We start from the raw sequence: 85,442 nt of genomic DNA on the forward strand, positions 1-85,442 counted from the left end.
ACCCGTCCTGCGAGGTTTCTCGAAGTCTGAGTTAACTTTCGGGTTGTATATGGTGAGCCGGAGCAACCTCAACGTACTCGGCTGGCACGCTCGGGGATTTCGCCAAGGGCGGGACGTAATCCCTACCGGTATCACGTCCAACATGACAAAAGTTTAATTCAGACGTCTCGTTTTACCTGATGCGACCGGTTTACGGTGCCTGCTGCACCGCCTGCCTAGATACCGCTGTCTGAGCAGGCATGGTGCGCGGAGCCGCCTGATGAACCATGTCCGTCACCCTGCACGATGGCCTCATATCCTGGCAGTCATCATTGGCGTCGTGGGGCTTATCAACCTTGTCGGCGGCGTGTGGCTCGCAACGTTGGGCGGCAGCCTGTTTTACATCGTCGCCGGGCTCGCGATGCTGGCGTCGGCGGTGCTACTCTGGCGCAGGCGCGTGGTCGCATTGCATGTGTTTGCTGCGCTCGTGCTGGGGACTGTAATATGGGCCTGGGCCGAGATCGGTGCGGATTGGTGGCCGCTCGTGCCACGCGGCGACCTGATCTTCGTCTTCGGTGCTTTGCTGGCGCTGCCTTGGACGGTCAACCGACTGACGCCGAGCGTGCCATGGGCGCGCGGCGCCGGTCCGCTGACTGTGGCGCTAGGCATAGCCGTTGTGTTCGGCGCGGTGTCGCTGGCGCGCGACGTACATAATTTGGATGGCACCCTGCCGGGGCCGCGGAACGCGCTTGCCGCGAACCTGCACGGCGTGCCCGATGACGATTGGCAGGCCTATGCGCGCAGCTGGTACGGCGACAAATTCTCGCCGCTGACGCAGATCACGCCAGCCAACGTCGGCAATCTCAAAGTTGCCTGGCAGCTGCGTACCGGTGACATGAAGCGCGACACCGACCCGGGTGAGACGACGTACGAGATGACGCCGATCAAGATCGGGGACACGGTGTATCTGTGCACGCCGCATAACTGGGTCATCGCGGTCGACGCCGAGACCGGCAAGGAGCGCTGGCGCTTCGATCCGAAGATCGCGACATCGCAGAAGAACATGCAGCACCTGACCTGTCGCGGCGTCTCCTACTGGGATAGTACGAAAGCTGGCATACAGACTGCAACGAGCGTCGGCGATTGCCCACAGCGCATCATCCTAGCCACGAATGACAGCCGGCTCATCGCGCTCGATCCGCGAACGGGCGCATTGTGTCGCAGCTTTGGTCAGAACGGTACCGTCAGCCTGCTACCGGGTCAGCCGCACTACAACCAGGGCTGGTATCAGGTCACATCAGCGCCGCTGATTGCAAAGGGGCTTATCATCACTGGCGGCGCAGTCTTCGATAACATCGCCACCAAGGTACCGTCCGGCGTCATCCGGGGTTACGATGCCGCAACCGGCCAGCTCGTCTGGAACTTCGATCCCGGCAACCCCAACGACACCGCACCGCTGGGTACCGGCAAACAGTACACGCCGTCGTCTCCCAACAGCTGGAGCACGCCAGCAGCCGATGAAGCGCTCGGGCTGGTCTATCTGCCTATGGGCATGGGGGCGGTCGATCAGTGGGGCGGCAACCGTCCCGCTACCACCGAGCGATTTGCAACCTCGGTCCTCGCGCTCGACATCACGACTGGCCGACCGCGCTGGATCTACCAGACAGTCCATCACGATCTGTGGGATATGGACGTGCCAGCGCAGCCAGCATTGGTTGACCTGACACTGCTTGGCCGCGGCAGAGTGCCGGCGCTGGTCCAGTCGACCAAGACCGGCAATCTGTTCGTGCTTGATCGCCGCACTGGCAAGCCGATCTTTCCAGCGTCCGAACGCGCAGTGCCAGCCGGTGCGGCACCCGGCGACCGCACGTCGCCGACGCAGCCCTTCTCTTCGGTATCTTTGATGCCATCACCGGCGCGTGAGACGGACATGTGGGGCACGACGATGCTGGACCAGCTCTGGTGTCGGATCCGTTTCAAGTCGCTCGATTATCGCGGGCCGTTCACACCACCTTCGCTGAAAGGTTCTCTGGTTTTTCCAGGAAACTTCGGTGTCATGGACTGGGGCGGCATCTCGATCGACCCGGTGCGGCAAATCCTCTTCGCACATCCAAATTACGTGGCCTTCGTCGACCGGCTGGTGCCACGTCGCGACGATAGCGGCGGACCTAACGAACGCGGGCCGTCCGGCGGATCGGATCGGCGCGGATCGCAGGAACAGGGCTACAACCCCAATACAGGGGCGCCGTTCGCGGTCGACATGAACCCGTTCCTGTCGTTTGCCGGCCTCCCCTGTCAGGCGCCGCCCTGGGGCTATGTCGCCGGCATCGACCTGACCACGGGCAAGAAGGTCTGGGAGCATAAGAACGGTACGATCCGGGACGAAACGATCCTACCGCTGCCGTTCAAGATGGGTGTGCCATCGCTTGGCGGACCTATCACGACCGCGGGCGGTGTCGCGTTCATGGCTGCGGCAATCGACAACTACGTTCGGGCTTACGACACGCGAACGGGTAAGGTCTTATGGCGCGCCCGGCTGCCCGCTGGTGGTCAGGCAACGCCGATGTCGTATCGCTCGACCGCGAGCGGTCGACAGTTTGTTGTCGTTGTGGCGGGTGGCCATGGTTCGCTCGGCACAAAGCTCGGCGATCACGTCATCGCGTATGCTTTGCCAAAGTAGAAAACTCGTGAGTTCGTAGGAATAAGGTCAGGACCAAGTGCGAGGGCTTCCCACGGCGATAGCGCACCGTGAGCAGTGCGCTATCGGAGAGTTGAATCACCGGAGCCTGTCGCATTTAGCCGCAGGTTCGGTTTTGGCCGAGTCACCAGTTGCTGTCTCTGCAGCAAGACCAGCCACGATAGCGATCGTGGCCAGGGCTAATCCGACCACGCCTCCAGCTGTCACAGAAACGTTTACCGACGCCGTTCAACGGGCTCTTCTCGGAACATCTCTTCTCCCGATGCGCGAAGCGAGCCACAGCCCTCACGTCGCTCGCTGAGGTTGAGGTATCACAGACACAACGCGGCATTGTCCGGTCAGGCAACGACCTATACTGCCGCGATGACGCTTCACTTGGCCGTCAGGTGGCCAAGGAGAGCCGCGCATTCTCGACAAGATTAGCTGCTTTACATCAGCAACACACCTGTTAGCTTGCTTCCTCGGCGGGGGGATCAACGATGCTCGAACTTACCAATGTTACGCATGTATATGCCAACGGCACGCGCGCGCTCGATGACGTGACGCTCAGCGTGCCCAACGGGATGTTCGGGCTGCTCGGGCCCAACGGCGCGGGCAAGTCGACGTTGATGCGGACCATCGCCACGTTGCAGACGCCGACCGCCGGCACGATCCGGTTCGGCGACATCGACGTGATCGCCAATCCCGAGGCGCTGCGCGAAACACTCGGCTACCTGCCGCAGGATTTCGGCGTGTACCCCCGCGTATCCGCCTACGACATGCTCGATCACATGGCGGTCCTGAAGGGCATTGCTTCGGCGCGCGAGCGCAAGGAGACGGTCGAGACGCTGCTGAACCAGACCAACCTCTGGACCGTACGCAATAAGGCGATCGCGGGTTTTTCGGGCGGCATGCGTCAACGCTTCGGCATCGCGCAGGCATTGATCGGCAACCCCGCGCTGATCATCGTCGACGAACCGACCGCCGGCCTCGATCCGGAGGAGCGCAATCGTTTCCTCAACCTGCTGGCAGAGATCGGCGAGAACGTCGTCGTGATCCTGTCGACGCACATCGTCGAGGACGTCGCCGATCTCTGCCCGCGCATGGCTGTGCTCGCGGCGGGACGAATCCTGCTCGAGGGCGCGCCGCTCGATCTGATCGAACGGACGCGCGGCAATATCTGGGCGAAGACGATCGGTCGTGACGAACTCGACGAAAGCCGGCTGCGCTACGAGGTGATCTCGACGCGGCTGTTCGCGGGACGGACCATCATCCACATCCTGTCCCCGGACGATCCCGGCGACGACTTCACGGCGGCAGGCGGTGGACTGGAGGACGTGTATTTTTCCAGCCTCGCGCGATCGCGGCGGGTACCGGCCGCAGACGCCCCCTCCTCCACCATCGCGGCCTGAGCGCCATGTTCGGCCAGATCGCCCGCTTCGAACTGCGCTATCAATTGCGCAACCCGGTCTTCTGGACCGTCGCGATCCTGTTCTTCCTGCTGACCTTCGGATCGATGACGATCGAGCAGATCAAGATCGGCAGCGGCGCCAACATTCACAAGAACGCACCAGTGGCGATCGCGCAGGTCCACCAGATCATGTCGATCTTTTTCATGTTCGTGACGACCGCGTTCGTGGCCAACGTGATCGTGCGCGACGATGAAAGCGGGTTCGGGCCGATGGTGCGGTCGACCCGCGTCGCCAAGTTCGATTATCTGATGGCGCGCTTCCTGGGCGCGTTCACCGCGGCGGCGCTGGCGTTCGCCGCGATCCCACTGGCGATCTGGCTCGGCTCGCTGATGCCATGGGTGGATCAGGAGGCGCTGGGGCCGAACCGACTCCACGATTTCGCCTATGCGTATTTCCTGCTGGCGCTGCCCAACGTCTTCCTGACCTCGGCGATCTTCTTCGCGGTGGCGACGATGACGCGGTCGATGATGTATTCGTATCTGGGCGTGATCGTGTTCCTGATGCTGTACCTCGCGCTGATGTCAATCATCCGTGCGAAGCCCGAATGGCGCGGGGCTGGCAGCTATGTCGAACTGTTCGGGATGGGCGCGTTCGGTTCGACGACGCGCTACTGGACCGCGAGCGAGGCGAACGCAGGGATGCCGCCGTTCGTCGGCGTGCTGATGTGGAACCGCGTGATCGTGATCGCCGTCGGGCTGGTCGCGATGGGCATCGCCTATGCCCGCTTCTCGTTCACGGAACGCGGCGTCTCGAAACGCAGACTGCGCCGACAGCAGCGCGCGACGAACAAACTGGCGGCGACCGCACCGCTGACGGTCGATCGCCTTCCCGCCGCGCGTCCGGCAGAGGCAAGCTGGACGCGGCTGATCGCGCGCTGCCGGTTCGAGATGGCCCAAGTGTTCCGCAGCCCGGCATTCGTGGTGCTGATGCTGGTCGGGCTGTTCAATGCGATGGCCGCGCTGCTGTTCGCCAACGAGATGTTCGGCGCGCCGATTCGCCAGCTGACGTTTGCGGTGATCGGCACGCTGGAGGGCAGCTTCAGCATCATCCCGCTGATCATCGCGATCTATTATTCGGGCGAGCTCGTCTGGCGCGACCGCGAACGCGGCATGCATGAGATCGTCGATGCGACCTCGTTGCCAAATTGGGCGTATCTGGTGCCCAAGGTGCTGGCGATCACCGGCGTCCTGTTCGCGACCGCAGTAATGGCGGTAATCACCGCGTGCGTCGTCCAGCTTGCACGCGGACAAACCGATCTCGCGCTCGGCCATTATCTCCCCTGGTGGGTACTGCCGATGACGGCGGACGCAGTGATCCTCGCGATCCTCGCGGTGTTCGTCCAGGCGTTGAGCCCCAACAAATATATCGGCTGGGCGATCATGGTGATCTACCTCGTCGGCACGATCACGCTGACCACCATGGGTTTCGAACACCCGCTCTACCAGTATGGCAGCATCGGCACGGTCCAGCTGTCGGACATGAACGGCGCGCAGATCGGCGGCCCGCGCGCATGGTGGCTCAGGCTGTATTGGGGATCGGTCGCGCTGGCATTGTGCGTCTTCGCACACCTGCTCTGGCGACGCGGTACGGAGACCCGGCTGAAGGTTCGCCTCGCCCAGCTGCCCCGCCGGTTGCTCGGCGTGCCGGGCGCAGTCCTCGCCAGCGCGCTGATCGTGACGGCGGCGAGTGGTGCGTATCTGTATCACGACATGGACGTCATCAACCGCTATCGCACCACGCAGGATGGCGAGGCTCGCCAGGCGGCGTACGAGAAGAAATACTTCAGATACGCAGCGATGAAACAGCCATCGATCACCGACATGCGGCTGAACGTCGCGCTCCATCCCGATCAGCGTCGGATGGAGTCGAGCGGCACCTATGCCTTCGTCAACGATACCGGTGCGCCGCTGTCCGACCTGCACGTGCGCCTGATGAACGACCAGACCCATTTGGGCGATGTCGTCGTTCCTGGCGCCAGGCTGGTGATGAACGACGCCGACATGCAATACCGCATCTTCCGGTTCGCGACGCCGCTCGCACCCGGCGCGCGTGGTACGATGACGTTCCACGCGACCCGGTGGCAGCGCGGGTTGGTCGCCAACAACGACGATACGCGCGTCGTGGGTAACGGGTCGTTCTTGCAGAACGCCGAGTTCGCGCCGCAACTCGGGATGGACCAGAACGGGCTGTTGCAGGACCGCGCCAAGCGTCGCAAATACGGCCTGACGCCCGAACTGCGCCCGGCCAAGCTGGAGGATCGTTCGGCGCAGGCGCGCAACCTGTTGGGCAACGCGCCATGGGTACGGTCCGACATCACCGTCTCCACGATCGCCAACCAAGTGCCAGTCGCGCCCGGCCGCAAGATCGCCGACATAACCGCGAACGGACGCCGGACTGCGCGGTTCGTGTCGACAGCGCCGATCCTCGCCTTCTTCTCGGTCCAGTCCGCGGCCTATGCCGAGCGATCACGGACCGTCGACGGCACGCATCTGACGGTGTTCTACGATCCGCAACACGCGTTCAACGTCGATCGCATGCTCGACGCAATGCAGCGCTCGCTCGCCTATTACCGCACGAATTTCGGGCCTTATCAGTTCGACTACGCGCGCATCCTCGAATTCCCCGGCTATGCAAGCTATGCACAGGCGTTCGCCGGGACGATCCCCTATTCGGAACGCATCGGCTTCGTCGCGGACACGCGTGATCCCGACTCGATCGATTATGTCAGCTATGTCACCGCGCACGAGCTGGGCCATCAGTATTGGGGCCACCAGCTGGTCAGCGCCGACATGCAGGGCGGATCGATGCTCATCGAGACGATGGCGCAATATTCCGCGCTGATGGTCATGAAGCACCAATATGGCGAGGACAAAATCCGTCGTTTCCTGAAATACGAACTCGACACCTACCTGCGTTCGCGCGGCGGAGACGTGGTGGAAGAAGTGCCGCTCGATCGGGTCGAGAACCAGGGCTACATTCACTACCGCAAGGGTTCGCTGGTCATGTACCTGTTGCAGGACCGACTGGGCGAGGCGCGCGTCAACACCATGCTGCGCGACCTGCTCGCCCGCTATCGCTTCAAGGGCAAGCCCTTCCCGCGGTCGCTCGATCTGGTCGAGGGTGTCCTGCCATTGGCCCGCACGCCCGCCGAACGGCAGCTCGTGCTCGACCTGTTCGATCGCATCACCATTTACGACCTGAAGACGACCGGGGCGAGCACACGCAAGCTGCAGGACGGTACGTATGAAACGACGTTGACGATCGACGCCGCTAAATTCTATGCGAACGGCACCGGCGCCGAGAAGGCTGCGTCGCTTGCCGATACGATCGACGTCGGCGTGTTCGACCAGCGCCCTGGTCTCGGCAGCTTTGCCGCGCAAGACGTGATCCTGAAGGAGCGCCGACCGATCGTCTCGGGCGTGCAGACGATCCGCATCGTCACGCGGCGCAAGCCGGCCTTTGCCGGGATCGACCCGTACAACATGTATGTGGACCGTAACGGCGACGACAACGTGGTAGCCGTCACGTCGCCGTGATGCGCTGCTCGTCGCCGTTCCCCCACTTCCACGACGCTACCCGATCAATTACAAACAGTCGGCAATATCCAGAACGACCCATACCCAGACATAGACGCGACCTTGGCAACGGCTCGGGCGCGATCATGGCGCAGAAGGCGAGGTCCCGTGTCACGACGCCGATATCTTCTCGTGGGCGTCTCCGCCTTGGCGCTGACCGCCGGCGCCGGGGCGCTTTATCTCGCACCGCTCGCGGCTGACCCGACCGGGCCCAAGGACTGCGCCAACGTTCTACCCCACCTCCCCAGGATTGCGTCATCGACTGCGTCGACCACTCTCGCCGAGCCGCGCTGGTCGCAACGCGGCGGCACCGTCAACGACGCGAGTTGTCTCAGCCGTACCGCCGTGGCGGGCGTAGTCCGCCCACGCAGCGAGGCCGATGTCGCGACCGCGCTCGCCTATGCACGAGCACACCACCTGCCGGTATCGGCGGCTGGCGTGAAGCATTCGATGGGCGGACAGGCGTTTCGCGCGGGCGGCGTAGTGCTCGACATGCGGGGAATGCAGGCGATCCGGCTGGATGAGAACGCGCGGACGGTGACCGTTGGCAGCGGCGCGACCTGGCATGCGATCCAGCTTGCGGTGCATCCCCGCTTTGCGGTGAAGGCGATGCAGTCGACCGACATCTTCTCGGTCGGCGGGTCGATCTCGGTCAACGCACACGGCATGGATCATCAGGCGGGCGCGGTGATGGGATCGTTGCGCAGTCTGCGCGTGATGCTCGCCGACGGCCAGGTCGTCACCGCCTCGCGCAACGAGAATGCCGATCTCTTCCGCCACATCGTCGGCGGCTATGGGCTGTTCGCCGTGATCCTCTCCGCGGTGCTCGACGTCGTGCCGAACGACATCTACCGCTCCGAACGCAAGCTGATCGACTATCGCGCCTTTCCCGACACGTTCGCGCGGATCGCCGCGGATCCCAGTGTCGGCCTCAGCTACGTCCACCTCTCGACCGCGCCCAAGACATTGCTGCAGGAGGCGCTGGTGTATGAATATCGGCGCTTCCCCGAGGATCAGGCGCTGCTGCGGCAACCCTTGGGCGAGGTCGCGTCGACTAAGGTCCGGCGGCTGACGGTCAACCTCGCCAAGAAGAACGACGTCTTCAAGTCGCTGAAGTGGTGGAGCGAAAAGAACATCGAGCACCGGATTGAGACATGCACAGTGACGCGCGCTCAGGCGCAGGGGGCGGGCGAAGCCTGCCTGGTCGCACGCAACGACCCGATGCACGATTCGGTCGCCTATCTGTTCAACGACCTCCCCGGCGAAACCGATATCCTCCACGAGTATTTCGTACCGCGCGACCGGATCGTGCCGTTCATCGATGGCATGCGCGACATTTTCCGGGCGCAGGACGCCAATGTCGTCAACGCCTCGATCCGTGCGGTCGGGATCGAGGACAACGCGCTGTCCTATGCCCCTGCCCCCGCCTTTTCGGTCGTCCTCTACCTCAATCAGTCGACCACCGCGGAAGGGACCGCGCGGATGCGCCGGCTGACCAGCGACCTCATCGACCTGACCTCGAAGCAGGGCGGCCGGTTCTTCTTGCCGTATCAGCTTCACTATTCACCCGCGCAACTCGAACGCGCCTATCCCGAGATCGGCGCATTCTTCGCCACCAAGCGTGCCTGGGATCCCGACGGGCTCTTCAGCAACACATGGTACGCGCGCTACGCCCCCGCTTTCGCGAAGCAGCCGGCGGCTACCCGCCCTTCGATCACGAGCGGCGCCCCCTCGGCGTAAAGCGCTGCCACGAAGCGGGGATCGCCAGAGCGCGCCAGCGTCGCACCGCGCCGGACCTCGATCACGCTGCCACCCGCCGCTGCAATCGCCCGCACCGCAGCGGTACCGTCGCCTATCACCGCTACCTGTCGCCCCGCAGGCCCGACGAACGGCATCGCGACCATCACCAGCGTCCAAAGCCCAAGTACCAGCAGGGCCAACGCCGCCCCACGCGCGACCCTAGTAATCATAGACGTGCTCGATCATCGCCCCCGATGCGCGGACAGTGGCGATGCGCGCCGTCAGCGCCGTCACCGGTAAGGTCACGCCGTAGCGCGACCAACCCGGGCGATCGCCGAGCGGCATCGCAAGCAGCGCCGCGCTGGGCACCGCTGGGGTCGGCGCGAGCACCGTCATGAAGATGGTGCGGTTGCCGGCAATGCTCTCCACCACGACGCGGTGTTCCGCCTGCTTGACCAGCAAGTCGGTGAACTGCCCGTAACGCGGCGCGCTCACGCGCGTGCGCCCGTTCCCCGTCGCCAGCGGATGCAGTCGCGGATCGACGGCCGCGACCGCCTGGGACGATGCATGCACGGTCATGACCAGCGTCGTAGCGTCGGGCTGCATCGCCGCGAGCGCGCCGATCCCCTTCGCATACACCGCCTTGATACCATATTCCGCGCTCAGCGCGACGCGTCGTTCGGGACGGCGGACGATCGACCAGGCACCATGCGTGCGCCACAGACCCGCGAGCGCGCCGACGAAATCGAAACCGTACCACGGCACCTCATGCATGAAGGCGCCATAGCGTTGCTGAACGCGGGCGGCGTAGCGATCCTCCGGGCTGTGCCAGCCACCCAGCCATTCGCTGACCCGGCCGATCGTCGACTCCCAGCCCGCCTTCACCGCCATCTCCACCGTGAAGCTGATGCCGATCACATAAATCATCTGCTTGGCGTCGGCGGCGCCCGGTCGGTCGCCGGCAACGCGGTTGATCGCGCAATAGCTGCGCCAGAAGCCGGCGACATCCGCACCATAGTCATACCCGCTAGGCTGTCCGCCCTTGCCCAGATAGCGCCCCAGGCTCTCGGCCGAATAGACGATGTGCCATTCGGGATAGGTAAGCCAGGTTCGCGCCTCCGGTCGCCGCGCCTCAAGCGGCGTTGGGCTCGGCGACGACGCATCGGTGCCAACCGCGACCGCCGGACAGCCCAGTTCGATCGAGCCGATCGGTACCACCACCAGCGCGACCGCGATCGCGCCGAGGCCCGCAAGGATGCGCCAGTGGCGCCTCACGCGACGGCCGTCGGTGCTCGTGCGGCCAACCGATAGCCGACCCAGATCGCATACCCGCCGATCAGCAAATGCGGCAGATTGGCGAAGACATGGGCATAGAGAGACTGTTGGATTGGCCCGTACAGGAAGATGCCGCCGTCCAGATAGCCGCTGCCCAGGAACAGCCCCATCACCCCGTCGGCAAAGTAGAGCGGGCCGAACAGCCGGAAATAGGTTCGCGTCGCGCCGTAGGACCACCAGGCTGCGACCCCGGCCCATAGTCCCGAGAATGCGTGCAGGCTGTCGTCGTACAGGTCGAGCTTGAACAGCCCGAACAGATTGCCGTCGGCATCGTGGAATGCGGGAACATACCCGATCGCGACGACCGCCATGAACCCGATGAAATAGAACCAGCCAATCCGCCGTACCGTGTCCATCGCGCCTCTCCCCCCGATCGATTATTCTGAGCCTGACAGCCAAGCGGATCCAGTTCAATCGAAAGCCCGTCCCGCCTAACGGGGTCAGCATCGCTCACGTTGCTTACCGACGCATTCCCGCGCCCTCCCCCGCCCCCTACTTCAGCCTGTCGTTCATCTCCGCGCTTGGAGCGCTTCCACGTTACCAACCGGTAAAAGGCAGCTGTTTGAGCCCTCTTCGGCGGTTGTCATCAAAGAACGTGGTCGGTGATCACGCACGCCCTGACGAGAAAACTCAGAATTATCGCTACACAAATAGCGGCCACATAAGCGGCGATGGCCTGTTTCATAGGCCATGCTGCGTTACCTCGTAGCCTCAGCTTTCTGTAAAAGTGAACCGTCCTGCCAAGATGTGCAATCAAATGGAACCAGCTCTCGAAGGTGAGCGCTTTACCCCTTTACGAAGCCGGCACTTCCGGCCACTTTGGAATTTGAGCATGAGTGAAGCGACCTGGGGCGACGAAGCGAAGACGCCGGACATCGACTGGCGTATGAGCGCTGCGTTGGAGAATGTGCCGCGTGGGGACGAGAACCTTGCCGAGGTAACGAGTCTGGAGGGCGCCGTCCGTACGTGGATGACGCTAGATCCCGAGCATCGCGACGCCGCCGTGCTTACGCCGGAGCACCCTTTGCAAATAGACGGTGCGGCCCATGCAACCCTCGCCGGCGACGGTATCGCCGCGCTGGCCGAACGGTTGCCCAGCGCGAACGACGAGGGCTGAAGCATGGCATCTGCGAGCGTTCGCTTCGAGCCGGGGGAGTATGAATGGCTCGCCGAACGGAATGGCGTTCTGTTCCTCGGCCACACCGATCTCGGCATGGTCGAGTTCCTGATCACGAGCGAGGCGTTGGCGGAGTTCATCGATCCGGACCTCGACGGTATCGATAGCGATACCGCGATCGAGACGTATGGGGAATTCGAATCCGACATACACCGTATCGCGCGACGCGAGTTCGTCAGCCGGCTGGGCGGGGAGCCCCCCGTCCTGCTCACGGCCGCCGACGTTTGGGATGAACCTTTGCAATCCCGCAGGCCGTAACCCTTCGCCCGCCAATGATATTGCCCGCCAACAAGGACTGAAGTGATGGAAACCCGCAAACTGGGCGGACAAGGCCTCGAAGTCTCCGCGCTCGGCCTCGGCTGCATGGGGATGTCTGACTTCTATGGTAGCCGCGACGAGGCGGAGTCGGTTGCGACGATCAATCGCGCGCTCGACCTTGGCGTCACGTTTCTCGACACCGCCGACATGTACGGCGTTGGGGCCAACGAAGAGCTGGTCGGCCGCGTCGTGCGCGAGCGACGCGAGTGGGTTGTCGTAGCGACCAAGTTCGGCAACGTGCGCGGGGCGGATGGCAGCTTCAAGGGGATCAACGGTCGCCCCGACTATGTACGATCGGCCTGCGACGCGAGCTTGCAGCGGACCGGGCTCGATGTCATCGATCTCTACTACCAGCACCGCGTCGACCCCGACGTGCCGATCGAGGAGACCGTCGGTGCGATGGCCGATCTCGTCCGCGCGGGGAAGGTCAAGTATCTGGGGCTGTCCGAAGCGGCGCCGGCGACCATCCGCCGTGCGCATGCCGTACACCCGATCACCGCGCTGCAGACCGAATATTCGCTGTGGAGCCGTGACGTCGAGGATCAGATCCTGCCGACGGTGCGCGAACTCGGGATCGGCTTCGTGCCGTACAGCCCACTTGGCCGCGGCTTTCTCACCGGGCAGTTCAAGACGCCTGACGATCTCGACACAGGCGACACGCGCCGTAACCATCCCCGATTCCAAGGTGAGGCATTCCAGAAGAACCTCGACCTCGTCGCCGCGATCGGCAGGATGGCGGCGGAGAAGGGCTGCACGCCGGCGCAGTTGGCGCTCGCATGGGTGCTTCGCCAGGGCGAGGATATCGTGCCGATACCGGGCACCAAGCGTCGCACGTATCTCGAGGATAATCTGAGGGCGCTCGATGTCGACCTGAGCGCCGCCGATCTTGCCCGCATCGATGAGATCCTGCCCCCCGGCGCGGCGCAGGGGACACGCTATCCAGACGCCTCGATGGCGAGCATCGACACGTGAGCGTGCCGTCTTTCGCGGCAATCGCGCGAGGCAACCTGGCCGTCGTCACGGGTGCGGCTGGCGGCATCGGGCTCGCTGCTTCCCGCGCCTTTGCCGAAGCAGGAATGCGGTTCGTTCTCGTCGACCGCCCCGGCGAGGCGCTTGAGCACGCCGCAGCCAGCATGGACGGCGCGATTGCGCTGCCCGCCGACGTCGCGGATCGTGCCGCGATGGCCGCGCTGGCGCAGGAGGTAGTCGACCGCCACGGTCCCGTGTCGGCGCTGATGAACAACGCCGGCATCGGCGGTGGCGGCGACGTGTTCGAAGACCCGGCCAAATGGGACGAGGTGCTCGGCGTCAACCTGATGGGCGTGATCCACGGCGTCCAGGCCTTCGTCCCGGCAATGGTCGAAGGCGAGGCCCCTGCCCTCATCATCAACACCGGCTCCAAACAGGGCATCACGCAGCCGCCCGGCAACACCGCCTACAACGTCAGCAAGGCCGGGGTAAAATCGCTGACCGAAGGCCTCGCCCACAGCTTGCGCGAACGTACCGGAAGTCGGGTCAGCGCCCACCTGCTCGTGCCCGGCTTCACCTGGACCGGGATGACGGCTGGTCGACCGGCGGAGAAACCACCCGGTGCGTGGGCCCCTGAACAGGTCGTCGCGCTGATGATGGACCGTGTGGCAGCGGGCAATTTCTACATCCTGTGTCCGGACAACGAGACGACGTCCGAACAGGATGCGAAGCGTATAGAGTGGGCGGCGGGGGACCTGATCGAAAACCGCCCCGCCCTGTCGCGCTGGCATGCCGATTGGCGCGATGCCTTTGCGCGGTTCATGCGAGACTAACTGCTTGCTGGGGAAGGTGCGCGGCAAATCATCGCTGGCGTACCAATATTCGCTGAATGCGCCGGACCGCGCCGCTCCCCTTACACGCGTAACAGGAAACGAATTGCCGATCTGATTGCGCGATGGAAGAATGCGATGATGCAGATACTCAAAGCGGCAGGCCTCGCCCTCCTCGTGTCAGTGCCCACCAGTGCACAAATCGTCGGACAGCCTTCGGCAGGAACATACCAGCGCGCTGTCGCGGCCGGGTACAAGGCGGCGCTCTATTGCTCTGGCATCTTCAATGCGGGACGCACGCCGGAACAGATCGATGCCGATGAGTTGGCCGGCATCTACCCGGACTATCAGAAGATCGTGCCGACGCTCACGGCGAACGTCGACCGCACCCGCCAATCCGTCTCCGTAGGGTTCGATCCAAAGCTACCTCCAAGACGCGCGGAGTGGACCAGCGGGCATGGTTGCGTGACCCTGCCGATCGGCGGCACGGCATTAGCTAGCCGCAAGTCGACCGCGGCACCGTCGATTCGAGCAGCTGATCCTCGTCGCTGGCCGCAAGGTGACGCCGGCATCGCACCGCGTCCTTCGGCGACGCTGACCGGCGTCGTCGGCCAGGCATTCGGGACCAGCTATGGCGTAGGCACCAAGACGGTCGGCGTGATCGTGGTGCAAGACGGCAAAGTTCTTGCCGAGCAATACGGCTCCGGTTTCGGACCGTTCGTGTCCAATCGCACCTGGTCGGTCGGCAAGTCGATCGCGGGCACGCTGATCGGCCTCACCAATGCAGGCGCGTTGAAAGCGCCCGCCGCCGTGCCACAATGGAAGGCCGGCGATCCGCGTCATGCCATCACGCTCGACAATCTCCTGCGCATGGGATCCGGCCTGCACAGCGACACCGCCGGCAATCGCACCGATGCCATCTATTTCGGCGGGACCACAGTGGACGAACAGGCGGTGTCATGGCCTTTGGAGGCCCTGCCCGGCACACGCTTCCGCTACGCCAATAATGATATTTTGCTCGCGGTCTATGCCACCCGAAACGCGATCGGAGAGGCGCGGTACCGGGCGTTGCCGGGCAGCCTGTTCGGCCCTCTCGGCATGGAGCACACCGTCGCCGAGACCGACTGGCACGGCAATTACATCCTCTCCAGCCAGGTCTGGTCGACCGCCCGCGACCTGGCGAGGCTAGGATTGTTCTGGTCGCAGGACGGCGTCTGGCAGGGCAAGCGCCTGTTGCCGGCAGGCTGGATGCGCACCATGACGACGCCGAGCGGACCGCAGCCGTTGAGCGGACCGGGCTATGGCGCGACGATGTGGCTGTTCGGCCCCAAGCAGGGCTTGCCCGAGGGCAGCTACGCCGCGCAAGGCAACCGGGGGCAGTATGTCATGGTCATTTCGTCCCGGCAGCTCGTGATAGTCCGGCGCGGCGAGGATCCCGGCGCTGCGCGGTTCGACATCGCGCGCTTTGCCGCCGACGTCGTCGCGGCGTTACCGTAAGCTTGCCAAGGGGATTCAGCCGCGACAACTAGCGCTTCGTGAACACCGCCTTGGGCAAGACGACGTGGACGCCCTTGTTGCGGTCGACGAGCTCGGTGATCTCGACGTCGCCTGCGACGCTGATCAGCATGTACGCATCGTCGCGCGTCATACCTTTTTCCGCGACGAGGAAATCGATCATGTTGCGCAGTGCCTTGCGGGTCGCATGGCTGAGATCGTCGTCGAAGCCCATTGCGATATAGGCCTTGGGCGTCTCGGCGCGCGGATAGGTGATTGTCGCCTTCTTGTGCAGCACGAACTCGAAGGTGCCGGTCAACGAGGTTTCCAGCGCCGTGATATCGGCCTCGCCATTGCCCTGTGCCGCATGACCGTCGCCGGCCTGGAACAGCGCGCCGGGGGCGTAGATGGGGAGGAACAAGGTCGTCCCGGCGACGAGCGCCTTGTCGTCCATGTTACCGCCGTTGATCGTCGGCGGCGCGCTGTCGTAGCGGCCAAACGACGGCGGCGGCGCGACGCCCATGCTGCCGAAGAACGGCGCCAGCGGCACTTCGACGCCGGGCGCGAACAGGCCGACCATGCGCTTGGCATCCAAGGGCACGATCTTCATCCGCGCATAGGGAAAGTCGTCGGTCAGGAACCCGGCCCCATACCGGAACGCGTTATAGGCATAGGGGATCGCCAGATCGATTTTCCGGATACGCACTTCCAGCATGTCGCCGGGTTCAGCACCGGTGATCGCGATCGGTCCGGTCAGGATATGGCCGCCGGGGCCGCGTGCGCTGGCCGGGACGCCGTCATAGACCGCCCGCAGCGCCGGTTCGACCTGCGCGGGCGCGACGCCGGCCTTTTCCAGGCCCGCCGGACTGTTGGTCAGCAACGTATGGATCACCACCGTGTCGCCCGACCGGATCGTCAGCACCGGCTTGTCGGCGGCGTCATAATGCCCCCAGGCGACCGTCTGCGGCGTCGCCCTCAGTTCGTACGTCGCGGCGCCCGCGGGCATCGCCACGGAAGCCAGGGCGGCAAGGATCAGGTAGCGCATCGTCATCCCCTCAATAAGCCAGCGCGCAGCCGTCGGCGCGCATCTCGCTCGCCGCGGCATAGACGCGCGTTGCACCGTCCATGCGGTGCTCGACGCATTCATAGCGGCCGAAGCCCCCGTCGGGTTCGCCGATCGTCCAGCCGATGTCGGCCAGACGCTGCTTCGTGGCGGCAGGTACGCCCGATTCCAGCCGCAGCAACCCTCGTGGGCCGAGCCCGGCACTGTCTTCCCCCATCGACTGCGACGAGCCCTCATGGTGCCAGCGCGGTGCATCGCCCGCCGACTGGATTTCGAGGCCATAGTCGACGCGGTTGACGATGATCTGCGTCTGCCCCTGCGGTTGCATGTCGCCCCCCATCACGCCGAAGCTCATCCAGGGATCGCCGCTGCGCGTCGCGAAGCCGGGGATGATCGTCTGGAATGGCCGCTTGCTGGGCGCGTAGATGTTGGGATGGCCGTCCCTGAGGCTGAACAACTGCCCGCGATCCTGGAACATGAAGCCGAGCCCATCGGCGACCAGCCCCGAGCCCATGCCGCGGAAGTTCGACTGGATCATCGATACCATCATGCCGTCCTTGTCGGCGCAGCTGAAATAGGTGGTGTCGCCGTGGCTGGGCGCCTGGCCGGGATGGACGGGATCGAGAATCCGGTCGCGGCGGATCAGCTTCGCGCGCTGCCGGGCATAGTCCTTGGAGACCAGCCACTCGACCGGCATTTTACTGAAATGCGGGTCGGCGTAGAAGCGCGCGCGGTCTTCATAGGCGAGCCGCTTGGCTTCCGCCTGCAGATGGATCGACAGCGGCGACTGGAAGCCTGCATCGCCGAGATCGAAGGTCTCGAGGATGTTAAGCATCTGGAGCGTCGCGATGCCCTGCGTGTTGGCGCCAAGGGCGTGCACGTCCACGCCGCGATAGCCCGTCCGATGCGGCGCGATCCATTCCGAGCGGTGCGCGGCCAGATCCTCAAGGCGCAGCCAGCCGCCGATTCGCTTGAAATAACGATCGATGACGCGCGCGATCTCACCGGTATAGAACGCGTCACGCCCGCCCGCCGCGATCGCGCGATAAGTGCGGGCGAGATCGGGATTACGAAACACCTGCCCCGTCGCCGGGCCTTTGCCGTCGGCTAGGCCATAGGTCCTGAGCGCGTTCGCCGTTTCCTCGATGCCGTTACCCGGCCGGCGGAATGCCGCCATGCTGCGGCGGATGTAATAGGCGATGATGTCCGGCACCGGCGCGCCCGCCTCGGCATGCGCGATCGCCGGCTCGAACAGCTGCGCCCAGGGCAGCCGGCCATAGCGTCGGTGCATCGTCCACCAGGCATCCACCGCACCAGGCACCGATACGGACACCGCACCCAGCGGCGGCAGCGCCCCGCCCCGCGCCCGCGACCGCACCGTTTCCAGGCTCAGGCCCTGCGGCGACGCGCCCGATCCGGCGAGCCCGACGACCTTGCGCTGCTTCGGATCCCAGATCATCGCATAGGCGTCGCCACCGATGCCGCTCGATGTCGGCTCCAGGAAACCGAGACACGCGTTGATCGCGATCGCGGCGTCGACGGCGGAGCCGCCTCGCCGCAGGATGTCGATCCCCGCCTGTGTCGCCAGCGGATGCGCAGTCCCCGCAGCGCCGTTTAGGCCGTAGGCGGCGGTACGCGAGGCGAAACTCGCGCCGACCGGGCGATCCCCCGCCGCCACGTCGGGACGCAGGAAGCGGTCCTCGCCGGCAACCCAGCGCGGGGGGAGCGTCGAGGTCGCCGGTTGAGGCGCACCACCCTGTCCGGGACCTGGTGCCCCCTGCTTGCCTGGAACCCCGGGTCCGGCCTGGCCGCCCTGCGCCATGCTTATACCCGGTAGCAATGCGGCCCCTGGCAAGGCGGCAATGAAAGTTCGACGACGCATAGAGGACGCTCCCGGTGCAGATGCCCGATCTTCGCTGGCTCTTTGAGCGAGTACAAGGGCTTGATCGGTGCTGCGTTACCACAGCAGCCGCACCCCGGCCGTGACCAGTCCCGGTAGCGCAGCCGGTCGCCTATCCGTCGCGTGGGGCGCGGGCGATCACAGCTTGGGCTGCACGGAGACGGGCTTTCCAGATTTTGACCGACGGATGCCCGGCAGCGAGGCCGACCAGCCGCCCCTCGATCTGCGCGACCTCCCGTTTGGCTGCATCGAGCTCCGCGGCTGTCGGTGCAGGCTGGATATTGGCGCGTGCGTGCGCGCCGGTGCGTCCCTTGCTCTTGGTCATGGACGACGCGATGGTCTTAAAGGTGGGACGCGGTCAATGAGCGATGACATCGAAGACGCCGCATCTCGCTATACGACCCACAATCGAACGCTCAAACCTCTTCCTCGCTTCCCAACTTCGGACGCGGGTTCATTTTTGCGAATGACCGATTTTGAAGCCCGGCTAATCGCTCACGAATGTCGTGGCGAGAGAGGAATGCGGACCGTCCGCTATTGGGACGGCAGATGGCGTTTACGGACGTCGCCTGACGCTGCTGCCCGCGATCGAGGTCGACGCGGACAGCATTTCATTCGTGATGGTTCACTCTGGACATCAGCCGGTGTCAGCTCGGGTATCGACCTTACGCTTGCGTTGATAGAGGAGGATTTTGGCCCGCGGGTCGCGATTGACGCTGCTCGGCAAATGGTCGTGTTCATGAAGCGCGCAGGTGGGCAATCGCAGTTCAGCGTACCACTTGCCGCGCAGACACGAGACCATGGTTTCGTTGAGTTTCATGCAGGGATGGCAGCCAATCTCGGATCGGACCTGTCCGTTCCTCGCCTAGCGCAGCACGCCTGCATGGCGCCGCGCACCTTTGCCCGCACCTATTTGCAGAAGGTTGGCAGCACGCCTGCCAAAATAGGCGAGCGAATGCGTCTGGAAGCTGCGTGCCGGACGCTGGAAGAAACGAACCTCGCCCTCAAGAGCTTTGCCGTTCAATCCGGCTACGGCGACGAACAAAAACTGCGTCGCGCATGCATCTAGCGGCGAGAAACGACACCATGAGATGACATCACATAATGGTCGACGGGTTTCCGACACCTCGATCTGAACCGGATTGCCGTTTGACGAGGCTTCCGCTTCTCTTCCCGGGTTAGTGACTACAAACCAGGGCGCGCAGGCAGTTGAAGCTATAGAGCAGCTGGGCGCATTTCGCCCAGACTGGCAGGTTCAACCCCGTTTAGCTGCGGCTGGATCGCAACGTCAGCATCGACCGTGGCGCGATCTGAACTGACATTTTCAAGCAGATTTCCTAGGTGCTCCCGCAGGGCTGAATTGCAAGCGACCACGTCGCTTACGCAGAAGGTCAGTATTAGGCCTTTGATCGACCACCATTGTTCATGCGTAAGCAGTACCCGCGTAAGAACGTCAAGCGCGCGCGCTAGCGTTCTGCAACTGGCGACGGTGGCATAGCCCGATCTCATCGGGATGTCGGCGCTTCCGGCGGGACCGAAAGGACAACACACGAGGGTCCCTAGTTGACGACGACGTCAGGTGCTGCGGCGGTCGATGCATGAATAACGGCTCCGGCGCGGCAAGATTTCCGTGTGCGTCGGCAATGGCCTCAATTTCAATGCTTTCCTCTTTTTTTCGGACGTGCGCCCATTCAGTATGCCTCCACCTACTAGCAAGCGAGTCCTGTAAAATTCTACCGACTTCGGTATGCAATAGGCTTTGATTTACGACTGAATTTTTGATGTTGAATCATAGAGATGCGTCTGAGCGGACACGTGAGACGAACGACATGCCCAATGAGCATGCCGAGACAGTAGCCGGTCTGAAGACCCGCCTTGAGCTAGCCCGCACTTGCCGACATTCATAGCGCGCTAATCGCTTCCGAAGTTCGGCCATTTGTTGATCTCGAACGTTTGTCCATTCTACAATGGCAGTCTGCGGATATTACGTTTGTCCTCCCCGTGACCACGACTCATAGAGCGTTAACCCTGCAGTCTTAAGGCAGCATTATGCGCATAGGATGTCTAACATCGCCGGGCCCAATCAGATCGGTACTGACCGGATGCGGATATTTTGCGGCTAGCGCGTTGGCCGTCGCGCTGACACGTTTTGGCGGTGGAGCAGCATTCATTTGGGTGGCGAACGCGGTGTTGCTGGCATCGCTCGGGACGTGCCGGCCCGCCCAGTGGCCGGGGCTGATCCTCCTCTGTTGGAGTGCAGGCGTTGTTGCGGCGGGGATGTGGGGACTGGGCTGGACCGCATCGCCGTTTATTGCCGCCGCTAACGTTCTCGAGCCCGTGATCGCGGCAGGCTTGATCGGGCGCTGGCGCATCCATCGCACGGGGCTCGATTCACCACGCAACCTAAGCGGTTTCCTGCTTGCCGCCGGACTGATTGCGCCTTCCACCACAGGCGTCCTCGGCGCGGTTATTATTGACCAGACCTCGGGCACCGGTGTTGGCACGAATTATTTCCACTGGCTCGTCGGCCATGCGTTGGGCGCTGTAACGTTCACGCCGATCTTCGAGCAGATCGCCAGCGGGGAGGTACAGCGGTGGTGGGGCAAAACCCAATGGCGCAATCTGGTTGAAGCGATCCTGCTGCTGATATTCGTCGCGATCACCGCAATTAGCGTCTTCGCACAGACAAGCCTGCCGCTGCTCTTCCTACCGGCGTTGCCGCTGATGTTAATCACGTTCCGGGTCGGCAAGATCGGCGCGTCGATGGCGATAGTCGTGATGACGGCGATCGGTGTGATACTCACGCTACACGGCGTTGGTCCCGTCAACATGATCCATTCCGGGCTCGGCGAACGGCTGCAGTTCCTGCAATTGTACCTGGCCGTTACAGTGCTGACTGTTCTGCCCGTCGCGGCGGATTTGACGCGTCGCAAGAAGCTGTTCGATCAGTTGCGCGACAGCGAGGCGCGGTTCCGCCTCATCACCGAAAATTCGACCGACATCGTGCTCAGCCTCGACGTGGACGGGGTGATTCGGTACGCATCGCCATCGATCCGTTTGCTGGTTGGGCACGATCCGGATAAGTTGATCGGCAAGCAGAGCAGCGCGCTCGTGTGCGAGCCCGATCGTGACGAAGTACGAGCCGTGCATATCAAGGCGCTGAGAAGTCCCGATCAGACCTTTACGGTAGAATTCCGCGGCGTCGTGCCGGGTGGAGACGTTCGCTGGTTCGAGACACACACGCGCGCGGTGACAGACGAGCGCGGCGCGGTGCAGGGCGCAGTCAGCGCAGTGCGCGAAACTTCGCGCCGCCGCCAACACGAGGCGGAGCTGACGGAAGCGGCACTCACCGATCCGCTGACCGGCGTGTGCAACCGGCGCGCGTTCGATCGCGCGCTGTCTGAGCTATCGGTATCGCCGGAGAGCGAGAGTACAGGCTGCATCGCGATCTTCGACCTGGATCACTTTAAGCGTGTGAACGATATGTTCGGGCATGCGATTGGCGACGAAGTCCTGCGCGCGTTCGCCCGAACAGCGAGGCTGCAGATCCGGGATGGCGACTTGCTCGCGCGGATTGGCGGAGAGGAATTCGGTATAGTCTTCCGCCAAGTCCCGCCCGATCGCGTCTACCTGGTCTGCGAACGCATCCGCCAAGCCGTCGCAGCCGACGTCGTGCGTGCTGGAGACTGGCCGGTGCACGTCACGGTAAGTATAGGCATCGCCACATTGGATGTGGGCGACGATCCACTCGACGTACTGAAACGCGCCGACCGCGCGCTTTACAAGTCAAAGGAAGAGGGCCGTAACCGCTCATCGCTTGCCGGGTGAGCGGTACTTACGGCCTCCGCTGTCTCTGAACGGCGTCGACCAGCACGCTCGTAAGCCATGAGAGAGGGCCAGTTCGTGGAAGTCACCCCAGAGGGGATCATTGGCGATGTCGGTGACGTACACGGGCCGCTGTTCGGCCGCAGCCGTGCCTCAGGAACCCACGCTATGCTCGCTGAGTTCGCCCACACCATTACCCGCCTCTTTTGGGACGTAGATCTGCCGGGCGATACGACGGGTTCGCGATAGCCCATTACGTCGCCGAGAATTATCCCTGGATCGAAATCGTCATCGGTCACCTCCGACCGAAAGAGGGCGACCTGCGCGAGAATACGACGTTCGTCTCGAAGCCGTTCAATGCGCGGATGATCCATAGCCACCTTCGCGCGGCCCTGCCCGATGGTATGCCGCTAGAACGACTAATGAGAGGTGCGTAGACGTCTATCGAAATCGACAGAGCATATTCTGGTGAGTGTCATCGCTATGACCCATGTCCGTCGCTTTCCAAGACAATCTGATACAATCGTCAGGCCGAAACCGTACGTTGACTCATTTTTCGAAGCCGACCACAAAAGTTGTACCATGAGCAAAGGTTTCTTCTTTGCTCCCAGTTGTGAGGTTTACAGCAGGCTACTCTGGCTGGTTCACGATCGTGGTTTTTACTGCTTTAATGGTATTATGAAGGTGAAGCAGGTTCCTTGAAGGTCGGTCCTAAGCTGTCCGATATCCCCAAACTGTCGATAACGTATTTCGTCCGGCCGGCCGTCCGGTCAATCGTGGCAATATCCCTCCCCGCGTAGGGCGACGCAGATAAGTAAGCTTTGCTGCACCTTTTTCAGGTGCTACCGAAGGTGAAGAGAAGCGGTCCTTGGTCGTGCCGCCTTGTAGGATCGTCGAACGGATGAGTGTGGAAAACGAAGCGCGCCAATCAAGCGGTGATGCGGGCCTGGAACAGTCGATACCGGTAACCGAGCCTGCGCCGGTCGTAGCGGGCATGAATACGCCGTCGCCGCGAAGCCGGCGGTTGCGCAAGCCGCTACTGCTGGCAGCACCGGTCATCGCGATTGTGCTCGGACTGTTCTTCTATCTTAGCGGCGGTCGGTATCAGGATACAGACAACGGCTATATCCAGTCGGGTCTCGTCCCGGTCAGCGCCAGCGTCAGCGGCCCTGTCGTCTCAATCGTTGTCCTCAACAACCAGCGGGTTAAAGCTGGCGACGTCCTGTTTCGGATCGATCCGGCGCCGTATCAAGCTGCGGTCGATGAGGCCACGGCCGAACTCGCCAACGCCCGCGCGCAGGTTTCGTCGCTCCGCGCGAACTACCGCGAGGGCGAGGCGGCGTTGCAGGCCGGTCGCGACAAGCTCGCATATGCCGATCGTGAGGCGGCACGGCAGAAATCATTGCTGGCCGAAGGTATCTCGTCGCAGAATCAGTATGACCAAGCGCTGCTTGCCGCACAGACCGCCCGCCAGCAAATACAGACCTCGATTGAGCAGAATGCCGGTGTGGCCGCCACGCTGACCGGCAACGTCGCCGCGCCCACGGAACGCCAGCCGGGTGTCCAGCGAGCGCACGCCACACTGGAGCGAGCCAAACTCAATCTTGGCTACACGGTCGTACGGGCGGCACAGGACGGCATCGTCACGAAGGTAAACCAGTTGCAGGTCGGTAGCTATGTCTCCGCGTCGAAACCGGTGTTCACGCTCGCAGGCACGCGCCTTTGGGTCGAGGGCAACTTCAAAGAAGACCAACTCAACCACATGCGGATCGGTCAGCGCGCCACGTTCCGGATTGACGCCTTTCCCGATCTCAAACTGACCGGCCGCCTCGCCAGCTTCAGCCCCGGAACCGGCAACAGCTTCTCGCTGCTGCCGGCCGAGAACGCGACTGGAAACTGGGTAAAGGTCGTCCAGCGCCTGCCGATCGAGTTCAGCATCGATGCGCTGCCGAAGGACGTTCCGTTGCACGCCGGGCTCAGTGTCGAGGTGAGCGTCGACACGGGGTATCAACGCCATCTGTTCCGAGGTTCGACGCAAGTTGGCGCGACACCGGCGCGATGACCGGCGCGTATCCGGAGCCGGGCGTACGCACGCTGATAACCGCGTCGGTGATGGCGGCGACGGTGATGAACTCGCTCGACAGCACGATCGCCAACGTCGCGCTGCCGCATATCCAGGGTAGCGTGTCGGCGTCGGGCGAAGAAATCACCTGGGTCCTGACCTCCTACATCGTCGCCGCCGCGATCATGACGCCGCTGACCGGATGGCTCGCGGGCCGGTTCGGGCGGAAGCGGTTGATGCTGTGGTCGATCGTCGGCTTCACAGTCGTCTCGGGGCTGTGCGGGATCGCCAACAGCTTGGGCGAACTGGTTGGCTTTCGCCTCCTCCAGGGGATCTTCGGCGCTGCGCTGGTGCCGATGAGCCAGGCGATCCTGCTCGATATCAACCCGCCCGAGCGGCATGGTCCGGCGATGGCGGTGTGGGGAATGGGGGCAATCCTGGGGCCGATCATCGGCCCGGCGCTCGGCGGCTGGCTGACAGACGACCTGTCGTGGCGCTGGGTGTTCTATATCAACCTGCCGATCGGCCTACTGGCCTTTGCAGGGCTGTCGGCGTTCCTGACCGAAACAAAGGATGCGGCACGACCCCGGCTCGATCTGTTCGGGTTCGCGATGCTGGCGCTGGCGATTGGATCGCTGCAGTTGATGCTCGACCGCGGCCAGACCAAGGACTGGTTCAGTTCGCTCGAGATCTGCATCGAGGCTGCGCTCGGGCTGTTCTTCGGCTATCTGTTCGTCGTCCACACGCTGACCGCGCGCAAGCCGTTCATCGATATCGGCATGTTCAAGGATCGCAACTTCCTGACCGGATCGATCTTCGGCTTCTTCCTTGGCACCGTGCTGTTCGGCGTGCTCGCGCTGCTGCCAACGATGCTAGAGACACTGATGGGCTATCCGGTCGTGCTCACCGGGCTCGTCACCGCACCGCGGGGGATCGGCACGCTGTTGTCGATGATTCTGGTCGGCCGCCTGATCAAGACTGTCGATGCGCGACTGCTGATTTTCGTGGGGTTCGCGATCGCCGCGTATTCGCTCCACATGATGTCGGGCTTCTCGCTCGGCATGAACGAGAACCTCGTCATCCTGTCAGGCTTCATCCAGGGGATCGGCACCGGTCTGGTCTTCGTGCCGCTCACGACGATCGCCTTTGCCACGCTCGATGCCAAATACCGCAACGAGGGCGCGGCGATGTTCACGCTGACTCGCAACATCGGTTCTGGGGTGGGTATCTCGGTGCTGCAGGCGATGACGATCCGCAACGGCGCGACCGTCCATTCGCGACTGGTCGAAGGTATCCGGCCCGATAATCCGGCGATGCCCCAGAGTTTCGACTTCGATCTGCCAAGCGCGGTCGCAGCGCTGAACGCGCAGATCAACCGCCAAGCGTCGATGGTCTCATATATCGACGCCTTCTGGCTCCTGTTCATTCTCACCCTCGCGGTGATGCCGCTTCTGCTGCTGATGCGTGGTCCACGCGCCGGCGCGGATGCGGGCCCGACCCTTCACATGGATTGACCCGTGATGCGCATTCCCTCGATCCTTCTCGCCGCAAGCGCGCTGACGAGCATATTGGCAGGCTGCACCGTCGGGCCGAACTTTGCGCGCCCTCAGTCCCCGACGGCCGCAACCTTTCTCGCGACGGGCGAAGCTTCGGCTACAACGGCGCATACGCCGCGCGTCGATTTCGGCACAGGCCCCACGTCGCGATGGTGGACCGCGTTCGGCTCGCCCGAGATGGATGCGCTGGTCGACCGAGCAATGGCGAATAACCAGAGTCTTGCCGCTAGCAACGCCACGCTCGATGCCTCGCGCCAAGAACTGCGCGCGATCGCCGGACGACGCCTGCCGCAAGTCGATGCAAACGCGCGGGTCGACCAGCAGCAGGTCAATCTGGCGGGCTTCGGCTTCTCGGGCGCGAACCCGCTCGCGTCCGGCGGTAATCCCGAATTTCTCCTCTACTCCGCGGGTGGCGGGATTAGCTACGATCTCGACCTGTTCGGTGGTCTGCGCCGTCAGGTCGAACAGAGCGCAGCGCAGGCCGAGGCGCAATTACGCCAGACCGAAGCTGCGCATCTGTCGATTGCCGGACAGGTCGTTACCCAGGTCCTGACGATTGCCGCAATTCGCGCGCAGATCGCAACCGCCAACACGCTGCTCGCCGACGACCAGCGCAATGTCGACCTGACCCGCAAGCGTCGCGCGGGTGGCGACGGCACGCTGGTCGAGGTGCTCAATGCCGAAAGCCAATACGCTGCCGACCGCGCCGACCTGCCCCAGCTCGATCAGCAACTTGCCGAGGCGCGGCATCTGCTCGCGACACTGACCGGGATCGCGCCCGCGGATCTGGGGCCGACCGAGATCGACTTCGACCGGCTGACCCTGCCCGCGTCGATCCCCGTCGCGCTGCCGTCCGAACTGGTCCACCGCCGTCCCGACATCCTCCAGGCAGAAGCCGATCTGCATGCAGCCGCGGCAGGCGTCGGAATCGCGACCGCGCGCCTCTATCCCGACATCACGCTGGGCGCGACGCTGACACAGGGTGCTCCGGGGGTTGATGGCCTGCTCAAGAACGCGTTCCGGGGTTATGATATCTTTGCCGGACTGACCGCGCCGATCTTTCACGGCGGCACGCTGAAGGCACAGCGAGCAGTGGCACTCGATCGCGCGCGAGCTAGTGAAGCAACCTATCGCCAGACCGTCCTGACGGCATTCGGTCAGGTCGCCGATACGCTGTCGGCGATCCAGACCGACGCTCGATCTGTGGCGAACCAGACCGAGTCCGTCTCGGTCGCCGCCCGCTCCCGCCATCTCTCCCGCCGCAGCTTCGACGTCGGCAATTCGGGCATTTTGCAAGTGCTGGAATCGGAACGCCTTTATCAACGGTCGCGCAACGGCCTGGTGTTGGCGAGAACCCGGCAACTCCTGAATGTTGCGCGGCTCTATACAGCGACCGCCGGCGGATGGACGGGGCAAGCCGCTAATAAGTGACGTCGTGGTCACATGGCGTAAGGACCTGCCGATAGCTGTCGCCATCCCCAGGATGTTTGAGGACTCACAGATCGAAATTGTGGCCGGTCCCGTCTATTCCCGAAGATGGCCGCGCGTTTATTCGGTGCTGGCAGGGTCCTCGTCGAGCGTCGCGCCCTCCATCAGTGGATGGATTACAAAGGTCTAACCGTCGCCGCCCACGATCATGAGGCGCAGCGATTGGCGATCTGCGGTGCCCAGCAGCGATGCCGCTCCTGAAGATGCAGGCAACGTGACTGTTCTGCCATCCTGACAGATGCCGGTTGCCCAATCACGCCTCCAATGCGGATCTCATTGGCAAGGCGCTCTAGCGCCGTCTCGGGCGCCGTGCACGCACGAGGGCCAGTGACCCATGCGTAACCAGTCGGTTCCATCGTCGGAGGTGCCACGACGCTTGAACTAGGTATCGTACGCGGCTGTGCAGCAGTATGGCTAGGTTTTTGCTTTGACTCATCGAGAGGACGAACGCCCTCCATACTCATCACGCGTGCAAACTCATCCATCGCTATCTTCTAGTGGTCACCCACGCAGTGCGTAGTGAATGAGATTAGTGCCGAATATGTAACGTCGCCCAACCGTTCGAACGCCTGCAGCCACTGATCATCCTCTGATCAGCGTGTGTACACGACGTTCAAGTTCGCCAATGTTGAACGGCTTGGTCAGTATCTCCATTCCTTTATCCAGATGGCCAGCACCAACGGCGGCATTCGCAGCATAGCCAGTGACGAACAGCACCTTCAGCATAGGCCGGACCGCACGGCCAGCATCGGCTACCTGCCGCCCGTTCAGCCCGCCTGGTAATCCGACATCGGTAACCAGAAGGTCGATCCGTTCGGCCGATTGCATCACCTTAACCCCGGCAGGGCCCGTAGACGCCTCTATTATTCGGTAGCCCGCCTCTGTCAGGATTTCGCTGACCAGTTGCCGGATTGCGATCTCGTCCTCGACGATCAGAATAGTCTCGCCCGCCGTCGCACGAAGTGGATCGCGCTCGCCCTTGGCTTCGCTGGCCATAGCAGCGGCGCCTGCATAACGAGGAAGGTAGAGGCACATCGTCGTACCGTGGCCAACTTCGGAATAGATGCGGACCTGCCCGCCCGACTGCCGGACAAAACCGTAGATCATGGATAGGCCGAGACCCGTCCCCTGTCCGATCGGCTTGGTAGTAAAGAACGGATCGAAGACGCGTTCGATGATCTCCGGCGACATGCCGGTTCCCGTATCGGTTACGCAAAGCGAGACGTATTCGCCTTCGGGCAGGTCCTGACCTGTAGCAGCGCGCGCATCTAGGTGCTTGTTGCTTGTCTCGATGGTCAACCTGCCACCATCGGGCATTGCGTCCCGTGCATTAATGCACAGGTTCAGCAGGGCATTTTCCAACTGCGGCGCGTCGACGAGTACAGGCCACAATCCTGCGGTCGCTTCGACCTTCACCTCGATCTCCGGTCCGAGAGTCCGATCGATGATATCCTCCATACCCGCAATCAGCAGATCGGCATTGGTGGGGGTCGGCGCCAGCGTCTGCCGGCGCGAGAAGGCGAGGAGACGCTGCGTCAATGCTGCAGCCCGGTTCGCACCCGTTTGCGCCATGGTGATGTAGCGATCGAGTTTGTCGTACTCCCCGGCGTGAAGCCGAAGGCCGAGCATCTCGAGCCCGCCCGTGACGGCGGTCAGCAAATTGTTGAAATCATGCGCGATGCCGCCTGTCAGCTGGCCGACCGCCTCCATCTTCTGGCTTTGGCGCAATGCCTCTTCGATGCGGCGCTGCTCGGTGATGTCTCTACCGACCGTGTAGAAGAGTCCACTGCCCGGCGTCGTGTCTGGCACTGCCGACCAGGCGAAGGCGACCGGTGTGCCATCCGCCTTCAGGAGGCGGACATGGAACTGGTGAACGGGTTCGCCACGCATCAGCGTCGCTACCACGTCCCCGGTCTCTGCCAGATCGTCCGGGTGGATGATGTCGCTGAACGGATGGGCGATCAGCTCGTCATGGGGTCGTTCCAAGATGATGGACCAGGCAGGGTTGATCGTCTTCAGCTGGCCATCGAACGTCGCAACGCCGAAGAGATCGCGCGTCATCTCGAACAGCCGATTGCGCGCGGCCGACGACTCCCGCTCGGCAACGATGCTGTCCGTTGTCTCGATACACGCACAAAAGAGCCCAGCGACGGCGCCCGTTTCGCTCCGGACCGGCGTGTAGCTGAAGGCAAAATGCGCTTCGGAACCGCGGCCCGGACGATCCAGCTCCAGTACTAGATCGGCCATGTGGATCGGCTCTCCGCGTGCGACGGCATCGAACAACGGTGCCAGTTCACCGCGTACCTCAGGCCAGACCTCGAAGAATGGGCGGCCGAGTGCGGCGGGATGACGGTCGGCCAGCATCGGCGCGTAGCCATCGTTGTAGAGCAGCACGTGATCGTCGCCCCAACCGACAAACATCGGCTGGTCAGCCGCGAGGAGAACGCCGACCAGCGTCTTCAGCGGCTGCGGCCAACTTTCCGGGAGTCCGAGAGGTGAGTTCAACCAGTCGTGCGCCCGCATAGCTGCGCCCATTGCCCCGCCACCTGCCAACACGTCGAAATGCAATTAATCAGCTCCGTCAGCGCCTGAGTTTTATCCCATAAGCAGGTTGCTTACCGAGCACAGCATCTGTTTTCGGTCCACAGCGAATAAACCGATGTTTCAAAAGGTTGAACCACTAGAACGCTTCATACGATCGCAAACGGCAACTGTTTATAGACCTCCTCGTTTGGCCCAGGCATCTGCCATACGTCCTTGAAGGTACCGCCCACTGCCGAAGGAAGCCGGAGCCCGCGCAGTGGAAAATAGGTTTCGTGGAAAGAAGGCCAGCTCGTATGCCGGATCCAGGCGGGGTAGCGGATGTCATTCCCGGTCTTCGGCGTGGTAACGGTCGACTTCGTGCTCAGAGGTACCGCACATATCCAGACGGCATGCAGGCCCCTTTACCATTCACGGCGCCAAGCGTGTTGATCGTTCCGACAGGTCATAGTCATTGGGTCGGTGACGCCAGCGATCGAGTCCGAGTTCGTGACGCTGCAGATCAATGCGCGCTACTAGGCGATGGTCTGGTAGAGTTCACAGCCGGCAGCGGCGCAGACGATACGCTCGTGCTCTGCGGTGCCCTGCCCGCCCCGTATCATGGAGCACCGGATCTGCTTGACCTGCTCCAAGCCCCCGTTGTGGCCGACGTCACGCCAAGCCCTATCCCAGCATACGTGTTCGACGCCATGAGGCTCGAGATTGCTGGTGTCGGGTTAGGTGCCCAAGCGATGTGCCAAGCTTTGATGAAGCAGGGACTGATCGCGCTGTTGCGGAGTCGCGGGACAGGTGATGATCAGCAGCAGGTTCTTGCTGGCGCGTTCCATTACCCACGGCTTGCCAGAGCAATAACTGCGGTCATCGACACCCCTGCTGCCGGCCATACAGTGGAAAGCCTGGCGTCGCTGGCCGGTATGAGCCGAGCGTCTTTCTCAGATTATTTTTCACGGGCATTCGGGCAAAGCGTTGGGTCCGCGGCCGTTCTCTCGGGCGTTCGTGGCCGCCTATCGCCATAGCCCCTCGGCCTATCGTGCGAAGTCCAGAACCGAAGCGATCAAACTTTCCACAGAGCCCAAATCTTTGCCAGGTGTCCGATCGTCCAGATCAATGGCCCTGACCGTCCAGACATGGCGAACGTGAGACGGCTTAGCTTGCGATAGGTTTTGTATTGCGGCCGTCGTGCTTACGCGTTTTGCATCTGATCAGCCCTCCGGGCTTTGTTACTCAACGGTGCCAGCCGGGCGCCGACCCGGCGCATCGTGTCCGCGGACAACCAGCCCCAGGCCCCCTGCCCTTCCTGATCGGTCTTGGACGAATGAATGAACAGGAGTGCCGAACCGTCACTGTGCGGATCGATATGTGCGACCCTAACCGCAACGAGCACGCTGACGCGCAGTCGAGCGTTATAGCCCAGCGACAGCAGCGCGGCATCACGCAGCCCCTGGAGATCGCCGCCACAGGCGCCGAGCAGCGCGGTCGTCGCGATCAGCCCGCAGGTTTCTTCGAAACTCTCGGAGATACAGCAGCGCAACGCGCTCGACTTCACCATAGTAGCGACCGACCGCGACAACCACCTCGCACGCCAACTCGGCATCACCTTCGAAGCCAGTTCGGCAACCCGGCAGGCCGCGTCAACACACTTGGGCGAGGTGACCGGCACGGGCACGTGGGAGCTGCCTTTCCCAACGGCCCTTGTCGTCGACGAAACAGGCGTTGTTGCATGGTCGGATGTAACGCCGGACTGGATGAGGAGAACTGAGGCCGACGCCATCATCGACGCCGTCCGATCAATCATCATCCAAGTATAGAACTCCTCAGAAAAATAGCAGCGATGCCATGGTTTGCACATCTCGGGTCGATCGAAACGCTAGCGGTCGACGCGAGCAATTTGCCGCGTTCACTCCAGGACCGAAAGCCCGGCCGCAGCAATACCGGCAAGCGCACACGCTTCGTCATTGTCCGAGGTGTCGCCGGTCACACCCACTGCCCCGACCAACTGGCCGTCTTCGTCGACGATGAGCACACCGCCCGCCGCAGGCACGACGCCGTGCGGAGAGATAGGCCCGAGCGACGCGATGAACGTCGGTCGCTCCGACGCCATCTCGGCGATCTTGCGACTCGATACCCCAAGCGCGAGCGCCCCGCCTGCCTTGGCCATCGCGATCTGGGGCCGCAGCGTCGACGCCCCGTCTTCACGCTCCAGCGCGACGAGGTGCCCGCCACCATCGAGCACTGCCACGCAGAGTGGCTTGAAACCGAGCTCCACCCTCCGCTGCAGCGTCGCCGTGACAATCTTACTGGCAAGTTCGAGCGTGATGCGCATCATGCATGAGTCCTTTGTATCGACCGCTATCCGAGACGACGGGTAATCGGCGTGAGGTTGACCGGGATCATGGCCTGTGTGGAAATGCCTCTACTGCCTTCAGCGATCCCGCGGCGGCCAATTTGCATCACTACCGCTCACAAATATGGCCCGGTTGACCGGCCCAAACAAATGCTTTGCGGCCCACGTCGGTGGTCGATCGTTAAAACGGTCATGCGGCGGCCGGAGCTCGTCGACTGCGAACGTGCGATAATGGAGTACGGGATGATGGACGATCTTGTGGCGAGTCGAGTTGGCCTCGACGTGGTCGAAACGGGAAAGGGCGTCGGCGCAGAGGTTCGGGGTATCGATCTTCGGACGCTCGACGATCGGCAGTTCGACAACCTCCACCAGGCCTGGCTCGACAATCTGGTCCTGCTCGTCCGCAATCAATCGCTGTCGGACGCGGACCTGATCGCTTTCAGCCGCCGGTTCGGCGACCTTGATCTCGCGCCCGTCCAGGAGACCGGCCGCCGCTTCGTCGAGGGATTGCCCGAACTCTATGTCGTCTCGAACGTGGTCGAGGGCGGCGTCCCGATCGGTAGCCTCGGCAATGGCGAGGCGGTCTGGCACACCGACATGTCCTATGTCGAAGTCCCGCCCCAGGCGAGCGCGCTCTATGCGCTGGAGGTGCCACCGACGGGCGGCAATACGAGCTTTATCGATATGTACGCCGTATACGAGGCGCTGCCCGATGACCTGAAGGCGCGCATCGCCGGACGCCGCGTAAAGCACGACGGCACCTACAATAGCGGTGGTTTCCTGCGTCAGGGCGTCACACCGAGCGACGACCCGCGCGTGGCTCCGGGCAGTCTGCACCCGTTGGTCTACTCGCATCCAGAAACCGGACGCCCCGCGCTGTATCTCGGCCGCCGCCGTAATGCCTATATCGATGGCCTGGATCTCGCCGAATCCGAAGCGTTGCTCGACGCGCTTTGGGATCATATCGACGGCGACCGGTTTGGCTGGAGCCATCAATGGCGCAAGGGTGACCTGGTGCTGTGGGACAATCGCTGCACGATGCACCGCCGCGATGCGTTCGATCCGGCCGCGCGGCGTGTGATGCACAGGACGCAGATCAAGGGGACGGGCCGACCTGCATGACGGGCGGTAGCTTGAGCCGGTCCGACGCGGTCGCGCGTCACGTCCCGCGGTGGATGAGCATCCCCAACCGCATCCTCGCGGTGCTCTGCCTGATGTATCTGGTCCTTTATATCGACCGGGTGAACCTGGCGACGGTGGGCCCGCGGATGACTGCCGAACTGGGCATGAGCAACACCCAGTTCGGCCTGGCGATCTCCGCCTTTTCCTATCCCTATGCCCTGATCCAGCTATTCGGCGGTCGGGTCATCGATCGCTTCGGACCGCGACGCATGCTGCTGATCTGCGGTGCGATCGTCTGCGTGGCGACGGTGTTGACTGGGCTAGTCGGCGGGATGGCATCGCTGTTCGCATTGCGTCTCGCACTCGGCATTGGCGAGGGGTTCGCTTTTCCTGCTGCAACGCGCGCCATGGCAACATGGCTGCCGCCGGCGCGCTGGGGCTTTGCACAGGGGATCACTCACGCCGCTGCGCGGCTTGGCAATGCGCTGACCCCGCCGCTGCTGGTCGGCTTGATGGCGCTTGTATCCTGGCGCGGGGCATTCGTGGTGCTAGGTCTTGCGAGCGCGGTCTGGGTGATACTGTGGCTTGTGGTCGCGCGGGAGAATCCGGAACGACATCCCGGCATGTCAGACAAGGAACGCGCCGAACTGGCCCCGGCCGCCCAACAGGCTGCCACCACGCCTCCCGTTCCATGGTGGCGGCTCGCGCGGCGGATCGCGCCCGTCACCGCCGTAGATTTCTGCTACGGCTGGACATTGTGGGTGTTCCTAACCTGGCTCCCTTCGTTCTTCTTCAAGAATTTCGGGCTCGACCTGAAGCACTCGGCGCTGTTTTCGGGTGGTGTGCTGTTGGGTGGCGTGATCGGCGACTGGGTCGGTGGAGCAGCAAGCGACTATATCTACCGGAGGACCGGCAGCTTGCAGGCGGCGCGGCGCAATCTGATCATTGTCGGGATGGTCGGCGCGTTCGTGTTTCTCGTGCCCGTGGTCCTAACCCATGACCTGACGACGGTCGCGATATGCCTGTCGCTCGCGTTCTTCTTCTCCGAGCTCGTGGTGGCGCCGATCTGGGCCGTACCGATGGACATCGCGCCGCAATATGCCGGCACCGCCAGTGGCATGATGAACTTCGGCTTTGGTATCGCCGGTATTCTCTCACCGCTGGTGTTCGGCGCGGCGGTCGATCTGACGGGAAGCTGGTCGATCCCGTTCTGCGCATCGCTGGCGCTACTCCTGGTCGGCGCAGGTCTGACGTTCTTCATGCACCCGGAAAAGCCCTTTCAAGCCGACGGACCTCGCTGAGTCGGAGTGGGGAAAGCACCGCTTTGCAAGGCGTGGTGACATATCGCGTGAAATCTAATTGCCCTGATCTCGGCCGAAACTCAGGATAGAACGGTCTGTCGCGTATCTGCGCTGCTGCGTTGCGCCGCTGGCCGGAAGAAGGCAGCTTACACGTTCACGGAAAGGGAGACCGGATTGTGTCTGTTGCTGTCCTGGATAGCCATCGGCTGACGCTCATCGCGCTCGTCCCCGACAACGCTGTCTCGATGTTCGGACGGTTCCGGGAGTTTCCGCGGTTTGGCGATGCGCAGCATATCGCTGTTCGCAGCCGTACCGCTGCCGAGCGAACGGCGCTGGCCGCCCGGATCGATGCCACCGTATCGGCCTCCGATCGTGCCGTCATGCTCCTGGCACAGGGCAGTGCCTGCGCGGCCGCCGCGTGGTGGGCCCGACTGTCGCCGAAAGCCTATACCGCGAACGTTGCCGGCGCCTTGTTGGTCGCCCCCGAAGGCACGAGCTTGGACCACCGTAACTTCGCGGCGCCAAAAATCGGCCTTCCCTTCCCATCGATCGTCGTCGGCGCCGATGACGAAGCGCAGCGCCTAGGCGTGGAATGGGGCAGTCGCCTCATCGATGGCCCGCTCCTGAACGCGATGACGGCGCCGACCAACCGCCTGCGCGCCATCATCGAACGCTTCACTTCCGCCGTCGTCGAGCGCGACGTCGTGGCTGCGCATCGCATCATCCAGGCTATCGGAGACGCCTAGCTGGATGCCGGCCGTCGAGTGAGACCAGCCGAATGTCGAGCAACGTGAGCGCTCTGGCGAATACTGCCCGACTTCCTGTTTGGGGGCGGCACCCTCCCGTATCGTCGCGACAAAGCAAACCTATCCGATCAACGCATCTTTGCTTGCTTTCAATTCCCATCGGCCGAGGGGATATTGGAGATGCAAAGGAGGTGGATATGCGAAACGTCGTCGCGAGGATGCCCGTGTTGGAGTGGCCCACGCTCGCCATCGCCGTCCTGATCTACGCCGGTTGGATCGCGCTTACCGCGTTCCAGGCGCAGGTTCCGCTGCCCGTACTGATCGTCTTTGGCGGCTGGCTGGTCGCCTGGCAGGGATCGCTGCAGCACGAGACGATCCACGGCCATCCGACCGGGATTGGCCGGATCGACAGCGCCATCGGATTTGCCCCGTTGTCGCTCTGGCTGCCGTATCGGCTGTATCGCCGAAGCCATATTGCGCATCACGGTGCCGAGGTGATCACCGATCCCCGACATGATCCTGAATCGCGCTACCACCTATCCCGACACGATGCCCTCGCCGCCTCGCTGCAATCGACCTTGGTTGGCCAGATGATCTGCGGCCCGGTGCTGTCGATCGGAAGATTCCTATTCGGCGAGATGCGACGCGCCGTTCGCAACCCCGGTGCCGTCGCGCGGGACTGGGTGCCGCATCTGCTCGGCGTAGCTGCGATCCTGTGCTGGCTGGATCATGTCGGACTGAGCCTCGCCAAGTATGTGCTGGTATTCGTCTATCCGGGCGCCGCGCTGACGATGCTGCGCTCCTATGCCGAGCATCGCGCCGATCTCACGAGTCCCGGACGCGCCGCCATCGTCGAGCGCGGCGGCCTGTTCGCGCTGCTGTACCTCAACAACAATCTCCATGCCGCGCATCACGAACGTCCGGGGCTTCCCTGGTATCGCCTGCCGTCCTATCACAGCAGCCACCGTGACCGGTTCGTGGCGCAAGGCGCGCCGGTCTATCGCGGCTATGGTGAGATCATCCGGCGTTTCGCGTTTCGATCGCACGACGACATGCTCCATCCCGATGCCCGGCAACATACCGCATGAACTGCTTGGTCGCGTCGCTCGGGATGTACGATCATCCGGCGCAGCAGCGCGCCAACGATCGGCTCTGGTCCGCGATCGTCCGCATTCTGCGCACCCTGGGGGTCGAAGACGTGCCCGATGTCCTCGACCGGGAGCGCCACGTCCATGATCTCTGGCGGGACCCGAACCTGCTGTTCGGGCAAGCGTGCGGCTATCCGCTGATCGCCGACGATAGCCTTGCGCTCCAAGTTATCGCCTTACCGATCTACGATATGCCGGGGTTCAACAGCAGCGACGCGACACATGCCAGCGTACTGGTGGCGCGCGCGAACGATGGACGTAGATCGCTGGTCGACTACCGCGACACCCGCGCCGCGATCAACGATCCGCAGTCGAACACAGGCATGAACCTGTTCCGCGCGACGTTAGCGCCGATCGCCGAAACCAGTGTCTTCTTCGCTCGTGTTGTGCAGACCGGATCGCATCGCGGCAGCGTCGCGGCGATCGCCGCAGGGAACGCAGATATCGCAGCGATCGACACCGTCACCTATGCGACGCTGATGCGTCACGAACCAGATCTGACCGCCCCCCTGAAAATCGTCGCCCGTAGTCCGGCTTCTCCGACGCTGCCGTTCGTGACGTCCGCTGCGACGAGCGTCGAGACCATCGCAGCGCTGCGACTAGCGTTGCAACAGATCATGACGGACCGACGCCTGGCGGAGGCTCGCGCCATCCTCGGGCTGGCGGGGATCGTCACCGCGAACCTCGACGCGCTGGCCCCGATCCACGCGCTGAAACAAACGGCGATCCGCTTCGGCTATCCGGACCTGCGATGACCGCCCCGCGACATCATCAGGCGCCTAATCTCAGCTACGTCATCGTGAGCCTGCGCGGCGCCCGCACTGCTTTGGCAGCACATCGATACTCCAAGCGGCCTCGAAGCGCTCAAACCGGAATGTCACCGCGTATCGTTACGCGTTCCATCCTGCGGCGCGCAGGCCAATAGTCTGCGACGGGATAATGCTGTGTCGCACGATTGTCCCAGATGACGACGGCGTTCGGCGACCACCGGAAGCGCACCTGATATTCGGGTACCTTGAACCGATCGAGCAGATACCCGAGCAGTTCCGCGCTCTCGACCTCGTCCATCCCGTCAATCCGACTGGTGAAGCTCGCATTGACGAACAGGACCGGCTTCCCCGTCTCGGGGTGCACGCGGACGATCGGATGATGCTGTGGCGGAAACTCTTGAGCGAACGCGGCTCGGCGGTCGGGCTCGATCCGGTCGCCGAAATCGAAGAGCAGGTCATGCGTCGCGGTCCGCCCTGCGATCCGCGCTTTCACCTCGTCGGGAAGCCCCGCATAAACCGCGGCGGCATCGGCCCACAACGTATCCCCACCAATCTCCGGGATTTCACGGGCGCGCAACACCGCCCCCATCGAGGGTGCGGCGCGGAAGGTTACGTCGGCATGCCACTTGTCGAGCGTCTGGAAGCGCTGGTTGCCGGCGTTGTCCTCGACGCGTCCCTCCGAACCGCGAATGTCGAGGATCTCGGGATATCCCGGCACATGCTTGATGACCGGATGCCCTTCGAGGTCACCCCACACCCTGGCCAGCGTCAGATGCTGTTCGTGGGTAAGATCGAGATCGCGAAAGAACAGGACTTTGTAGCGCAGCAGCAGATTACGTAGAGCCGCAGCCACATGGCCATCGATCGACCCGTCAATGCGAAGGCCGGAGACTTCCGCGCCCAGAACCGGGCACGATGGAGCGACCGATAGACCCGCAGTGTCGGTCACACCCGCTGGATCCAGCGTCTCCCGTTCGATATCAGCCAAAGCAATCCTCCAACGACGATCAGAACCCCTAGCCGGGCAAGCTCGGCCGAGGCCGCAACGAGCAATGCTCCGCACACCAGGATCACGCAGGTGGCGACTGCCGCTCCAAGCGGCAAGTGAAAGCGCGCTTCCGGAATGCCGCGCTGGCGACGAAGACGGAGTAACGCTGCGGCGCACCCCATGAAGATCAGCAGCCGCGACGCGCTTGACGCTGCGATGCCCGTGACGAAATCGCCACCGAGTGCCAGCACGATGGCGGCGATGCCCGTTGTCACGATAGCCCCGTCCGGCGTCCCCCTGCCTGACGCGATACGGCCAAATACCGATGGCAATTGGCGGCTTTCCGACAGCGCGAGCATCAGCCGCGGAGCCGTGATCCATTGGCTGACGAGCGTACCGAGCACGATCACCGCGGCCGCGATCTCCACGCCGCGCGCAACCTCGTTCCCGAACAAGCGGCCGAGCAGATCTCCTACCGGGTGCTCGCTGAGCGCAAGATCCGGCACGCCGCGCCAGCATGCGGCGATCACGCCCGCATACAGCGCGGTGACCACCGCCATCCCGACGAGCAGTGCGAACGGAACGGCGCGGCGCGCGTCTACCACCTCGCCCGCGACCGCAGTTGGTCGTTCGAACCCGATGAATGCGAAGAACATCAGGATCAGCGCCGTTACTGGCTGTACAGCTGTAGTCGGTAAGGTAGCGGGAACCGCTGGTGCGGCAAGGCCGGCGATAGCCACTCCCGCTAGCAGTCCGAGCTTAAGCACGGTCAATGCACCACTCGCGATTGCCGAGCGCCCCATGCCTGCACAGGTCAGGACGGTCAGTCCCAGTCCCGTACTGACCACTATGAAGGTGTGTGCGTCAGGTGCCACCATCGTTGCGAAGAGGTTGAGCAAAGACGCTGCAGCCAGGACGGTCGCCGCCCACAACAGCCAGCCTGCCGCAAACCCCGCAACCGGACCGAAGGCTGCCGTGCAATATTCGACAGGACCGCCGCTTCCGTCCATGCGACTGCCAAGCTCCGCAAGGCATAACGCTGCGGCTAAGGCGAGGATGGCGGCACCGGCTACGACCCACCCGGTGGAGGCGCCGGCAAGCGCGTAGACCTTGCCTGGCAGGCCGAGGATCCCTGCGCCGACGACGCAATTGATCGTAAGCGCCGTCAGTCCCCACCGGCCAAGGGCACGCGCGAGACCGGTGCCGTCCGGACCGGCTGCCTCTCCCGCGTCTTTCGAACCCGAATTCATCACCGATCCGTTTCGAGCGCGGCCAAGCCGCTGTCGGGGAACAACGCGTCGATGAACCCGAATTTCGTCATGTCGGCGATCCGTTGCGGATACAGAACGCCGTTCAGGTGATCGAGCGCGTGCTGGACGACCCGTGCGTGAAAGCCCCAGGCCTCTTGGACGAGGTCGCGACCGTCCTCGCCGATACCGCGGTAGCGGATATGCGTCGCGCGGGGCACCGATCCCCGCAGGCCCGGGATCGACAGGCATCCCTCCCACCCGTCCTCGGTCTCGTCGGTCAGGATGTCGACCTCCGGGTTGATCAACGTGGTCATGGGCACCGGTGGTTCGTTTGGATAGCGGGGGTTGTCGTCGAAGCCAAAAACCATGACGCGCAGCTCGACCCCGATCTGCGGCGCTGCCAGGCCGACGCCGTTTGCCGCGGCCATCGTCTCGTACATGTCAGCAATGAGCGTTCTCAACTCTGGGGCGGCGAGGTCGACCACCGGCCGCGCAATGCGGAGAAGGAGCGGATCCCCCATCTTCAGGATCGGTTTGATCATAACAACCCCGCCAGCTTGGTGACCATCTCTCAGCCCTCACCCACTCGTTGTTTTGCAGGATCAAAATCATGCCATGCCAAGCCGCCGAAAGCCGAACGATGCAGTGCAAAACAAAAGCTCTGTCCACAATCCATACCGCGAGCATAGGGATATAGTCATACAGGGCAAGCAGCGGCAAACGCTGACAAAAGGGGTATCATGGCAGCACATCCGTCATCGAGGACGCGCGCGCTCTCGGCGCTCGCATTGATTGCAGGCATGGCAGCTTCGCCAGTTACCGCGCAGTCGACCGCGCAGTCGCCTGACGCGGCTGAGGCCCGCCCTACGGACGACGTTGGCGAGATCACGGTCACCGCTCGTCGACGGGAAGAGAGCCTGCTGACCACGCCGGTTTCCGCGACGGTTCTATCTGGCAGAAACCTGGTCCAGCAGAACATCCGCAACTTCCAGGATTTGCGCGGCGCCGTGTCCAATCTCGAACTGGTACCCCTGCTGTCGGGCGGCACGAGCTTTACCATTCGCGGGATCGGGCAGACCTTCAATCAGGTCAATTCAGACACCAAGGCCGGCTTCTACGTCGACGAGATGTACGTCAGCAGGCAGGAAGGCAACGATCTCTACTTCTACGACGTCGCGTCGCTGCAGGTCCTGAAGGGTCCGCAGGGAACGCTGTTTGGCAAGAACACGACGGCAGGCGCGGTGTTGCTCACGACGCAGCGTCCGACCGATCGGTTCGAAGGCTATGCGCAGGTCCGCGCTGGCAGTTTCAGGAGGATCGATACCGAGGGTGCGCTCAACGTTCCGCTGACCGACGGCGTCTATGCCCGGGCGAGCTTTCGCACGCAGAGCGTACGCGGCTATATCAAGCACGTTCTGGACGACGACCGCAGCGGGAACGTCAACAATCAGTCGGGCCGCCTTCAGCTGCGTATCGACAAGGGCGGGCCTCTCACGATCGATCTGCTCGGCGAATATAACCGGTCGAAGACCGATGGCGGCGCGACCATACCCGTCGGCTGCCTTTCCACGGCGGGATACATCCAAAACTACGATGCCCTGCACGCCGTCCCCTATTGCACGGCCTATCCCGTGCTGGGGAAGGACTACACCGTCTATGGCGGCGCCTCTCTGCTTGCGCCTACCAGTGCGGCCGTGACTGACATCGCGCGCGGTGGCGATGCGGGCGGCATCTCACGCTATGCGGGCCGCGGCCCTTTCAACGACACCGTCGCGACGACGCTCAACAGCCGTCTCGGCTACGATCTGGGCGGCGGCATCGCCCTGCATTCGATTACCGCGTATCGCCGCTCGCATGCCCAGTTCTACACGCCAGTGAACGACGCCCCGAATGACATCTACGCGGAATATGATGACACGCGCAGCACGCAGTTCACACAGGAGCTTACGATCGGGGGCACCATTCTGGACGACCGCCTGACGTTTCTCGCGGGCGCCTTCTATTTCCAGCAGAAGACGGACTTCCTCCAGGATACAGGACCCGACTGGATCGATCCGCTTGGCTATGTCTACGACGCCTCGCTCAAGTATCGCAGCTACGCAGCCTTCGCGCAGGCGTCGTACAAGATCACGCCGAAACTGGAGGCGACTCTCGGCGGGCGTTACACCTATGATCGCAAGACGGGCTCCAGCTACGTCTTCTTCGCCGGCCGGGAGAACACGTTCCTCTACAACGGCGTGCCGACGCAGTGCGGCTATTTCAACGGGGACTTCCTCGGAGGCATCGCCAACTGCGGCGGTGCCCCATTCACAGCGCGCGATACCGATCACTGGGACGGCTTCGATCCGAAGCTTCAGCTTTCCTATCGCTGGTCCGACACGGTCTTCACCTATCTGACTGCCGCACACGGCTACAATTCCGGCGGCTTCAACCAGCAGTTGGGCGGCCCTTCAGCGGACGGACGCTTCCCGTCTTCCTACGACCCCGAAAAGCTGTGGTCGTACGAAGCCGGCGTGAAGCTCGACATTCTCGATCGGCGGGCGGTGATCAACCTCTCGGGCTTCTATCAGAAATACACCGATATCCAGGCGAGCGTGAACGTCCTGGTCGGCAACGTCTCTACGCGGCAGGTCCAGAGCGCGGCATCCGCTCACGAGGCAGGGTTCGAAGGCGAATTCGTGCTGCGGCCGGTGCAGGATCTGACGGTACGCGGCAACGTCTCGTATCTGACGCAGGGCTATGACAGCATTCGCCCGAACGCGGTGACGCTGACGCTCGATACGCCGGTCAATTCCGCACCGAAATACACCTACAGCGCGGCCGTAGCCTATGATCTGCATGTCGGAAGTGGGCTCGTGACACCCAGCGTCGACGTCCGTGGTATCGGCAAGAAGCCCGCGTGCCAGTCAGGTGCAGACTATGTTTGCCGCTTGCCGGCTTATGCCCTGGTCGGATTCCGGCTCGACTATTCGCCTGACGCCGACGGGCGCTGGCGGATCGGCGTTTACGGGACCAACGTCTTGGACAAGGTGACGCAGCAAGCCCGTACGGGATATTTCGGCGGCTTTGGCATTGACCGATACACACCCGGTCGGCCGCAGGAGTTCGGTATCGAAAGTTCGTTGCGGTTTTAAGGGGGATGTCGACGAGCCCAGACCGAGCTCACCAAGATACCGCAATGTTCCATGACGCACACCCGGACATTCGCGGGCTCATCCCCGCTTCCCAACTTCGGACGCTCGTTCATGCCGACGTCGCAACCAAGTAGCGCTGACTGATTTCTGGTCGTTCAGGACCAGTTTGCTACTTCTCGCATCAGGAAATCCTATCGGTAATCTCGGGGACGCGCAGCATCGCGAGCGCTGCAAAAATCATTACGATCGCGGCGAACGCCATCGTCCAGATCGGTTCGGTCGGGAAGAACGCCTTCAGCACCGACCCCATCAGCGTCGCGACCAGCAACTGCGGCAACACGATGAAGATGTTGAACAGCCCCATGTAGATGCCAAGCTTGGCTTGGGGCAGGCTCGATGCGAGGATCGCGTACGGCATGGCGAGTATCGACGCCCAGGCGATGCCGACGCCGACTTCGCTGACGATCAGTACCGTCGGATCGCGCACCACGAGAAAGCTCGCAAATCCCGCGGCGCCGCATAGCAAGCAGGCGATATGCGTTTTGACCCGGCCGATCCGTCTGGCCAACCGCGGCAGTATCAGTAACGCGACCAGCGCGGCGACGGCGTTGTAGACTGCGAACAACACACCGACCCAATCGCTGCCCGCATTGTAGGCGGCGCTCGTGGCATCGCTTGAGCCGTACATGTACTGGGCCACGACGGGCGTGGTGAAGATCCACATGATGAACAGCGCGGACCAGCTGAAGAACTGGACGAGTGCGAGGCGCTTCATGACGTTGGGCATCGCGGAGAAGTCGCCGACGATCTGGCTCAGCGCATTGTCGACATTGCCGCCACGCGCGAGGAGTATGGCTGCAAGGCTGGCGCCGCCATAGGCGACGAGCAGGCCGCCGAGGAGGTACACTTCCTTCTGCAACGCCAGTTCGGGCACCGCGACGACGACCGCGATCCCGGCGACGATCCAGGTGATGCTGGTCGCGAAGCCGCGGCTGGCGAGCGCGCGGACCGGAGCGCTGTGCGCCTTGTCACGGTCGGATTCAGCGAACGATGCCATCTGTTCGGGACTATATTCGCGCGTGCTGCCGACCGTCCACAGGACTGCAAGCAGCAGTGCCGCGCCGCCGAACCAGAAGCTATAGCGCACGGTGTCGGGAACGCCCGCCAGCGCATTGCCCGATACGCCGAGATGCGCGAGCACGAACGGGAAGATCGAGCCGACGACGGCGCCGGCGCCGATGAACGCTGTCTGGAGCGCATAGCCCGCGGTGTGCTGGTCTTTCCGCAGCATGTCGCCGACGAACGCGCGGAATGGCTCCATCGACACGTTGACCGAGGCGTCGAGCACCCACAGCGTCAGTGCGGCGAGCCACAGCATCTTCGCCTCGGGCATCACGAACAGCGCGAGCGCGGCGAGGACGGCACCGGCAAAGAAATACGGGCGGCGACGGCCGAAGCGAGTCCAGGTGCGATCGCTGTAATGGCCGATGATCGGCTGGACGAGCAGCCCGGTCAGCGGCGCCGCGACCCACAGATAGGAAAGGTCGTCGAGCGATCCGCCGAGCGTCTGGAAGATCCGGCTCATATTGGCGTTCTGTAGCGCGAAGCCGATCTGGATCCCGAAAAAGCCGAAGCTGATGTTCCACAGGCCGGCAAAGCCCTGGACTGGTTTCTCGGTCAAAACGCGGCTCTCCTGATCGGTCGCCACTTGTCTGCGTGGCGATCTGACGGACCGGCTTGACCCCAAGCGACCAGCAAAACAACTATGCATACGAATACCTTGCCCCGCCGCGCCGCCCGGCGGCATGAAGGCAGGCATGACCCAAATGCCGAAAACCACGCTTCACCTCCAAGGCGAGGAGCAGCGCCCGCTGATCGCGATCGACGATTTCTGGCCCGATCCTGACGCACTACGCGAGGATGCGGCGAGCCTGCGGATGGCGCCGATCGGTCCGCATTATCCCGGCGTCCGCGCCGAGGTGCCGCCGCGCCTCGCCGAGACGATGCGACGCCGGATCGCGCCTTTGTTGGTGGAGCATTTCGGGCTCGATCCGGCGCCGGCGGTGTCGGAGGCCTATTATTCGCTCGTCACCACGGCACCTGGCGATCTCGCGCCGATCCAGCGATTGCCGCATTTCGACGGCGTCGAGCCGGGGCGGATCGCCGTGCTCCTGTTCCTGGGGCGCGGCGAACAGGGCGGCACTGCGTTCTACCGCCAGCGATCGACAGCGTTCGAGACCGTCGATGCGTCGCGCCTCGGTCGGTTCAGGGCGGAACTGGAAGCGGGCGTGCAGGCGAACGGCGTGCCCGAGGCGTCCTACATCGCCGGCGACACGGCATTGTACGAACGTATTGCGGTACAGCCGGCGCGCTTCAACCGGGCGCTCGTCTATGCGGGGAATACGCTGCACTGTGCGTATCTTCCGCCCGAGGTGACGCTTAGCACGGACCCGCTGGCCGGTCGGCTGACGCTCAATCTGTTCCTGTTCGACGACTGAGCCAAGCGTGCGCGATGGGATAGTGAGTCTGCCTCATTTCAACACCCGCACTTCCCCGGCTGAGGCCGGAGCCCAGTTGGAAAGCACTGCGTAAGGGATCGCGGTCTTCATCAACGCCGTTTCCCAACTGGACCCCGGCCTTCGCCGGGGAGGTGGTGATGGTCGGCGTCAAGGCTGTTTCATGCCCCCACCCGTTACCTGTGGGGCTACCACGCCGTCGCGGCAGAGGCCTGTCGTCGCTACGCCCCGCTGCTCGCGCGGATCACCAGGCGGGTCGGCAAGGGCGGGTCGTCGGAAACCTCGCCGCGCAGTTTCGCCAGCAGCGTCCTTACCAGCGCCTCCCCTGCCCGGCGCGCGTCCTGCGTCACGGTCGTCAGCGGGGGGTTGGTCAGTTGCGCCGACGCGATATCGTCGAAGCCTACGATGGCGACGTCGTCCGGAATCGACTGCCCCGCGGCGGCCAGCGCGCGCATCGCGCCGATCGCGATGCTGTCGCTCGCCGCGAAAATTGCGTCATAGTCGGCGCCGCGTCGCGCGAGTTCGGCGATCGCATCCCGTCCGGCGTCTTCGGTGGTGATCGCATCGACCTGCAATGCGGCGTCCGCCGTCAGCCCCGCAGCCACCAGCGCGTCGAGATATCCCCGATAGCGGTCCTCCAGTTCGGGATACCGCCCGTCCGCGGCGCCCAGGAACGCGATCCGCCGCCTACCTCGCGCGATCAGGTGCGCGGTCGCCGCCTCGCCTCCGCCGCGGTTGTCGGAGCCGACCGTGATCCCAGCAGGCCCCGTACCGACCGCGCCCCAGCGCACCACCTTGGTTCCCTGTTCGGTAAGGTGATCGAGACGCGCGCGGTACGCCTCGTAATCGCCGTAACCAAGCAGGATGATGCCGTCCGCCTTGCGGCTGTCCTGATAATCGACGTGCCAGTCGCCCGACAATTGCTGGAACGAGATCAGAAGATCGTAGCCGGCACGGGCGCAGGCATGCGTGATCGAGCCCAGCATCGACAGGAAGAACGGGTTGATCGTCGACTCGTCTTCGGCCGGTTCCTCGAAGAACAGCAGCGCCAGCGTGTTCGCCGACTGGCTTCGTAGCGACGAAGCGTGCTTGTCGACCGCGTAATGCAGGCTGCGTGCGATCGCCTCGATCCGCTGGCGGGTCTGGGCGTTGACCGACTTCGACCCGCGCAGCGCACGCGACACCGTCGGCTGCGACACGCCCGCCAATTGCGCGATGTCGAACGATGTCGGTCGGCGGGCCATCCTCAGCGCCCTTGCCAGCGGGAGTGGTCCAAAAGAGACGCGATCTGCATGAACCAGTGAATACGTATGCTCGTCTCTTTTGCAACGGCCTCGCCCGAAATATAGCCGTCTTGCGACAATCGACGCGAAAGCACGACGTCGAGGCTACCGACACAAGTCATTGAGGATGCGCGGGATCACTCCCGCCAAAGGGGTATTCATGAGCAATTTTGCACCGTGCCGCGCGCGCGCCACGACCGGCGTTTCCGCGCATAGCCGCCTTGCGCTCCGGGTCAGCGCCACCGCGCTCGCCGCCGCGCTGATCCTGCCCGGCCAGGCCGTGTTCGCGCAGGCGACGCCCGGTACGCCAAATGCAAATTCGACCGCGCCAGCGCAGGTCGACGCGGTCCCGACCGTCGCGGCACCGACACCGCAGCCTGCCGATGCCGTGCCGACTGCACCGCAGGACGATGCTGCGGGCGGTGACGATATCGTCGTCACCGGCATCCGCGCCGGCCTCGAATCCTCCGCCAAGATCAAGCGCCAGTCGGTCCTGATCGTCGACTCGATCTCCGCCGAAGACGTCGGCAAGCTGCCAGACGTCTCGATCGCGGACTCGCTCGCGCGCCTGCCCGGCGTGACCGCGCAGCGCCTTGAGGGCCGCGACCAGCGCCTGTCGATCCGCGGCCTCGGCCCCGATTTCTCGACCACGCTGCTCAACGGCCGCGAACAGGTGACGACCGGCGACAACCGCGGCGTCGAGTTCGACCAATATCCGTCGGAATTCTTCAAGACCGTCAACGTCTACAAGTCGGCGGATGCCTCGCTGATCGCCGCGGGCGTTGCCGGTACCGTCGACCTGCGCATGCTGCGCCCGCTCGACCAGGCGCACCGGATCATCGCGGTCAGCGCGCGCGCGCAGATGAACGGCATCGACAAGCTCAATCCCGACGGCACGCGCTACGGCTACCGCGCATCGGCGACCTATGTCGACAAGTTCGCCAACGACACGCTCGGCATCGCGATCGGCGTGTCGGCGACGCAGACGCCGTCGCAGGACGAGCGCTATAACGCATGGGGCTATAGCGGCGCCGGCACCGCGGCCAGCCCGTTCCTGCTCAACGGCGCCAAGCCGTATGTCCAGTCGAACTTGCTGAAGCGCTATGGCGGCGTCGCGACGATCGAGTGGCAGCCGTCCGACAGCTTCCATTCGACCTTCGACGCGCTGTACTCGCACTTCGAGGAAACGCAGATCCTGCGTGGCATCGAATTCCCGCTCGCAGGGCAGCTCGCGAGCGCCGGTACGGCCGGCGGCACGACCGTTTCCGGGGTGACCGTCGCCGACGGCTTCGCGACCGGCGCGACATTCGGCAACGTCTTCGGCGTGCAGCGCAACGACTATAACCAGCGCAAGGCGGACAATTTCTCGCTCGGTTGGAACAACGACCTCAAGCTGACCGAGACGATCCACCTGAACGTCGATGCCAGCTGGAGCCGTGCGAAGCGCACCGACTTCCTGCTCGAGACCAACACCGGCACCGGCTTCGCCAAGAGCGGCGCGGCCGACACCGTCACCGTCAAGCAGAACGGCAACGGCACCTACACCTTCTCGCCGACGCTCGATTACACCAACACCAACATCTTCAAGCTGACCGATCCGCAGGGTTGGGGCAACAACGGCACGCAGCAGGTCGTCCAGTCGGGCTTCCTCAACCGGCCGAGCTTCAAGGACGATCTGAAGTCGCTCCGTGCGAGCCTGAACGGCGAGTTCTCGGACAGCGTCGTCAAGGGCTGGGAAGCGGGCGGCAACTACAGCCAGCGCAAGAAGACCAGCGCGTACACGTCCTATTTCCTCTGCCCGACCGGCGGCGGCACCAACTGCACCGTGGCGAGCGGCTCGCCGCTGAGCGGCAACGTTCCCAGCGAGGCATTGCTCGGCAAGAACGTGGCGCTCGACTACCTCGGCATCCCGCAGATGCTGACGCTCGATCCGCTGTATCTCTACAATAATTCGCTCAACGCAGCGTTCGATGGCCGTCCGTCAGCCTTGGTGCGCGACAATGTCGTGCTCGAGAAGGTCTGGACCGGCTATGCCAAGGTCACGATCGACGGCCTGGTCGGCGACAAGCCGCTCAAGGGCTCGATCGGTGCGCAGGTGGTGCATTCGGACCAGAGCTCGACCGGCCAGATCGCCAGCGTCGTCGGCGGCGCGGTGACGATCGCACCGGTGACTCAGTCGCTGAAATACACCAACTTCCTGCCCTCGGCGACGATGTCGGTCGAACTGATCCCGCTGGGCTTCGTCAAGGTCGGCGCCTCACAGACGATGGTCCGTCCGCGTCTCGATCAGGAGCGCGTCACGCAGGACGTCGCGATCAACCTGACCAACATCGGCCAGACGCCCGCCGGGCTGTTCCCGGTGTTCACGTCGACCGGTGGCAACGTCAATCTGAAGCCGTACCAGTCGACCAACATCGATCTGTCGTTCGAGAAGTATTTCAGCGGTGGCGGCTATGTCGCGCTGTCAGGCTATTTCAAGCACCTGACCGACTTCGTCGATCCCAACAACTCGCTGCCCTATGACTTCTCGGCGCTGCTACCGGCGCTGACCGCGGCGCAGCAGGCGCAGGTGATCGCGGCGGGCCAGACCATCGGCAACGTCTCGACGCCCGCCAACACCGGTCGTGGCGAGGTGCTCGGCGTCGAGGGCACGGTGTCGCTGCCGTTCAAGGCGATCACATCGGCACTCGACGGCTTCGGCATCTTCGCGAGCGGCAACTACACGCAGTCGACGATCAAGTATGGCAGCAACCCAACCGACGCGATCACCCTGCCCGGCCTGTCCAAGTGGACCGGCAGCGGCACGATCTATTTCGAGAAATGGGGCTTCCAGGCACGCGCGAACTATCGCTACCGCTCCAGCTTCCTCGCCGAAGTCGCCGGCTTGTCGGCCACCCCGACGTATCGCACCGCGCGGTCGGAGGGGATCCTCGATGCGCAGATCGGGTATGAGTTCCAGAGTGGTCCGCTCGCGAACTTCGCGATCCTGGCGCAGGCGAAGAACCTGACCGACCGGCCGTTCGTCACCTATCAGAACGACGATCCACGCCAGGTGATCGACTATCAGCGCTATGGCCGCGACTACTATGTCGGCATCACCTATAAGTTCTGAACTCGATAACGGGGCGGTTCACGCCGCCCCGTATTTTTTCCGCAATGGCGGCACCTGACGGTTTCGAAGCGGGGACGCAGACGATGGCCAATCACCCCTTGCGTATCGTGATCGCCGGTGGCGGCACGGCCGGCTGGATGGCGGCGGCGACCTTCGCGCGGTTCCTGGAGACGGGATACGAGATCGACCTGATCGAGTCCGACGCGATCGGCACGGTCGGGGTCGGCGAGGCGACGATCCCGCAGATCCATCTGTTCAACGACGCACTCGGTCTCGACGAGGACGCGTTCCTCCGCGCGACCGGCGGCACGTTCAAGCTTGGCATCGAGTTCGTCGACTGGTTCAAGCCGGGCCATCGGTACATGCACGCGTTCGGCGATGTCGGCCGCGACGTCGGCCTGTTGCCGTTCCACCAATACTGGCTGCGCGCGCAGTCGCTCGGGTTGGCCGGCGATCTTGGCGCCTATTCACTCAACACGCATGCCGCGCTCGCCGAGCGGATGCAGCGGGGGCCGGCTCGTACCGCCCGGACACTGCCGTCGATGCCGTACGCCTATCATTTCGATGCCGGGCTCTATGCGCGGTACCTGCGGCGCTATTCCGAGACGCGCGGCGTCAACCGGATCGAGGGCAAGATCGTCCGCGTCACGCGCGACGGCGAGAGCGGCGACGTCTCCGGCCTCGTGCTGGAGAACGGCACGACCGTCGCCGCCGACCTGTACATCGACTGCACCGGGTTTCGCGGGCTGCTGATCGAGGAGGCGCTCGGCACAGGGTACGAGGACTGGACGCACTGGCTGCCGTGCGACCGCGCGATCGCGGTGCCCTCGGCGCGGAGCGACAAGTTCACGCCGTATACTCGCTCGACCGCGCATTCCGCCGGCTGGCAGTGGCGGATCCCGTTGCAGCACAGGACCGGCAACGGCGTCGTCTTCTCCAGCGCGCACATGAGCGAGGACGAGGCGACCGCCACCTTGCTCGCCAGACTCGACACGCCCGCGATGGCGGACCCGCGGACGATCGCGTTCCGCACGGGTCGTCGCAAGCGGATGTGGAACCGCAACGTCGTCGCGCTCGGGCTCGCCGCGGGGTTCATGGAACCGCTCGAATCCACCAGCATCCATCTGATCCAGTCGGCGATCTCGCGATTGCTCAAGCTGCTGCCCGGCCGCGTCATCGCTGAGGCCGATCGCAACGAGTTCAACCGCCAGAGCGACTTCGAATACGAACGCATCCGCGACTTCATCATCCTCCACTACAAGGCGACGGAGCGCGACGACACGCCGTTCTGGCGCCAGTGCCGCGACATGGCCATCCCCGACACGCTCGCCGCGAAGATCGACCTGTGGCGCGGCAACGGACATATCGTCCGCGAGCATGAAGAGCTGTTCACCGAAGTCGGTTGGCTTCAGGTGCTGGCCGGACAAGGCATCATGCCGGCGGGCCATCACCCGCTGGCCGACGCGATATCGACGAACGACCTGGGGGAATTCATGGACACGATCGACAAGCTGAATGCGCGCGAGGCGGGCCAGATGCAGGATCACGCGGCGTTCGTCGCCCAGCATTGCGCGGCATCCGCAGGACTCGGCGCATGAGCATTTCCGCCGCCATCCTGCTCGCACTGTCCGGCGCAGCCGCCGTGCCGCCCGCCGACTACCGCGCGCGTGCGCCGCAGGACGAGGTCATCTATTTCGTCCTGCCCGACCGGTTCGAGAACGCCGACCCCTCGAACGATCGCGGCGGGATCGCCGGCGACCGGCTCAATACCGGCTATGATCCGACCGCCAAGGGCTTCTATCACGGCGGCGACCTGAAGGGCCTGACCAAGCGGCTCGACTATATCCAGCATCTCGGCGCGACCGCGATCTGGCTCGGGCCGATCTTCAAGAACAAGGCGGTGCAGGGTTCGCCGGGCCACGAGTCTGCGGGCTATCACGGCTACTGGATCACCGACTTCACGCAGGTCGACCCGCATCTCGGCACCAACGCCGACATGACCGCCTTCGTGGACGCCGCCCACAAACGCGGGATGAAGGTGTATATGGACATCATCATCAACCACACCGCAGACGTGATCCAGTACCGCGAATGTGCGGTCGGCATGCCCTGCCCGTACCGCGACCGCGCGACGTATCCGTACCAGCGCAAGGGCGGCGTCGGCGGCAAGGCGATCAATGGCGGGTTCGCAGGGGACGACGTGCGGACCGCGGCGAACTTCGCCAAGCTGACCGATCCGACCTATGCCTACACGCCGTACGTGCCCGCCGCCGAGCGGAACGTGAAGGTGCCGGCGTGGCTCAACGACCCGATCTATTACCATAATCGCGGCGACACGACTTTCATGAACGAGAGCTCGACGATGGGCGACTTCTCGGGGCTCGACGACGTGATGACCGAGAATCCGCGTGTCGTGAGCGGGATGATCGACATCTTCGGATCGTGGATCGACCGGTTCAAGGTCGACGGCTTCCGCATCGACACCGCGCGCCATGTGAACCCCGAATACTGGGCGCAGTTCGTGCCGGCGATGCTCACGCGGGCGCAGGCGAACGGCATCCCGAACTTCCACATCTTCGGCGAAGTCTCCGATCACGAGGTCCGCCCGGCGGTGCTGGCGCAGCATACGATCGTCGACAAGCTGCCGACGGTGCTCGACTTCGCGTTCCGCCAGGCGGTGGTCGAGACGGTCGCGGGCACGCGCGGCACCGACGCGTTCGAGGCGCTATTCGACGGCGACGTGCTGTACGCGAAGGGCGCCGACACCGCGGCGATCTTGCCGACCTTCACCGGCAACCACGACGACGGTCGCTTCGCGACGTTCGTGCGGAAGGCATTTCCGCAGGCGTCGGCCGAGGAAGTGCTGAAGCGCGTGCTGCTGTCGAACGCGATGCTGCTGACGTTGCGCGGCGTGCCGACGATCTATTCGGGCGACGAACAGGGCTTCGTCGGCGACGGCAACGATCAGGATGCGCGCGAGGACATGTTCGCGTCGAAGGTCGCAATCTACAACGACAACCGCCTGCTCGGCACGACCAAGACGACCGCGACCGAAAGCTTCGGCGAGACCAATCCGCTGTTCCGCGAGATTGCCGAGCTGTCGAAGGTGCGCGTCACACATCCCGCGCTCACGCGGGGCCGGACGGTCATCCGCAGCCGTAGCGAGGCGCCGGGCCTGCTTGCCGTTTCGCGCTTCGATCCGACGACCGGTGCGGAAACCCTGCTTGCGTTCAACACCTCGGCCAAGCCGATCACGCAGGCGGTGCAGGTCGAGATCGGCTCGACGCGCTTCGCTACGCTTGCCGGCAAATGTGCGGCTCGCGCTGCCGCCCCCGGCAGTGTCACACTAACCCTGCCCGCGTTCGGCTATGCCGTCTGCGCCGCGGAGACTCGTTGATGCCTGCACGATTGCCTGAGTCCGCTGCCGATCACCCATGGTGGAAGGGCGCGACGATCTACCAGATCTATCCACGGAGTTTCGCGGACTCGAACGACGACGGGATCGGCGACCTGCCGGGTATCACCGCGCATCTCGATTATGTCGCCAGCCTCGGCGTCGACGCGGTGTGGCTGTCGCCGTTCTTCACCTCGCCGATGAAGGATTTCGGCTATGACGTGTCGGATTACCGAGACGTCGATCCGATCTTCGGCACGCTCGCCGATTTCGACGCGCTGATCGCGCGCGCGCATGCGCTCGGGCTGAAGATCATCATCGATCAGGTCTATTCGCACACGTCGGAGGAGCATGACTGGTTCCGCCGGAGCCGCGCGTCGCGCAGCGGCGACAAGGCGGACTGGTATGTCTGGGCGGACGCGAAGCCCGACGGCACGCCGCCGTCGAACTGGCAGTCGGTGTTCGGCGGGCCGGCCTGGACCTGGGACGCGCGGCGCGGGCAATATTACATGCACAATTTCCTCAAGGACCAACCGCAGCTCAACGGGCATAACCCCGCGGTGCAGGACGAACTGATCGCGACGGCGAGGTTCTGGTTGAATCGCGGCGTCGACGGCTTCCGCCTCGATGCGATCAACTTCGCGATGCACGACCCGGCGCTGACCGACAATCCGCCCGCGCCCGCGACCAATCGCGCACGCACGCGGTCGTTCGATTTCCAGCAGAAGCTGCACAACCAGAGCCATCCGGACATCGTCGGCTTCATCGAGCGGATCCGCGCGCTGCTCGACAAATATGGCGCCGGGTTCACGGTGGCGGAAGTCGGCGGCGACGACAGCGACCGCGAGATGAAGCTGTTCACCGGCGGTAATGGCCGGCTCAACAGCGCGTACGGGTTCGACTTCCTGTACGCGGACCGGCTGACGCCCGAGCTGATCGTCGATGCGGTCGGCAACTGGCCCGATACGCCGGGCCTCGGCTGGCCGAGCTGGGCGTTCGAGAACCACGACGCGCCGCGCGCGGTGTCGCGCTGGACCACGCCCGATCAGCGCGAGTCGTTCGCGCGGATGAAGATCCTGCTGCTCGTCGCGTTGCGCGGTAACATCTTCCTGTACCAGGGCGAGGAGCTGGGGCTGACGCAGGTCGACATCGCGTTCGACGACCTGCTCGACCCGGAGGCGATCGCGAACTGGCCGTTGACCCTGTCCCGAGACGGCGCGCGTACCCCGATGCCGTGGATCGGCGCGGCGCCCGATCTCGGGTTCGGCAGCACCGAGCCCTGGCTGCCGTTCGGCGAGGATCACCGCGCGATCGCGGTGGACGCACAGGAAGCGGACGCGACGTCGCTGCTGCACTGGACGCGAGCGTTGATTGCCGCGCGGAAAGCGCATCCGGCGCTGCGGCTGGGGAGCCTGCGGATCGTCCACAGCGACGATGCGGTGATCGCGTTCGAGCGGGAGTCCGGCGACGAGACGCTGCTCTGCGTGTTCAATCTCGGCGACGACGCACGTGGTTGGCCGTCGAGCATCGCGACCGACGGCGACATGCTGTTCGCGACCGACGGCGCCGACGCGACGACGCTGCCGCCACTGTCCGGGCTGGTGCTGCGGCGGTGATCGACGGACTAGGCCAGCACATCGTCATCCTCGGCGGCGGCACCGCCGGGTGGATGACCGCGTGCCTGATCGCGCATCGCTGGCAGGATTGCGGCGTCCGCGTGACGTTGGTCGAAAGCCCGGAGATCGGCATCGTCGGCGTCGGCGAAGGATCGACGCCGCAGCTGAAGCATTTCTTCGACACGCTCGGCATCGCCGAAGCCGAGTGGATGCAGGCGTGCGATGCGACCTACAAGCTCGGGATCGGCTTCGAAGGCTGGTCGGACCGCGAGGGGTATGACCGCTATTTCCACCCCTTCCCTACCGAACTCGACGGCCACACCGCGCCGCAGTTCTTCTACAACGCACGCGCACGGCGGACCGGGCGCGCTGTCGACGCGCACCCCGACCAGTTCCTTCTTCCCGCCCGCCTGGCCGCCACGCACTGCGCGCCGCAGCCCGCTGCAAACTTCCCGTTCGAAGTCAGCTACGGCTATCACTTCGACGCGTACAAGGTTGGCGCCTTCCTTGCCACGCACGCGACCGAGAGACTGGACGTCGTCCATCAGCAGCGCCGTATCGCCAGCGTCGAGCGCGCGCCGACCGGGGGTATCACCGCGTTGATCGATACCGACGGCGAGCGCATCGCAGGCGATTTCTTCATCGATGCAAGCGGGTTCCGCGGCACGATCTTCAACGCGCTCGGAATGCCGTTCGTCAGCTATGCCGGCGCGCTGTTCAACGACCGCGCGGTGGTCATGCCCGCCGCGCATACCCCCAGCGCGCCGATCCCCAGCCAAACGCGCGCGACCGCGTTGTCGGCCGGCTGGGCGTGGCACATCCCGCTGACCAGCCGCATCGGCAACGGCTATGTCTACTCGAGCCGCCACCTGACCGAAACACAGGCGGAAGCGGAACTGCGCGCGCATATCGGCGCCGAGGCCGGCGAAGCGCGCCACCTCAAGATGCGCGTCGGCCGAGTCCGCGACAGCTGGTCGCACAACGCGCTCGCAGTCGGGCTCGCACAGGGCTTCATCGAGCCACTCGAGGCGACCGCGCTGCATCTCGTCATCGCCACCGTCGAGGCATTCCTCGCTGCAACCGACGAAGGCGGCGCGACCGACCCGGTCCGAGCCGCGTTCAACACCCGCATTGCCGCGCGTTACGACGGCGTCCGCGACTACATCGTCGCGCATTACCGGCTGAACCAGCGCCATGACGATCCGACCGGCTATTGGGCAGAGGCGCGCGGTATCGAAGCCCTGTCCGACGACCTCAAGATGCTGATGTCGACCTGGTTCACCGGCGCGGACATGGTCGCGGCGATCGATCGCGCCGGGCTTGGCCGCTATTATTCGACGATTAGCTGGCACTGCCTGTTCGCCGGCTACGGCACCTTTCCCGATGCCGCGCGGCTGATCCCGCCCGGCGCCGACATCGATCCCATCGACCTGCCGAAGATTGACAATTTCCTGACCCGTTGCGCATCGAATTTCGGGTCGCACGCCTCTCGCCTCCGCGCCGCCGCGGACCACAAGGATCACGTATGAAACGCATCGCCCTCCTGCTCGCCGCGACCGCTGGCGTGTGCAGCGTCCCCGTCTGCGCCCAGATGCCCGCAGCGGCCGACGCACCCGCGCCCACGTTGACTCCGCGGAGCGACGGTGTCGACGTCCATGTCGGCACGACCACCACGCGGATCACCGCGATGACCGACGGTCTGGTCCGCGTCCGCGTCGACAAGAACAGTCTGTTCCCGGAGGACGCCAGCTGGGCCGTCCCCGCCGCGATCCGCCACCAGAAGATCGCGGTCACCACAGCCCCCGATGGCTTCACCACCGCCAGCGTCCGCGTGCGCGTCGGTGCCGGCGGCACGATTACTTTCGAGACGTTGGACGGCAAGATCATCTCCGCCGATGCCGCCCCCGTCGCGACCGACGGCAAGGCGTTCACGATCTCGAAGACGTTGCCGATCGCCGAGCATTTCTACGGCCTTGGTGACAAGACGCAGGGGCTCGACCGGCGCGGCCACGGCTTCGTCGACTGGAACACCGACGCGTTCGGGTTCAGCAGCGCGGACGATCCGATCTACAAATCGATACCGTTCTTCATCGGCACCGGCGGTGCGGGCGGCAGCTACGGCATCCTGCTCGACAACACGTATCGCACCTGGTTCGATTTCGGCCACCGCGATGCCGAGACGCTCTCGTTCGGCGGCCCCGACGGCCCGATCGACTATTACTTCATCGCCGGGCCATCGATGGCGGAGGTCACGCGCCGCTATGCCGATTTGACCGGCCACGCCCCGCTCGCACCGAAATGGGCGCTCGGCTATCAACAGTCGCGCTACAGCTATGGCAGCGCCGACGAGGTCCGCCAGATCGCCGCCCGCCTGCGCAGCGACCGCGTGCCGACCGACGTCATCTGGCTCGACATCGGCTACCAGGATCGCAACCGCCCGTTCACCACCGACGCCGAGACCTTCCCCGACCTCCCCAAGCTCGCCACCGAGATGAAGGCCGACGGGATCAAGCTGGTCGCGATCACCGATCTCCACATCGCCGCGGTCGAGCAGGGCTACGCGCCGTACCAGAGCGGGATTAAGGCCGACGCGTTCATCAAGACCGCCGATGGCAGCCCCTATGTCGCGCCGGTCTGGCCGGGTCCGTCAGTGTTCCCCGACTTCACCAAGACCGCCGCGCGGACGTGGTGGGGCACGCAGTATAAGGGCTTCCTCGACGCCGGGATCGCGGGTTTCTGGAACGACATGAACGAACCGGCGATCTTCGAGACGCCGACCAAGACAATGCCGCTCGACACCCGCCACCGGATCGACAGCGACGATTTCGCCGCGCGGATCACCGATCACCGCGAGGCGCACAACATCTACGGCATGCAGAATACGCGCGCCACGTACGACGGCCTGCTCAAGCTGCGTCCCGACGAGCGCCCGTTCGTGATGACGCGGGCGAGTTATGCCGGCGGGCAGCGTTACGCGGTCACCTGGACCGGCGACAACAGCGCGACCTGGGATCACCTGAAGCTGTCGGTGCAGCAGATCATCAACCTCGGCCTGTCCGGCTTCGGCTACAGCGCCGCCGACGTCAGCGGCTTTGCGGGCGGCCCGAGCCCCGATCTGCTCACGCGTTGGACGGAGATCGGCGCGTTCACGCCGGTGTTCCGCAACCATTCGGCGACCGGCACGCCGCGCGTCGAGCCGTGGGTCGACGGCCCCGACCACCTTGCGATCCGCCGCCGGTTCATCGAGGAACGCTATCGCCTGATGCCGTATTTCTACGCGCTGGCGGACCAGAACGCGCGGTTCGGCGATCCGATCATGCGGCCGGTGTTCTACGATTATCCCGCCGCCGCGACCGCATCGTGCGACCAGTCGATGGCGTTCACGCTCGGCAAGTCGCTGCTGATCGCACCGCCGCCCAAGCCCGAGTCGCCGCAGACCTACGACGTCTGCCTGCCCGCAGGCGGCTGGTATGATTACTGGACCGGACAGCGCGTCGGCACGCCCGAACCCGCCGCCGCCGGCCCGATCCAGTCGGCAACTCAGGCGGTGCCGACCGCGCGCACGCTCGGCGACCGCGTGACCGAAACCCCGCGGCTCGACCATCTGCCGGTTTTCGTCCGCGCCGGTACGATCCTGCCCCGCCAGCCGCTAGTCCAGAGCACCATCGAAACCCCGAACGGTCCGCTGCGGCTCGACGTTTATCCTGGCGCAGACTGCCTAGGCACGCTCTACGAGGACGACGGCCGCAGCCTGGCGTACACCCGCCGCGGCTATTTCCGCCAGACGGTACGCTGCACGATCACGCCGACCGGCCTGTCGATCGACTTCGCCAAGTCCGAAGGTGGCTTCAAGCCGTGGTGGAAATCTATTGCGATCACCGTCCACGGGTGGAGTGGCACTGGCACCGCCAGAAGTAACGGTAGGCATACCGACGTCGTTCAAGACCCAGCAGCCGCAACGTCGATCATCGTCGTTCCACCGATGAAAACCGCCAGCACGCTTCTCGTGGACGGACGACAGGTGTCGATTGAACAAGGGCCGAAAAGCATTCCGGTGCGGTGATTTCGCATCTGCGGACGAGCGGCTAGTCACCGACGCTCATGGTGTCTCGTCCTCGCCCAGGTTCGGACGTTCGATCATGTTAATACGGTCACGCCAAGAGTCCAAGCAGACTGCCCGCTGCAACTGTCCCGCTCTCCTGCATCTGTTCCGTAGCCTTCAACAGGGGGGTACCCTTAAAAGGGCCAAGCCCCTTTTCGTCCTCTTTGACCAAACTGTGACAGCCTTTGATTGATACCCCTGATCGAGCATAAATTTTGCGGTTTCACCACGACCGATTTGTATACCTGACATTCTGAAGTTCGTTCATTCGGCAGCGCTCGCTGCGGACGCCTTTTTCACACCGCGTTGACCCACAAGACCACATTCAGTAATCGTTATGCGCTTCCCAACTTCAGACGTTTTGTTCATGTCCGTTCGGCGCCTCAATGATCGGTCGTGAAATGAGACGAAGTGGGACGAAACCGCCGATCGCAGACCGCACGGCGAACAACACCATCTCCCATAAAACGACATTCAGGGTCCACTGTCGGCGTCACGAAAGCGGACGCTCGTTCATTTTGCAGTAACGCCAGAGAGGCAGTGGCAGACTAATTAATATTAGGTTGGGGTTCTAGACTATAGGCGTGTAGTTCTTCTAGCCGACCCAACATAATGCGGCTCCTTAATGGTGATGATCCGCTGTCCTACGAGTAGTTGTCTAGACATCGGCGCTATGTCGGTGACGTGAAGCAACGCGCTCGACACGCGCCCGCCTGCGACGCAGTTACCGGCAACGCCCTTGCCCGAGGCGAACGTCACGGTCCGCGTGCCGCCCTCCGTCGTATATCCTTTGACGAGCCAGGACGGCGCCGATCCCGCCTGTGCCCACGCAAAACCATAGCTGACATAGGAATTGCCGCGGCCGATATTGCCGAGGCTGTTGTCGATCCCCAGCTTCCGGATCGCCGCCGGATCGCTGACCTGCTTGGGTGCCGCGATCTCGTTGCCCTCGGGGCCGTTGTCGGCTGTGAACAGGATCAACGTGTTGTCGATCTGGCCCGAGGCGCGCAACGCGTCGATCACGCGGCCGACGTTCCGGTCGAGCCGGTCAACCATCGCCGCATAGACCTCCATCTTGCGCGCCTCGATCGCGCGCTGCTCGGGTATCAGTGACGACCAGGCCGGCACGCCGACGAGCGGATGCGCGACGACGGTAGCAGGCACCAGCCCAAGCTGTTTCTGCCGATCGAGCCGCGCGGCGAGCAACGCCTCCGGCCCGGCATCGAAGCGACCCTTGTACTTGGCGATATCAGCATCGGGTGCCTGAAGCGGCCAGTGCGGCGCCGAAGTGGCCAGATAGGCGAAAAACGGCTTTTGCGCGCTGGCGGGTTCGCCGAGGAAGCCGATCAGCTTGTCGGCGAACAGGTCGGTCGAATAGGCCCCCTGGGGGAACGGCACTTCCTTGCGATCCTGCCGGTAATTCGCCTGTTCGACGTCGGCCCAGGCCGCGTTCTGGTCTGCGCCGAAGTGATTGCCGAGCCCCTGCAACAGCGCGAACGAGCGATCGAACCCGCGCGCGGCGGGGGATCGATCTTCTGTGAGGCCGAGATGCCATTTGCCCGCCATCAGCGTGTAATAGCCGCCGCCAAGTCCATGCCTATCTCAGCGGACCACTGGTCGGCGATACGCTCGCGGCGCGGCTGTCGTTCAGCAAGACCGATCGCGATGGCTTCAACGTCAACCGGTTCGACGGCAGCAAGACGCAGGGTTACCACGATCTCGGCCTGCGCGGCCAACTGCTCTACAAACCGACCGACGCATTCAAGCTGCGCGTGATCGGCGATTACGGGCGTCAGCACGCGACGACCGCCGCCACCGTGCTCGAAGGGGTCGTCCGCAGCTATGACAATGGTACGAACTTCGCGAACAACTACACCGATCGCACGACCCGGCTCGGCTACACGCCTGTCCCCTTCAGCACGACGGAGCGCGCGGTCGATGTCGATGCAAACCCGCGCTAAAAGATGAACCAGGGCGGCGTGTCAGCGATCGCGGACCTCAGCCTGCCGGGAAACTCGCTGACCTCCGTCACCGCGTGGCGCTATTGGCACTGGTATCCGCACAATGACGGTGACAGCACATCGCTCGATGCCGGCCGCGATTTTCACCAGAGCAACGAACAGCGGCAGTTCAGCCAGGAACTCCGCATCGCCTCCGAAGGCGAACGGCGCATCGACTACGTCGCCGGCGTCTATTACCTGTGGCAGGAGATCAAGGCCAACGCGGTCAACGCCTACGGCACGCGGGCAGCCGACCGGTTCCTGGCGCCTACGGTAGACCGTGTCGTAGGTGCCGCCGCACTCAACAACTACAGCTATGTCAGCGACTCCAGTCCGATCACGAACAGCTACGCCGCCTTCACCCAGGGCATCTGGCATATCACGCCAATGCTCGATCTGACCGGCGGGCTGCGGTATACGTACGAGGATAAGCGCGGCTATTTCAACCGGACCGCGAGCGGCGCGGATCTATCGACACTGACGACCGCGCAGCAGGCGGCGGCACAGGCGATCCGCGCGCCCTACGGCATCGCCAACAGCTATACCGCACGCGGCCGGGTATCCGGCCAGGCGATGCTGACGTACAAAGTGACCCCGGATGCAAGTCCGGCTCAGGACACAGCGGTCCAGAAATGGAAGCTTCATCTGCCGATTGCCTACGACAATGCGAGCCCTGCGCCACCATCGCCCGATGTCGGTCATCATATTGAGAACGACCGGCTCAACCTCGCGGTCGCCGAAGTCGCCTTCGAGAACGCTCGCTCCGCCGCTGAATTCTTCGCCAGGAGCGCTTTCATACGATGCTTGGTCAGCAGAGCCGCTATCTCGATGCGATCGGTGCCTATCTTGTCACTGGCTTCTACACGTTCGTCCGCGATGGTGTGCCGACCACGGCTGGCCTTCGCGGGAGCCGGGCCGAGCTGATCAATATGGTCGGTGCGGCAAACCAGACCGCTCCCGATATCGTCCCTCGCTTCGCGCCAATCCACGAAGGCCGCGGATAGGAAAGGCAAAGGACGCAGGCTTAAAGTTTCTGATGAGGGTTTTTGCCGAGCCTTCGTTCAGAATTGTGAGGGTGCTGAAGCCCGGACGCTCCGACTTCCTTCCAAACTTACATGCTGACGGTTGTTCAGGCGACCCGGCTAAGGAAAATGACCATGACGACTATCTGGAACGTAGTGCTCGTCCACGGTGCATGGGCCGCTGCCAGCGCGCCGTACCCGCTCGCTCACGCGTGCTGGTCAATTCCTCTTCCAGGCCGGATCGTTTCTCACGAGCCTTGCTTAGCGCTGCGGCCGTGTCACTGACGGCCTTCCGAGCATCGGCGAGACGCGCAGTCAGATCCTCCAGTCCCTTGACCTGATCAGCAAGGCGGCCTTGCTCGGCCAGTCGGGTATCGCGCAACTGCGCCGCGGACCGCGCTACGTCGATCTGACCAACCAGAACTTTTCGCCGATCTGCGTCCGTCGTATCGGCAAGATCACGGTCCAACACCTTCAGCCTGGCCCGAGCTGCCTCGAGATCGGAGAAGCCCTGTTCAAGGACGGCGAGCCGGGTCGCAGCTTCGTTCGCGGTCCGCTCCGCAGCCTCATGCTCGGTACGCGCTGCCGCCTGCCGACCGCTAGGCCGACCGGTGGTGGTCCAATAGTCTGCAAATTGGCTGTCGATACGGGGGCGGACACGCTGGTAGGCTGCGCCGCCCATGATCGTGCCGACCTCAGCCTCCAGCGTGGCGCGCACGCTGTCGCGGACTATGTCACCCGGAGCCGTGACTTCAAGCGCCTGGGCCTGCCCTACCCAAAGCAGCCCCAGCGCGCCATGCGCGGCCGCATCGCCGGCCTGACTCGTGTCACGCCGCGCGCCGAGCAATGCCTGCAGCTGGGCTTCGGCATCTTCGCCCTGTGCACGGCCGTTTGGCCCACGGACCTCGACTGACGCACCTTTGAGGAAGCGCTTGTTGACCTGCCACTCTTCGCCTCTCGCCTCGAAGCCGATCTCGATCTGCGGCGCTACGGCTTCACCGTGCGGCGCATAGCTGCGCGCCAGCCGGTTGGCTGTGTTGTGCCGAATGAAGAAGGCTGCACGCATGGCTTCGAGCAGCGTCGACTTGCCGGTCTCGTTAGGCTCGATGATGACGTTCAGGCCGTCGGTCAGCCCATCGAGGACGAACGGATCGCGAAACTTGCGAAAGTTGGTCAGCGCAATGCGCCGGATCTTGAGGCTCATGCTGCGTCCTGTCCGCGCTGATATTCTACAAACAGGCGCTCGAGCGCCCGCTTGGCGGTGACGCCGTCGGCACCCCCCACCTCAATCATGCTCATCAGCTTGGCGGCAGCCGTTCCGATCATTCCCTCGACCTGGAGATCTGCCAGATCCTCCTCGCTCGGCCGTCCGACGAGATCATCCTCCGTCACCGCCAAATGGCGCAGACGATGGCGTAGGTCATTGTCCAGCCTACCGAGGATCGCGATCCGGTCAGACAGGCTGACGATTCCGGCAAGCGACAACTGCAGGAGCGTCGCCGACGGTTCGATCGGACCGAGCAGCCGTTCACACTCAGCAGCAAAGCCATCCGCGTCCGGTATCGTCCATTCCCGCATCAGCCACTGGAACCTGCCCGTCCGGATCGGCGACACGACGGGCTCCACGCCTAGCTCAAGCGCCACGAGCAGGGCATATCCAGGTTCGTCTCGCTGGAAGCGGTCTGTTTCTGGGGTACCCGAGTACCAGGTGCGCGCGTCGACCCGCAGCGCTCCATGCCAGTCGCCGAGCGCCAGATAGTCCAGGTTGGAACGCTGGGCCCGATCGGGAGCAATCTGGTTTTGCGCCTCGCCACGCGACGAGAAGTCACGGATCGAACCATGAGCCAAGCCAATGCGAAGCGCCGCGCCCGGCGTCTCCATCGTGTCGAACAAGGCCGTCGGGTCATCCAGATTGTGCCGGTGGGTCAGCGGCGCTGGCAGGAGCCAATGTCTAGGTTCAAGTTCGCATGGTACGGGCTCGGTGACGATGCGGATGTTCGTCACGCCCTTGGCGCGGACACGGTCCCACAGACCGCTGTTGCGGGCGAAGTCGTGATTGCCTGGGAGCAGCCACCACGTGCAGGCATATCGCTGCATCCGCGACACCGCCTGCACAATCACGCGATCTTCGGGCCCTTCAGTATCGAAGACGTCGCCTGCGACCAGGACATGCGCCGCGTTATGCTCGACCGCGGCCTTGCCGATCGCATCGATCGCATCGAAACGCGCCTCGCTGAGCGCCGCACGGACATCGCTATCGAAGCGACCGTACGGCTTACCTAGCTGCCAGTCTGCGGTGTGGATTAAGCGTAGCATAGGGCTCTCTTGGTGCCTTCTGGCCCACGTGTCGAACGCTGCCGCCACTTTGCCGTACTGCTGGCTACCATTATCTCGAGCGCGTTCTTGTTCAGGACGCTAAGCCCGCTGCACGAGTTGCTCGATGGTATCTGGGTCGGCTTTGATCAGCGACAATAGAACACGCGCCGGCGCGTCTGGCTGGCTGCGGCTCTGCTCCCAGTCCCGCACTGTACCCAGCGGGAGATGGTAGGCACGGGCAAACTGATCCTGTGTCTTGCCCGTACGCTTGCGGATCGCAGCCACATCGATGGGCGCCGCTACCCTTGCGTGGCCCGTTTCCCCATTGGCATGGGCAATAGCATCACTGAGGCCGGCTGCGATCTTGTCGAAGGCACTCTTCATCTTTTCCTCCTAAGGCTGTCGGTCAGCGTCTTGGTGAAAGCGGCAAGGGCATTTCGCTCACCCTTGGTGAGGTTGGCCTTTTCGTTTTTTCCGAACACGGTCAGCAGGAACGTCGGCACATCTATGCCCGCATAATAGGTGATAACCCGGTACCCGCCAGATTTACCGCCGCCTGGTCGCGCTACCCGTAACTTCCGGGCCCCGCCGCACCCCGGCATGATCTCACCGGCCTTTGGATTAGCCGCGATCAGGTCAACCACTATCTGTTGCTCCTCGGCACTCATGCCAACGTCCTTTGCCGCCGCAAGGTAGGCATTGGTTTCGATGACCGACTGCATGCCAGAACATGTACGGCTTACCCGTAGTTAGTCAAGCGCACAGCGCTTAATCGGGGAGCACCAGAAAGCGCCGAGTGGCCCCCTGCCCCACGGCCTGAACGAACGGCCGGTTACCGCGATCACCGCCCGAAAAGGGACGGGCTGCTTTCCACCAAAATAGACGGCGGCAGACCGACCTATGCCAGCTTCGCGGTGTAACCGGGCAACTATGTGGGAAGGTCGGAGTCGGCTTGACGCCGCGCGCGCCAGATGGCGTGGATGCCGTCGCAGCCGCCCTCCCCGCTCCACGATCTCGCGCTGGACCTCGCGCGTCTGCTGGCGCGCGACCTGGCACGGCAGCAGATATCCCAGAGGAATCAGGTCGCCCCGAAAACGGGTAGGCGACCATCATGACGACCTTCGTTGCGAATGCAGGAAGCACGAATGGAGGAAAGATGAAGCGGTGTGCGATATACGCGCGGTATTCGACGGACAAACAGGACGTGCAGTCGATCGAAACGCAGCTGATGATGTGCCGGCGCGAGGTCATCCGCGCAGGCTGGCAGGAGGTGCTCTGCTTCACAGACGCAGCCGAGTCGGCGGCTACGATGCACCGCCCCGGTATGAAGGCGTTGCTTGCGGCCGTTGACGCAGGCCGCGTCGACATCGTCTACGCTGACGCCATGGACCGGCTGTCGCGCAGTCAGGCCGATATCGCGACATTGTTCGACCGTCTCAGGTTTCGCGGCATCCTCCTGGCCACGCGCAAGGAAGGCATAGTCACGCCGCTGCACATCGGCATGATCGGTACGATCAACGCCGAGCAGCTGAGCGCTACCAGCGACAAGACGCGCGATGCGCTCGTGCGTCGTCACGCGATGGGGAAGAACCCCGGCGGCTCTGCGTACGGCTATGAGAAGCGCATCGAGCACGACGGCAACGGCGAACGCATCCGCGGCCTGCAGCAGATCGTACCGAACGAGGCGATGGTGGTGGTCCGGATCTTCGAGGACTATGCGGCTGGCCTGTCGCCCATCGCCATCACGCGGCGCCTCAACGCCGACAGCGTACCATCACCGCGTAGCGGCAAAGCCAGCAGACATCCGCTCGGCAAGGCCGCGGCCTGGACGCCGAACACGCTGACCGGCAATGCCGCACGCGGCACCGGCATCCTCAACAACCCGCTGTATGTAGGCCGACGGCCGTACGGCAAACAGACGTATCGCAAGAACCCGGAAACGGGCAAACGCCATGCCTTCGTCAATACGGAGGACAAGCGATCCGATGACGTCGAGTCCCCGGCGCTCGGCATCGTGCCCCTCGAGCTATGGGATCGGGTCAAATTGCGCCAGGCTACGCTATCGCGCGGGCCGAAACAGCGTACCGAGACGGCTGGCCTGCCCTTCTTCGCGCAACAGCGCCCGCGGTATCTGCTGACCGGCAAGATGAGCTGCGGCAGCTGCGGTGCAAGCTATGCCAAATCGGGCAAGACCCGGTTCGGCTGCCAGGGCGCCGCCAAGAAGGGACCGACCTGGTGCGACAACCGGCTGACGATCCGCCAGGACGAACTCGACGCACGCGTGCTGGCAGGCTTGTCGAGCGAGATGCTGCGTGACGAAGTCGTTGCAGCGTTTCTTCTGGAATATGAGGCAGAGACCCGGCGCCTGACAGCGGAAACGGTCAGCGCCCGCCCCGAGCGGGAAGCCGAACTGGCCAATCTCGATCACCAGCTCGGGTACGCCAAGGCGGCTATCCTCAAAGGCGTGGACGCGACGGTGTTCGTCGACGAGATGAAGATCTGGACCGAGCGACGCAAGGCCCTGCTCGCCGAACTGGAACTTACCGAACAGGAGACCGCACAGACGGTTTCCCCGGAGCCCGAGCTGCTTACCCCGGACCTGGGCCGCGTGTACCGCGAGAAGGTCGAACAGCTCACCGCAGCGTTCGAGGACGACGCGCTGAAGGCGCAGGCGTTCGACCGGTTGCGCGCGCTCATCGAGGCTGTGGTGCTGACGCCGGAAGACGGCGATCTCACCATCGACCTGCGCGGCGAGCTTGCGTCGATACTGATGCTATGTGCCGGAGTGGAAACGCAAAAAGCCTCCGCGGAGGTGACCGAGGAGGCATTGCAAATCAAGATGGTTGCGGGGACAGGATTTGACCGCTGTAGAACTCGATTTTGCCTGACGAGAAGCGCCATCGTGTCACCCGCCACGGTGGTTTAGTAGACGACTTAACAGAGCTATTTTCCGAGATTTTTGGGGAACGTCTTGGGGCCCAAACGCTTCAAAATCCCGAAGTTGTAAGGACGTGAAAATGGCAGATGACAAGAGCAAGACAGACGGCCGTGATCGCAGCCGTGTTTCGGGTAGCGAACCATACGAGGTCGAGTATTTCGCCCAGAAGCATGGACTGAGTGCGCAGCAGGCGCGTGACTAGATTGCCGAGGTCGGGAACGACCGTGAGAAGCTCGACGCTGCCGCTGGCAAGGTAAACGGTCAACGCGGTAGCGCCTGACCACCGGCAAGGTGCAGCCCCATCACGTCAAAATGAGCAGACGTCACGGCCCTGCAATAGCCTGAGCGCGACGCTCGAGTTCATGAGGAATGGCGACGTGCTCATGCAAGTTGGAGCGGCGCTGGATGGGCTGACAAAGCCGACGCATTTGAAGTTCGAAGTGTGATGATCGCGCGCGCCGGCCCGACAATCAGGTTGCGGAACGCTTCCGTCGGGCAGCCTTCAGTTTGAGCCACACAGGGGCATGGTCGCTGGACTTCTCCCAGCCCCGGACGTGATGATCGACCTGCGCGTCCGCCAGTCGCGCGGCCGCAGGGGCGTTCAGGAGAAGATGATCGAGCCTTAGCCCGGCATTGCGACCATACGCGTTCCTGAAGTAGTCCCAGAACGTGTAGATCGTTTCGTCGGGATGCTTTGCCCGCAGCGCATCCAGCCAACCTTGATCGATCAAACGAAAGAACGCGGCCCGGACCTCCGGCGCAAACAGCGCGTCCTTGATCCATCGTTCCGGCTTGTAGACGTCCATCTCGGTCGGCATCACATTGTAGTCGCCGGCCAGCACGACTGGCGCATCGGTATCAAACAGCGTGGCCGCATGAGCAATCAGGCGCTCCATCCAGGCGAGCTTGTAGTCGAACTTCGGACCCGGCCTCGGATTTCCATTGGGTAGATAGAATCCTGCGACCAGAATGCCGCCAACGGCCGCTTCGAGATAGCGGCTCTGCACGTCTTCCGGGTCGCCCGGCAACCCCCGTCGAGTTTCAACGGGTTCGGCGCCACGGGCGAGGATGGCGACGCCGTTCCAGCTCTTCTGACCATGCCAGATCGCGCCATAACCCGCCGCTTCGATCGCACTCAACGGGAACTTCTCGTCCGGCGCCTTCAGTTCCTGCAGGCAGACGACGTCGGGCCGTGCTTCCTCCAGCCAGCGCAGAAGCACCGGCAGGCGACCGTTGATGCCATTCACGTTGTAGGTTGCGATCTTCATCGGGGCACCAAGCGAACAGAGTCGATCATAGGTCGGGCAAAATTTGGTCAGCGCGTCCCCAACCGACGAGATCCTTGGACGCCGCGCGTTTCAACAGCGCACCCGCATCGCCGATATGCCAGCCCGATGCGCGGTCGAGTTTTCCGAGCTCTTTCCACGTGATGGGCACGGCAACGGGCGCGCCTTCGCGAGCACGAGTACTGTACGGCATGACTGCCGTCGCCCCCCGCTGATTACGCAGATAGTCGATGAAGATGCGTCCGGTTCGCTTGGCCTTGGCAAGGGCTGCGGTATATCGATCGGGTTCGGACTGGGCCAGGACGAGCGCCAGGCGGTGGGCAAAATCCTTCACAGCCGGCCACTCGGCTTGCGGTGTCAGCGGCGCAATGACGTGAACGCCCTTTCCGCCCGTCACCATCGGAAAGGTCTCTAGGCCCATCTGAGCCAGTACGTCGCGGACGTGAAGGGCCGCGGAAATGACGTCCTTAAAATCGAGGCCCTCATCGGGATCGAGATCGAACACGAGCCGGTCGGCCTTCTCGACGTCCTCGATCCGCGCACCCCAGCCGTGGAACTCAATCGTACCCATTTGGACGCAAGTGACGAGACCCTCAGCGTCGTCGACGAACAAATAGGGTTCGTCGTGTCCGTCCTTCTCGGCGATCCCGACATGGTGGACATGATCGCCGAAGCTGCCGGCGTCATGCTTTTGGAAAAAGCACTTCTTCCCTCGGCCCTGCGGACAGCGGACCAGGCTTATCGGGCGACTTCCGCACCAAGGCAGCATGATGCCGGACACAGCCTGGTAATAGTCGGCAAGCTGGCCTTTCGTGATTGCGGACTCGGGAAAGATCACCCGTTCCCGATTGGTCACTCGGACGATGGAGGGCTCGGGTGCCTCGAGCTTAGCAACGGGCGCGGGCTTCTCGACGACGACCGCCTCGGGTCTCTTGTCCTGGCGCAAGCCCAGGTAGCTGGAATGGCGCAATACCCCGTCGCTCGTCACTTCCATGAACGCCACTTCGGCCACCAGCTGCGGCTTGATCCAGCGTGCGCCGCGTACGGCTGCGCGTGGTGCGATGACGGTCGGCTTCGTGACGGCCAGCGGCGTCATCAGATCCATCAGCTTGTCGATCTCCTCGGCCGTATACCCTGTTCCGACCTTGCCGGCATAGCGGAGATGACCGTCCTCGTTGACGCCCAAGAGGAGCGACTTGAACCCTCGCTGCTTGTCGGACGGCAACCAGCCGACGATGACGAACTCCTGTCTCTGGATACACTTCGTCTTCAGCAGCTGCCGGACCGGGAGCCGACATAGCGCGCGTCCGCGCGCTTCGAGATGACACCCTCAAGACCTTCGGCGCAAAACGTGTCGAACAGTTCCTCGCCGCGGCCGACGATGTGGTCGGAGTAGCGGATCCGGTCGGTGCCGCCCGCGAGCAGCGACGCTAGCTTTGCCTTGCGCTCCAACAGCGGTTGTCCGGTCAGATCCTCACCGTCGAGCGCCAGCAGGTCAAACGCGTAGTACAGGATCGCGTCCGGGTCTCCTTTCAGCGCAGCCTGCAACGCCTGAAAGTCGGTTTTGCCGTTGGCATCGACGACCACTGCCTCGCCATCGATGAGAGCCGACGACGCATCCAGATCCGCGGCGTCGGCAACGAGGCCCGCGAACTTGTCCGTCCAGTCCAACCCGGATCGCGTATAGGCCCGCCCCGCCCCCCCACCGACCGCCACCAGCGTTCGATACCCGTCATATTTCATCTCGTGCAACCAGGCGTTGCCGGCGGGCACATGATCGACAAGCGTCGCGAGCTGGACAGGTTGGAATGGCGGGGGTGAGCCTGCCTTCTTACGGCCTGTCGCTCGTGCTTTTGCAGCTTTCGTCGCAGGCTTTGCGGTGGGCGTTGCCGGTGCCCTCGACTTGCCTCGCTCGCCTGAGGCGATCTGTTCCATAGTCAGTCCGCTGACCACCCCCGTAAGGTGTGTTCCGACAAGATCCTCCGATCCGCCAACCTGGTCGTCGGTAACCTTGCGCAGGATCCAGTTCTCGCCCTTCTCTTTCCCGCGCGGCTTTAGCCTGAAGAGCATCCATTCGCCTTTGAGACGATGCCCATGCAGGAAGAAGTGGAGATGTCCCTCAGGCAGCGTCTTGCTCGGGTCCTTGCCAGCGAGCGGCTCCCACGTTCCCGTGTCCCATAGCATCATCGTCCCGCCGCGATATTCCGACTTCGGGATCGTGCCTTCGAACGTGGCGTACTCGACGGGGTGGTCTTCGGTACGAACTGCCAGACGTTTGTCGTCGGGATTGATGCTAGGTCCACGCGTGACGGCCCAGCTCTTGAGAACGCCGTCGAGTTCGAGCCGCAAGTCATAGCGCAGGCGAGACGCGGCATGCTTCTGCACGGCGAAGCGATTGCCTCCCGCCTTGGCGATCCGGCCCTCGGGCTCGGCGGTTCTGGCGAAATCCCGCTTCTCCCGGTATTTCGCCAGGGCATCGCTGGAGGAGGAACCAGTCATGACGCTATGCCCAATTCAGCAGGGCGAAGCTCATGCTCCAGCTGATCCATGGTGCACGCCTCAGGTGCCTTATCGGGACGCCAGCGCAGGATGCGCGTACCGTGCCGGAACCGGTTCCCGGTCACCTGATCGTACAGGACTTCGACGACGAGTTCTGGCCGCAAGGGGACCCACTCGCTCTCACGACCGTCGTTCCAGCGACTGGGACCGCCGGGAGCTTTACCCGTGAAGCCCGGGGCTTCGATCAACGGCTCGAGCTTCGCGGTAAGCGCCGCGCGGTCGGCCGCGGCTATACCTGAGGTGAAGCCGACATGGTTGAGCTTGCCGTTATCATCGTAAAGCCCGAGCAGAAGCGATGCTACCTCGCTACCCTCCTTCACCCGTCTGAAGCCGCCTACGACGCAATCCGCGCTCCGATGTTGCTTCACCTTCAGCATGGCGCGTTCCCCGCCACGGTAAGGCTCGTCCAGCCGTTTCGCGACGACGCCGTCCAGCGCCCCGCCGCTCGTCGCCAACCAGGCCGTAGCGTCGTCGATATCATCGCTACAGGGCGACAGCAGGAGACCAGCGCGGGCATGGCGAGTATGGAACGCCTCCAACGCTTTCCGGCGAGCCGAGAGCGGCGCATTGATTAGGTCGGCATCATCGACGCCAAGGCAATCGAACAGCATCAGCTGCGCAGGCGTCTCTTTCGCCAAGCGATCTATCCGGCTTTGCGCCGGATGCAGCCGTGCCTGAAGCGCATCGAACGAGAGGATGTCCGCGATGGATAGGATGATCTCGCCGTCGAGCACGAAACGCGCCTGCGGGACCGATGCGACAAGCGCGACTATCTCGGGAAAGTAGCGACCGAGCGGTTTTCCTGATTTGGAAAGGATGTCGACGGCCTCGCCATCACGGAAGACCAGCGCTCTGAAACCGTCCCATTTGGGCTCATATTGCCAGCCCGGTTCGACCGGCAGCTCATTTACGAGCTTGGCTTCCATTGGCGAAGGCCGGTCTGCGACCATCAGTTCTGGTCCGGGGCGCAGCACGCACAGTGTTTGGGAGCCAGTCGTTTTCCCTTTGCTGCCTCGCGACGTCGTTCCTGCCGACTTGGCAGCGGAGCAACGCCAACCGAACTGGGAAAACCGTTAAGCGCAATCGATTTGGTCACGGCATCTTTGAACATAAGATCACTCCAGACGGCCTTCAGTTATAAAGCCCCCCAGTCGCCATCTGTTCCTGCTACTCCGACACGGGGATCGGTGGTCCTGATCAGAACAGCAAACCTGTGCCCCCTGTCCCTGACAAGGGACGTAATCGCTGGCCTGGTAGGGGCGGATTCAATGCTCGTTGGAGTGCCGGTCTTCGACCGGCGTGTAGTAGCGCGCTATATCCGCTTCGGTGAGCGCATGACCGCTCGATTCTTTGACGAGCGCCGCGATTTCGCCATCGGTCCTGCCAGCGTCGCGCAGCTGCTCGATCTCGTCGCTTACCATGTTGATGAAGGCGGGCACCGGGAACCGTTCCTCGCCCAGGCCTAGCGCATCGCGCATGTGCTTTTGCGCACGCAAGGCTTCGGGAAGCGTGAATGCGATCTCATCGGCCATCGAACGTGCCTTTCATGGATGCTGGAAACTGGTCGGGGGGCATCGGCCCCCCGACACTGAAACGCTTATGCGGTAACTGCTTCCGCCTTTGCGTTCACGCTCGACGTTGCCATCGCCGTCAGCTTGTCGTCGGTCGCATATTCCTCGTCGAGCGTCTCTTTCAGGATCGCTGCGATATCGGCGCGGCCGAGCTGGTTTGCCCAGGCGATCAGCGTGCCGTACCGCGTAATCTCGTAATGCTCGACCGCCTGTGCCGACGCGATCAGCGCAGCGTCGAGCACGGCCTTGTCCTGGATCTCGCCAGCGACTTCGTTGGCTTCCTTGATGATGCCGTCGATCGCCGGACAGGTCACTGCCTTTGCCTTCTCACCGAGCAGGTCGAAGATGCTCTCGAGGCGTGTGATCTGCCCTTCCGTCTCACGCAGATGGGTTTCGAAACCCTGCTTCAGTGCTGGTGCCGTCGCCTTGTCGACCATCTTAGGCAAGGCCTTGGTGATCTGGTTTTCTGCGTAATAAACGTCCTGCAGCTGATGCAGGAACAGATCGTCGAACGTCACGATGTCTTTGGAAAACAGGCCCATGATAGTGTCCTCGCTGAGCGGATAGCCGCGAAGCAAACTGCTCCGGCACCGCCGCAACGCACCGACTCAGGGGTAAGTTTCGTTCGGTTTAGCGCCGCCTCAGCGGGCTATAGATTGGCCTGCTCGTCGACTGGTAGCTCGGCGTCGGGACCATAATAGAGCTTGGCGCAGTCGTCGCGAAGGCACCCTCCCTCGATAACGATGTCGTCGCGGTAGGCGTCGCCGATGAACGCGAGCGTGTCGACGTGCTGCGCTTCGAAATACATCGCATGAACATCATCGCGGCCCGCCCCGTAAACGACGCGGCCGACCTTCGACCAGATCGACGCCATTGTGCACATGCCGCAGGGCTGCAGCGTTGAGTAAAGCGTTGCACCGCGCAGTTCCAATTCCCCGGTGCTTTCACACGCCCGTCGGATCGCCATCATCTCGGCATGCGCGGTCGCGTCCGGCAATTCCTTCGTCTGATTGCGCTCGCCCGCGATAACCTTGCCGTCGAGGACGATCACGCACCCCAGCGGCGACGTTGAGGGATCGGAACCCTTCGATCGCGCGATCGCGATCGCCTCGCGCATCCAGCGTTCGTCATCCTGAGTCATCGTCTCGGCTCCCTGTTACGGTCGCACAACGCGTAGCGTGCACAATGGATCGTTCGGCGCAGTCGTAGTTGCTTGCCGAGGATGGCCGAACGCTACCGCTCCTTGCTGCGGGTTGCGAAGACAGGCTCTAAGACGGTCATCTTGCAGGGTCATAGGGTTTGTGCAGGCGGACGATATCGTCATACGATCCGCGCAGCCAAGTATCGATATCGGCGGGTCCAGGATCGTGATCATCGCTTTTGGGTGGATCGGCGCCCAACATGTTGGGATCGCACGTGACGCGGCGTACGCCGGACCGCCTAGCCTTACGTTGCCATAGAAACGATAGAAGCAGCCCCCCATCTAACGGCTCATGACCAATAGCATTCTTCATCTCGGGCTGATGGAAGACACGGAAATCGAGCTCGATCTGGCCGCCCTAGAATTGGCCGCGCTCGATCATCCCGGTATCGATCTCGAGGGATATATCGACGAACTCACCGACATAGAAATAGCCCTGCGCGCTGCTGACGGCGACGCAGTGGGCAGCGCTGCTCAGGCCCAGGCCCTGAGCAGCGTGATGGTGGAAGAATTCGGGTTCTCCGGCGACCGCGTACACTATGACGATCCGCAGAATGCGGACCTGATCGCGGTTGTCGATCGTCGGCTTGGCCTGCCGATCAGTCTGTCGATCCTCTATGTGGCGATGGCACGACGTCTCGGATGGTCGGCAATGCCGCTCAATACCCCCGGTCACGTCCTGGTGCGCCTTGGCGACGCGTCGGATGCGCTGATCATCGACCCCTTCAACGATGGTCGCATCGTCGCCCCTGCACAGGTGCAAGCCTTGCTAGAGCAGATGACGGGCCAGGCACGGTTTTCCGACGGGATGCTTCCCCTGTCGAACCGGTCGGCGCTCGTCCGCCTGCTGCTCAACCAGGCGACCCGTGCCGAGCAGGCCGGGGATCCCGCACGCGCGCTGGTCCTGTACGACCGTATGACGATCGTAGCACCCACGCACGCCCATGGTTGGTGGGAGCGCGCCAGACTTAAGCTGGTCGTAGGTGATGTGGCCGGCGCCCGCAGCAGCCTTAGCGCGATGCTGGAGATCACCCGGGACGACGATCTGCGCCTGCAGGTATCGGCAGCGCTCGATGCCCTTCCCCGGCCAACGCCGTCATGAATATTGCGGTGGATCGACCCTTGCCGTGATGCCTTATCCTAAGCGCGTCCACCGGCGCTCATGCCAGGCCCGGGACTGAACCGCGTCTCCGAAACGCCAGAACCGGGTCTCGCGTGTATGGGGACCTGCGCGGACGAGCGTCCAGCACTCACCCGTCGGCAGCTCGACAATGCGGTGAATGTGCGCGGCATCGACATGGTAGGTTTCGCCCGGGATGCGGTGGACGAGCTCGCTGTGCCAACCACCGCCTGGATCCAGGTGGAGCACCTCTTCGACATAGCCGCCATCAAGGATCTCGGTGTCGAAGCTCCAGGGGTGATCATGCGGCGTCGCGTGCGGCTCTTCCATCTTGAACCGGTGTAGCGCGCGTCCGTCATCCAGATGGTATTTAGTGAATGCCCGCGACATACGCTCGACGCTGACGATCCGCGTGCCGTCAGGAACGCGAGCAACGGCTGCTCGCGGTAGTCTCATACTCACGGATCAGACACCTCTTCATAACAGCCAGCGCGGCGCAGTTGGCGGACGATCCCGTTGAACGCCGCGGTCACGCCCTGTGCCCTGCCGATCTCGTTCTCTTGGGCTGCGGCATCCCAGTAGAGTTCGAGTGGCCAGCGTTCCGGGCAGTGCGGCAGCAGGCAGCGCAGCGCCAACCGGATTTCGACGACATCGACGCGCGCGTCCGAGCAGCGCGCAACGCCGCCACGCAAGATATGCACCGACAGCGCGATGACAACGCGCTGATGACGGACGAGTTTGGCCATTAGTGGAAGTCGTGAGATTTGAACTTCACGACGGCTTCCGGATCCATGCCGTCCGCATGGGGCGGCCAGTAAGAGTTGCGAGGGGCAGGACTCCAGCCCTTGTCGCCACGGTCGGGGGAGCCGGCATGTTTCGCGCCATCGCCGCGACCCGTCCGGTGCGGGAACGACATCTCGCCGACCCGGTGCAGCAGGTCACCGTGGTCGATGATCCGGTCGCAAATGACGTGGATAACCTCGCCCTCCTTCTGCACCCTGCCCTTCATGCCGATCATCGACGCGGACATGACGGTGCGGCGCTGCCGCTCGAACCGATCGGGCCACAGGATGCCGTTGGCGATTCCCGTCTCGTCCTCGATCGTGATGAACAGCACACCCTTGGCAGACCCCGGCTTCTGGCGAACGAGGATGATGCCGGCGACTTCGACATGCCGTCCGTCGCGAATGGTCGCCAGGTCCGCGCATTTGGTCACGCCACGCCTGGCCAGCTCGTCACGGACGAAGGTCAGCGGATGCGCGCGCAACGAGAGCTGCAGCGCGCGGTAGTCCTCGATCACCTCACGACCGTCGGTCAGCGGCCGCAGTTCGACATCAGGCTCGATACCTTCCGCGCTGACGGCATGGTCCGCGCGATCGGCCGCGGCGAACAGCGGCAACGGCGCTTCGCCGAGCCCCCTCACCTTCCATAAGCCCTGCCGACGATCGGCACCAAAGCTATGGAAGGCGTCGCCGTCCGCGAGCTTCTCGATTGCGGCGCGCTGGACGCCCGATCGTCGCCACACGTCTTCGACGCTCTCGAACGCGGTCAGCTCGCGCGCGCCGACGATCTTCGCACCGTCCGCGTTGGACAGGCCGCGGATCTGTCGGAGCCCGAGCCGGACAGCGAGATAGCGCCCGCCGTTCTTCTCCAGCGTGCAGTCCCACCGGCTTGCGTTGACGCATGGCGGTCGAACCTCGACACCGTGCGCGCGTGCATCGCCGACGATCTGTGCCGGCGCGTAGAACCCCATCGGCTGCGCGTTCATCAGGCTCGCACAGAACACGTCGGGATGATGATGCTTCATCCACGACGACGCGTAGGAGATCTTGGCGAACGAGGCCGCGTGGCTTTCCGGAAAGCCGTATGAGCCAAAGCCCTCGAGCTGGCGGAAAGTACGCTCGGCGAAGTCTCGCGGATATCCACGCTCGACCATGCCCTCGACCAGCTTCTCCGAGAAATGGGATACGCCGCCCGTCACCTTGAAGGTCGCCATGGCACGGCGCAGCTGATCCGCCTCGGCCGGAGTGAATCCGGCACCGACGATCGCGACCTTCATCGCCTGCTCTTGGAAGAGCGGAACGCCCAGCGTCTTCTCCAGCACGGCACGCAGTTCGGGCCGGGGATACTCGGGCTTCTCCAGCCCCTCGCGCCGACGCAGATACGGATGGACCATGTCCCCTTGGATCGGTCCCGGCCGCACGATCGCGACCTGAATCACCAGATCGTAGAAGCGGCGCGGTTTCATCCGCGGCAGCATGCTCATCTGCGCGCGACTCTCGATCTGGAAGGTGCCGAGCGTGTCGGCCTTGGAGATCATCGCGTAGACGTCGGGATCGTCGTCCTGCAGGTCGGCAAGCCCTACTCGCAGCCCTTTGTCCGCCTCGAGCATGTTGAAGGCGCGGTTCATGCAGCCCAGCATGCCGAGGCCCAGCACGTCGACCTTCATGAACTTCAGCGCATCGATGTCATCCTTGTCCCATTCGATGATTTGGCGGTCTTCCATGGCCGCGGGCTCTATCGGGACGAGGTCATCTAGGCGGTCATGGGTTAGGACGAACCCGCCCGGGTGCTGCGACATGTGGCGCGGTACGCCAATCAGCTTGCGCGCTAACTCCAGCGTCAGCCTAAGCCGGCGATCGCCGATGTCGAGGTTAAGCTCCTCGACCTGCTTCTCGCCGACGCCATCGGCCGACCAGCCCCAGACCAGACCCGCGAGTGACGAGGTGAGGTCTTCCGGCAGACCGAGCACCTTGCCGACGTCGCGAACCGCTCCACGGGCCCGATAGCGTGTAACGACGGCAGTCAGCGCGGAATGGTTTCGGCCGTAGGTCTCGTAGATCCACTGGATGATCTCTTCACGACGCTCATGCTCGAAATCGACGTCGATGTCGGGCGGCTCCCGGCGCTCCCCCGACACGAACCTTTCGAATAGCAGCTCATGCTTGATCGGATCGATCGAGGTGACGCCCAACACGAAGCAGACGCACGAGTTGGCAGCCGATCCTCGTCCCTGACACAGGATACCGCGCCGGCGGGCTTCCCGCACGATCGCGTAGACGGTGAGAAAGTACGGCGCATAGCCAAGCTCGCCGATCAACCGCATTTCGTGCGTTATCTGGTCGGTATAGGCCTGCGGCACGTCGCCATCGAACATCCGCTCGACCGCTTCTTTGGCTAGTTTCTGGAGCGCTTCCTGTGCCGTCAGACCATCGATCAGCTTCTCATGCGGGTACTGATACTGAAGCTCGCCAAGATTGAAGGTGCAGATCCGCGCGATGTCGACGCTTGCCTGCAACGCGTCGGGATAGGCGCGGAAGCGCCGGACCATCTCGTCGGGCGATTTCAGCGCGCGATCGGCGTTCACCTCACGGCGATAGCCAAGCTCGTCGACGGTGCATTTCTCGCGCACCGCTGTCACTACGTCCTGCAGCAGCCGCGCGTCTGGCGCGTGATATAGCACGTCGCCTGTCACAACGGCGCGCACGCCGGCACCGCCAGCCTGCCGCGCGAGCGCATCGATCCGAACTGCGTCTCCTGGTCGGCGCCGCTGGAACAGCGCCATGTAGCCGCGACGACCGTAGATCGCCTTCAGGTCGACTAACGCGGCCAGGTTCTCGTTGTCCGCCTCGTGCGGCAGCAGGATGGCGATGACGCCTTCAGACCATGGCTCTAGGTCCTGCCAATGAAGCAGGCAGCCCCCCTTTCCCGCCCGCTTCTTACCGACGGTCAGCAGTCGCGTAATTCGCGACCAGGCCGACCGATCGATTGGGTAAATCAGCAAACGACGACCGCATGATAGATCGATGCGCGTGCCCGCGATCGAGCGGACGCCAGTGGCTTTCTGCGCTTCCCATGCACGCACAACGCCGGCAACGGTGCCGATGTCGCTAACGCCGATCGCCGGGTAGCCAAGCACGGCAGCGGCCGCGAACAGCTCGTCCGGACTGGACGCACCGCGCAGCAGCGAGAAGTGTGTCAGCACCTGAAGCTCGACATAGTGGGTCATCCGAAGACCCCGTGCATCCACCAGCTAAGATCGCCAGTGTCGTCCTCGAAGCCGTCACCGCGGCGGAACACCCAGTAGCGACCGCCTGCCTCATCCTCGACGCGGTAATAGTCGCGGACCGCCCACACCTCGGCATCGCGACGCCACCATTCGCCGTGAACCCGCTCTGGTCCGTCGCCGGCGACGACCTTGTACGTCTTGCCCCTCCACTCGAACCGCTTCGGCGGTTGGTCAGGCATCAGCGCCATGACCCGGTGCAAAGGCTCTGGATGCGCGAAGAGACGGATCGGGCGTTGCCAGACCGGCCAGTCTCCCGGCACCAAGTTCGGATCGGAACGGACAACTGCCCGCTCCGGTACATGGCTTTCGACAGGCGCGATGCGAAAGACGGCGTTCCCCCCGATCCGTCCGGCGATGAGGTCGACCAGGCGCGACGGATCGCGCACCAGTGTCTCACCGGCGAGGACAGCGCCAAGGTCGACCGCATCAAGTGGCTCTGTGTGCGGGGCCACCAGCGAGAATTGCTCAAGCCCCATGCCCGGGTCGATGCGCTCGATGCGCAGCTTTAGCAGCCGCAGGAGATGCGTCACCTCGCGGGTCGGCCGAGATGTGCCTACCGCCACGATCTGCTCGCTGCCGTCGACACACAGGCCGGTCAGGCGCAACGACCTGGCACCAAGCCCCTTGGCCTGTAGCAGCTCCGCGAGGTCGCGCAGCAGGTCACCCATGACCTGCTCGATCGCCTCGGCGGTGCTGATCGGCTCCAGCAAGCGGCGCTCGACGGCCGGCACCTCCATGTCCTCACGCGGGGTAATCGGCTCTGCCATTCCCCCCAAGGCCTGATCGAGGCGCGTGATTGCTTGCAGGCCAAGCCGTCGTGCCAACGGCCCGCGCGCGACCGGCAACAGATCCGCAACTCGCTCGAAGCCGAATTTGCGCGCCGCGGTAAGCGCTGTGGGCGTCAGGCGCAGTGCGGCTACCGGCAATGGACTCAGTGCCTCGACCGTCCCGCGTGGCTCCACATGGGTCAGATCCTCCCTTCCGAAGCGCGCCAGCGCATGAGCAGCGCCTGGTGTGTCGGCGACCGCCACGCGGGCGGTGAAGCCGGCGCGACGGCAAAAAGCGACCAGGCGACGGCAGAACCGCTCCTCCCCACCATGCAGGTGGTCGCAGCCAGCAAGGTCGATCCAAAGGCCGTCGGCCGGCGTCACCGCCGCGATCGGCGACCAGCGCCGGACCGCCAGCAGCGCAAGGCGATCGAGCAGAGCCGCGTCGGCTTCGGGCTCCACCGGACGGAAGTCGAGGTCGGACACCAGCGCGCGTGCGTGAGTGGCCGCCATGCCGGGGTGGATGCCGAGCGCTTGTGCACCGGTGCAAGCGTGCACGACCTCTTCGCGCCGCCCGACCTTACCAACCAACGCAAGCGGTGCGTGCTCAACTGGCAGCGCTACAGGCGCAAAGGCGCGTAGAGCGGGTGCCGCAGCCTTGTACGGATGGCTTGCCGCCTCCGATCGCCGGCCAAGCTCGCGCATAGGCGGGTGCGCATGATTTGGCAGCGCGGCGATCTGCGTTTCAACGTCCCCGCGTGATTGTACACCGTCTCGAGCCCAGCGAGCGCCAGGACGCCAACCGCCGCCTCGGGGTACCGAACAGGCACCCGGATCGTCGTCGACCGGTAGTTGCAGGGCTGGCCGTTCAGGCAGCCGCGTAGCGGGCCGTTCCAGCCGTCTCAGCCGCTCGATGGCCAAGTTCGGCAGGAACAGCGAGACGACCCGTCTCATCGCTGCCCTCCACTATCAGGGAAAAAGACCCGCCGGTCCGCTGCCGTGCGAGTTCGACTGACCAACGTGCCCGCCCCACTCCCGCGACGCTCAGCCGCTCGGACGACGCGCTGGCGATCCGCCAGCGCGTCCAGGCAGCGGACGGCTCACTCAACGGATCATGCTCACGTCCCCGCCAACGCCGCAAAAGCAGCACCGGAATATCCGCTTCGGCCGCGACGAGTTGAAGGCGGCGGGTCGCGACCATCGAAACTCTGCTCGCTTCTGCAATCACCGCCGATGGCGTGCCATCGCGGACAGCGTCCTCGACGACAGCCAGCAGAGCCGCATCGTCGTTCGGCTGTGCGTAGATCACATTGGCAGAGCACAGTCCGACTTGCGCCAAGCCTGGCGCGTAAAGGTCGTTCCGGCAGCTTGCCCACAGAACCAGCCCGTTGAGCGCCTGCGCTTCGCGCCCTGCGATGCCGGCAAGGAACAGCGTGGCTGCCGCATCATCGACGAGCGAGCAAGTCCGCGACGCTACCTCGTGAAGCGCTCCGCCACGAAGCCCTCCCCCATTCAGACGGCCGTCCAGATCGGCAATGCCGAACGGCATGACACGGTAGTCGGCAACCGGCATCGCGACCGTACGCAGGTGCGCGATGCTGTGGGGTAAGGACTCGGAACCGACGGATGACATACTGGCTAGACTCTACTCGTTCCCTTTATGTTCCGTTACCAACTGCTGTTGGTCAACGGGTAAATGTCGATCGTTCGGACTCTTTGCGCTTGACCGCGGCTCAGGGCGGTACGGAACGGGTGCGCAACGAATCGTAAACAGAGCGGAACGAATTCGCTTTCGTTCTGGTCGCGATTGACTCATGGAATCGTCATGCCGATCCGCCCCGAGAACCGCTGGCTCTATCCGATCGACTGGCGGCAGCTGTCGCAGACGGTTCGGTTCGATCGCGCCGGGGCCAAGTGCGAGGGATGCAGTCGGCCGCATCTGCGCCGTGTGGTCCACTTGGGCGACGGACGCTGGTGGGACGCCGATGTCCGTTGCTGGCGGTCGGACCGGGGCAAGCGTATTTCGATGAAAGCAGGGTTCGTCCTGGCGTCGGTCCGGGTGACGTATGTCGTTCTGGCCTGCGCACACCTCGATCATGATCCCGGCAACAGCGCGCCTTCGAACCTCAAGGCGTTATGTCAGCGCTGCCACATGATCCACGATGCGGCCGAGCATCGCTGGCAGCGCTGGTGGAATGTCTTTCGGCTCCGGGCGATCCGGGATCTCTACGAGGATCCTCGCGTCACACGCGAGCGCATCGCTAACCGTTAGAGATCGATGTTACGGGCGCGCATTGCCTCGGCTGCCAAGTCTGCGATTGGTCCCCGCCCTGCGGTCGCCTCATAGACTTCGGCGACATCGTGATCCGCGAGCTTGACCAGCATGAGGCGAACCGCCGCAACGCTTGCCTCGTCCAGTACGGTCTTTGTCTCGTCATTCGTCATGGCTAAGGTCCGCCAGTGTTTCCGATGGAGAACGAATAGCATGAACGTAAGTGACCTGGCCAAGGGCGTCGCCGAAGCGACCGGTTCGAACGAGGCCGATGCAAAGAAGGCGATCACCGCCGTATTCGACCAGATCGCGGCCGCAGCCGTGAAGGGCGAGGAAGTTTCAATCCCAGGGTTCGGCAAGTTTACCGTCAAGGACCGCCCGGAGCGCGAAGGCCGTAACCCCGGCACCGGTGAGGCGATCACGATCGCGGCCTCAAAGAAGGTTGCGTTCACGGCCGCCAAGGGGCTGAAAGACAAGATGTAAGGCATGTGCGCCGACGAGCGATCTCGTCGGCGCCAACCCGAGGGATAGGCTTCGTGTGCAACCGGTATCGTATGACCGCAAAAGAGGTCGACCTTGCGGTCACCTTCGGTATCCGACCTCCTTATGAAAAGGATGAGGAATATCCCGCCGGTGACATCTTCCCGACCGGCAAGAAGACCCCGTTCTACGGCAAGGTGATCGTGCAGGACGGCGCCGAGCGGAAGCTCGAGCGGATGGAATGGGGCGTGCCGACGCAAGTACCCAGCGCGCGCGACCCCTCGGTCAAACTTACCAAGTACGTGACGAACGTGCGGAACCTTAACTCCAGCTTCTGGCGATCGATGCTGACGACGCCGGCGCGACGCTGTCTCGTCCCGGTCACCGCTTTTTCTGAATATGGGTTGGCGCCTGGCGAAGACGGCAAGAAGCCCTTGCACTGGTTTGACGTGCCCAGCCGCCCAATCTTCGCCTTTGCTGGCATCTGGCGTCCGACCGAGCGCGGTGACGCCTATGGATTCCTGACGACCGATCCGAACGCGATCGTGGCGCCTATCCACCCCAAGGCCATGCCGGTCATCCTACACGACGATGATTACGATCGTTGGCTGACAGCGCCCTGGGACGAACTGAAGGACTTGGTCGCGCCCTACCCATCGCAGTTGATGCGCGTTGAGGGCAAGGCATCGGCGGACGCGGAGGACGCCCGATCACCTGTGCTATTCTAGCCTTTGAACCCCGAAAGGTGACTGACAATGACAGAAGCGACGTGGGGCGAAAGCGCCAAGACCCCGGACATCAACTGGCGAATGAGCGCGTCGTTGGAAAACGTGCCTCGCGGTGACACCGATATCGCCGAAGTGACGAACCTCGAGCGAGCCGTGCGGGATTGGGTCAGGCTGGACCCTGAAAATAGAGAAGCGGCGACCTTGACCACGGATCATGCCGTTCAGATCGAAGGGGTTTCCAGTACGACGTTCACTGGCGAAGCTATCGCAGCCCTAGTCGAGCATTTGCCGGCCACTCCAACCGTAGAAAAGTAATTACTATGGTGAAATCCAGCGTCAGTTTCGAGCGCGGTGACGGATATTGGGTGGCGGAGCGTGATAGCATCGGCTTCACCGGCACGACCGACTTTGGTCCCGTCGAGTTTCTGATCACCAGCGAAGCGTTGGCCGAGATGCTAAACCCGGAGCTGGACGGAATTGATCCGGAAACTGCGGTTGAGGTCTTCATCGAGTTCGAAAGCGACATTTACCGCATCGCTCAGCGTGAGTTTGTGAAACGCCTAGGTGGTGAGCCACCGATCCTGCTTACGACTTCAGATGTGGCGCTTTAGCGTCGAAGTACGTTCGCGATTCAACTGGTTCAATGGTCCGGAGCGGGTTACGCTTCGGACCCACGTCGTCTCCATGCCTATTTCAGTAAAAGCCGCCCTCTTCTCGCTCCTCCGCGCCTTCCTCTTGCGCTTCCTCAAGATCGTTTGGCTCTTGTTCGTCGGCGATTGGTTTATCCTCAAGGGTATCTTTCGGCCCGTTGCTGTCGTCCGGTAGTTCATTGACGTCGGTTTCAAATGCGGGTTCTTCGACTATTATCGCTGAGTTGTAATTCACCGTTTTACCAGTCCTAAGCATTCGGCAAAATAAAGCAGGGCCGCCTCGCACCAATGGTTCCTAGAATTAACCTATTTGAAGCGGACTACAAACCGTATGCCTATGGAGAGTTGATGACGAACGCGGATATAGTAAGACGCCGCTCCCCCTAGAAACTGTATTGGGAACGGAACGTGTAATCCCACTCATGGCAATCTCGCGCCGTAGGCTTTCACGCTACGAACGCATGAATGGGATTTCACGTGAGGCGTCTTGAAGCGAACGTTTCACATCCCCTTCGTTTGAGACGGAACATTACGAATTGTGTAGCAAGGCAGGCCCAAACGGAATTACTTAACCTTTTGCGGCCATACGGCATACGGCGGGCTTCAATCTATCGGACTGTCTGTGAAACCTTACTCGACAGAAACACAGCGGCTAGCAGCCTTACAGTCGTACGCCCTGCTGGGTACCCGACCTGAACTGGCTTATGATCAAGTCACTGCGCTTGGCTCAAAACTTTTCGACGTACCGATTTGCATGATCTCGCTTGTTGGCGAGACCGAGCAATGGCTGAAGTCACACCACGGCATCGACCTGTGCTCCACCGAACGTTCCCTGTCATTCTGCGCGTACACTTTGACCATGGACGAGCCGCTGGTTGTGTTCGACGCGTCTGTCGACCCACGCTTTCGGGATCACCCGATGGTAACCGGAGAGGCAGGCGTGCGCTTCTATGCGGGCGCGCCCTTAATTAACGCCGAGGGGCACCATCTCGGCGCGCTCTGCATTATCGACACCAAGCCACGCTCTGCCTTTAGTGGTGTCGAACGTGAGCTCCTCAGCGACCTTGCATCAGTAGCCATCACGATCATGGAAAAGCGACGGGCAGGCCTACTAAACCGCGCAATAGGCGGCTTTGCAAACGTTATAGGGCTGGCACTGATAACCTCTGACGCAGAAGGCCGCATTACCTTCTGGAATCCGGCGGCCGAGACGCTGTTCGGTCATTCGCCGTCAGAGGTGATCGGTCGACCGGTCGAGCTTATCATCCCGGCACGTTTCCAGGCAGAACATGCTGCCGGGTTCAGGAAGGTCGCGGCAGGGTGCACGTCGAAGCTGTCAGGCAAGTCGGTGGAGCTCGTCGCTGTCCGTAAGGACGGCACCGAGTTCCCAATCGAGATGAGAATGGCGAGTTGGCTTGGCCCCGCGGGAGTCGAGTTCGGTGCCCAAATTCATGACATCACCGAGCGCCGACAGCGAGAACGGCGTCTCGAGCATCTTGCTCATTATGATGCGCTCACTGGACTGCTGAACCGCACCGGCTTTCGCGAGAGGCTGGAAGAGAGGTGGTTCTAGGAATCTGAACAGCGGGGATAAGTGGATTGCCGATCTAACAGCGGCCATGCTGGCCGCGAAGAG

General features: G+C 63.4%; 70 protein-coding genes and 2 pseudogenes. 39 read left to right on the forward strand and 33 right to left on the reverse strand.

Translation table 11 applies throughout. The features are described 5' to 3' along the window. The first annotated feature begins 259 nt into the window (after positions 1 to 259). From O6W96_RS04355 to O6W96_RS04370, 4 genes are all read left to right on the forward strand, one after another. Complete coding sequence (locus O6W96_RS04355; RefSeq protein WP_353468425.1) at positions 260 to 2,659, forward strand: glucose/quinate/shikimate family membrane-bound PQQ-dependent dehydrogenase; 2,400 nt, start codon at positions 260 to 262, stop codon at positions 2,657 to 2,659. A gap of 497 nt (positions 2,660 to 3,156) precedes the next feature. Continuing rightward, positions 3,157 to 4,068, forward strand: a complete 912-nt coding sequence (locus tag O6W96_RS04360; RefSeq protein WP_353468426.1) for an ABC transporter ATP-binding protein — start codon at positions 3,157 to 3,159, stop codon at positions 4,066 to 4,068. 5 nt (positions 4,069 to 4,073) lie between these two features. Continuing rightward, positions 4,074 to 7,664 (forward strand): ABC transporter permease/M1 family aminopeptidase, encoded by a 3,591-nt coding sequence (locus tag O6W96_RS04365; RefSeq protein WP_353468427.1) that lies wholly within the window; start codon positions 4,074 to 4,076, stop codon positions 7,662 to 7,664. Positions 7,665 to 7,811: 147 nt separating this feature from the next. Then, complete coding sequence (locus tag O6W96_RS04370) at positions 7,812 to 9,443, forward strand: FAD-binding oxidoreductase (protein WP_353468428.1); 1,632 nt, start codon at positions 7,812 to 7,814, stop codon at positions 9,441 to 9,443. Here the strand turns inward: O6W96_RS04370 and O6W96_RS04375 are convergent. The 3 genes from O6W96_RS04375 to O6W96_RS04385 are packed head-to-tail and all read right to left on the reverse strand — an operon-like array spanning position 9,371 to position 11,134. Next, positions 9,371 to 9,673: a hypothetical protein gene (locus tag O6W96_RS04375; protein ID WP_353468429.1), complete on the reverse strand. Its 303-nt coding sequence runs from the start codon at positions 9,671 to 9,673 to the stop codon at positions 9,371 to 9,373. The genes O6W96_RS04370 and O6W96_RS04375 overlap by 73 nt on opposite strands. Next, the gene (locus O6W96_RS04380) at positions 9,663 to 10,718 is read right to left on the reverse strand and encodes a hypothetical protein (RefSeq protein ID WP_353468430.1); all 1,056 of its coding nucleotides are present in this window, start codon (positions 10,716 to 10,718) and stop codon (positions 9,663 to 9,665) included. Before O6W96_RS04380 ends, O6W96_RS04375 begins: the two co-directional genes overlap by 11 nt. Beyond that, positions 10,715 to 11,134, reverse strand: a complete 420-nt coding sequence (locus tag O6W96_RS04385; RefSeq protein WP_353468431.1) for a DUF4383 domain-containing protein — start codon at positions 11,132 to 11,134, stop codon at positions 10,715 to 10,717. The genes O6W96_RS04380 and O6W96_RS04385 overlap by 4 nt, the downstream gene beginning before the upstream one ends. Before the next feature lie 476 nt (positions 11,135 to 11,610). Between O6W96_RS04385 and O6W96_RS04390 the strand changes: the two genes are divergently transcribed. The 5 genes from O6W96_RS04390 to O6W96_RS04410 all read left to right on the forward strand — a co-directional run bounded on the left by O6W96_RS04390 (position 11,611) and on the right by O6W96_RS04410 (position 15,569). After that, the gene (locus tag O6W96_RS04390) at positions 11,611 to 11,895 is read left to right on the forward strand and encodes a hypothetical protein (RefSeq protein ID WP_353468432.1); all 285 of its coding nucleotides are present in this window, start codon (positions 11,611 to 11,613) and stop codon (positions 11,893 to 11,895) included. A 3-nt stretch (positions 11,896 to 11,898) separates the two neighbouring features. Then, positions 11,899 to 12,213 (forward strand): DUF1488 family protein, encoded by a 315-nt coding sequence (locus O6W96_RS04395; RefSeq protein WP_353468433.1) that lies wholly within the window; start codon positions 11,899 to 11,901, stop codon positions 12,211 to 12,213. Positions 12,214 to 12,258: 45 nt separating this feature from the next. Then, entirely contained in the window at positions 12,259 to 13,245 is a 987-nt protein-coding gene (locus O6W96_RS04400) for an aldo/keto reductase (RefSeq protein WP_353468434.1), read from the forward strand. Next, entirely contained in the window at positions 13,242 to 14,075 is an 834-nt protein-coding gene (locus O6W96_RS04405; RefSeq protein WP_353468435.1) for an SDR family NAD(P)-dependent oxidoreductase, read from the forward strand. The genes O6W96_RS04400 and O6W96_RS04405 overlap by 4 nt, the downstream gene beginning before the upstream one ends. Before the next feature lie 138 nt (positions 14,076 to 14,213). Then, positions 14,214 to 15,569, forward strand: coding sequence for a serine hydrolase domain-containing protein (locus tag O6W96_RS04410; RefSeq protein WP_353468436.1), 1,356 nt, complete (start codon positions 14,214 to 14,216; stop codon positions 15,567 to 15,569). Between the two features lie 28 nt (positions 15,570 to 15,597). Here O6W96_RS04410 and O6W96_RS04415 read toward each other — a convergent pair whose 3' ends face one another. The 3 genes from O6W96_RS04415 to O6W96_RS04425 form a co-directional block, all read right to left on the reverse strand. Further along, positions 15,598 to 16,611 carry an acetamidase/formamidase family protein gene (locus tag O6W96_RS04415; RefSeq protein ID WP_353468437.1) on the reverse strand — a complete coding sequence of 338 codons (1,014 nt, stop codon included), beginning with the start codon at positions 16,609 to 16,611 and terminating at the stop codon, positions 15,598 to 15,600. A gap of 10 nt (positions 16,612 to 16,621) precedes the next feature. Further along, positions 16,622 to 18,511: a gamma-glutamyltransferase family protein gene (locus tag O6W96_RS04420; protein WP_353468438.1), complete on the reverse strand. Its 1,890-nt coding sequence runs from the start codon at positions 18,509 to 18,511 to the stop codon at positions 16,622 to 16,624. Positions 18,512 to 18,641: 130 nt separating this feature from the next. Continuing rightward, entirely contained in the window at positions 18,642 to 18,854 is a 213-nt protein-coding gene (locus O6W96_RS04425; protein WP_353468439.1) for a hypothetical protein, read from the reverse strand. A gap of 36 nt (positions 18,855 to 18,890) precedes the next feature. On the opposite strand from O6W96_RS04425, the gene O6W96_RS04430 reads away from it, so the two are divergent. The 5 genes from O6W96_RS04430 (at position 18,891) to O6W96_RS04450 (ending at position 27,403) form a co-directional block, all read left to right on the forward strand. Next, on the forward strand, positions 18,891 to 19,598 hold the full coding sequence (locus tag O6W96_RS04430; protein ID WP_353468440.1) for a GlxA family transcriptional regulator: 708 nt from the start codon (positions 18,891 to 18,893) through the stop codon (positions 19,596 to 19,598). 980 nt (positions 19,599 to 20,578) lie between these two features. Next, positions 20,579 to 22,357 (forward strand): sensor domain-containing diguanylate cyclase, encoded by a 1,779-nt coding sequence (locus O6W96_RS04435; protein ID WP_353468441.1) that lies wholly within the window; start codon positions 20,579 to 20,581, stop codon positions 22,355 to 22,357. A gap of 898 nt (positions 22,358 to 23,255) precedes the next feature. Beyond that, positions 23,256 to 24,416 carry an HlyD family secretion protein gene (locus O6W96_RS04440; RefSeq protein WP_353468442.1) on the forward strand — a complete coding sequence of 387 codons (1,161 nt, stop codon included), beginning with the start codon at positions 23,256 to 23,258 and terminating at the stop codon, positions 24,414 to 24,416. Continuing rightward, positions 24,413 to 25,930 carry a DHA2 family efflux MFS transporter permease subunit gene (locus O6W96_RS04445; RefSeq protein ID WP_353468443.1) on the forward strand — a complete coding sequence of 506 codons (1,518 nt, stop codon included), beginning with the start codon at positions 24,413 to 24,415 and terminating at the stop codon, positions 25,928 to 25,930. The genes O6W96_RS04440 and O6W96_RS04445 overlap by 4 nt, the downstream gene beginning before the upstream one ends. Positions 25,931 to 25,936: 6 nt before the next feature. Further along, positions 25,937 to 27,403 carry an efflux transporter outer membrane subunit gene (locus tag O6W96_RS04450; protein WP_353468517.1) on the forward strand — a complete coding sequence of 489 codons (1,467 nt, stop codon included), beginning with the start codon at positions 25,937 to 25,939 and terminating at the stop codon, positions 27,401 to 27,403. Positions 27,404 to 28,042: 639 nt separating this feature from the next. Here the strand turns inward: O6W96_RS04450 and O6W96_RS04455 are convergent. Continuing rightward, positions 28,043 to 30,028, reverse strand: a complete 1,986-nt coding sequence (locus tag O6W96_RS04455) for a hybrid sensor histidine kinase/response regulator (protein ID WP_353468444.1) — start codon at positions 30,026 to 30,028, stop codon at positions 28,043 to 28,045. Between the two features lie 365 nt (positions 30,029 to 30,393). On the opposite strand from O6W96_RS04455, the gene O6W96_RS04460 reads away from it, so the two are divergent. Continuing rightward, positions 30,394 to 31,017: a cupin domain-containing protein gene (locus O6W96_RS04460; protein ID WP_353468445.1), complete on the forward strand. Its 624-nt coding sequence runs from the start codon at positions 30,394 to 30,396 to the stop codon at positions 31,015 to 31,017. 224 nt (positions 31,018 to 31,241) lie between these two features. On the opposite strand, the pseudogene O6W96_RS04465 reads toward O6W96_RS04460, so the two are convergent. Together O6W96_RS04465 and O6W96_RS04470 are read right to left on the reverse strand one after the other, a co-directional pair. Then, a pseudogene (locus tag O6W96_RS04465) lies at positions 31,242 to 31,478 on the reverse strand (integrase); the annotation flags it as partial. A gap of 420 nt (positions 31,479 to 31,898) precedes the next feature. Further along, the gene (locus tag O6W96_RS04470; RefSeq protein ID WP_353468446.1) at positions 31,899 to 32,327 is read right to left on the reverse strand and encodes a GlcG/HbpS family heme-binding protein; all 429 of its coding nucleotides are present in this window, start codon (positions 32,325 to 32,327) and stop codon (positions 31,899 to 31,901) included. A 261-nt stretch (positions 32,328 to 32,588) separates the two neighbouring features. Between O6W96_RS04470 and O6W96_RS04475 the strand changes: the two genes are divergently transcribed. The 5 genes from O6W96_RS04475 to O6W96_RS04495 all read left to right on the forward strand — a co-directional run bounded on the left by O6W96_RS04475 (position 32,589) and on the right by O6W96_RS04495 (position 37,417). Further along, positions 32,589 to 33,467, forward strand: coding sequence for a TauD/TfdA dioxygenase family protein (locus tag O6W96_RS04475; RefSeq protein WP_353468447.1), 879 nt, complete (start codon positions 32,589 to 32,591; stop codon positions 33,465 to 33,467). 11 nt (positions 33,468 to 33,478) lie between these two features. Continuing rightward, positions 33,479 to 34,768, forward strand: a complete 1,290-nt coding sequence (locus O6W96_RS04480) for an MFS transporter (protein ID WP_353468448.1) — start codon at positions 33,479 to 33,481, stop codon at positions 34,766 to 34,768. 176 nt (positions 34,769 to 34,944) lie between these two features. Then, positions 34,945 to 35,514: an alpha/beta hydrolase gene (locus O6W96_RS04485; RefSeq protein ID WP_353468449.1), complete on the forward strand. Its 570-nt coding sequence runs from the start codon at positions 34,945 to 34,947 to the stop codon at positions 35,512 to 35,514. A gap of 197 nt (positions 35,515 to 35,711) precedes the next feature. After that, entirely contained in the window at positions 35,712 to 36,602 is an 891-nt protein-coding gene (locus O6W96_RS04490; protein ID WP_353468450.1) for a fatty acid desaturase, read from the forward strand. Continuing rightward, positions 36,599 to 37,417, forward strand: coding sequence for a phosphate/phosphite/phosphonate ABC transporter substrate-binding protein (locus O6W96_RS04495; protein WP_353468451.1), 819 nt, complete (start codon positions 36,599 to 36,601; stop codon positions 37,415 to 37,417). Before O6W96_RS04490 ends, O6W96_RS04495 begins: the two co-directional genes overlap by 4 nt. A gap of 109 nt (positions 37,418 to 37,526) precedes the next feature. Here O6W96_RS04495 and O6W96_RS04500 read toward each other — a convergent pair whose 3' ends face one another. From O6W96_RS04500 to def, 3 genes are read right to left on the reverse strand one after another with little or no spacing between them, the layout of a single operon-like run. Then, positions 37,527 to 38,381, reverse strand: a complete 855-nt coding sequence (locus tag O6W96_RS04500; protein WP_353468452.1) for a TauD/TfdA dioxygenase family protein — start codon at positions 38,379 to 38,381, stop codon at positions 37,527 to 37,529. After that, positions 38,378 to 39,670: an APC family permease gene (locus O6W96_RS04505; protein WP_353468453.1), complete on the reverse strand. Its 1,293-nt coding sequence runs from the start codon at positions 39,668 to 39,670 to the stop codon at positions 38,378 to 38,380. Before O6W96_RS04505 ends, O6W96_RS04500 begins: the two co-directional genes overlap by 4 nt. Beyond that, a complete protein-coding gene (gene def, locus O6W96_RS04510) occupies positions 39,670 to 40,212 on the reverse strand; it encodes a peptide deformylase (protein ID WP_353468454.1) in 543 nt (180 codons plus the stop codon). The genes O6W96_RS04505 and def overlap by 1 nt, the downstream gene beginning before the upstream one ends. 258 nt (positions 40,213 to 40,470) lie before the next feature. Here def and O6W96_RS04515 point away from each other — a divergent pair, with 258 nt between their 5' ends. Continuing rightward, positions 40,471 to 42,804 carry a TonB-dependent receptor gene (locus O6W96_RS04515; RefSeq protein WP_353468455.1) on the forward strand — a complete coding sequence of 778 codons (2,334 nt, stop codon included), beginning with the start codon at positions 40,471 to 40,473 and terminating at the stop codon, positions 42,802 to 42,804. 181 nt (positions 42,805 to 42,985) lie between these two features. Here O6W96_RS04515 and O6W96_RS04520 read toward each other — a convergent pair whose 3' ends face one another. Next, the gene (locus tag O6W96_RS04520) at positions 42,986 to 44,575 is read right to left on the reverse strand and encodes an MFS transporter (RefSeq protein ID WP_435372189.1); all 1,590 of its coding nucleotides are present in this window, start codon (positions 44,573 to 44,575) and stop codon (positions 42,986 to 42,988) included. A gap of 46 nt (positions 44,576 to 44,621) precedes the next feature. Here O6W96_RS04520 and O6W96_RS04525 point away from each other — a divergent pair, with 46 nt between their 5' ends. Continuing rightward, complete coding sequence (locus O6W96_RS04525; RefSeq protein ID WP_353468457.1) at positions 44,622 to 45,302, forward strand: DUF6445 family protein; 681 nt, start codon at positions 44,622 to 44,624, stop codon at positions 45,300 to 45,302. Positions 45,303 to 45,541: 239 nt separating this feature from the next. Here the strand turns inward: O6W96_RS04525 and O6W96_RS04530 are convergent, their stop codons facing one another. Further along, entirely contained in the window at positions 45,542 to 46,564 is a 1,023-nt protein-coding gene (locus O6W96_RS04530) for a LacI family DNA-binding transcriptional regulator (RefSeq protein ID WP_353468458.1), read from the reverse strand. 199 nt (positions 46,565 to 46,763) lie between these two features. Between O6W96_RS04530 and O6W96_RS04535 the strand changes: the two genes are divergently transcribed. The 6 genes from O6W96_RS04535 to O6W96_RS04560 are packed head-to-tail and all read left to right on the forward strand — an operon-like array spanning position 46,764 to position 58,788. Beyond that, a complete protein-coding gene (locus O6W96_RS04535; protein WP_353468459.1) occupies positions 46,764 to 49,715 on the forward strand; it encodes a TonB-dependent receptor in 2,952 nt (983 codons plus the stop codon). A gap of 44 nt (positions 49,716 to 49,759) precedes the next feature. Beyond that, positions 49,760 to 51,313, forward strand: coding sequence for a tryptophan halogenase family protein (locus tag O6W96_RS04540; protein ID WP_353468460.1), 1,554 nt, complete (start codon positions 49,760 to 49,762; stop codon positions 51,311 to 51,313). After that, entirely contained in the window at positions 51,310 to 53,112 is a 1,803-nt protein-coding gene (locus O6W96_RS04545) for an alpha-amylase family glycosyl hydrolase (protein ID WP_353468461.1), read from the forward strand. The genes O6W96_RS04540 and O6W96_RS04545 overlap by 4 nt, the downstream gene beginning before the upstream one ends. After that, positions 53,112 to 54,725, forward strand: coding sequence for an alpha-amylase family glycosyl hydrolase (locus tag O6W96_RS04550; protein ID WP_353468462.1), 1,614 nt, complete (start codon positions 53,112 to 53,114; stop codon positions 54,723 to 54,725). Before O6W96_RS04545 ends, O6W96_RS04550 begins: the two co-directional genes overlap by 1 nt. After that, positions 54,722 to 56,254, forward strand: a complete 1,533-nt coding sequence (locus O6W96_RS04555; RefSeq protein WP_353468463.1) for a tryptophan halogenase family protein — start codon at positions 54,722 to 54,724, stop codon at positions 56,252 to 56,254. The genes O6W96_RS04550 and O6W96_RS04555 overlap by 4 nt, the downstream gene beginning before the upstream one ends. Beyond that, positions 56,251 to 58,788, forward strand: coding sequence for a TIM-barrel domain-containing protein (locus tag O6W96_RS04560; RefSeq protein ID WP_353468464.1), 2,538 nt, complete (start codon positions 56,251 to 56,253; stop codon positions 58,786 to 58,788). Before O6W96_RS04555 ends, O6W96_RS04560 begins: the two co-directional genes overlap by 4 nt. A gap of 615 nt (positions 58,789 to 59,403) precedes the next feature. On the opposite strand, the gene O6W96_RS04565 is transcribed toward O6W96_RS04560, so the two are convergent. After that, a complete protein-coding gene (locus tag O6W96_RS04565; RefSeq protein ID WP_353468465.1) occupies positions 59,404 to 60,393 on the reverse strand; it encodes a sulfatase-like hydrolase/transferase in 990 nt (329 codons plus the stop codon). Continuing rightward, positions 60,393 to 60,626, reverse strand: coding sequence for a hypothetical protein (locus O6W96_RS04570; RefSeq protein WP_353468466.1), 234 nt, complete (start codon positions 60,624 to 60,626; stop codon positions 60,393 to 60,395). The genes O6W96_RS04565 and O6W96_RS04570 overlap by 1 nt, the downstream gene beginning before the upstream one ends. An 18-nt stretch (positions 60,627 to 60,644) precedes the next feature. On the opposite strand from O6W96_RS04570, the gene O6W96_RS04575 reads away from it, so the two are divergent. Further along, positions 60,645 to 60,788, forward strand: a complete 144-nt coding sequence (locus O6W96_RS04575; RefSeq protein ID WP_353468467.1) for a hypothetical protein — start codon at positions 60,645 to 60,647, stop codon at positions 60,786 to 60,788. An 18-nt stretch (positions 60,789 to 60,806) separates the two neighbouring features. Continuing rightward, positions 60,807 to 61,751, forward strand: coding sequence for a TonB-dependent receptor domain-containing protein (locus tag O6W96_RS04580; RefSeq protein WP_353468468.1), 945 nt, complete (start codon positions 60,807 to 60,809; stop codon positions 61,749 to 61,751). A gap of 240 nt (positions 61,752 to 61,991) precedes the next feature. On the opposite strand, the gene O6W96_RS04585 is transcribed toward O6W96_RS04580, so the two are convergent. From O6W96_RS04585 to O6W96_RS04600, 4 genes are all read right to left on the reverse strand, one after another. Further along, entirely contained in the window at positions 61,992 to 63,053 is a 1,062-nt protein-coding gene (locus O6W96_RS04585) for an AAA family ATPase (RefSeq protein ID WP_353468469.1), read from the reverse strand. Continuing rightward, positions 63,050 to 64,165, reverse strand: coding sequence for a metallophosphoesterase family protein (locus O6W96_RS04590; RefSeq protein WP_353468470.1), 1,116 nt, complete (start codon positions 64,163 to 64,165; stop codon positions 63,050 to 63,052). The genes O6W96_RS04585 and O6W96_RS04590 overlap by 4 nt, the downstream gene beginning before the upstream one ends. A 99-nt stretch (positions 64,166 to 64,264) precedes the next feature. Then, a complete protein-coding gene (locus tag O6W96_RS04595) occupies positions 64,265 to 64,549 on the reverse strand; it encodes a helix-turn-helix domain-containing protein (RefSeq protein ID WP_353468471.1) in 285 nt (94 codons plus the stop codon). Beyond that, the gene (locus O6W96_RS04600) at positions 64,546 to 64,887 is read right to left on the reverse strand and encodes a type II toxin-antitoxin system RelE/ParE family toxin (RefSeq protein ID WP_353468472.1); all 342 of its coding nucleotides are present in this window, start codon (positions 64,885 to 64,887) and stop codon (positions 64,546 to 64,548) included. The genes O6W96_RS04595 and O6W96_RS04600 overlap by 4 nt, the downstream gene beginning before the upstream one ends. A 434-nt stretch (positions 64,888 to 65,321) precedes the next feature. Between O6W96_RS04600 and O6W96_RS04605 the strand changes: the two genes are divergently transcribed. Both O6W96_RS04605 and O6W96_RS04610 read left to right on the forward strand, forming a co-directional pair. Further along, positions 65,322 to 67,091, forward strand: a complete 1,770-nt coding sequence (locus O6W96_RS04605; protein ID WP_353468473.1) for a recombinase family protein — start codon at positions 65,322 to 65,324, stop codon at positions 67,089 to 67,091. A 91-nt stretch (positions 67,092 to 67,182) separates the two neighbouring features. Next, positions 67,183 to 67,305, forward strand: coding sequence for a DUF3606 domain-containing protein (locus O6W96_RS04610; RefSeq protein ID WP_254686100.1), 123 nt, complete (start codon positions 67,183 to 67,185; stop codon positions 67,303 to 67,305). Between the two features lie 268 nt (positions 67,306 to 67,573). On the opposite strand, the gene xth is transcribed toward O6W96_RS04610, so the two are convergent. The 6 genes and pseudogenes from xth to O6W96_RS04640 form a co-directional block, all read right to left on the reverse strand. Then, the gene (xth, locus tag O6W96_RS04615; protein WP_254686101.1) at positions 67,574 to 68,371 is read right to left on the reverse strand and encodes an exodeoxyribonuclease III; all 798 of its coding nucleotides are present in this window, start codon (positions 68,369 to 68,371) and stop codon (positions 67,574 to 67,576) included. A 25-nt stretch (positions 68,372 to 68,396) separates the two neighbouring features. Beyond that, positions 68,397 to 70,888, reverse strand: a pseudogene (gene ligD, locus O6W96_RS04620) (DNA ligase D). Further along, positions 70,885 to 71,898, reverse strand: coding sequence for an ATP-dependent DNA ligase (locus tag O6W96_RS04625; protein WP_353468474.1), 1,014 nt, complete (start codon positions 71,896 to 71,898; stop codon positions 70,885 to 70,887). Before O6W96_RS04625 ends, ligD begins: the two are co-directional and overlap by 4 nt. 315 nt (positions 71,899 to 72,213) lie before the next feature. Beyond that, on the reverse strand, positions 72,214 to 72,480 hold the full coding sequence (locus O6W96_RS04630) for a hypothetical protein (protein WP_353454184.1): 267 nt from the start codon (positions 72,478 to 72,480) through the stop codon (positions 72,214 to 72,216). Positions 72,481 to 72,545: 65 nt separating this feature from the next. Beyond that, positions 72,546 to 73,061 (reverse strand): ferritin-like domain-containing protein, encoded by a 516-nt coding sequence (locus O6W96_RS04635; RefSeq protein WP_353468475.1) that lies wholly within the window; start codon positions 73,059 to 73,061, stop codon positions 72,546 to 72,548. A 107-nt stretch (positions 73,062 to 73,168) separates the two neighbouring features. After that, on the reverse strand, positions 73,169 to 73,660 hold the full coding sequence (locus O6W96_RS04640; RefSeq protein ID WP_353468476.1) for a nucleoside deaminase: 492 nt from the start codon (positions 73,658 to 73,660) through the stop codon (positions 73,169 to 73,171). 352 nt (positions 73,661 to 74,012) lie between these two features. Here O6W96_RS04640 and O6W96_RS04645 point away from each other — a divergent pair, with 352 nt between their 5' ends. Then, a complete protein-coding gene (locus tag O6W96_RS04645; protein ID WP_353468477.1) occupies positions 74,013 to 74,822 on the forward strand; it encodes a SirB1 family protein in 810 nt (269 codons plus the stop codon). Positions 74,823 to 74,855: 33 nt separating this feature from the next. Here the strand turns inward: O6W96_RS04645 and O6W96_RS04650 are convergent, their stop codons facing one another. From O6W96_RS04650 to O6W96_RS04670, 5 genes are all read right to left on the reverse strand, one after another. Further along, entirely contained in the window at positions 74,856 to 75,302 is a 447-nt protein-coding gene (locus O6W96_RS04650; protein WP_353468478.1) for a hypothetical protein, read from the reverse strand. Further along, positions 75,299 to 75,586 carry a hypothetical protein gene (locus tag O6W96_RS04655; RefSeq protein WP_353468479.1) on the reverse strand — a complete coding sequence of 96 codons (288 nt, stop codon included), beginning with the start codon at positions 75,584 to 75,586 and terminating at the stop codon, positions 75,299 to 75,301. The genes O6W96_RS04650 and O6W96_RS04655 overlap by 4 nt, the downstream gene beginning before the upstream one ends. Further along, positions 75,586 to 78,849: an error-prone DNA polymerase gene (locus tag O6W96_RS04660; RefSeq protein WP_353468480.1), complete on the reverse strand. Its 3,264-nt coding sequence runs from the start codon at positions 78,847 to 78,849 to the stop codon at positions 75,586 to 75,588. The genes O6W96_RS04655 and O6W96_RS04660 overlap by 1 nt, the downstream gene beginning before the upstream one ends. Further along, positions 78,846 to 80,381 carry a DNA polymerase Y family protein gene (locus O6W96_RS04665; RefSeq protein ID WP_353468481.1) on the reverse strand — a complete coding sequence of 512 codons (1,536 nt, stop codon included), beginning with the start codon at positions 80,379 to 80,381 and terminating at the stop codon, positions 78,846 to 78,848. The genes O6W96_RS04660 and O6W96_RS04665 overlap by 4 nt, the downstream gene beginning before the upstream one ends. Before the next feature lie 163 nt (positions 80,382 to 80,544). Next, on the reverse strand, positions 80,545 to 81,309 hold the full coding sequence (locus O6W96_RS04670) for an ImuA family protein (RefSeq protein WP_353468482.1): 765 nt from the start codon (positions 81,307 to 81,309) through the stop codon (positions 80,545 to 80,547). 192 nt (positions 81,310 to 81,501) lie between these two features. Between O6W96_RS04670 and O6W96_RS04675 the strand changes: the two genes are divergently transcribed. Next, positions 81,502 to 81,948: a hypothetical protein gene (locus O6W96_RS04675; protein ID WP_353468483.1), complete on the forward strand. Its 447-nt coding sequence runs from the start codon at positions 81,502 to 81,504 to the stop codon at positions 81,946 to 81,948. Here the strand turns inward: O6W96_RS04675 and O6W96_RS04680 are convergent. After that, the gene (locus O6W96_RS04680; protein WP_353468484.1) at positions 81,945 to 82,121 is read right to left on the reverse strand and encodes a hypothetical protein; all 177 of its coding nucleotides are present in this window, start codon (positions 82,119 to 82,121) and stop codon (positions 81,945 to 81,947) included. The genes O6W96_RS04675 and O6W96_RS04680 overlap by 4 nt on opposite strands. 40 nt (positions 82,122 to 82,161) lie before the next feature. Here O6W96_RS04680 and O6W96_RS04685 point away from each other — a divergent pair, with 40 nt between their 5' ends. From O6W96_RS04685 to O6W96_RS04700, 4 genes are read left to right on the forward strand one after another with little or no spacing between them, the layout of a single operon-like run. Then, a complete protein-coding gene (locus tag O6W96_RS04685; protein WP_056485706.1) occupies positions 82,162 to 82,431 on the forward strand; it encodes an HU family DNA-binding protein in 270 nt (89 codons plus the stop codon). Positions 82,432 to 82,484: 53 nt separating this feature from the next. After that, on the forward strand, positions 82,485 to 83,156 hold the full coding sequence (locus O6W96_RS04690; protein WP_353468485.1) for an SOS response-associated peptidase: 672 nt from the start codon (positions 82,485 to 82,487) through the stop codon (positions 83,154 to 83,156). Between the two features lie 27 nt (positions 83,157 to 83,183). Beyond that, positions 83,184 to 83,471, forward strand: coding sequence for a hypothetical protein (locus O6W96_RS04695; RefSeq protein WP_353468486.1), 288 nt, complete (start codon positions 83,184 to 83,186; stop codon positions 83,469 to 83,471). Between the two features lie 5 nt (positions 83,472 to 83,476). Further along, positions 83,477 to 83,767 carry a DUF1488 family protein gene (locus tag O6W96_RS04700; RefSeq protein ID WP_353468487.1) on the forward strand — a complete coding sequence of 97 codons (291 nt, stop codon included), beginning with the start codon at positions 83,477 to 83,479 and terminating at the stop codon, positions 83,765 to 83,767. Between the two features lie 82 nt (positions 83,768 to 83,849). Here the strand turns inward: O6W96_RS04700 and O6W96_RS04705 are convergent, their stop codons facing one another. Next, positions 83,850 to 84,041, reverse strand: a complete 192-nt coding sequence (locus O6W96_RS04705) for a hypothetical protein (protein WP_353468488.1) — start codon at positions 84,039 to 84,041, stop codon at positions 83,850 to 83,852. A gap of 387 nt (positions 84,042 to 84,428) precedes the next feature. Here O6W96_RS04705 and O6W96_RS04710 point away from each other — a divergent pair, with 387 nt between their 5' ends. Next, positions 84,429 to 85,379 carry a PAS domain S-box protein gene (locus O6W96_RS04710; RefSeq protein ID WP_353468489.1) on the forward strand — a complete coding sequence of 317 codons (951 nt, stop codon included), beginning with the start codon at positions 84,429 to 84,431 and terminating at the stop codon, positions 85,377 to 85,379. Positions 85,380 to 85,442: the final 63 nt, after the last annotated feature.

The organism is Sphingomonas faeni (assembly GCF_040407495.1).
In the GTDB taxonomy this organism is placed as follows: domain Bacteria; phylum Pseudomonadota; class Alphaproteobacteria; order Sphingomonadales; family Sphingomonadaceae; genus Sphingomonas; species Sphingomonas faeni_D.

Coding starts and splice junctions, on each gene's coding strand:
- O6W96_RS04660 (WP_353468480.1), bottom strand. CDS start 78,849: ATGACCCACTATGTCGAGCTTCAGGTGCTGACACACTTCTCGCTGCTG.
- O6W96_RS04450 (WP_353468517.1), top strand. CDS start 25,937: ATGCGCATTCCCTCGATCCTTCTCGCCGCAAGCGCGCTGACGAGCATA.
- O6W96_RS04435 (WP_353468441.1), top strand. CDS start 20,579: ATGCGCATAGGATGTCTAACATCGCCGGGCCCAATCAGATCGGTACTG.
- O6W96_RS04635 (WP_353468475.1), bottom strand. CDS start 73,061: ATGGGCCTGTTTTCCAAAGACATCGTGACGTTCGACGATCTGTTCCTG.
- O6W96_RS04420 (WP_353468438.1), bottom strand. CDS start 18,511: ATGCGTCGTCGAACTTTCATTGCCGCCTTGCCAGGGGCCGCATTGCTA.
- O6W96_RS04515 (WP_353468455.1), top strand. CDS start 40,471: ATGGCAGCTTCGCCAGTTACCGCGCAGTCGACCGCGCAGTCGCCTGAC.
- O6W96_RS04665 (WP_353468481.1), bottom strand. CDS start 80,381: ATGCGCGAGCTTGGCCGGCGATCGGAGGCGGCAAGCCATCCGTACAAG.
- O6W96_RS04600 (WP_353468472.1), bottom strand. CDS start 64,887: ATGCAGTCGGTCATCGAAACCAATGCCTACCTTGCGGCGGCAAAGGAC.
- O6W96_RS04495 (WP_353468451.1), top strand. CDS start 36,599: ATGAACTGCTTGGTCGCGTCGCTCGGGATGTACGATCATCCGGCGCAG.
- O6W96_RS04475 (WP_353468447.1), top strand. CDS start 32,589: ATGATGGACGATCTTGTGGCGAGTCGAGTTGGCCTCGACGTGGTCGAA.
- O6W96_RS04385 (WP_353468431.1), bottom strand. CDS start 11,134: ATGGACACGGTACGGCGGATTGGCTGGTTCTATTTCATCGGGTTCATG.
- O6W96_RS04425 (WP_353468439.1), bottom strand. CDS start 18,854: ATGACCAAGAGCAAGGGACGCACCGGCGCGCACGCACGCGCCAATATC.
- O6W96_RS04700 (WP_353468487.1), top strand. CDS start 83,477: ATGGTGAAATCCAGCGTCAGTTTCGAGCGCGGTGACGGATATTGGGTG.
- O6W96_RS04640 (WP_353468476.1), bottom strand. CDS start 73,660: ATGACTCAGGATGACGAACGCTGGATGCGCGAGGCGATCGCGATCGCG.
- O6W96_RS04505 (WP_353468453.1), bottom strand. CDS start 39,670: ATGAATTCGGGTTCGAAAGACGCGGGAGAGGCAGCCGGTCCGGACGGC.
- O6W96_RS04395 (WP_353468433.1), top strand. CDS start 11,899: ATGGCATCTGCGAGCGTTCGCTTCGAGCCGGGGGAGTATGAATGGCTC.
- O6W96_RS04375 (WP_353468429.1), bottom strand. CDS start 9,673: ATGATTACTAGGGTCGCGCGTGGGGCGGCGTTGGCCCTGCTGGTACTT.
- O6W96_RS04685 (WP_056485706.1), top strand. CDS start 82,162: ATGAACGTAAGTGACCTGGCCAAGGGCGTCGCCGAAGCGACCGGTTCG.
- O6W96_RS04470 (WP_353468446.1), bottom strand. CDS start 32,327: ATGATGCGCATCACGCTCGAACTTGCCAGTAAGATTGTCACGGCGACG.
- O6W96_RS04445 (WP_353468443.1), top strand. CDS start 24,413: ATGACCGGCGCGTATCCGGAGCCGGGCGTACGCACGCTGATAACCGCG.
- O6W96_RS04525 (WP_353468457.1), top strand. CDS start 44,622: ATGACCCAAATGCCGAAAACCACGCTTCACCTCCAAGGCGAGGAGCAG.
- O6W96_RS04675 (WP_353468483.1), top strand. CDS start 81,502: ATGCCGATCCGCCCCGAGAACCGCTGGCTCTATCCGATCGACTGGCGG.
- O6W96_RS04680 (WP_353468484.1), bottom strand. CDS start 82,121: ATGACGAATGACGAGACAAAGACCGTACTGGACGAGGCAAGCGTTGCG.
- O6W96_RS04530 (WP_353468458.1), bottom strand. CDS start 46,564: ATGGCCCGCCGACCGACATCGTTCGACATCGCGCAATTGGCGGGCGTG.
- O6W96_RS04390 (WP_353468432.1), top strand. CDS start 11,611: ATGAGTGAAGCGACCTGGGGCGACGAAGCGAAGACGCCGGACATCGAC.
- O6W96_RS04670 (WP_353468482.1), bottom strand. CDS start 81,309: ATGTCATCCGTCGGTTCCGAGTCCTTACCCCACAGCATCGCGCACCTG.
- O6W96_RS04550 (WP_353468462.1), top strand. CDS start 53,112: ATGCCTGCACGATTGCCTGAGTCCGCTGCCGATCACCCATGGTGGAAG.
- O6W96_RS04460 (WP_353468445.1), top strand. CDS start 30,394: ATGCAGGCCCCTTTACCATTCACGGCGCCAAGCGTGTTGATCGTTCCG.
- O6W96_RS04365 (WP_353468427.1), top strand. CDS start 4,074: ATGTTCGGCCAGATCGCCCGCTTCGAACTGCGCTATCAATTGCGCAAC.
- O6W96_RS04695 (WP_353468486.1), top strand. CDS start 83,184: ATGACAGAAGCGACGTGGGGCGAAAGCGCCAAGACCCCGGACATCAAC.
- O6W96_RS04440 (WP_353468442.1), top strand. CDS start 23,256: ATGAGTGTGGAAAACGAAGCGCGCCAATCAAGCGGTGATGCGGGCCTG.
- O6W96_RS04535 (WP_353468459.1), top strand. CDS start 46,764: ATGAGCAATTTTGCACCGTGCCGCGCGCGCGCCACGACCGGCGTTTCC.
- def (WP_353468454.1), bottom strand. CDS start 40,212: ATGATCAAACCGATCCTGAAGATGGGGGATCCGCTCCTTCTCCGCATT.
- O6W96_RS04400 (WP_353468434.1), top strand. CDS start 12,259: ATGGAAACCCGCAAACTGGGCGGACAAGGCCTCGAAGTCTCCGCGCTC.
- O6W96_RS04610 (WP_254686100.1), top strand. CDS start 67,183: ATGGCAGATGACAAGAGCAAGACAGACGGCCGTGATCGCAGCCGTGTT.
- O6W96_RS04430 (WP_353468440.1), top strand. CDS start 18,891: ATGAGCGATGACATCGAAGACGCCGCATCTCGCTATACGACCCACAAT.
- O6W96_RS04625 (WP_353468474.1), bottom strand. CDS start 71,898: ATGGTCGCAGACCGGCCTTCGCCAATGGAAGCCAAGCTCGTAAATGAG.
- O6W96_RS04590 (WP_353468470.1), bottom strand. CDS start 64,165: ATGCTACGCTTAATCCACACCGCAGACTGGCAGCTAGGTAAGCCGTAC.
- O6W96_RS04560 (WP_353468464.1), top strand. CDS start 56,251: ATGAAACGCATCGCCCTCCTGCTCGCCGCGACCGCTGGCGTGTGCAGC.
- xth (WP_254686101.1), bottom strand. CDS start 68,371: ATGAAGATCGCAACCTACAACGTGAATGGCATCAACGGTCGCCTGCCG.
- O6W96_RS04520 (WP_435372189.1), bottom strand. CDS start 44,575: ATGCATAGTTGTTTTGCTGGTCGCTTGGGGTCAAGCCGGTCCGTCAGA.
- O6W96_RS04540 (WP_353468460.1), top strand. CDS start 49,760: ATGGCGGCACCTGACGGTTTCGAAGCGGGGACGCAGACGATGGCCAAT.
- O6W96_RS04605 (WP_353468473.1), top strand. CDS start 65,322: ATGAAGCGGTGTGCGATATACGCGCGGTATTCGACGGACAAACAGGAC.
- O6W96_RS04595 (WP_353468471.1), bottom strand. CDS start 64,549: ATGAAGAGTGCCTTCGACAAGATCGCAGCCGGCCTCAGTGATGCTATT.
- O6W96_RS04630 (WP_353454184.1), bottom strand. CDS start 72,480: ATGGCCGATGAGATCGCATTCACGCTTCCCGAAGCCTTGCGTGCGCAA.
- O6W96_RS04645 (WP_353468477.1), top strand. CDS start 74,013: ATGACCAATAGCATTCTTCATCTCGGGCTGATGGAAGACACGGAAATC.
- O6W96_RS04585 (WP_353468469.1), bottom strand. CDS start 63,053: ATGAGCCTCAAGATCCGGCGCATTGCGCTGACCAACTTTCGCAAGTTT.
- O6W96_RS04545 (WP_353468461.1), top strand. CDS start 51,310: ATGAGCATTTCCGCCGCCATCCTGCTCGCACTGTCCGGCGCAGCCGCC.
- O6W96_RS04355 (WP_353468425.1), top strand. CDS start 260: ATGAACCATGTCCGTCACCCTGCACGATGGCCTCATATCCTGGCAGTC.
- O6W96_RS04415 (WP_353468437.1), bottom strand. CDS start 16,611: ATGCGCTACCTGATCCTTGCCGCCCTGGCTTCCGTGGCGATGCCCGCG.
- O6W96_RS04360 (WP_353468426.1), top strand. CDS start 3,157: ATGCTCGAACTTACCAATGTTACGCATGTATATGCCAACGGCACGCGC.
- O6W96_RS04490 (WP_353468450.1), top strand. CDS start 35,712: ATGCGAAACGTCGTCGCGAGGATGCCCGTGTTGGAGTGGCCCACGCTC.
- O6W96_RS04565 (WP_353468465.1), bottom strand. CDS start 60,393: ATGGCGGGCAAATGGCATCTCGGCCTCACAGAAGATCGATCCCCCGCC.
- O6W96_RS04655 (WP_353468479.1), bottom strand. CDS start 75,586: ATGGCCAAACTCGTCCGTCATCAGCGCGTTGTCATCGCGCTGTCGGTG.
- O6W96_RS04410 (WP_353468436.1), top strand. CDS start 14,214: ATGCAGATACTCAAAGCGGCAGGCCTCGCCCTCCTCGTGTCAGTGCCC.